105 protein-coding genes, 2 tRNA genes and 1 riboswitch (1 of these 108 cut by a window edge) are annotated in these 111859 nt (G+C 71.4%); of the genes, 21 read left to right on the top strand and 86 right to left on the bottom strand.

Features of this window, described 5'->3' with window-relative positions; all coding sequences use genetic code 11:
* Positions 1-1420: the 3' portion of an AAA family ATPase gene (locus ACGFYP_RS30035; protein WP_393500105.1), read on the top strand. It extends 467 nt beyond the left edge of the window; 1420 of the gene's 1887 nt are visible here — the last part of the coding sequence; the start codon falls outside the window, past its left edge; it ends in the stop codon at positions 1418-1420.
* 79 nt (positions 1421-1499) lie between these two features.
* Here the strand turns inward: ACGFYP_RS30035 and ACGFYP_RS30030 are convergent, their stop codons facing one another.
* The 10 genes from ACGFYP_RS30030 to ribD all read right to left on the bottom strand — a co-directional run bounded on the left by ACGFYP_RS30030 (position 1500) and on the right by ribD (position 9948).
* Positions 1500-2555, bottom strand: coding sequence for a hemolysin family protein (locus tag ACGFYP_RS30030; protein WP_393500102.1), 1056 nt, complete (start codon positions 2553-2555; stop codon positions 1500-1502).
* Positions 2552-3892, bottom strand: a complete 1341-nt coding sequence (locus tag ACGFYP_RS30025) for a hemolysin family protein (RefSeq protein WP_393500099.1) — start codon at positions 3890-3892, stop codon at positions 2552-2554. The genes ACGFYP_RS30030 and ACGFYP_RS30025 overlap by 4 nt, the downstream gene beginning before the upstream one ends.
* A 219-nt stretch (positions 3893-4111) precedes the next feature.
* A complete protein-coding gene (locus ACGFYP_RS30020; protein ID WP_361968081.1) occupies positions 4112-4564 on the bottom strand; it encodes a PH domain-containing protein in 453 nt (150 codons plus the stop codon).
* Between the two features lie 34 nt (positions 4565-4598).
* A complete protein-coding gene (gene hisG / locus ACGFYP_RS30015) occupies positions 4599-5447 on the bottom strand; it encodes an ATP phosphoribosyltransferase (RefSeq protein WP_393500095.1) in 849 nt (282 codons plus the stop codon).
* Positions 5448-5509: 62 nt separating this feature from the next.
* Complete coding sequence (locus ACGFYP_RS30010) at positions 5510-5782, bottom strand: phosphoribosyl-ATP diphosphatase (protein ID WP_053643769.1); 273 nt, start codon at positions 5780-5782, stop codon at positions 5510-5512.
* 34 nt (positions 5783-5816) lie between these two features.
* Positions 5817-6302 carry a 6,7-dimethyl-8-ribityllumazine synthase gene (gene ribH / locus ACGFYP_RS30005; RefSeq protein ID WP_260231098.1) on the bottom strand — a complete coding sequence of 162 codons (486 nt, stop codon included), beginning with the start codon at positions 6300-6302 and terminating at the stop codon, positions 5817-5819.
* Positions 6303-6324: 22 nt separating this feature from the next.
* Positions 6325-7614, bottom strand: a complete 1290-nt coding sequence (locus tag ACGFYP_RS30000) for a bifunctional 3,4-dihydroxy-2-butanone-4-phosphate synthase/GTP cyclohydrolase II (RefSeq protein ID WP_393500089.1) — start codon at positions 7612-7614, stop codon at positions 6325-6327.
* Positions 7611-8204 (bottom strand): nicotinamide mononucleotide transporter family protein, encoded by a 594-nt coding sequence (locus tag ACGFYP_RS29995; protein ID WP_361968147.1) that lies wholly within the window; start codon positions 8202-8204, stop codon positions 7611-7613. The genes ACGFYP_RS30000 and ACGFYP_RS29995 overlap by 4 nt, the downstream gene beginning before the upstream one ends.
* 44 nt (positions 8205-8248) lie before the next feature.
* Positions 8249-8857, bottom strand: coding sequence for a riboflavin synthase (locus ACGFYP_RS29990; protein ID WP_361968073.1), 609 nt, complete (start codon positions 8855-8857; stop codon positions 8249-8251).
* Between the two features lie 2 nt (positions 8858-8859).
* Positions 8860-9948, bottom strand: a complete 1089-nt coding sequence (ribD, locus tag ACGFYP_RS29985) for a bifunctional diaminohydroxyphosphoribosylaminopyrimidine deaminase/5-amino-6-(5-phosphoribosylamino)uracil reductase RibD (protein ID WP_393500085.1) — start codon at positions 9946-9948, stop codon at positions 8860-8862.
* A 161-nt stretch (positions 9949-10109) separates the two neighbouring features.
* Positions 10110-10239: riboswitch (FMN riboswitch) on the bottom strand.
* A 242-nt stretch (positions 10240-10481) separates the two neighbouring features.
* Here ribD and ACGFYP_RS29980 point away from each other — a divergent pair.
* Together ACGFYP_RS29980 and ACGFYP_RS29975 are read left to right on the top strand one after the other, a co-directional pair.
* Complete coding sequence (locus ACGFYP_RS29980; protein ID WP_393500082.1) at positions 10482-12851, top strand: chitinase C-terminal domain-containing protein; 2370 nt, start codon at positions 10482-10484, stop codon at positions 12849-12851.
* Between the two features lie 134 nt (positions 12852-12985).
* Positions 12986-13780 (top strand): SDR family oxidoreductase, encoded by a 795-nt coding sequence (locus ACGFYP_RS29975; RefSeq protein ID WP_393500079.1) that lies wholly within the window; start codon positions 12986-12988, stop codon positions 13778-13780.
* An 8-nt stretch (positions 13781-13788) separates the two neighbouring features.
* Here the strand turns inward: ACGFYP_RS29975 and ACGFYP_RS29970 are convergent, their stop codons facing one another.
* A complete protein-coding gene (locus ACGFYP_RS29970; RefSeq protein ID WP_393500076.1) occupies positions 13789-14628 on the bottom strand; it encodes an arylamine N-acetyltransferase in 840 nt (279 codons plus the stop codon).
* 88 nt (positions 14629-14716) lie between these two features.
* Entirely contained in the window at positions 14717-15841 is a 1125-nt protein-coding gene (locus tag ACGFYP_RS29965) for an ROK family transcriptional regulator (protein ID WP_393500073.1), read from the bottom strand.
* Positions 15842-15941: 100 nt separating this feature from the next.
* On the opposite strand from ACGFYP_RS29965, the gene ACGFYP_RS29960 reads away from it, so the two are divergent.
* The 3 genes from ACGFYP_RS29960 to ACGFYP_RS29950 all read left to right on the top strand — a co-directional run bounded on the left by ACGFYP_RS29960 (position 15942) and on the right by ACGFYP_RS29950 (position 19469).
* Positions 15942-17159, top strand: a complete 1218-nt coding sequence (locus ACGFYP_RS29960; protein ID WP_393500070.1) for an MFS transporter — start codon at positions 15942-15944, stop codon at positions 17157-17159.
* 136 nt (positions 17160-17295) lie between these two features.
* Complete coding sequence (locus ACGFYP_RS29955; RefSeq protein ID WP_393500067.1) at positions 17296-18696, top strand: uracil-xanthine permease family protein; 1401 nt, start codon at positions 17296-17298, stop codon at positions 18694-18696.
* Positions 18697-18770: 74 nt separating this feature from the next.
* Positions 18771-19469: a DUF5995 family protein gene (locus ACGFYP_RS29950; protein ID WP_393500064.1), complete on the top strand. Its 699-nt coding sequence runs from the start codon at positions 18771-18773 to the stop codon at positions 19467-19469.
* A 27-nt stretch (positions 19470-19496) separates the two neighbouring features.
* On the opposite strand, the gene ACGFYP_RS29945 is transcribed toward ACGFYP_RS29950, so the two are convergent.
* Complete coding sequence (locus tag ACGFYP_RS29945) at positions 19497-21194, bottom strand: NAD(P)/FAD-dependent oxidoreductase (protein ID WP_361968635.1); 1698 nt, start codon at positions 21192-21194, stop codon at positions 19497-19499.
* Positions 21195-21249: 55 nt separating this feature from the next.
* Positions 21250-22056, bottom strand: coding sequence for a carbon-nitrogen hydrolase family protein (locus ACGFYP_RS29940; RefSeq protein WP_393500060.1), 807 nt, complete (start codon positions 22054-22056; stop codon positions 21250-21252).
* A gap of 289 nt (positions 22057-22345) precedes the next feature.
* Here ACGFYP_RS29940 and ACGFYP_RS29935 point away from each other — a divergent pair, with 289 nt between their 5' ends.
* Positions 22346-22894, top strand: coding sequence for a Repetin (locus ACGFYP_RS29935; protein WP_393500057.1), 549 nt, complete (start codon positions 22346-22348; stop codon positions 22892-22894).
* A gap of 67 nt (positions 22895-22961) precedes the next feature.
* Here the strand turns inward: ACGFYP_RS29935 and ACGFYP_RS29930 are convergent, their stop codons facing one another.
* A complete protein-coding gene (locus tag ACGFYP_RS29930; protein ID WP_015032260.1) occupies positions 22962-23417 on the bottom strand; it encodes an Lrp/AsnC family transcriptional regulator in 456 nt (151 codons plus the stop codon).
* Between the two features lie 10 nt (positions 23418-23427).
* Entirely contained in the window at positions 23428-24909 is a 1482-nt protein-coding gene (locus ACGFYP_RS29925; RefSeq protein ID WP_361968630.1) for an amino acid permease, read from the bottom strand.
* A 354-nt stretch (positions 24910-25263) separates the two neighbouring features.
* Here ACGFYP_RS29925 and ACGFYP_RS29920 point away from each other — a divergent pair, with 354 nt between their 5' ends.
* Positions 25264-26253: a GDSL-type esterase/lipase family protein gene (locus ACGFYP_RS29920; protein WP_393500052.1), complete on the top strand. Its 990-nt coding sequence runs from the start codon at positions 25264-25266 to the stop codon at positions 26251-26253.
* 87 nt (positions 26254-26340) lie between these two features.
* Here the strand turns inward: ACGFYP_RS29920 and ACGFYP_RS29915 are convergent, their stop codons facing one another.
* The 7 genes from ACGFYP_RS29915 to fmt form a co-directional block, all read right to left on the bottom strand.
* The gene (locus ACGFYP_RS29915) at positions 26341-27783 is read right to left on the bottom strand and encodes a GuaB1 family IMP dehydrogenase-related protein (RefSeq protein ID WP_393500049.1); all 1443 of its coding nucleotides are present in this window, start codon (positions 27781-27783) and stop codon (positions 26341-26343) included.
* A 105-nt stretch (positions 27784-27888) separates the two neighbouring features.
* Positions 27889-28245 (bottom strand): barstar family protein, encoded by a 357-nt coding sequence (locus tag ACGFYP_RS29910; protein ID WP_393500046.1) that lies wholly within the window; start codon positions 28243-28245, stop codon positions 27889-27891.
* Positions 28232-28633, bottom strand: a complete 402-nt coding sequence (locus ACGFYP_RS29905) for a ribonuclease domain-containing protein (RefSeq protein ID WP_393500043.1) — start codon at positions 28631-28633, stop codon at positions 28232-28234. The genes ACGFYP_RS29910 and ACGFYP_RS29905 overlap by 14 nt, the downstream gene beginning before the upstream one ends.
* Positions 28634-28795: 162 nt before the next feature.
* Positions 28796-29845 (bottom strand): sugar-binding domain-containing protein, encoded by a 1050-nt coding sequence (locus ACGFYP_RS29900; protein WP_361968620.1) that lies wholly within the window; start codon positions 29843-29845, stop codon positions 28796-28798.
* A gap of 154 nt (positions 29846-29999) precedes the next feature.
* On the bottom strand, positions 30000-30683 hold the full coding sequence (gene rpe, locus ACGFYP_RS29895) for a ribulose-phosphate 3-epimerase (protein ID WP_393500039.1): 684 nt from the start codon (positions 30681-30683) through the stop codon (positions 30000-30002).
* Between the two features lie 131 nt (positions 30684-30814).
* Positions 30815-32236: a transcription antitermination factor NusB gene (locus tag ACGFYP_RS29890; RefSeq protein WP_361968617.1), complete on the bottom strand. Its 1422-nt coding sequence runs from the start codon at positions 32234-32236 to the stop codon at positions 30815-30817.
* A gap of 193 nt (positions 32237-32429) precedes the next feature.
* Positions 32430-33362 carry a methionyl-tRNA formyltransferase gene (gene fmt, locus ACGFYP_RS29885; RefSeq protein ID WP_393500035.1) on the bottom strand — a complete coding sequence of 311 codons (933 nt, stop codon included), beginning with the start codon at positions 33360-33362 and terminating at the stop codon, positions 32430-32432.
* Positions 33363-33660: 298 nt separating this feature from the next.
* Between fmt and ACGFYP_RS29880 the strand changes: the two genes are divergently transcribed.
* Positions 33661-34179 carry a hypothetical protein gene (locus tag ACGFYP_RS29880; RefSeq protein ID WP_393500032.1) on the top strand — a complete coding sequence of 173 codons (519 nt, stop codon included), beginning with the start codon at positions 33661-33663 and terminating at the stop codon, positions 34177-34179.
* A gap of 116 nt (positions 34180-34295) precedes the next feature.
* On the opposite strand, the gene ACGFYP_RS29875 is transcribed toward ACGFYP_RS29880, so the two are convergent.
* From ACGFYP_RS29875 to pyrR, 14 genes are all read right to left on the bottom strand, one after another.
* Positions 34296-36440 (bottom strand): primosomal protein N', encoded by a 2145-nt coding sequence (locus ACGFYP_RS29875; RefSeq protein WP_393500029.1) that lies wholly within the window; start codon positions 36438-36440, stop codon positions 34296-34298.
* Between the two features lie 126 nt (positions 36441-36566).
* Positions 36567-37775, bottom strand: coding sequence for a methionine adenosyltransferase (gene metK, locus ACGFYP_RS29870; protein WP_361968607.1), 1209 nt, complete (start codon positions 37773-37775; stop codon positions 36567-36569).
* 212 nt (positions 37776-37987) lie between these two features.
* A complete protein-coding gene (gene coaBC / locus ACGFYP_RS29865; RefSeq protein ID WP_393500025.1) occupies positions 37988-39253 on the bottom strand; it encodes a bifunctional phosphopantothenoylcysteine decarboxylase/phosphopantothenate--cysteine ligase CoaBC in 1266 nt (421 codons plus the stop codon).
* 108 nt (positions 39254-39361) lie between these two features.
* Positions 39362-39634, bottom strand: coding sequence for a DNA-directed RNA polymerase subunit omega (rpoZ, locus tag ACGFYP_RS29860; protein ID WP_005319902.1), 273 nt, complete (start codon positions 39632-39634; stop codon positions 39362-39364).
* Positions 39635-39703: 69 nt separating this feature from the next.
* On the bottom strand, positions 39704-40267 hold the full coding sequence (gene gmk, locus ACGFYP_RS29855; protein WP_393500020.1) for a guanylate kinase: 564 nt from the start codon (positions 40265-40267) through the stop codon (positions 39704-39706).
* 49 nt (positions 40268-40316) lie between these two features.
* The gene (locus ACGFYP_RS29850) at positions 40317-40640 is read right to left on the bottom strand and encodes an integration host factor (RefSeq protein ID WP_026246651.1); all 324 of its coding nucleotides are present in this window, start codon (positions 40638-40640) and stop codon (positions 40317-40319) included.
* 286 nt (positions 40641-40926) lie between these two features.
* The gene (gene pyrF, locus ACGFYP_RS29845) at positions 40927-41763 is read right to left on the bottom strand and encodes an orotidine-5'-phosphate decarboxylase (RefSeq protein WP_361968601.1); all 837 of its coding nucleotides are present in this window, start codon (positions 41761-41763) and stop codon (positions 40927-40929) included.
* Entirely contained in the window at positions 41760-42872 is a 1113-nt protein-coding gene (locus ACGFYP_RS29840; RefSeq protein WP_393500015.1) for a quinone-dependent dihydroorotate dehydrogenase, read from the bottom strand. Before ACGFYP_RS29840 ends, pyrF begins: the two co-directional genes overlap by 4 nt.
* A gap of 55 nt (positions 42873-42927) precedes the next feature.
* Positions 42928-46236: a carbamoyl-phosphate synthase large subunit gene (carB, locus tag ACGFYP_RS29835; RefSeq protein WP_393500013.1), complete on the bottom strand. Its 3309-nt coding sequence runs from the start codon at positions 46234-46236 to the stop codon at positions 42928-42930.
* The gene (gene carA / locus ACGFYP_RS29830) at positions 46229-47371 is read right to left on the bottom strand and encodes a glutamine-hydrolyzing carbamoyl-phosphate synthase small subunit (RefSeq protein ID WP_393500011.1); all 1143 of its coding nucleotides are present in this window, start codon (positions 47369-47371) and stop codon (positions 46229-46231) included. Before carA ends, carB begins: the two co-directional genes overlap by 8 nt.
* Positions 47368-47928, bottom strand: a complete 561-nt coding sequence (locus ACGFYP_RS29825; protein ID WP_361968593.1) for a hypothetical protein — start codon at positions 47926-47928, stop codon at positions 47368-47370. Before ACGFYP_RS29825 ends, carA begins: the two co-directional genes overlap by 4 nt.
* Positions 47925-49211: a dihydroorotase gene (locus ACGFYP_RS29820; RefSeq protein WP_393500007.1), complete on the bottom strand. Its 1287-nt coding sequence runs from the start codon at positions 49209-49211 to the stop codon at positions 47925-47927. The genes ACGFYP_RS29825 and ACGFYP_RS29820 overlap by 4 nt, the downstream gene beginning before the upstream one ends.
* Before the next feature lie 2 nt (positions 49212-49213).
* On the bottom strand, positions 49214-50194 hold the full coding sequence (locus ACGFYP_RS29815; protein WP_361968589.1) for an aspartate carbamoyltransferase catalytic subunit: 981 nt from the start codon (positions 50192-50194) through the stop codon (positions 49214-49216).
* A 111-nt stretch (positions 50195-50305) separates the two neighbouring features.
* Positions 50306-50869, bottom strand: a complete 564-nt coding sequence (pyrR, locus tag ACGFYP_RS29810; RefSeq protein ID WP_393500004.1) for a bifunctional pyr operon transcriptional regulator/uracil phosphoribosyltransferase PyrR — start codon at positions 50867-50869, stop codon at positions 50306-50308.
* 254 nt (positions 50870-51123) lie between these two features.
* Here pyrR and bldD point away from each other — a divergent pair, with 254 nt between their 5' ends.
* Positions 51124-51624, top strand: coding sequence for a transcriptional regulator BldD (bldD, locus tag ACGFYP_RS29805; RefSeq protein ID WP_030214967.1), 501 nt, complete (start codon positions 51124-51126; stop codon positions 51622-51624).
* A gap of 154 nt (positions 51625-51778) precedes the next feature.
* Here bldD and nusB read toward each other — a convergent pair whose 3' ends face one another.
* The 15 genes from nusB to ACGFYP_RS29730 all read right to left on the bottom strand — a co-directional run bounded on the left by nusB (position 51779) and on the right by ACGFYP_RS29730 (position 65291).
* On the bottom strand, positions 51779-52210 hold the full coding sequence (gene nusB / locus ACGFYP_RS29800; protein ID WP_361966709.1) for a transcription antitermination factor NusB: 432 nt from the start codon (positions 52208-52210) through the stop codon (positions 51779-51781).
* Positions 52211-52212: 2 nt separating this feature from the next.
* Complete coding sequence (efp, locus tag ACGFYP_RS29795; RefSeq protein WP_315896525.1) at positions 52213-52779, bottom strand: elongation factor P; 567 nt, start codon at positions 52777-52779, stop codon at positions 52213-52215.
* Positions 52780-52828: 49 nt separating this feature from the next.
* Entirely contained in the window at positions 52829-53935 is a 1107-nt protein-coding gene (locus ACGFYP_RS29790; RefSeq protein ID WP_361966707.1) for an aminopeptidase P family protein, read from the bottom strand.
* A 131-nt stretch (positions 53936-54066) separates the two neighbouring features.
* Complete coding sequence (locus tag ACGFYP_RS29785) at positions 54067-54993, bottom strand: AAA family ATPase (RefSeq protein WP_393499997.1); 927 nt, start codon at positions 54991-54993, stop codon at positions 54067-54069.
* A 119-nt stretch (positions 54994-55112) separates the two neighbouring features.
* Complete coding sequence (aroQ, locus tag ACGFYP_RS29780) at positions 55113-55550, bottom strand: type II 3-dehydroquinate dehydratase (protein WP_393500242.1); 438 nt, start codon at positions 55548-55550, stop codon at positions 55113-55115.
* A gap of 5 nt (positions 55551-55555) precedes the next feature.
* Positions 55556-56650 carry a 3-dehydroquinate synthase gene (aroB, locus tag ACGFYP_RS29775; RefSeq protein ID WP_361966701.1) on the bottom strand — a complete coding sequence of 365 codons (1095 nt, stop codon included), beginning with the start codon at positions 56648-56650 and terminating at the stop codon, positions 55556-55558.
* Positions 56647-57132: a shikimate kinase gene (locus ACGFYP_RS29770; RefSeq protein ID WP_361966713.1), complete on the bottom strand. Its 486-nt coding sequence runs from the start codon at positions 57130-57132 to the stop codon at positions 56647-56649. The genes aroB and ACGFYP_RS29770 overlap by 4 nt, the downstream gene beginning before the upstream one ends.
* Positions 57133-57161: 29 nt before the next feature.
* On the bottom strand, positions 57162-58346 hold the full coding sequence (gene aroC, locus ACGFYP_RS29765) for a chorismate synthase (protein ID WP_393499992.1): 1185 nt from the start codon (positions 58344-58346) through the stop codon (positions 57162-57164).
* A gap of 167 nt (positions 58347-58513) precedes the next feature.
* Positions 58514-58690: a hypothetical protein gene (locus ACGFYP_RS29760; protein ID WP_393499988.1), complete on the bottom strand. Its 177-nt coding sequence runs from the start codon at positions 58688-58690 to the stop codon at positions 58514-58516.
* Positions 58687-59514: a shikimate dehydrogenase gene (locus ACGFYP_RS29755; RefSeq protein ID WP_393499985.1), complete on the bottom strand. Its 828-nt coding sequence runs from the start codon at positions 59512-59514 to the stop codon at positions 58687-58689. Before ACGFYP_RS29755 ends, ACGFYP_RS29760 begins: the two co-directional genes overlap by 4 nt.
* Positions 59514-61262: an endolytic transglycosylase MltG gene (gene mltG / locus ACGFYP_RS29750; RefSeq protein ID WP_393499982.1), complete on the bottom strand. Its 1749-nt coding sequence runs from the start codon at positions 61260-61262 to the stop codon at positions 59514-59516. Before mltG ends, ACGFYP_RS29755 begins: the two co-directional genes overlap by 1 nt.
* A gap of 100 nt (positions 61263-61362) precedes the next feature.
* Positions 61363-61827: a Holliday junction resolvase RuvX gene (gene ruvX, locus ACGFYP_RS29745; protein WP_361966711.1), complete on the bottom strand. Its 465-nt coding sequence runs from the start codon at positions 61825-61827 to the stop codon at positions 61363-61365.
* A gap of 2 nt (positions 61828-61829) precedes the next feature.
* Positions 61830-64499, bottom strand: a complete 2670-nt coding sequence (alaS, locus tag ACGFYP_RS29740) for an alanine--tRNA ligase (protein ID WP_393499979.1) — start codon at positions 64497-64499, stop codon at positions 61830-61832.
* Positions 64499-64849 carry a DUF6167 family protein gene (locus tag ACGFYP_RS29735; RefSeq protein WP_393499976.1) on the bottom strand — a complete coding sequence of 117 codons (351 nt, stop codon included), beginning with the start codon at positions 64847-64849 and terminating at the stop codon, positions 64499-64501. Before ACGFYP_RS29735 ends, alaS begins: the two co-directional genes overlap by 1 nt.
* A gap of 7 nt (positions 64850-64856) precedes the next feature.
* Positions 64857-65291 carry a DUF948 domain-containing protein gene (locus ACGFYP_RS29730; protein WP_361966687.1) on the bottom strand — a complete coding sequence of 145 codons (435 nt, stop codon included), beginning with the start codon at positions 65289-65291 and terminating at the stop codon, positions 64857-64859.
* A gap of 170 nt (positions 65292-65461) precedes the next feature.
* On the opposite strand from ACGFYP_RS29730, the gene ACGFYP_RS29725 reads away from it, so the two are divergent.
* Entirely contained in the window at positions 65462-67675 is a 2214-nt protein-coding gene (locus tag ACGFYP_RS29725; RefSeq protein ID WP_393499972.1) for an ATP-binding protein, read from the top strand.
* Between the two features lie 56 nt (positions 67676-67731).
* On the opposite strand, the gene rpsD is transcribed toward ACGFYP_RS29725, so the two are convergent.
* The 6 genes from rpsD to ACGFYP_RS29695 form a co-directional block, all read right to left on the bottom strand.
* Positions 67732-68346, bottom strand: coding sequence for a 30S ribosomal protein S4 (gene rpsD, locus ACGFYP_RS29720; protein ID WP_158985446.1), 615 nt, complete (start codon positions 68344-68346; stop codon positions 67732-67734).
* Between the two features lie 403 nt (positions 68347-68749).
* Positions 68750-69448, bottom strand: a complete 699-nt coding sequence (locus ACGFYP_RS29715) for an HNH endonuclease family protein (protein WP_393499967.1) — start codon at positions 69446-69448, stop codon at positions 68750-68752.
* Between the two features lie 36 nt (positions 69449-69484).
* Positions 69485-70837 carry a replication-associated recombination protein A gene (locus ACGFYP_RS29710; protein WP_393500237.1) on the bottom strand — a complete coding sequence of 451 codons (1353 nt, stop codon included), beginning with the start codon at positions 70835-70837 and terminating at the stop codon, positions 69485-69487.
* A gap of 64 nt (positions 70838-70901) precedes the next feature.
* Entirely contained in the window at positions 70902-71513 is a 612-nt protein-coding gene (locus ACGFYP_RS29705; protein WP_393499964.1) for a vitamin K epoxide reductase family protein, read from the bottom strand.
* Between the two features lie 127 nt (positions 71514-71640).
* Positions 71641-72903 (bottom strand): histidine--tRNA ligase, encoded by a 1263-nt coding sequence (gene hisS, locus ACGFYP_RS29700; RefSeq protein ID WP_393499961.1) that lies wholly within the window; start codon positions 72901-72903, stop codon positions 71641-71643.
* 10 nt (positions 72904-72913) lie between these two features.
* Entirely contained in the window at positions 72914-73621 is a 708-nt protein-coding gene (locus ACGFYP_RS29695; RefSeq protein WP_361966675.1) for an MBL fold metallo-hydrolase, read from the bottom strand.
* 152 nt (positions 73622-73773) lie between these two features.
* Here ACGFYP_RS29695 and ACGFYP_RS29690 point away from each other — a divergent pair, with 152 nt between their 5' ends.
* Both ACGFYP_RS29690 and ACGFYP_RS29685 read left to right on the top strand, forming a co-directional pair.
* Complete coding sequence (locus ACGFYP_RS29690; protein WP_393499957.1) at positions 73774-74571, top strand: peptidylprolyl isomerase; 798 nt, start codon at positions 73774-73776, stop codon at positions 74569-74571.
* Positions 74572-74759: 188 nt separating this feature from the next.
* Positions 74760-75992, top strand: a complete 1233-nt coding sequence (locus ACGFYP_RS29685; protein WP_361966670.1) for a DUF349 domain-containing protein — start codon at positions 74760-74762, stop codon at positions 75990-75992.
* 76 nt (positions 75993-76068) lie between these two features.
* Here ACGFYP_RS29685 and ACGFYP_RS29680 read toward each other — a convergent pair whose 3' ends face one another.
* From ACGFYP_RS29680 to pgsA, 18 genes are all read right to left on the bottom strand, one after another.
* The gene (locus ACGFYP_RS29680; protein ID WP_393499953.1) at positions 76069-77217 is read right to left on the bottom strand and encodes a caspase family protein; all 1149 of its coding nucleotides are present in this window, start codon (positions 77215-77217) and stop codon (positions 76069-76071) included.
* Positions 77198-77587, bottom strand: coding sequence for a hypothetical protein (locus tag ACGFYP_RS29675; RefSeq protein WP_393499950.1), 390 nt, complete (start codon positions 77585-77587; stop codon positions 77198-77200). The genes ACGFYP_RS29680 and ACGFYP_RS29675 overlap by 20 nt, the downstream gene beginning before the upstream one ends.
* 7 nt (positions 77588-77594) lie before the next feature.
* On the bottom strand, positions 77595-78869 hold the full coding sequence (locus ACGFYP_RS29670; RefSeq protein WP_393499947.1) for a serine/threonine-protein kinase: 1275 nt from the start codon (positions 78867-78869) through the stop codon (positions 77595-77597).
* 157 nt (positions 78870-79026) lie between these two features.
* The gene (locus ACGFYP_RS29665) at positions 79027-81510 is read right to left on the bottom strand and encodes a RelA/SpoT family protein (protein ID WP_393499944.1); all 2484 of its coding nucleotides are present in this window, start codon (positions 81508-81510) and stop codon (positions 79027-79029) included.
* Between the two features lie 205 nt (positions 81511-81715).
* Complete coding sequence (locus tag ACGFYP_RS29660; RefSeq protein WP_393499941.1) at positions 81716-82267, bottom strand: adenine phosphoribosyltransferase; 552 nt, start codon at positions 82265-82267, stop codon at positions 81716-81718.
* The gene (gene secF / locus ACGFYP_RS29655; RefSeq protein WP_393499938.1) at positions 82264-83364 is read right to left on the bottom strand and encodes a protein translocase subunit SecF; all 1101 of its coding nucleotides are present in this window, start codon (positions 83362-83364) and stop codon (positions 82264-82266) included. The genes ACGFYP_RS29660 and secF overlap by 4 nt, the downstream gene beginning before the upstream one ends.
* A 1-nt stretch (position 83365) precedes the next feature.
* The gene (gene secD / locus ACGFYP_RS29650; RefSeq protein WP_393499935.1) at positions 83366-85171 is read right to left on the bottom strand and encodes a protein translocase subunit SecD; all 1806 of its coding nucleotides are present in this window, start codon (positions 85169-85171) and stop codon (positions 83366-83368) included.
* A 144-nt stretch (positions 85172-85315) separates the two neighbouring features.
* On the bottom strand, positions 85316-85801 hold the full coding sequence (yajC, locus tag ACGFYP_RS29645; protein ID WP_393499932.1) for a preprotein translocase subunit YajC: 486 nt from the start codon (positions 85799-85801) through the stop codon (positions 85316-85318).
* Between the two features lie 165 nt (positions 85802-85966).
* Positions 85967-87046: a Holliday junction branch migration DNA helicase RuvB gene (ruvB, locus tag ACGFYP_RS29640; protein WP_393499928.1), complete on the bottom strand. Its 1080-nt coding sequence runs from the start codon at positions 87044-87046 to the stop codon at positions 85967-85969.
* 202 nt (positions 87047-87248) lie between these two features.
* Positions 87249-87881 (bottom strand): Holliday junction branch migration protein RuvA, encoded by a 633-nt coding sequence (ruvA, locus tag ACGFYP_RS29635; protein ID WP_393499925.1) that lies wholly within the window; start codon positions 87879-87881, stop codon positions 87249-87251.
* On the bottom strand, positions 87878-88411 hold the full coding sequence (gene ruvC, locus ACGFYP_RS29630; RefSeq protein WP_393499921.1) for a crossover junction endodeoxyribonuclease RuvC: 534 nt from the start codon (positions 88409-88411) through the stop codon (positions 87878-87880). Before ruvC ends, ruvA begins: the two co-directional genes overlap by 4 nt.
* 130 nt (positions 88412-88541) lie before the next feature.
* On the bottom strand, positions 88542-89294 hold the full coding sequence (locus ACGFYP_RS29625) for a YebC/PmpR family DNA-binding transcriptional regulator (protein ID WP_158985482.1): 753 nt from the start codon (positions 89292-89294) through the stop codon (positions 88542-88544).
* Between the two features lie 62 nt (positions 89295-89356).
* A complete protein-coding gene (gene pdxT, locus ACGFYP_RS29620; RefSeq protein ID WP_393499917.1) occupies positions 89357-89947 on the bottom strand; it encodes a pyridoxal 5'-phosphate synthase glutaminase subunit PdxT in 591 nt (196 codons plus the stop codon).
* Positions 89948-89953: 6 nt separating this feature from the next.
* Complete coding sequence (gene pdxS, locus ACGFYP_RS29615; protein ID WP_361966643.1) at positions 89954-90877, bottom strand: pyridoxal 5'-phosphate synthase lyase subunit PdxS; 924 nt, start codon at positions 90875-90877, stop codon at positions 89954-89956.
* A 123-nt stretch (positions 90878-91000) separates the two neighbouring features.
* On the bottom strand, positions 91001-91543 hold the full coding sequence (locus tag ACGFYP_RS29610) for a hypothetical protein (protein ID WP_361966641.1): 543 nt from the start codon (positions 91541-91543) through the stop codon (positions 91001-91003).
* A gap of 94 nt (positions 91544-91637) precedes the next feature.
* Entirely contained in the window at positions 91638-92801 is a 1164-nt protein-coding gene (locus ACGFYP_RS29605; RefSeq protein ID WP_361966639.1) for a glycosyltransferase family 4 protein, read from the bottom strand.
* Positions 92798-93724: a phosphatidylinositol mannoside acyltransferase gene (locus ACGFYP_RS29600; protein WP_393499912.1), complete on the bottom strand. Its 927-nt coding sequence runs from the start codon at positions 93722-93724 to the stop codon at positions 92798-92800. The genes ACGFYP_RS29605 and ACGFYP_RS29600 overlap by 4 nt, the downstream gene beginning before the upstream one ends.
* Complete coding sequence (gene pgsA / locus ACGFYP_RS29595; RefSeq protein ID WP_361966635.1) at positions 93721-94401, bottom strand: phosphatidylinositol phosphate synthase; 681 nt, start codon at positions 94399-94401, stop codon at positions 93721-93723. Before pgsA ends, ACGFYP_RS29600 begins: the two co-directional genes overlap by 4 nt.
* 252 nt (positions 94402-94653) lie before the next feature.
* On the opposite strand from pgsA, the gene ACGFYP_RS29590 reads away from it, so the two are divergent.
* A complete protein-coding gene (locus tag ACGFYP_RS29590; protein ID WP_361966633.1) occupies positions 94654-96861 on the top strand; it encodes an elongation factor G-like protein EF-G2 in 2208 nt (735 codons plus the stop codon).
* A 227-nt stretch (positions 96862-97088) separates the two neighbouring features.
* Positions 97089-98747 carry a hypothetical protein gene (locus ACGFYP_RS29585; RefSeq protein WP_361966631.1) on the top strand — a complete coding sequence of 553 codons (1659 nt, stop codon included), beginning with the start codon at positions 97089-97091 and terminating at the stop codon, positions 98745-98747.
* 49 nt (positions 98748-98796) lie between these two features.
* Here the strand turns inward: ACGFYP_RS29585 and ACGFYP_RS29580 are convergent, their stop codons facing one another.
* Positions 98797-99369, bottom strand: a complete 573-nt coding sequence (locus tag ACGFYP_RS29580) for an HIT family protein (protein WP_393499907.1) — start codon at positions 99367-99369, stop codon at positions 98797-98799.
* Positions 99370-99435: 66 nt separating this feature from the next.
* Here ACGFYP_RS29580 and ACGFYP_RS29575 point away from each other — a divergent pair, with 66 nt between their 5' ends.
* Positions 99436-100113, top strand: coding sequence for a potassium channel family protein (locus ACGFYP_RS29575; protein WP_393499904.1), 678 nt, complete (start codon positions 99436-99438; stop codon positions 100111-100113).
* Positions 100114-100130: 17 nt separating this feature from the next.
* On the opposite strand, the gene thrS is transcribed toward ACGFYP_RS29575, so the two are convergent.
* The 3 genes from thrS to ACGFYP_RS29560 all read right to left on the bottom strand — a co-directional run bounded on the left by thrS (position 100131) and on the right by ACGFYP_RS29560 (position 104131).
* A complete protein-coding gene (gene thrS / locus ACGFYP_RS29570) occupies positions 100131-102107 on the bottom strand; it encodes a threonine--tRNA ligase (protein ID WP_361966625.1) in 1977 nt (658 codons plus the stop codon).
* Positions 102108-102287: 180 nt separating this feature from the next.
* On the bottom strand, positions 102288-103565 hold the full coding sequence (locus ACGFYP_RS29565) for a hypothetical protein (protein ID WP_393499899.1): 1278 nt from the start codon (positions 103563-103565) through the stop codon (positions 102288-102290).
* Positions 103565-104131 carry a DUF4365 domain-containing protein gene (locus ACGFYP_RS29560; protein ID WP_393499896.1) on the bottom strand — a complete coding sequence of 189 codons (567 nt, stop codon included), beginning with the start codon at positions 104129-104131 and terminating at the stop codon, positions 103565-103567. Before ACGFYP_RS29560 ends, ACGFYP_RS29565 begins: the two co-directional genes overlap by 1 nt.
* 120 nt (positions 104132-104251) lie before the next feature.
* Here ACGFYP_RS29560 and ACGFYP_RS29555 point away from each other — a divergent pair, with 120 nt between their 5' ends.
* The gene (locus ACGFYP_RS29555; RefSeq protein WP_393499893.1) at positions 104252-104977 is read left to right on the top strand and encodes a 3'-5' exonuclease; all 726 of its coding nucleotides are present in this window, start codon (positions 104252-104254) and stop codon (positions 104975-104977) included.
* Between the two features lie 75 nt (positions 104978-105052).
* On the opposite strand, the gene ACGFYP_RS29550 is transcribed toward ACGFYP_RS29555, so the two are convergent.
* Both ACGFYP_RS29550 and ACGFYP_RS29545 read right to left on the bottom strand, forming a co-directional pair.
* Positions 105053-105124, bottom strand: a tRNA-Val gene (locus ACGFYP_RS29550).
* A gap of 73 nt (positions 105125-105197) precedes the next feature.
* Complete coding sequence (locus ACGFYP_RS29545; RefSeq protein WP_393499888.1) at positions 105198-105665, bottom strand: SRPBCC family protein; 468 nt, start codon at positions 105663-105665, stop codon at positions 105198-105200.
* Between the two features lie 84 nt (positions 105666-105749).
* On the opposite strand from ACGFYP_RS29545, the gene ACGFYP_RS29540 reads away from it, so the two are divergent.
* The gene (locus tag ACGFYP_RS29540) at positions 105750-108287 is read left to right on the top strand and encodes an SCO7613 C-terminal domain-containing membrane protein (protein ID WP_393499885.1); all 2538 of its coding nucleotides are present in this window, start codon (positions 105750-105752) and stop codon (positions 108285-108287) included.
* A gap of 60 nt (positions 108288-108347) precedes the next feature.
* Here ACGFYP_RS29540 and ACGFYP_RS29535 read toward each other — a convergent pair.
* Positions 108348-108422, bottom strand: a tRNA-Val gene (locus ACGFYP_RS29535).
* A gap of 54 nt (positions 108423-108476) precedes the next feature.
* Complete coding sequence (locus ACGFYP_RS29530; protein WP_393499882.1) at positions 108477-108899, bottom strand: TIGR02611 family protein; 423 nt, start codon at positions 108897-108899, stop codon at positions 108477-108479.
* Between the two features lie 190 nt (positions 108900-109089).
* Between ACGFYP_RS29530 and ACGFYP_RS29525 the strand changes: the two genes are divergently transcribed.
* Together ACGFYP_RS29525 and ACGFYP_RS29520 are read left to right on the top strand one after the other, a co-directional pair.
* Positions 109090-109503, top strand: coding sequence for an SsgA family sporulation/cell division regulator (locus ACGFYP_RS29525; protein ID WP_015032345.1), 414 nt, complete (start codon positions 109090-109092; stop codon positions 109501-109503).
* Between the two features lie 234 nt (positions 109504-109737).
* Complete coding sequence (locus ACGFYP_RS29520) at positions 109738-110295, top strand: CGNR zinc finger domain-containing protein (RefSeq protein WP_393499879.1); 558 nt, start codon at positions 109738-109740, stop codon at positions 110293-110295.
* A gap of 46 nt (positions 110296-110341) precedes the next feature.
* Here ACGFYP_RS29520 and ACGFYP_RS29515 read toward each other — a convergent pair whose 3' ends face one another.
* A complete protein-coding gene (locus tag ACGFYP_RS29515) occupies positions 110342-110509 on the bottom strand; it encodes a hypothetical protein (protein ID WP_393500247.1) in 168 nt (55 codons plus the stop codon).
* Positions 110510-110632: 123 nt separating this feature from the next.
* Entirely contained in the window at positions 110633-111058 is a 426-nt protein-coding gene (locus ACGFYP_RS29510) for a hypothetical protein (RefSeq protein WP_361966607.1), read from the bottom strand.
* 168 nt (positions 111059-111226) lie between these two features.
* Between ACGFYP_RS29510 and ACGFYP_RS29505 the strand changes: the two genes are divergently transcribed.
* On the top strand, positions 111227-111769 hold the full coding sequence (locus ACGFYP_RS29505; RefSeq protein WP_393499876.1) for a DsbA family protein: 543 nt from the start codon (positions 111227-111229) through the stop codon (positions 111767-111769).
* The last annotated feature ends 90 nt before the right edge of the window (positions 111770-111859 follow it).

The raw sequence follows: 111859 nt of genomic DNA, 5'->3' as shown, positions 1-111859 counted from the left end.
GCACACCGAGACGCTGGTGGACGATCCCCTCCTCGGCATCGAGGCCGGTCTCTTCGGCGGGATGGCCCGGGTCCGGCTCGAGATGTACGGCCAGGCGGAGCCCCTGCTCTCGGCCGCCCTGATGCGCTGCCGCAGCGAACAGCCGCAGCGCAAGGAGCTGCGCTACTGGCTGGCCCGGGCCCACGAGGGCACCGGGCGGAGCGCCGCCGCGCTCCCCCTCTACCGGGCGGTGCACCGCATCGACCCCGCCTTCATGGACACGGCCGCCCGCCTCGCGGCGATCACCGAGTACGACGGGTTCGAGGGGCCGGACGAGACCGCGGGGCTCGCGACCGTCTCGCTCGCCGGGGTCGGGCAGGACACCGCCGCCGACGCGGCGCAGACCGACGTCGAAGGCCCCGTCCCCGACGGGCTGCGGCTCGGCACGGAGCCCCCCGCCCCGACCGCCCCCGCGGGACCGCCCGAGCCGCCCGACGTCGTACGCCAGAAGGCGACGGTCCCCGCGCAGCCCGCGCCACCGCGCTTCCCCGCCAGCCCCACCGACCCCGCCCTGCTCGCCGAGGCGCTCGCCGAGCTGGAGCGCATGGTCGGGATGGAGCCGGTGAAGCGGCAGGTCAAGGCCTTGTCGGCACAGCTGGAGATGGCCCGGCTGCGCGCCGGGCAGGGGCTGCCCGTCCAGCCGCCGAAACGTCACTTTGTCTTCTCCGGCCCCTCGGGCACCGGGAAGACCACCGTCGCCCGCATCCTCGGCCGGGTCTTCTACGCGCTGGGGCTCCTCGGCGGCGACCATCTGGTCGAGGCCCAACGGGCGGACATGGTGGGCGAGTTCCTGGGCCAGACCGCCGTCAAGGCGAACGAGCTGATCGACTCGGCGATCGGCGGGGTCCTCTTCGTCGACGAGGCGTACTCCCTCTCCAACACCGGCTACAGCAAGGGCGACGCGTACGGCGACGAGGCGCTGCAGGTCCTCCTCAAGCGCGCCGAGGACAACCGGGACCACCTGGTGGTGATCCTGGCCGGCTACCCGGAGGGCATGGACCGGCTGCTCGCCACCAACCCGGGGCTCTCCTCCCGCTTCACGACCCGGGTCGACTTCCCCTCGTACCGTCCGCTCGAACTCACCGCCATCGGCGAGGTCCTCGCGGCGGCGAACGGGGACGGCTGGGACGAGGAGGCGCTGGACGAGCTGCGCTCGATCAGCGGGCACGTCGTGGACCAGGGCTGGATCGACGAGCTGGGCAACGGCCGCTTCCTGCGCACGCTGTACGAGAAGTCCTGCGCGTACCGCGACCTCAGGCTCGCGGGCTACCCGGGCACGCCCACCCGCGACGACCTCGCCACCCTGCGCCTCGCGGATCTGATGCAGGCGTACGGGGAGGTCCTCTCGGGGCGTCGCGGGCCGCAGGACCCCTCGATGTGACCCGGCGCCGGGCCGCGCGGGCGGACCGGCGCCGGGCCGGGGGCCGTCCGGCGGATCAGGGCCGGACAGCCCCCGGGGCTCATGCCGTCAGTGCCTGTTCCGCCGGCACCGGCGCCCTGTGGGCGGGGTCGCGGACCTCGCCCACCAGCATCTCCAGGACGTCCTCCAGGGCGACCAGGCCGAGGACGCGGCCCGAACCGTCCGCCACCTGGGCGAGATGGGTCGCCGCGCGGCGCATCACGGTGAGCGCGTCGTCGAGCGGCAGCTCGGCCCTGACCGTCGCCATGGGCCGCCAGATGTGCTGCGGCACCGCCCGTTCCCGCTCCTCCAGGTCCAGGACGTCCTTGACGTGCACGAAGCCCATGAACGTCCCAGTCCCCTCGGCGCAGACCGGGAAGCGTGAGTAGCCCGTGCGTACCGTCAGCTCCTCGATCTCCCGGGGCGTGACAGCCTGCGTGACCGTCACCAGGCCCGAAGGGGTGATGAGGACGTCCGTGACCGGGCGGCTGCCCAGCTCCAGGGCGTCCCCCAGGCGCTCCTGCTCGACCGGGTCGAGCAGGCCCGCCTGGCCCGCGTCCTCGACGAGCCGGCCGAGCTGGGCGCTGGTGAAGACCGCCTCCACCTCGTCCTTGGGCTCGACGTGAAAGGCCCGCAGCACCAGCCGGGCGCACGCGCCGAGCGCCCGCGTGATCGGTCGACAGACCCGGGCGAAGCCGACCAGGGCGGGGCCGAGCCAGAGCGCGGTCCGCTCCGGCGCGGCCATCGCCAGGTTCTTCGGCACCATCTCGCCGATGACGAGGTGGAGGAAGACGACCGCGGCGAGCGCAAGGACGTACCCCAGGGGATGGATGAGCCCGGCGGGCACGCCGACGGCGTGGAAGACCGGTTCCAGGAGGTGCGCCACGGTCGGCTCGGCGACCGCGCCCAGGGTCAGGGAGCAGACGGTGATGCCGAACTGGGCGGCCGCCATCATCTGCGGCAGGTTCTCCAGTCCGTACAGGACCTGGCGGGCCCGCTTGCCGCCGAGCTGCTCGATCTGGCTGCGGCGTACGGAGACGAGCGCGAACTCGGCGCCGACGAAGAAGCCGTTGGCCACCACCAGCAGGAGGGCGAACAGCAGTTGGAGCAGGCTCATCGGACCGCCTCCGCGGGCGCGGGCACCTCGGTCGTCCGGACGATCCGTACCCGCTCGGCGCGGTAGCGGTCGACCTGGCGCACCAGGAGCCGCCAGCCGGGGAGTTCGGCCCGGTCACCGGGGGCCGGGATGCGGCCGAGGAGATCGGCGACGAGTCCGGCGACCGTCTCGTAGGGCCCGTCGGGCACGTCGAGCCCTATCCGGTGCAGGGTGTGGACGCGGCAGGAGCCGTCGGCCTCCCAGGCGGGGTTGCCGTCCTCGGCGGCCACGGCGGCCAGCTCGGGCCGCGCGTCGGCGGCGGTGTCGTGCTCGTCGCGGACCTCGCCGACGAGCTCCTCCACGATGTCCTCCAGGGTGACGACCCCGGCCGTGCCGCCGTACTCGTCGACGACCACGGCGATCGGCTGCTCGCGCCGCAGCCGCTCGAGGAGCGCCTGGGCCGGCAGCGTCTCGGGGACGAGCAGCGGCGGGACGGCGATCCGGCCGACCGTGGTGCGGTGCCGCTCCTCGGGCCGCACGGCGAGGGCGTCCTTGAGGTGGACCATGCCGATGATCTCGTCGATCCGCTCGCGGTAGACGGGGAAGCGCGAAAGGCCCGTCGCCCGGGTGAGGTTGAGGACGTCGGCCGCGGTGGCGTCCGACTGGAGGGCGCTCACCTTCACCCGCGGGGTCATGGCCTGCTGGGCGGTGAGTCCGCCGAGCGTGAGGGTCCGTACGAAGAGATCGGCGGTGTCCTGTTCCAGCGCGCCCGCCCGGGCCGAGTGCCGGGCGAGGGCGACCAGCTCGCCGGGGGTGCGGACGGAGTCGAGTTCGTCGGTGGGCTCGACTCCGAACAGCCGGACGAGCCGGTTGGCGACCCGGTTGAGCAGGGCGATGACCGGGCGGAAGACGGTGGAGAAGAGGTGCTGCGGCCCGGCGACGAACCGTGCCACCTGGAGCGGCCGGGAGACCGCCCAGTTCTTCGGGACGAGTTCGCCGACCACCATCTGGACGGCGGAGGCGAGGAGCATCCCGATCGCGACCGCGATCCCGGAGACGGCGCCGTCGGGAAGTCCGGTCGCGGTGAGGGGGCCGTCGAGGAGCTGGGCGAGCGCGGGCTCGGCGAGCATGCCGACGACGAGGGAGGTGATCGTGATGCCGAGTTGGGTGCCGGAGAGCTGGAAGGACAGCTCGCCGAGGGCCTTGACGACGGTGCGGGCGCGCCGGTCGCCGGCGGCCGCGGCCCGTTCGGCCTCGGGGCGTTCCACGGTGACGAGGCCGAACTCGGCCGCCACGAAGAAGCCGTTGGCGAGGATCAGGAGGAAGGCTGCGGCGAGCAGCAGAAGGGGGATGATCATGCCGCCGCCTCCGCGGAGGGGGCGGCGCAGGTACTACCGGACGATCCGTCCATTGCCGGAGGGAGTCACTCCTCGGGTCGCAGGGAGGCCCCGCGGGCCGCTGGCAAGCGGCCCTGCACGTGCGAGGCGGTGGTGCCGCTCGGCACCACCGCCTCCAGAGTAGTCACGCGGACCCCGCCCGGGGCAGGGGGTCGGCCCCGTATGGGGGATCCGTCCGGGTCAGCCCGCGTCCGGCCCGGTACCGCGGCTGTCGGCCAAGGCCCGCAGGGCGCGGGCGTCCCGGATCGCCTGCTCCTTGGCGATGCCGGGCTGGATGCCGAGCGCGGGCATGCTCGTGCCGTCGCTCAGGTCGAGGAAGACCCAGGGGTCGCCGGGGCGGAGGTTGACCTGGAGGATCTCCGCCCAGGCCAGCCGGCGGGTCCGGGTGATGTTGACGACCGTGACCCCGTCGTCGTCGGCGACGACCTTGGGGCGGCTCAGCATCACGAGGATGCCGAGGAAGAGCGCCCCGGTGAAGATGAAGCTGACCCGCTCCCCCGGGTTGAGCCGCTCCAACATCAGGGTGACGGCGGTGATGACGGCGAACATCACCGTCCCGATCGTCAGCAGGACCGCGCGGGTGCGGCCCGGCCGGAAGGTGACCGGGAGGGTGGGCGTCGGGGCGTCGGACATCGCTGTTCCTCGGTACGTCGTCGGTGCCGGACGGTCAGAGACGGCAGGCGTGGATGGCCGTCGTCAGGATGGCGCGGGCACCCAGTTCGTACAGGTCGTCCATGATCCGCTGCGCGTCCTTGGCCGGGACCATGGCGCGGACGGCGACCCAGCCCTCGTTGTGCAGGGGCGAGACGGTCGGCGACTCCAGGCCCGGGGTGAGGGCGACGGCCTGCTCCAGGTGCTCGGCGCGGCAGTCGTAGTCCATCATGACGTAGCTGCGGGCCACCAGGACGCCCTGGAGGCGGCGCAGGAAGGTCTGGACTCGGGCGTCCTCGGTGTCGGCGCCGGACTGCCGGATCACGACGGCCTCGGAGGTGAGGATCGGGTCGCCGATGACCTCGAGGCCGGCGTTGCGCAGGCTGGTGCCGGTCTCGACGACGTCCGCGATGACCTGCGCGACACCGAGCTTGACGGCGGTCTCGACGGCGCCGTCGAGGTGGACGACGGAGGCGTCGATCCCCTGGTCGGCGAGGTGCTTGGCGACGATGCCCTCGTAGGAGGTGGCGATCGTCATCCCGTGGAAGTCCTCGGGGCCCTTCGCGGTGCCGGGCCGGGTGGCGTAGCGGAAGGTCGACCGGCCGAAGTTCAGCGGGAGGATCTCCTCCGCGTTGGCGCCGGAGTCGAGCAGCAGGTCACGGCCGGTGATGCCGATGTCCAGCTTGCCGGAGGCCACGTAGATGGCGATGTCCTTCGGGCGCAGGTAGAAGAACTCGACCTCGTTCTCGGGGTCGATGACCACGAGCTCCTTGGACTCCTTGCGCTGCCGGTAGCCGGCCTCATGGAGCATCGCCGACGCAGGTCCGGACAGTGAACCCTTGTTGGGGACGGCGATGCGCAGCATGGGGAGAGCTTCCTTTGCCTGGGAGTTTTCGGGGAGGGTGTTCGGTGCGCTCAGGGCGTCTGTCAGAGGTGGGCGTAGACGTCGTCGAGCGAGATCCCGCGGGCGACCATCATCACCTGGACGTGGTACAGCAGCTGCGAGATCTCCTCGGCGGCGGCTTCCTTGCCCTCGTACTCGGCGGCCATCCAGACCTCGGCGGCCTCCTCGACGACCTTCTTGCCGATGGCATGGACACCCTTGTCCACCAGCTCCGCGGTGCGGGAGGTGGCCGGGTCGCCGTTCTCGGCCTTGAGCTTGAGCTCGGCGAAGAGCTCTTCGAAGGTTTTGTTCGCCATGATGGTCCTAAGAGTACGGGGTGAGAATCTGCACTCAGCGCCAGGGTTCGCTGACCGTGCGCAGCGTCGTCGCGGTGGCGACGGCGGCGGTGACGGCCTCGTGGCCCTTGTCCTCGCGGGATCCCTCGAGGCCGGCCCGGTCGAGGGCCTGCTCCTCGTTGTCCACGGTGAGGACGCCGAATCCGACGGGTACGCCGGTGTCGATCGAGACCTGGGTGAGGCCGTGGGTGACGCCCTGGCACACGTACTCGAAGTGCGGCGTTCCGCCGCGGATGACGACGCCGAGCGCCACGATGGCATCGTAGCCGCGCCCGGCGAGGACCTTCGCCACCACCGGCAGCTCGAAGCTGCCGGGGACGCGCAGCAGGGTCGGCTCGTCGATGCCGAGCTCGTGCAGGGCGCGGAGCGCGCCGTCGACGAGGCCGTCCATGATCTTCTCGTGCCACTGTGCCGCGATCACGGCAACCCGGAGGTCGCCGCAGTTCTTCACGCTGAGGACGGGTGCGCCCTTGCCGCTCATGTCTCTCCTTCTGACCGTTCGCTTACTGGTTGCCGCAGGTGGACGCGGTGCCCGCGTCCAGCCAGGGCAGGTCGTGGCCCATCCGGTCCCGCTTGGTGCGCAGGTAGCGGAGGTTGTGCTCGCCCGCCTGGACCGGCATGGGCTCGCGGCCCTCGACGGTGAGGCTGTGCCGGGTGAGGGCGTCGATCTTGTCGGGGTTGTTGGTCATCAGCCGGAGGCTGCGGACGCCGAGGTCGCCGAGGATCTGGGCGCCGGCCGCGTAGTCGCGGGCGTCGGCGGGCAGCCCCAGCTCCAGGTTGGCGTCGAGGGTGTCGCGGCCGCGCTCCTGGAGCTCGTACGCACGCAGCTTGGACAGCAGGCCGATGCCCCGGCCCTCGTGGCCGCGCAGGTAGACCACGACGCCGCGGCCCGCCTCGGTGATGCGGTCCATGGAGGCCTGGAGCTGGGGGCCGCAGTCGCAGCGCAGCGAGTGGAAGATGTCGCCGGTCAGGCACTCGGAGTGGACCCGGACCAGGACGTCCTCGCCGTCGCCGATCTCGCCGTGGACGAGGGCGACGTGCTCGACACCGTCGACGGTGGAGCGGTAGCCGTACGCGGTGAACTCACCGTGGGCCGTGGGCAGCTGGACCTCGGCCTCGCGCCGGACGGTCGGCTCGGAGGAGCGGCGGTAGGCGACGAGGTCCTCGATCGAGATGATCGTGAGGCCGTGCTTGCGGGCGAACGGGACGAGCTCGGGCAGTCGCAGCATGACGCCGTCCTCGCCGGCGATCTCGACGATCGCGCCGGCCGGGCTCAGCCCCGCGAGGCGGGCGAGGTCGACGGCGGCCTCGGTGTGGCCGTTGCGGACGAGGACACCGCCGGCCTTGGCTCGGAGCGGGAAGATGTGGCCGGGGCGGACGAAGTCCGAGGGCTCGTGGGCGCCGCTCGCCAGCATCCGCAGGGTGGCGGCGCGGTCGGCGGCGGAGATGCCGGTGGTGACGCCGTGGGCGGATGCCGCGTCGACGGAGACGGTGAAGGCCGTCCGCATCGATTCGGTGTTGTGCTCGACCATCTGCGGGAGCTGGAGCCGCTCCAGCTCGTCGCCCTCCATGGGCGCGCAGATCAGGCCGCGGCACTCGCTCATCATGAAGGCGACGACCTCGGGGGTGGCCATCTCGGCGGCGATGACGAGGTCGCCCTCGTTCTCCCGGTCCTCGTCGTCCACGACGACGACGGGGCGGCCCGCGGCGATGTCACGGATCGCCTGCTCGACGGGGTCGAGGGAGAGGTCGGTGGCGTCCCAGGGGGGAAGGGCGCTGATGGGATGGCTCATGCGTGTGCTCCTTCCAGAGCCGAGGGAGCCGTGCGCGTCCGGAGCCACCAGTCGCGCATGCCCCAGATGACGAGGGCGAAGTAGATGACGTAGACCAGGCCGGAGAAGGCGAGGCCGCTGTTGAAGGCGAGGGGGACGCCGACGAGGTCGACGAGGAGCCAGGCGAACCAGAACTCGACCAGGCCGCGGGCCTGGGCGATCATCGCGACGAGCGTGCCGACGAAGATGTACGCGTCGGCCCACGGGCTCCAGGAGAGCGACGGGTAGAGCGTGAACAGGCCGCCGACCGCGAGGGTGCCGAGGACGGCGCCGCCGAGGAGCAGCCCGCGCTCCTTCCAGCTCGCGAAGCGGACGGCGATGGAGCCGTCCTGGGCCTGCTGCCGGCCGCGGTTCCACTGCGCCCAGCCCCAGGCGGCGACGCCGATGACCAGGAGCTGCTTGCCGACTCCGCCGCTGAGGTTCGCGGAGGCGTAGGCGCCGACGAGGATGAGGCCGGAGAGCAGCTGCGCGGGCCAGGTGAGGATGGAGCGCCGCCAGCCGAGCGCGAGGGCGATCAGACCGATCGTGTTGCCGATCATGTCGGACCACATGATGTGCTGGTCGAGGACGGTGAACGCCTCGGAGTTGAGCCAGTTCACTTGACGTTCTCCTGCGGCGTAGGGCCGAGCAGCCGCTCGACGTACTTGGCGATGACGTCCACTTCGAGGTTGACCGGGTCGCCGCTCTTCTTGATGCCGAGCGTGGTCAGCGCGAGCGTGGTCGGGATGAGGCTGATGGTGAACCAGTCCTCGGCTGCCTCGACGACGGTCAGGCTGACGCCGTCGACCGTGATCGAGCCCTTCTCCACGACGTACCGGGAGAGGTGCGCGGGCAGGGCGACCTTGACGATCTCCCAGTTCTCGGAGGGGGTCCGGTCGAGGATGGTGCCGGTGCCGTCGACGTGGCCCTGGACGATGTGACCGCCGAGGCGCTCGCCGACCGCCATGGGCCGCTCCAGGTTGACGCGGGAGCCGACGTCGAGCGCGCCGAGGGAGGACCGCTTCAGGGTCTCGGCCATCACGTCGGCGGTGAACTCGCCGTCGCCGTGCTCCACGACCGTGAGACAGACACCGTTGACGGCGATGGAGTCGCCGTGTTTGGCGCCTTCCGTGACCAGGGGGCCGCGCAGGCGGAAGCGAGAGGCGTCGGCCAGCTTCTCGACGGCGGTGACCTCGCCCAGTTCTTCGACGATTCCGGTGAACACGGTCAGGCTCCCTTGAGGGTCGCGGTGATACGGAGATCGGGTCCGATGCGCACGGTCTCGGTGATGTCGAGCCGCAACGCTTCGGTGATGGTGGTGATTCCGGCGTCGGCGAGGGCGTTCGGGCCCGCGCCGAGGAGGACGGGGGCGAGGTAGCCGACGACCTGGTCGACGGCGCCCGCGCGGACGAAGGCGCCGGCCAGGGTCGGCCCGCCTTCGAGGAGGACGGAGCGGACGCCCTGCTGGTGGAGCGCCGCGAGGAGTTCGGGGATGTCGAGGCCGCCACCGGGTGCGCGGGAGAGCCGCCACGTCTCGCCGATGTGCATGGTGTCCTCGAAGAAGACGTCCTCGGCCACGGCGATCACGGTGCGGGCCGCGTCGTCCAGGACCCGGGCGCCCGGCTTGACGGCGCTGGCCTCGGTGTCGACGACCACCCGCAGCGGCTGGACGGCACCTTCGACGCCCCGTACGGCCAGGTGGGGGTCGTCGGCGCGGGCGGTGCCGGAGCCGACGACGACGGCGTCGGACTCGGCGCGCAGCCGGTGGACGTCGGCGCGGGACTCGGCGGAGGTGATCCAGCGGGAGGTCCCGTCGGCGGCGGCGATCCGGCCGTCGAGGGTGGCGGCGTACTTCCACCGGACGAAGGGGCGGCCGAGGCGTACGGAGGTGAGCCAGGCGATGTTGCCGGCTTCGGCCTCGTCCGCGAGCAGGCCGCCGACGACCTCGACCCCGGCGGCGCGCAGGGTGTCCGCACCGCCCGTGGCCTGCGGGTTCGGGTCGCCGACCGCGTACACGACGCGGCGGACGCCGGCCTCGATCAGCGCCTGGGCGCAGGGGCCGGTGCGACCGGTGTGGTTGCAGGGTTCGAGGGTGACGTAGGCGGTGGCGCCGCGGGCGCGGTCGCCGGCCGCGCGCAGGGCGTGGATCTCGGCGTGCGGTCCGCCGGCCTGCTGGTGGTGTCCCTCACCGACGAGCTGTCCGGAGGCGTCGAGGAGGACGCAGCCGACGACCGGGTTGGGGCTCGTGGAGCCGAGGCCGCGGGCGGCGAGCGCGATGGCGCGTCGCATGGCGGTGATGTCGGCGTGGTCTGCCACCGGGTCCTCCTGCCTCTTCGGGCACGGACTCCGGGGCCTGTCGATGACGACAGAGAGCGGGTACGACGCTTCGCACAGGGGTGCCGAGGCCGGACACACCGGTCGCCGAGGACGGCGACCAGCGGCGATACGGCCGACAGCGCCCCCTGAAGGGTCGCCCGCCGCGCACTGCCTCCCATCCGGACTTTCACCGTCGGTCCAGGAATTTCACCTGGTCAACCGGCCGCTGGCTGCGGACGGGTCGCGGACTATACCGCCGGTTCGGAATTACACCGACCCCGGAGTGCGCTGCTGCTGATACAGGGCCAGTGTGCCACGGCCGGTCGTCGGCCATGCGGGCGAGGCCCTGTGGGCTGGCTCACAGGACATCTTCCTTCCCTTCTTTGGTCCAGACCTATTGACGCACTGGTCTAGTCCTCTTAATCTCCGTGTCACCTCCGAGGTACGGCCCGCCGGTGTGCGCACTCCACGGGCCCAACACGACCCACCCGTTTGTTCGTTGTGTCTGCCGACCTCCCCTGGAGGAACCGATCGTGTTGTCCCCCACGAAGACGAGGGTGTCGCTGCTCGCGTCCGGCGCGGCCGTCGCCGGTCTGCTGATCAGCTCCCTCGCCGGCGGCGTCTCGTACGCCGCCGACAACGAGAGCTGTCGCCCGGACGGGTTGTACAAGACCCCCGGTGTCGACGTCCCGTACTGCTCGGTCTACGACACCGAGGGCCGCGAGAAGATGGGCGCGGACCACCAGCGCCGCGTCATCGGTTACTTCACCGGGTGGCGTACGGGCAAGAACGGCGAGCCCGCCTACCTCGCCAACAACATTCCGTGGGACAAGATCACCCACATCAACTACGCCTTCGGACACGTCGGTTCCGACAACAAACTCTCGGTCGGCACGGACGGGCCGAACAACGCGGCCACCGGGATGACCTGGCCCGGCGTCGCCGGCGCGGAGATGGACCCGGGCTTCGCCTACAAGGGCCACTTCAACCTGCTGAACAAGTTCAAGAAGCAGCACCCGGACGTCAAGACGCTGATCTCGGTCGGCGGCTGGGCGGAGACCGGCGGCTACTTCGACGACAACGGCACCCGGGTGAACTCCGGCGGCTTCTACTCGATGGCTACCAACGCCGACGGTTCGGTCAACCAGGCCGGGATCAACACGTTCGCGGACTCGGCCGTCGCCTTCATCAAGAAGTACGGCTTCAACGGCGTCGACATCGACTACGAGTACCCGACCACGATGAAGGACGCGGGCAACCCACTCGACTGGCAGCTCGCCAACGCCCGCCGCGCGGGCCTGGTCAAGGGCTACGACGCCCTGATGAAGACCTTGCGCGAGAAGCTCGACCGGGCCGGCGCCACCGACGGCAAGCACTACCTGCTGACCGTCGCCGCGCCCTCCTCCGGCTACCTGCTGCGCGGCATGGAGACCTTCCAGATGCAGAAGTATCTGGACTACGTCAACATCATGTCCTACGACCTGCACGGCGCCTGGAACGAGTACGTCGGTCCCAACGCCTCGCTCTTCGACGACGGCAAGGACGGCGAGCTGGCCGCCGCGGGCGTCTACGGCTCCTCGCAGTACGGCGGTGTCGGCTACCTCAACACCGACTGGGCGTACCACTACTTCCGCGGCTCGATGCCGGCCGGCCGGATCAACATCGGCCTGCCGTACTACACCCGCGGCCACAAGAACGTGCAGGGCGGCACCGACGGGCTGTGGGGCAAGGCCACCGCGACCACCTGCCCGGCCGGAGCGGGTCTGACCAAGTGCGGTGACGGCGCCGTCGGCATCGACAACCTGTGGCACGACAAGGACACCAACGGCGCCGAGTCGCCCGCGGGCTCCAACCCGATGTGGCACGCCAAGAACCTGGAGAAGGGGATCGTCGGCGACTACGTCACGCAGTACGGCTTCCCCGCGAACACCGCGCTGACCGGCACCTACGCCCGCAAGTACGACTCGACCCTGGTCGCGCCGTGGCTGTGGAACGCGCAGAAGAAGGTCTTCCTTTCCACCGAGGACGAGCAGTCGGTGGCCGCCAAGGCCGACTACGTGGTCAGCAAGGGCATCGGCGGCACGATGGTCTGGGAGATGGCCGGCGACTACGACTGGAACGCCACCAAGGGCCAGTACGAGATGGGTGACACGCTCACCTCGCTGATGTACGACAAGTTCAAGGCGGCCACCCCCTACGGGTCGAAGAAGTCCAACGCCACGCTGCCGACCCAGGCCGTGAACGTGGGCGTGGAGTTCACCGAGTTCAAGCTGGGCGACTCCAACTACCCGATCACCCCCAAGCTCAAGATCACCAACAACACGGCCACCACGCTGCCGGGCGGCACGGAGTTCCAGTTCGACTACGCGACCGCGGCTCCCGCCAACGCCTCCGACCAGTCCGGCTTCGGTACGAAGGTGATCAGCAGCGACCACACGGGCAACAACGTGGGCGGTCTGAAGGGCGACTTCCACCGGGTGTCCCTGAAGCTCCCGGCCTGGCAGACGCTGGCCCCGGGCGCGTCGGTGGACCTGGCGTTCAACTACTACCTGCCGGTGTCCACGCCGTCGAACTGGACGGTGAACATCAACGGCACGACGTACGCGCTCGCCGGTGACCTGGCGCGCGGCGTGACGGTGGTGGAGCCGGGCACGACGACCCCGCCCACGACCCCGCCGACCACGCCGCCCACCACCCCGCCGACGACTCCCCCCACCACGCCGCCGACGACGCCGCCCGGTGGCACGTGCACCGCTCCGGCGTACGTGGCCGGCACGGTATACAACGGCGGCACCGAGGTCTCCCACAAGGGCCACAAGTGGAAGGCCCAGTGGTGGACCCAGAACGAGGAGCCGGGCACGACCGGCGAATGGGGCGTCTGGAAGGACCTCGGCGCCTGCTGATGTCCTGACCCTGATGTCCTGACCTCCACGGAACGCCCGGCGGCGGTTCACGGCCCTTGCCGTCGCCGGGTCCTCCCCCGCCTTCGCCGCGGCCCGCACATGCGGGCCGTGGCGAAGGCGTTCACCCTGGAGAGATGAGTACCTTCCTGGTGACCGGAGGCACGGGGACGCTCGGCCACCCCGTCTGCGAACGACTGCGCGCGGCCGGCCACGAGGTGCGTGTCCTGAGCCGGCACGCCCCGCCGTACACGGTCGACCTGCGCAAGGGCGGACCGCTCCTCGACCGGGCGCTGCGGGGCGTGGACACGATCGTCCACTGCACGAACATCCTGCGGGGCGACGACCAGGCCGTACGCAACCTCCTCGACGCCGCGCGCCGGGCGGAGGTCCCGCACCTGGTCTACATCTCGATCGTCGGCGTGGACCGCGTACCGCTGCCGTACTACAAGGCCAAGTACGCGGCCGAGCGGCTGATCGCGGACTCGGGCGTGGGCTGGACGATCCTGCGGACCACGCAGTACCACGACCTGATCCTGCGGCTCCTCGCCGGCCTGGCGAAGCCGCCGGTGATGCTGATCCCCAAGGACGTGCCGGACCAGCCGATGGAGGTCACCGAGGCCGCCGAGCGCCTCGCGGAGCTGGCGATGGGCGAGCCGGCGGGCCGGGTGGCGGACATGGGCGGCCCCGAGGTCCGTACGCTCGCCGAGCTGGCGGCCGCGTACCTGGCCGCGACCGGCATCGAGCGCCGCGTGGTGGAGGTGCCCCTCGCGGGCAAGGCCTACCAGGGGCTGCGCGACGGCGGCCACCTCGCGCCCGAACAGGCCGTGGGCCGCGTGACGTTCGAGGAGTTCCTGACCGCCCGCTTCGGGGCACGGGCAGGGACGGGGGCAGGGACGGACACCCCGGCGCCACCGCCCAAGGCCCCCTAGGGCACCCCTCACCTGCCCCGCGCGGCCTCCCACTTCTGGTGCGCGGTGTGGACGCGGTGCCACAGCTCCGCGCGTGCGGGGGCGTCGACGTCGGTCAGGTCAAGGCGGAACACGCCGGTCAGCACCTCGTACCAGTCGTCGGCCGAGTCGATGGTCCGCTCGTCCGTGCCCCCGGCGTGGGTCCGGCGCAGCACACAACCGCGCAGCACGTCGACGCCCTTGGCGTCGCGGAGCTGGGCGGTGAGGACGCGGACGAAGCCGGACTCGGGGGAGGTGGAGAGCCGGATGTGCTCCGCGGCGAAGGAGGGCAGCTCCACGGGGTCCGGCGCGAAGTCCATCGCCGTGAACGAGCCGCGGGGGTCATGGGTGAACCGCCAGCCGCCGGGCGCCGCCTCCGACGGGGCCATCCCGTAGGTGAACGGCCCCTGGGTGTAGCTGCCTTCGCGCAGCGGGAGCGGCTCGTGGATCGCGTCGCCGAGCCCGGTGTCGACCATCCACCGCTCGCCGTCGAGCAGCACGGTGAGCGCGAGATGGTCGCCGGACGCGCCCGCGGGGTCCTCGGGGGTGCCCTGCACCCCGGCCCGGTGCTGGGTGACGTCGTAGCCGAGGGCCGTCAGGAGCGCGCCGAAGGCTCCGTTGAGGTGGAAGCAGTAGCCGCCGCGCCCGCGCACGATCCGGGCCACGGATTCCGCGGCGCCGATGCCCGTCGGCCGCCCCAGATGGATGTCGAGGTTCTCGTAGGCGACCCGCTCCACCTGCGCCCGGTGCAGTGCCCACAGCGCCTCGGCGGTCGGGGCCGCCGGCCGGGCCACCCCCAGCGCGGCCAGATACCCGTCGACGTCGATCATGATCCCCCTCATGGTCCGAACTGCTCGAACAGATGATCAGCATAGTCGCCGGTACCGACACCGCCCCTAGAGAAAAAGGGCGTCGCCCCTAGGGAAAAAGGGCGTCCTGGGCCGCGTCGCGGGCGGCCAGGAGGGCGCCGCGCAGGACGGCCGTGTCGCCGAGCGCGGTGGCGCGGACCTCCGTACGGAGCGGGGAGAGCGCGGCGAGTTCGGCCTCGACGCGGGCGGCGAGTTCCGGTCCGCCCAGGTGGCCCGTCTCCCCGCCGAGGACGATGCAGCCCGGGTCGAGGACCGAGGCGACGGCCGCCGCGCCGACCGCGAGGCGGCGGGCCAGGGTTTCCAGGAAGGGGCCGTGCCCGGAGCCGAGCGCACCGGCGGGGTCGAGGCCGTGCTCCACGGCGAGGGCCTCCACCGCCGCGGCGCAGGCCAGCTCGTGGAAGCCGCCCTCGCAGCCGGTGGCCGAGGGCAGCCCGGAGGTGCCGGGCACCGGCAGGAAGCCGAGTTCGCCCGCCCCGCCCGAGGCCCCTCGGCGCAGCCGGCCGTCGAGGACGACGGCCGCGCCCACGCCCTGGCCGAGCCAGATCAGCACGAAGGTGTCGTGGTCGCGGGCGGCGCCGACCCGCTGCTCGGCGACGGCCGCGAGGTTGGTCTCGTTCTCCACGAGCACGGTCGCGGGCAGGCGTTCCTGGAGCGTGGCGATCAGCCGCCGGTGCCATTCGGGGAGCTTCGCGGTGTCGCGCAGCTCGCCCGTGGCCGGGTCGATCAGTCCGGGCGCGCCGACGGCGACGCTGTGCAGGTGGTCCACCCCGGCCGACTTCGCGGTCCGCTCCAGGAGCGAGACGGCCTTCTCGACGGCGGGCCCGGTCCCGTCCTCCCCGCCGATCGGGGCCGATGCCTCGGCGAGCGTGGTGCCCAGGAGGTCGGCGACGGTGAGCGAGACGGAGTTCGTACGGACGTCGAGGGCCGCGAGGTGGGCGCGGTCGGCGACGAGGCCGTACAGCTTGGCGTTGGGGCCGCGCCGCTCCGCGCCGGACTCCCCCACGACGCGGACGAGTCCGGAACCCCGGAGCCGTTCGACGAGATCGGCGACGGTGGGGCGGGAGAGTCCGGTCAGCGTTTTGAGCTGGGTCGCCGTCAACGGCCCCTCGTCCTGGAGCAGTCGCAGGGCGAGCCGGTCGTTGATGGCCCGGGCGGTGCTCGGGGATGCGGCCATGCCGGGATCCTCTCAGACGCGTGGCGGCGCTTTCCGCCACCCCACTATTTATCAGGCAGGGTTCCTGATAGTTTACCGCCCACCAACCGAGGGAGGGCACATGGCGGGCGAGACCGTCTTCAGTACCGAGCGACTGCGGCGGGCCCGGTTCGCCGTCGCCGCCGTCTTCTGCGTCCACGGCGCGGTCACGGGCAGCTTCGCCACCCGGATCCCCTGGATCCAGGACCACGCGGACGTCAGCGCGGGCCAACTCGGCCTCGCCCTGGCCTTCCCCGCGATCGGCGCCTCGCTCGCGATGCCGCTCGCCGGCGCGATCAGCCACCGCTTCGGGGCCCGTACGGCACTCCGCGGACTGCTCGTGCTCTGGACGATGGCCCTCACCCTGCCGTCGCTCGCCCCCGACATCTACGGGCTCTGCGCGGTGCTCTTCGTCTACGGCGCCACGGCCGGCATGTCCGACGTGGCGATGAACGCCCTCGGCGTCGAGACGGAGAATCGTCTCGGCAAGTCGATCATGTCCAGCCTGCACGGCATGTGGAGCGTCGGCGCGCTCATCGGCTCCGCCGCGGGCACCGTCGCCGCCCACTTCGGCGCGGACGCCCGGCTGCACCACCTGATCGCGGCCCTCGCCCTGACGGCGCTCGGCCTGGTCTGCTGCCAGGGCGTCCTCGATCTGCAGAGCGCCCCCGACGAGGAGGCCCCGCCGCGCTTCTCGCTGCCTCCGAAGTCCGCGCTGATCATCGGCGCCATCGGCTTCTGCGGGGTGTTCGCCGAGGGCGCCAGCCTGGACTGGTCGGCGGTCTACCTGCGGGACGAACTCGGCTCGTCGGCCGGTGTCGCGGCTGCCTCGACCACCGCCTTCGCGCTGACCATGGCCGTCGCACGGCTTGTCGGCGACCGGGTGGTGGACCGGTTCGGCGCGGTGCGGACGGTACGGGTCGGCGGTGTCGCCGCGACCCTCGGCGGCCTGCTCGTGGTCCTCGCCCCGCACGCCGCCGTGGCGATGGCCGGTTTCGGTCTCATCGGGCTCGGGGTCGCCGTCGTCGTACCGCTGGCCTTCGCCGCTGCCGGACGCAGCGGCCCGAACCCCAGCCAGGCCATCGCGGGCGTCGCCACCATCACGTACACCTCGGGGCTCATCGCCCCCTCCGCCATCGGCGGCATCGCCGACGCGACCTCGCTGATGTTCTCCTTCGGCCTGGTCACCCTGCTCGCCTTCGGCCTGGTGCTCGGCGCCGGGGTGCTCCGCCCGGGGGCCCGGGCCACGGCACCTGCCGCGAGCGGGACCCCGGCGGCGAGCTCAGGAAAGGTGTCGTAGAACGCCTGCGGGGAGGTCGCGCCGACCCCGCGGCGGAACCCCGGTGACCAGCGGCGCCTTACCATGTCTCTGATCTTTTTCGGCTGAGTCTCGCGCGGCGAACCGGCCGCCGTCACCGGAGAACTGGAGCGACCACATGAACCTCGGCGTGCGCTGGACCCTGCACGGCGACGGACGAACACCTGCTCCGGGCGCCGTGGTCCGGCCCGACGAGCGGCTCTCCTGGCCCCGTACGGTCGGTCTCGGCGCCCAGCACGTGGTCGCCATGTTCGGCGCGTCCTTCGTGGCGCCCGTGCTGATGGGACTCGATCCCAACCTCGCCATCATGATGTCCGGCGTCGCGACGGTGATCTTCCTGCTCGCGACGCGGGGCACGGTCCCGAGCTACCTGGGCTGTTCGCTCTCCTTCGTCGGTGTCGCCGCGGCCATCCGGGCCTCCGGCGGCACCAGCGCGACGGTCACCGGCGCGGTGTTCGTCGTCGGCGGTGCGCTGTTCCTCGCGGGTCTGGCGGTACGGAAGTTCGGCGCGCGGATCATCCACGCGGCGATGCCCCCGATCGTCACGGGCGCCGTCGTCATGCTGATCGGCTTCAACCTCGCCCCGGTGACCGCCGCCACGTACTGGCCGCAGGACCAGTGGACCGCGCTGCTGGTCATGCTCTTCACCGGTCTGGCCGTGGTCTGTCTGCGCGGATTCTGGTCGCGCATCGCGATCTTCCTCGGCCTGATCTTCGGCTACGGCATCTCGTGGATCTTCGACCTGGTCTTCGGCAAGATCCACTCGATGGGTCCCGGCGGCCAGGTCACCGACCACTGGCGGCTCGACCTCTCCGCCGTCTCGAAGGCCGACTGGATCGGCCTGCCGTCCTTCCACGGCCCGAGCTTCGAGTGGTCGGCGATCCTCGTCGCGCTGCCCGTCGTCATCGCCCTGATCGCCGAGAACGCCGGTCACGTCAAGGCCGTCGGCGAGATGACCGGCGACCCGCTCGACGACAAGCTCGGCACGGCCATCGCGGCCGACGGCGCCGCCTCGATGCTGTCGACCGCCGTGGGCGGCCCGCCGAACACCACGTACTCCGAGAACATCGGCGTCATGGCCGCCACCCGCGTCTACTCCACCGCCGCCTACTGGGCCGCGGCCGGCTTCGCGCTGCTCTTCGGCCTCTGCCCCAAGTTCGGCGCGGTCGTGGCCGCGATCCCGGGCGGTGTGCTCGGCGGCATCACGGTGATCCTCTACGGCATGATCGGCCTGCTCGGCGCCCAGATCTGGATCAACGCGAAGGTGGACCTCCGCAACCCGCTCAACCTGGTGCCGGCCGCGGCGGGCATCATCATCGGCGTCGGCGGGGTCAAGCTCACCTTCACCGACACCTTCGAGCTCGGCGGCATCGCCCTCGGCACCATCGTCGTGATCACCGGCTACCACGTGCTGCGGGCCTTCGCCCCGGCGCACTTGAAGCAGCAGGAGCCGCTGCTCGACTCCGGCACCAGCTCGTACGAGGGCACGGAGGACAGCGAGTCGGCCGACAAGTCGTAGCCATATTCGCCCGTTCTGGGTAAGCCGGGCCGAGGGAGTTCCCTCCCGAGCCCGGCTGCTGCGACGCTGCTCCCATGGTGCAGACCACGCAGATCGGGCAGTTCACCGCGGTCGACCCGGTGGTGGAGCGGATGCGGAGAATCCGCTCGGCCTGGCATCCGGCCGACGGCGTCGCCGTCTTCAACCGGGTCTATCTGACCGTGACGGAGGAGATCGGCCGAGCCATCGACTCCGGCACCTTCGCCGACCGGCGGGCCGCCGCCACCCTCGACATCCGCTTCGCCGAGCGCTATCTCGCGGTCGTGGACACCGTCGCCGCCGACGGCCCCGCCCCGGCCTGCTGGCGGCCGCTCTTCCACTACCGCCGCCATCCCGGCGTACGGCCGCTCCAGTTCGCGCTCGCCGGGATCAACGCGCACATCGGCCACGACCTTGCACTCGCCGTGGTCGACACCTGCCGGACCCTCGACTGCGCGCCGCGCGACCTCGAGGACGAGTTCGACCGGGTCGGCGACATCCTCGTCCTCCTGGAGGAGCGGATCCGCGAGGAACTGATGCCGGGCCCGGACCTCCTGGAGGTCGCGGACCCGCTGACGCATCTGCTGGGCTGCTGGAGCCTGGACCGGGCCCGTGACGGGGCCTGGCTCTCCGCCCGCTCCCTCTGGGAACTGGGCGAACTGCCCGACCTGGCCGAGGAGTTCACCGAACGCCTCGACCGGTCGGTGGGCCTGGTGGGGCGGATGCTGCTCACCCCGCTGTCCGTGCGCGGCTGACTCCGCGCGGCGGCCGGCTCCGTACGCTCAGTCCTCCGGGAGCTCCACCGGGGCGATCTCGTCGTAGACGTCGCCCGGGCCCGGGTTGGTGGCGTCGGTCGAGCCGCCGAAGTGGTGCATGACGCCCCACACGGCGTTGAGCGCGGTCTGCACGGCGCCCTCGGCCCAGCCGGCCGTCCACGAGATGTCGTCGCCCGCGAGGAAGATGCCCCGCTTGTCCTCCGGCAGCCGGTCCTGCATGAAGTGCGTGAACAGGCGGCGCTGGTAGCGGTAGTGGCCCGGCAGGTTCGCCTTGAAGGCGCCCATGAAGTAGGGCTCGTTCTCCCAGGAGACGGTCACCGGGTTGCCGATGATGTGCTTCCGGATGTCGACCTTCGGGTAGATCTCGCCGAGCGACTTCAGCATGACCTCCATCCGCTCGTTCGCGGACAGCGGCAGCCACTTCAGGCTGTCGTCGCACCACGTGTAAGAGAGGCAGATCGTGGCCGGCTTGTCCGGGCCGTCGTCCAGGAGGTACGTGCCGCGGGTCATCCGGTCGGTCAGCGTCATCGACATGACGTCCCGGCCGGTCTCCTCGTCCTTGTCCAGCCAGAACGGCCTGTCGACGGGGACGAACAGCTTCGAGCTCTCCATGTAGTGGGTGCGCTCGATCGCCGTCCAGTGGTCGATCGGGAAGAGCGAGTCGTCGCAGGCGATCTTGGAGAGCAGCATCCAGGACTGGGCGGTGAAGATCGCCGCCTGGTACGTACGGATGTCGCCGGAGGCGTCCGTGACGGTGATCCGGTTGCCCGCGGTGCGGTTCAGCCGGGTCACGGCCGGCTTCGGGTCACCGTCGTGCAGGGACTTCAGGGAGGTGCCCTGGGCCCAGTGGACGATCTTCTCCGGCTCGCGCTCCCACAGGCGCAGCGGCAGCTGCTGCGAGCCGCCCACGATGCCGCGGTGGTGGTCGTCGGCCTCGGTGTAGACGACCCGGAGGATCTCCAGGATCGAGTTGGGGAAGTCGGTGTCCCAGCCGCCGGTGCCGAAGCCGACCTGGCCGAAGATCTCGCGGTGGCGGAAGGACTTGAAGGACTCGGACTCGCAGAGGAAGCCGTAGAAGGTCTGGTTGTCCAGCTTCTCGACGAGCTTCGACCAGATCTCGCGGATGCGCGGGACGTCCCGCTCGCGCATGGCCTGGTTCATGTCGGAGAAGTCGGCGCCCTCGTCGAGGCAGGCGTTCCACGCGTTCATCACGTCGCGGTAGACCTGCGGCAGGTCGTCGACGGTCTGCGCGTAGTGCGACTCGCCCTTGAGGTCGACGACGGTCGACGGGGTGGACTCGGCGAGCGGGTTGGGGAACGCCTGCGTCTCCAGGCCCACCAGGTCGATGTAGTGCTGGAACGCGGTGGAGGAGGGCGGGAAGCGCATCGCGCCCATCTCCGCCGTGAGCCCCTCGGTGCCGGTGCCCTCGAAGCCGACGGTGCGGAGCCGGCCACCGATCTGGTCGGCCTCGTAGACGACGGGCTTGAGGCCCATCTTCATCAGCTCGTACGCGGCGATGATGCCGGAGAGTCCGCCGCCGATGACGGCGACCTCGGTGCCGTGCTCGGTCGCGGGTATCTGGCCGAGACCGGCCGGGTGGGCCAGGAAGTCGTCGTAGGCGTACGGGAAGTCCGGACCGAACATGGTGATCGGCGGCTGGCCGTCGCTGTGCGGGACGGCGGTCGTGGGCACCGTGGACGTCATGGGGTACGGACTCCTTGCGGGGAAAGCGGGGAAGTACGGGAAGAAGGGGGGCGGCTCAGACGAGGGAGCCGTAGAGGCCGGGACGCCGGTCGCGGAGGTACGGGTTGTCCTTGCGGGAGGCGGCGAGCAGGGCGGGGTCCACGTCGCCGATGACGAGGTCCTCGCCGCGGCCGGCGCGGACCCGGGCGGTGCCGTCCGGGGCGGCGAGCGTGGAGAGGCCGACGAACTCGAAGTCGCCCTCGGGGCCGGTCCGGTTGGCGTACGCGATGTAGATCTGGTTCTCGAAGGCGCGCACGGGGACGACGGACTCGGGGACGACCTCCGCGGGGTGCATCAGCGCGGTCGGTACGAGGAGGAGGTCCGTACCGGCCAGGGCCTGCGCCCGCACGTTCTCGGGGAACTCGACGTCGTAGCAGATCATCAGGCCGACCGTGAGGCCGCCGAGCTCCGCCTGGACGACGGCGTCCTCGCCGGGGGTGAACCAGTGGTGCTCGAAGTCGCCGAAGAGGTGGGTCTTGCGGTAGCGCAGGAGGGTGGCGCCGTCGGCGCCGATGAGCTGGGCCGCGTTGTACAGGACGCCGTGCTGCTCGGTGTCCCGCTCCGGGTAGCCGTAGCCGATGGCCAGGCCGTGTCGGGCGGCGAGGGCCGCGACGGCGCGCGCGGAGGGGCCGTCGGCCGGTTCGGCCAGGCGCGCCATGTCGGCGCCGATGGCGTAACCGGTGAGGAAGAGCTCGGGGGCGAGCAGCACCCCCGCGCCGGCGGCGGCCGCGCGGGCGGCGGCCTCGTCGAGGACCTTGAGGTTGGCGGCCACGTCGCCGAGCTCGCCGGAACTCTGGAGCAGGGCGGTGCGCAGCGGCGGCATCGGCAGGGTCCTTCGCTGGTGCGGGAGGGCAGGGTGGGGCGTCAGAGCGACGTCAAAAACGGTACGGTTCCGGGCCGCATCGGGACAAGGCGCGACCGTTGCGGACCGACCGTCGAACCGTTGCGCGATGCGCGGGCGCCACGGCGATTCGTTGCGCGCACCCCTCATGCTCGGGTCGGAGCGCTCCCCCGCCGTGCGGCGGAGACCGAACCGTTCCGTGGCGCGACGCCCCGGGGCGGGCCGCGCGGAAGAGTGGTGGCTGTCCGGTTGACCTGCTGAAAGGACCACCATGAACCGCCGTACGAAGATCGTCGCCCTGGCCGCCGCCGCACTGATCACCGCCGGGGCCGCGGGCTCCGCCGTCGCCTCGGGGGACGGCCGGGGCGGCAGCCGCGAGGCGGCCGCGCTGACCGGGACCGCGAAGCTCTACCGGCCGGCCGGGGACGACATCACCTTCACCTTCGACGCGCACCTGGCGGCGAAGGACCAGCGGGACCCGACGAAGGCGACGGGGACGTTCCGCTTCAGCCACTACATCGGGGACTTCGGCGGGTCGGCCGATGTGAAGGTCGACTGCCTGTCGACGGGCGGCAAGGTCGCGGTGGTGACGGGTGTGATCACCCGGTCGGACGGCGTGCTGGCACCGTCGCTGGGCAAGCGGGTCGGCATCTCGGTGCACGACCTCGGGAAGCACGACCGCCTGGGCTACAGCTGGATGGCCTCCAACGACCCGACGAAGGACGAGGTGCCGAAGTGCACCAGCGCCGCGCCCTTCGAGAAGACGAAGGCCGGGACGGGTGACTTCAAGGTGCTGCCCTGGCAGGTTCCGTACAACTAGGACGGCCGGGTCGAGGCCGAGGGGCGGTGCGGGAACCACGGCCCGCCCCGCCCCCCGGCCGCCGGGGCTACGCGGGCGAGCCGGAGGAGAAGCGCCGCAGCAGCGGCGAGAGCACCAGGACGGACTTGGTGCGCTCCACGAACGGCTCGCCAGCGATGCGCTCCAGGACGCGCTCGAAGTGGCGCATGTCGGAGGCGAAGACCTGGACGACGGCGTCCGCGTCGCCGGTGACGGTCGACGCGGACACCACCTCGGGGTACCGCTCCAGACCTCGCCGGATGTCGTCGGGCGAGGTGTTGTGGCGACAGTAGATCTCGACGAACCCCTCGGTCTCCCAGCCGAGCGCCGCCGGGTCCACCCGTACGGTGAATCCGGTGATGGCGCCCTCGGCCCGCAGCCGGTCCACGCGCCGCTTGACGGCGGGGGCGGACAGGCCGACGAGCGAACCGATGTCGGCGTACGAGCGGCGGGCGTCCTCCGCGAGGGCGTGGACGATGCGTTCGTCGAGGTCGTTGAGTCGCACTACGGGTGGATCACTTCTCTGCGTCGGAGGCCCCGGTGTCGGTGGCCAGGCGGGAGCGGCGCATGCCGTACAGGAAGTAGAACACGAGGCCCGCGGCCATCCAGCAACCGAAGACCACCCAGGTGATCGAGTCCAGGCTGAACATGTTGTAGACGCAGAACCCGAAGCCGAGGATCGGGAAGGTCCAGCCGAGCGGGACGCGGAACGTGCGGTCCATGGTCGGGCGGGTGCGGCGCAGCACGATGACCGCGATGTTGACCAGAGCGAAGGCGAACAGGGTGCCGATGCTGGTGGCGTCGACGAGCTTGCCCAGCGGGATGACGGACGCGAGGGCGCCGCAGAACAGCGAGACGATGACGGTGTTCACGCGCGGGGTGCCGGTCTTGCCGCTGACCTTGCCGAACACCTTCGGCACCAGGCCGTCGCGGGACATCGCGAAGAGCACACGGGTCTGGCCGTAGAGGACGGTCAGGACGACGCTGGCGATCGAGATGACGGCGCCGGCCGCGAGCAGCGTGCCCCAGAAGGCCTGGCCGCTGACGTCGTTCATGATCGCGGCGAGCGTGGCCTCGGAGCCCTCGAAGTCCTTCCAGTTCCACGCGCCGACTGCGACGGCCGCGACGAGGACGTAGAGGACGGTGACGATGAGGAGCGACAGCATGATCGCGCGGGGCAGGTCGCGCTTCGGGTCCTTCGCCTCCTCACCGGCGGTGGAGGCGGCGTCGAAGCCGATGTACGAGAAGAAGAGGCTCGCTCCGGCGGCGCTGACGCCCGCCATGCCGAGCGGCATGAAGTCGGCGTAGTTGCCGGACTTGAAGCCCATGAAGCCGATGGCGCAGAAGAGCACCAGGGCGGCGATCTTCACGAACACCATGACGGTGTTGACGACGGCGGACTCGCGGGCGCCGCCGAGCAGGAAGACCATCGCGAGCAGGACGACGATCAGACCCGGCAGGTTGATGATGCCGCCCTCACCGGGCGCCGAGGAGAGCACCTCGGGGATGGTGATGCCGATCGTGCCGTCGAGAAGCTCGTTGAGGTACTCGCCCCAGCCGACCGCCACGGCGGCGACCGAGACGCCGTACTCCAGGACCAGGCACCAGCCGCAGACCCAGGCGACGAGTTCACCCATCGTTGCGTACGCATACGAGTAGGAGGAACCGGCGACCGGTATGGAGCCCGCCAGCTCGGCGTACGAGAGGGCGGAGAAGAGCGCCGTGAGACCGGCGATGACGAAGGCGACGGTGACCGCGGGGCCCGCCTTCGGCACGGTGTCGCCGAGGACGACGAAGATGCCGGTTCCGAGCGTGGCTCCGATGCTGATCATGGTCAGCTGCCACATCGAGAGCGTGCGGCGGAGCTGGCCGCCCTCGCCCTGGCCACCCTCGGCGACCAGGCGTTCTACCGGCTTGCGCCGGGTGAGGGCGGAGAGCCCCGAGGTCTTGGGGACGGACGGCTCGACGGCCGGTGAGGCCGTGCCTTGATCCAGCACTGCGAAGGCTCCTTGATCGCTGCCTGTCGAAATGCGACGACCACGGCGGTACGCGGGCATGACGAAAGGGCCCGCGAGGGAAGGGGGAACCGCCGAGCAGGCGGTCGCCGCCACTCCTGGTACGAGGCATGAGCCTAAGCCCCGACGCTTCGCGCTCGTAATGCAGGGTTGTTGCGCACCCACAGATGATCATTGCGCGCTCGGGGCCCAGACGGGGAAACATTGCGCCCCGCCGCATGAATCGGCACATTGGGCCCGAACGGGGGTGTGAAGCACCCTCCGCGTGCGCATTGACTCCTCGTGCGCGATGAACGACTCTGCGAGCCCCCTGCGTCACCTCGATCGGAGGCTTCGGTGGGCTGGCTGGAACCCACTCCTTACCTGCGCGGCACGGCCTGGCTCGACGGCGGCCGGGCGGTCCGCGCCGACCCCGCCGACCTGGCCCGGCTGCCCTGGGACACCGCCGAGCGGGCGGCGCTGCCGATCGGCGTACGGGTGGAGTTCACGGCCGCGCCCGGCACGCGCGCGGTCGAGCTGCGCTATCGCGCGGCCGTTCCAGGGACCGGGGACGCCATGCGGGCCCTGCGGCACTGCTTCGCGCTCTGGCGGGACGGGCGGTGCGTGGGCGAGAGCTTCACGGCCCCGGCGGAGGAGGCCACGATCGCGCTCGACCTACCGCCCGGGGGAGGGACGTTCGCGGTCCATCTGCCGGAGAGCCAGGCGCCGGTGGTGCTGGGGCTGCGGGCGCGCGAGGGCGCCCTCTCCCCCGCCCCGAGGCGGCCGCGCTGGCTGGTGCACGGGGACTCGATCACCGAGGGCTGGTGGTCGACCCGGCCCGCGCACTCCTGGCCGGCGACGGCGGGCCGGGCGCTCGGCCTGGACACGGTCAACCTCGGCTTCGCGGGCGGGGCGCGCGGCGAGCTGCCCCTCGCCGAGCAGCTGGCGAGCCTCCCCGGCGAGCTCGTCACCCTCGCCTTCGGCACCAACTGCTGGTCCAGGGCGCCCAGTTCGGCCGGCTGGCTGTACGAGACGGTACGGGCGTACGTGGGTCTGGTGCGCCGGGGCCACCCGGACGCCCCGCTGCTGATCCTCTCCCCTGTGCTGCGGCCGGAGGCGGAGACCGCCCCGAACGCGCTGGGCGCCACCCTCGCGGACCTGCGCACGGCCATGGAGCACGCGGGCCGGGACCTGGCGGCGGAGGGCGACGAACGGCTCCTGGTGCTCTCAGGGCGGTCCCTGCTCGACCCGGAGGACCTGGCGGACGGCCTGCACCCCAACGACCGGGGCCACGCCCGGATGGCGGCGGCGGTGGCGCGGGCCCTGGGTCCGTACGTACGCGGGTGAGTACGGACGCCGGTGAGTACGCCGAAGGCCCCCACGAGTCGGCTCAGGACTCGCGGGGGCCTTCGGCATACGACGAACTGCCGGCGACTAGCTCCAGCTGGCGTGCAGCGGCTTGCCCTCGGCGTAACCGGCGGCGCTCTGGATGCCGACCGTCGCCTTCTCCTCGAACTCGGCGAGCGAAGCCGCGCCCGCGTAGGTGCAGGAGGAGCGGACACCCGCGATGATCGAGTCGATCAGGTCCTCGACGCCCGGACGGGTCGGGTCGAGGAACATCCGCGAGGTGGAGATGCCCTCCTCGAAGAGCGCCTTGCGGGCCCGGTCGTACGCGGACTCCTCGCTCGTGCGGTTGCGCACCGCGCGGGCGGAGGCCATGCCGAACGACTCCTTGTAGAGCCGGCCGTTGGCGTCCTGCTGGAGGTCGCCCGGGGACTCGTACGTCCCGGCGAACCAGGAGCCGATCATCACGTTGGACGCACCGGCGGCGAGCGCCATGGCGACGTCGCGCGGGTGGCGGACACCGCCGTCGGCCCAGACGTGCTTGCCGTACTTCTTCGCCTCGGCGGCGCACTCCAGGACGGCGGAGAACTGCGGGCGGCCGACACCGGTCATCATGCGCGTGGTGCACATGGCGCCGGGGCCGACGCCGACCTTGATGATGTCCGCGCCGGCGTCGATGAGGTCCTTGACTCCCTCGGCGGCGACGATGTTGCCGGCGACGATCGGGACCTGCGGGTCGAGCGCGCGGACGGCCTTGATCGCGGCGATCATCGACTCCTGGTGGCCGTGCGCCGTGTCGATGACGAGCGTGTCGACGCCCGCGTCGAGGAGCTGCTTGGCCTTGCCCACGAAGTCGCCGTTGATGCCGACGGCGGCGGCGATGCGCAGCTTGCCGGCGGCGTCGGTCGCCGGGGTGTACAGGGTCGCGCGCAGGGCGCCCTTGCGGGTCAGGATGCCGACGAGACGGCCGTCCTTGTCCACGGCCGGGGCGTAGCGGCGGTTGGCGTGGTCGAGCGTGTTGAACGCGTCGCGCGGGTCGATGTCGGCGTCGAGGAGCAGCAGGTCCCTCGACATGACCTCGGAGAGCTGCGTGAAGCGGTCCACACCGGAGAGGTCCGCGTCGGTGACCACACCGACCGGACGGCGGTCCTCGTCCACGACGACACCGGCGTCGTGCGCGCGCTTCGGCAGCAGCGAGAGCGCGTCGGCGACGGTCTGGTGGGGCTCCAGGACGATCGGGGTGTCCAGGACGTGGTGGCGGCTCTTGACCCACCCGATGACGTCGGTGACGACCTCGATCGGGATGTCCTGGGGAATGACGACCAGGCCGCCACGGCGGGCGACGGTCTCGGCCATGCGGCGGCCGGCGATCGCGGTCATGTTGGCGACGACCAGCGGGATCGTCGTACCCGTACCGTCGGGCGAGGAGAGGTCCACGGCCTGGCGGGAACCCACCGCCGAGCGGCTCGGCACCATGAACACATCGTCGTACGTCAGGTCGTAGGGCGGCTTGACGTCATTGAGGAAACGCACGTGCTGACATCCCAGTCGTTCGGATCGGCCCCTAGGCATTTCAGCCAGGGGAAAAAGCACGTAGTTCATTGTCCCACGCCGGTGCGCGTACCCGACCCGGGCGATTCATCCGAGGCTTGCCGGACCCTCTTCGTCCGATCCTCCAAGAGGGGTCCCCCGCGGGGTTCCCAGTGCGAGGAGGACGGTGAGGCCCGTGGTGCTGGTGTCGGCGGCCGTGGCGAAGACGTCCTGGGCGGTCTCCCAGTCGCTCGGTCGGGCCGTGGCATAAGCCTGCCAGCCCGTGACGACGAGGGCCACCGGGCGGCCGAGGTCGGTCAGACAGTCGGCGAGGGCGTCCCAGTTCCGCCCGAACCAGCGCGGCAGCGCGAGGGCGGTGGCGCAGCGGTCCATGAAGGCGGACTTGTCCACGACTCCGCGCAGATCGAGGACGACGGGGTCGCGCAGCGCCTCAGCGAGCTTCATCGGGCAGGACCTCCCGGAAGGTCTCGTAGTGGTCGTCGGTGTAGTAGACCTCGCCGCCGCGTCCGGTGACGAGACGCCGGGCGCCACGATCGCGTTCGCCGGGGGTGCGGACCGTGTACTCGCGGTAGTAGCCGCGCTTGTGCTGCGGCAGGATCCGCTCGAAGTTGGAGAAGGTCGCGCCGTCCTTCTCGTACGGGAAGGGCCCTCCGCGCTCGATGAGCCGGAGGGTCGCCCGCGCCTCGTCCGGCAGCTCCGCGACGCGGACGGCCTCCAGACCGGAGGAGCCGGTGGGGGCGGGGCTGCCGCCGCTCCCGGCGGTCGAACAGCCGACGAGCACGCCGACGCACAGGAAGAGCGCGAAGAGCGCGCGCAGGGGCCGGAGCAACATGCCCCGACGGTACGTCGAGCCCGGTCACCACGCCTGCCGTAGGCCGGGTCCGGCGGGAAGGCCCACGGCAGAGAACGCCAGGTCTCGGACGCAGGTCTCGGACGCAGGTCTCGGACGCCGGTCTCAGACGCCGGTCTCGGACGCAGGTCTCAGACGCAGGTCTCAGACGCCGTCCGGGTCCGCGCGCTCCAGCGCGGGGCGCGGGCCGGGGGCGGACTCGGTGAGGAGGTAGTCGGCCGCGGCCCGGTCGGTCACGAGGCTGGTGACGAGCCCGGAGCGGAGGACCGCCCCGATCGCCGCCGCCTTGCGCTGGCCGCCCGCGATCGCGACGACCTCGGGGATCCGGCGCAGCCGGTCGGCCTCGACCGTGATGCAGCGCTCGCCCAGGTCACGGCCGACCCGGCGCCCCTCGGAGTCGAAGAGGTGCGCGGACATCTCGGCGGCGACGCCGAGGGAGGCGTAGTGGGCGCGCTCCTCGTCCGTGAGCATGTCGTGCACGGTCGAGATGCCCGGCTCCCAGGAGCCGATGGAGACACAGGCGACGGTGACCTTGTCGAAGTACTCGAAGGCCCGCGCGATGCCCGTCTGGTTGCGCAGCGCGGCCGCCGTGGCGGGGTCGGGCAGCAGCATCGGCGCGTAGATGGGGTGCGCCTCGCCGCCGGAGACCTGGGCGGCACGGCGGACGGCCTCGACCGAGCCGCGCTCGGCGGTCCCCGCGTCGTACACGCCGGTGAGCTGGACGACCGTGCACGGGGGCAGCCGGTCGAGGGCGGCGGCCATGTGGATGGTCGAGCGGCCCCAGGCCAGGCCGAGGACGTCGCCCTCGTTGACCAGTTCGCCGAGCAGGTCGGCGGCGACCTCGCCGAGGTTCTCCGGGTCCGGCGACTCGTCCTCGCCCTCCGCCGGCGACTCGACGACGACTGCGTGGCGGAGCCCGTAGCGGGCGCGGAGCGCGTCCGAGCGCTCGGCGTCCAGCTCGGCCGGGACGCGGATCTCGATCCGTACGAGGTCGCGTTCGAGCGCGGTCTCCAGGACCCGGGCCACCTTGAAGCGGCTCACGCCGAACTCCTCCGCGATCTGGATCTTGGACTTGCCCTCGAGGTAGAAGCGGCGCGCCATGGCCGCCGCCTGCACCAGCTCCGCGGGTCCCATCCGCAGGGCTGACCGTCCCGCCGAGATTCCCGCCACCGCGATCTCCTTAGCTCTGTTCACGTACCGCTGCTCACGTGCCGCGTCGTGGTGCTGGTCGTGCTGCCGTCGTACTGCTGTCGTTCACACTCTGGACTCGCCGTTCATCCTGTCAGATCCGGCGGGTCCCGATCGGTCCTGTCGGCGCTCCGACGGACCGCGTTCATCTGCCGGAGGTTCAGTGGCCACACGCCCACGCCGCCGTGGCGGTCGCGGCGTCGGCCTTGGCACGGAGCGAGCGGACGGCCTCGGCCGGGTCCTGGGCGCCGTAGACCGCCGATCCGGCGACGAAGACGTCGGCGCCGGCCTCGGCGCACCGCTCGATGGTGGATTCGGCCACCCCGCCGTCGACCTGCAGCCACAACTCAAGGCCGTGCTTGGAGATCAGCTCACGGGTGCGACGGATCTTGGGCAGCATGATGTCGAGGAAGGCCTGCCCGCCGAAGCCGGGCTCGACGGTCATGATCAGCAGCATGTCGAGCTCGGGGAGCAGGTCCTCGTACGGCTCGATGGGCGTGGCCGGCTTCAGCGCCATCGCGGCGCGCGCGCCCTTCGCCCGGATCTCGCGGGCGAGCCGCACGGGGGCGGCGGCCGCCTCGACGTGGAAGGTGACGGACCCGGCGCCGGCCTCCACGTACTGCGGGGCCCAGCGGTCCGGGTCCTCGATCATGAGGTGGCAGTCCAGCGGGGTGTCCGTGGCCCGGGCCAGCGACTCGACGATCGGCACGCCGAGGGTCAGGTTGGGGACGAAGTGGTTGTCCATGACATCGACGTGCAGCCAGTCGGCTCCGTCGACGGCCTTCGCCTCCTCGGCGAGGCGGGCGAAGTCTGCGGACAGGATGCTGGGGTTGATCTGCGCCATGTGCCAAGCCTGCCATGTTCTTGGGCACTTCTTTGCCGCGAAGCGGTTTCGGACCGGGATCCGGGCGACTTCGGACCCGAATCCGGTCCGAAAAGGCAGACGTAACCGACCTTTCCGTCTCTTCACGTCTCTCAGGAGGTACGGCGGAGCAGCGCCAGGTACATCGCGTCGGTGCCGTGCAGGTGCGGCCAGAGCTGGACGTCCGGTCCTTCGCCGAGCGCGGGGACTCCGGGCATCAGCGGGCGGACGTCGATCCACTCCGCCTCGACCGCCGGGCCGCCGCGCCCCTTGAGGACGTCCTCGACGACGATCCGGGTCTCGGCCAGGTGCGGCGAGCAGGTCGCGTACCCGACGACGCCTCCCACGCGGACCGCCGACAGCGCTTCGCGCAGCAGACCGCGCTGGAGCGGGGCGAAGCCGTCCAGGTCCTCCGGGCGGCGGCGCCAGCGGGCCTCGGGGCGGCGGCGCAGCGCGCCCAGGCCCGAGCAGGGCACGTCCATCAGGACGCGGTCGAAGGAGCCGGGCCGCCACGGCGGGCGGGTGCCGTCGGCGGCGATGACCTGGTACGGGCCGGGGTTGCCGGCCAGCGCGCGCTCGACGAGCCGGGCGCGGTGGGGCTGCTTCTCGGAGGCGAGCAGGGCGGCGCCGCGTTCGGCGGCCAGGGCGCCGAGGAGGGCCGCCTTGCCGCCGGGTCCCGCGCATCCGTCGAGCCAGCGCTCGTCGCGGCCCTCCAGGGGAGCGTTGGCGAGCGCGATGGCGACGAGCTGGCTGCCCTCGTCCTGGACACCGGCCCGCCCCTCCTTCACGGCCTCGATGGCCCCGGGCTCGCCGCCCTCGGCCATCCGCACCGCGTACGGCGACCAGCGGCCGGGCAGCGTGTCCTCGTCGGTCAGCTCGGCGGTGGTGGCGCGCCCCGGCCTGGCGACGAGGGTGACCTCGGGCCGCTCGTTGTCGGCCTCCAGGAGGTCCTCGATGCCGGCCCGGCCGCCGCCGAGCGCGTCCCAGAGCGCCGAGACGACCCAGCGGGGGTGCGAGTGGACGACCGCGAGGTGGTCCTCGGCGTCGTCCTCGTAGGGCGGGGCGACCTGCTCGACCCAGGTGTCGAGGTCGTGCTGCGAGATCTTCCGCAGTACGGCGTTCACGAACTTGGCCCGGCCGTCGCCGAGCACCACCCGCGCCAGCTCCACGCTGGCCGAGACGGCCGCGTGCGTGGGGATGCGCGTGCCGAGCAGCTGGTGCGCGCCGAGCGACAGCACGTCGAGGACGGGCGGGTCGACCTCGCGCAGCGGCCGGTCGATGCACGCCGACACGATGGCGTCGTACGTCCCCTGCCGCCGCAGCGTCCCGTAGACCAGCTCGGTCGCGAGCGCCGCGTCCCGCCCGTCGAAGTCACCGCCCTCCCGGGCCTTCTTCAACAGCGGCGGCAGCACGAGGTTCGCGTAGGCGTCCCGCTCGTCGACCGCCCGCAACGCCTCGAAGGCCAGGATCCGAACGGGATCCTTCTTGGGGCGCCGATACGGCTTGGGGGGACGGCGACGTGCCTGCTCGCTCAAAAGGTGCTCCGCGTGAGAAATGACGAGGTCGAACCCTCTCAGCCTACGTCCGCCGCCCCGGGCCACGGAAAAGGGCCCCTGCGGCCGGAGCACGCCCGGCCGTCGACCCCCGCGCCGCCGGACAGGCCCTAGGGAGTGTCCGGAAAGTATGGTCGTCCGCCCGGAGAGCCAGGCCAGACTTTCCGGACGCGACCTAGAGACCCACCCGCTCGCCCGGGGCGATCCGGACGCCTCGGGCCCAGTCGGCGGCCTTCATCGGCTTCTTGCCCTGGGGCTGGACCCAGAGGAGCTCGACGGCGTGGGAGCCGGTGCCGACGTGCACGTTGTTCTTGCCCGCCGCGAGTTCGCCGGGCGTGAGGTCCGTGCGGTCGGGGAGAAGTGCCGTCTGGATCAGCTTGAGGCGCTCGCCGCGGAAGACGGTCCAGGCTCCCGGCGCGGGTGTGCAGCCGCGTACGACACGGTCCACGCGGAGCGCCGGGGCCTTCCAGTCCACGTGCGCGTCCTCGACCTGGATCTTGGGCGCGAGCGTGACGCCGTCGGCCGGCTGCGGTACGGCCTTGAGGGTGCCGTCCTCGATGCCGTCCATGGTCGCCGCGAGCAGCCCGGAGCCCGCGAAGGCGAGCCGGGTGAGCAGGTCGCCGCTGGTGTCGGTGGGGCGGACGTCCTCGGTGATCACACCGTAGACCGGGCCGGAGTCGAGCCCCTCCTCGATCTGGAACGTCGACGCGCCCGTGACCTCGTCGCCCGCCATCACGGCGTGCTGCACCGGGGCCGCGCCGCGCCACGCGGGCAGCAGCGAGAAGTGCAGGTTGACCCAGCCGTGGGTGGGGATGTCGAGGGCGACCTTGGGGAGGAGCGCGCCGTAGGCGACGACCGGGCAGCAGTCCGGGGCGATCTCGCGGAGCCGCGCGAGGAACGCCTCGTCGCGCGGCCTCGCCGGCTTGAGGATCTCGATCCCGGCCTCCTCCGCCCGCTCGGCGACCGGGCTCGCCACCAGGCGCCGGCCGCGGCCCGCGGGGGCGTCGGGGCGGGTGACGACGGCGGCCACCTCGTGCCGGCCGGAGGCGAGCAGGGCGTCCAGGGCGGGCACGGCGACCTCGGGGGTGCCTGCGAAGACCAGCTTCACTCGGAAATACCTCGCATGTCGGGGCGGTGGGGCTACCTCCCTGCTCGAGCGCAGCCGAGAGCGTGGGAGAGGGCAGCACACCAGTCTAGGGGCCGGGGCGCGAGGGCCTGTCCGACCCTGATCCGCCGGACAGGCTCCAGGGGGCGTACGTGACGGTGAGCGCCCCGCGCATATGCGTGTACGCCCCCGCAGCGTGACCCAACCACGCGTAGCGCGTTGGTCAAGAGAGATTGACCGAAACGGGCCCGCCCTTGTCGTGGCCCGACCCTATTTCCACGCCGGTTCGAGAGGCTTTCACATGGCCGACCACGCAACCCACGACGCCCAAGCCCGGGCAAGTCTGCACCTGTTGGTGCGGGACATCGAGCGGGTCCGGCGCCAGGTCGACGCACTGCGCACGCTCACGGCCCAGTTGGGCAATGTCTACCGCCCGCGCCGCTCCGGCCCGTCGACCGGCTTCGTCGTCTACGGGCGGGCGCCCGCGCCGACCGTGCGGCTCGCCCAGGAGCTGCGGGACAGTGTCGAGACCCTGGTGACGGCGGCGGTCGACTTCGACCGCTCGCTCGGGTTCTCGTGGGACGCGGTGGGCTCGGCGCTCGGGGTCACGAAGCAGGCCGTCCACCGCCGCTACGGCGCGCGCCGCGCGCCCCAGCCGGGGCTCGTCGTGGAGCAGGAGCACGCGCCGGAACCGGGCGCGACCCGCACGATCCCGGTGGTCCCGCCGGCCCGCACGATGCCGCCGCAGCCGACCCACGCGACGCAGACCCTCCGCGAGGACCCCCGCCCCTCGGCCTTCCCGGGCCCCCGCAACGGCTGACCCGCCGGCCGCCAAGGGCCCGCGCGGTTCCGTACGGCGGTATCCGTCCGGCCCCCGGGGCACGGCCAGTCACCACCCGGGGGCCGGGCAGCCGGAGAACGGGCGTTCGGCGGCCGTCAGCCGATGTCCGGGGGGTCCACCCGGACCCGGACAGGTTCGCCGCCGCCCCTCGCCAGCCGTGCCGCCTGGGCCTTCTTGAGCGCCGCGGCCAGCGCCGCGCCGTTGCCCGGCGGGACGCGGATCAGGGCCCGCTCCCACTGCTCCCCCGGCGGAGCGTCGCCCGGCCGGCGCGGCCCGCCGGGCCGGACGACGGGGAGCGGCACCGGGCCCAACACCTCCGCGTCGCCCGGCAGTTCGGTGGCGACCAGGAACGACTCGACCGCGGCCGGTGGGCCCGCGACCGCGGCCATCCGGGACACCGGGGGAAAGCCCAGCTCCGCCCGCTCCGACAGCTCCCGCTGGGCGTGGCCGACCGGGTCCCACCGCACGAGCGCCTGCACCGGCCGCAGCGTCGGCTCGGCGACGACCACGACGGTGCCGCCCTCCCCCTGGCCCCGCACCAGCGAGGCCGCGTCGATCCAGCGCCGTAGCGCCTCCTCCCCCGCGCGCAGGTCGGGGCGGCCGAGCATGGCCCAGCCGTCGAGGAGCAACGCCGCCGCGTAGCCGCCTTCGGCGACGGGCTCGGCGCCCGGGGTGGACACGACCAGCGCGGGCCGCCCGGGCACGGTGTCCAGGACGTGGTCCCGCCCCGACGTCCGTACCGGCACCGCCGGGAACGCCCGGCCCAGCTCCTCCGCCGTCCGCCGCGCGCCCACGATCTGGGCCCGCAGCCGGTTCGAGCCGCACTCCACGCAGTGCCACTCCGGCGCGCCCCGCCCGCACCAGCCGCACCGCAGCTCCTGCTGCTCGGGCGCCTCCAGCGGGCCCGCGCAGTGCCGGCAGCGGGCGGGCGTCCGGCAGCGCTCGCACGCCAGCCTCGGTACGTACCCCCGGCGCGGCACCTGCACGAGCACCGGGCCGGTCTTCAGGCCCTCCCGCACGGTCTCCCAGGCCAGCGACGGGAGCCGCGCGGCCCGGGCGGCCTCGTCGCGCGCGAGCAGCTCGTCGCCGACGGTCCGTACGAGCGGGGCTGCGAGCCGGACCTGATCGCGTCCCGCGACCAGCGGCGCGGCCCAGCCGGACTCCACGAGCTGCGCGGCCTCGACCGTGCAGCTGGTGGAGCCGAGCAGGAAGGCGCACCGGTCGTGGGCGGCGCGCAGCAGCAGGACGTCGCGCGCGTGGGGCTGCGGGGCGTGCGGCTCGCTGTGACTGCCGTCGCCGTCGTCCCAGATGGCGACGAGCCCGAGATCCCGTACGGGCGCGAACATCGCGGCCCGGGTGCCGACGACCGCGCGCACGGAGCCCCGCCGTACCGCGAGCCACTGGGCGTACCGCTTCTCCGGGCCGGCCTCGGCGGTGAGCAGGGCGTGCCGCCCGGGGCCGAGGAGCGCCGTCAACGCCTCGTCCACGCGCGACGCCGCCCGCCCGTCGGGGACGACGACGAGCGCGCCGCGCCCGGAGGCGAGCGTGGCGCCCACCGCCCTGGCCAGCTCCTCGGCCCAGTGGGGGCCCGGCAGGGCGTTCCAGACCGCCCGTGGGGCCGCGCCGCGCGCCAGGGCGTCCAGGAAGCCTGGCCCGCGCTCGTACCGCGTCCAGCTGCCCGCCTCGGGCGCGGGCGGGGTCGGCAGCGGGGCCGGGGAGGTCTTCCCCTCGGCCCGCGCGCTCCGGGGCGGCACGGCCAGCTGGAGCACGTCCGCGAGGCTTCCCGCGTACCGGTCGGCCACCGCCCGCGCGAGCCCCAGGAGCTCGGCGCTGAGCACCGGCTCGGGCGACACGACGTCGGCGAGCGCGGCCAGCGCGCCCTTGTAGTCCGAGTCGGCGCGCCGCTCGACGAGGAAGCCGTCGATCAGCCGTCCGCCCTCGCGGCGCCCGTCCCTGACCTGATGCGCCCCGGCCCCGAACCGCACGCGCACCCGCACTCCGGGCTGCGCGACGGCGTCCAGCTCCTCGGGCACGGCGTAGTCGAAGAACTGGTCGAGGTGCAGCACGCCCTTGTTGACCACGACCCGCGCGACGGGCAGCTCCTTGGCCAGCGCGGCCCCCCGCCACGTCCGCGGCTTGGCCCGGGGCACCTTGGCCTTCCGCACGGTCTCCCGAATGAGCGCGAGCTGCTCGTGCGGCTCACCGTCCGCGCCCTCGGGCGTCTCGTTCTCGCTGCTCACAGCCTCATACCTACCAGAACGCACTGACAGCCGTCCTCGGCAGGACAACCGCCGGACATGCGGAAGCCCGGCTCCCCCGAAGGGGGCCGGGCTTTCCAGCAGGTGAAGCGGGCGGAACCCGGGACCTTAGAGGCCCGCCGCCTTCTTCAGCGCGTCCACGCGGTCCGTGCGCTCCCAGGTGAAGTCGGGGAGCTCGCGGCCGAAGTGGCCGTACGCCGCCGTCTGGGCGTAGATCGGGCGGAGCAGGTCGAGGTCGCGGATGATCGCGGCCGGGCGGAGGTCGAAGACCTCGCCGATGGCGTTCTCGATCTTCTCGTTCTCGACCGTGTTCGTGCCGAAGGTCTCGACGAAGAGACCGACGGGCTCGGCCTTGCCGATCGCGTACGCGACCTGGACCTCGCAGCGCGAGGCGAGGCCCGCGGCCACGACGTTCTTGGCGACCCAGCGCATGGCGTAGGCGGCCGAGCGGTCGACCTTGGACGGGTCCTTGCCGGAGAAGGCGCCGCCGCCGTGACGGGCCATGCCGCCGTAGGTGTCGATGATGATCTTGCGACCGGTGAGGCCGGCGTCGCCCATCGGGCCGCCGATCTCGAAGCGTCCGGTCGGGTTGACCAGCAGGCGGTAGCCGTCGGTGTCCAGCTTGATGCCGTCCTCGACGAGCTGCTTCAGGACGTGCTCCACGACGAACTCGCGGATGTCGGGCGCGAGCAGCGACTCCAGGTCGATGTCCGAGGCGTGCTGCGAGGAGACCACGACCGTGTCGAGGCGGACGGCCTTGTCGCCGTCGTACTCGATGGTGACCTGGGTCTTGCCGTCGGGGCGCAGGTACGGGATGGTCCCGTTCTTGCGGACCTCGGTCAGCCGGCGGGAGAGCCGGTGCGCCAGGTAGATCGGGAGCGGCATGAGCTCGGGGGTCTCGTCCGACGCGTAGCCGAACATCAGGCCCTGGTCGCCGGCGCCCTGCTTGTCGAGCTCGTCCTCGTCACCCTCGACGCGCTTCTCGTACGCCGTGTCGACGCCCTGCGCGATGTCCGGGGACTGCGACCCGATGGAGACCGAGACGCCGCAGGACGCGCCGTCGAAGCCCTTCTTCGAGGAGTCGTACCCGATCTCGAGGATCTTGTTCCGTACGAGGGTGGGGATGTCGGCCCACGCCTTCGTGGTGACCTCACCGGCGACGTGCACGAGGCCGGTGGTGATCAGCGTCTCGACGGCGACGCGGGACGTGGGGTCCTCGCGCAGAAGCGCGTCGAGAATGGTGTCGCTGATCTGGTCAGCGATCTTGTCGGGGTGACCTTCGGTCACGGACTCCGAAGTGAACAGACGACGGGACACAATGCTCCCTGGGGTTGCAGCGGCTGCTGGCTGAACAATGTCGGACGGCAGGGGGCTGCGCCCCGCGTCGTACCAAGAACAGTCTATCGGGCGTCATCGGGCATTGGGGCAGGTGTCTCGCAAGGTGGGAGCCCTGAGCTCGCCGAATCCGGCCCCGCCCGCCTCACGAACACCCATTCCCCTCGCCCGGAAGGACGGGAATCCCGGGGGATTCACTCGGCCGGGACGGTGAAATCCCGCCGGGCGTGAGATTTCCCCGAATTCTCCGCGGGAAGGGACCGCAGACGGGGTGCGACGAGGTCCCAGACCGTCTCGGCGAGGGCTTCCTTCGGCCCGTACGGTACCGGCGTGTCGGAGCCGTCGGCGGCGAGGACGACGGCCTCGTTCTCCTCGGAGCCGAAGGTCTTGCGCTCGCCCACCTCGTTGACCACGAGCAGGTCGCAGCCCTTGCGGCGGAGCTTCTCGCGGCCGTTGGCGAGGACGTCGTCCGTCTCGGCGGCGAAGCCCACGACCACCTGTCCCGGCAGGGCCCGGTCGGCGGAGATCTCGGCGAGGATGTCGGGGTTGCGGACGAGCTCCACGACCGGGGCCTCGACGCCTTCCCGCTTCTTGATCTTGCCGGGGGCGTAGACGGCCGGGCGGAAGTCCGCCACGGCGGCGGCCATGACCACGGCGTCGGCGTCGGCCGCCGCCTTGAGCACGGCCTCGCGCAGCTGGACCGCGGTGCCGACGTGGACCACGTCGACCCCCGCCGGGTCGGGGATGCCGGTGTTCGCCTCGACGAGCGTGACCCGGGCGCCCCGGGCGGCGGCGGCCTTGGCCAGGGCGTACCCCTGCTTGCCTGAGGAACGGTTGCCCAGGTAGCGGACCGGGTCGAGGGGCTCGCGGGTGCCGCCCGCGCTGACCACGACGTGGCGGCCGACGAGGTCGGGGGCCGCCGTGCCGCGCGCGAGGATCCGTCGGCAGACCTCGAAGATCTCGCCGGGGTCGGGAAGCCGGCCCTTGCCGGTGTCGACGCCGGTCAGCCGGCCGACGGCGGGCTCGATGACGACCGCGCCACGGCGGCGCAGCGTGGCCACGTTCTCCTGGGTGGCGGGGTGCTCCCACATCTCGGTGTGCATCGCCGGGGCGAAGACGACCGGACAGCGGGCCGTGAGCAGGGTGTTCGTCAGGAGGTCGTCGGCGAGGCCGTGGGCGGCCTTGGCGAGCATGTCGGCGGTGGCGGGGGCCACGACGACGAGGTCGGCGGCCTGCCCGATGCGGACGTGGGGGACCTCGTGGACGGACTCCCACACCTCGGTGGAGACGGGGTTGCCGGAGAGCGCGGACCAGGTGGCGGCACCGACGAAGTTCAGGGCGGAGGCCGTCGGCACGACACGCACGTCGTGGCCGGACTCCGTCAGCCGCCGGAGCAGCTCACAGGCCTTGTAGGCGGCGATGCCGCCGCTGACCCCCAGAACGACCTTCGGCTTGGTCACCACTGCCACTCCCCGCACTCGGATGCGTACTCGGATGCGTACGTCTCCATGAGACACCACAGGCCCGGCGGTTGTTCCGCCGGGCCTGTGGTGACGAACGTTACGTTCTTACTGCGCCGGGCCCTCGATGGCCTCGGAGGTCAGCAGACCCGCGTTGATCTCGCGCAGGGCGATCGAGAGCGGCTTCTCGTGGACGTGGGTGTCGACGAGCGGACCGACGTACTCGAGCAGGCCCTCGCCGAGCTGCGAGTAGTACGCGTTGATCTGGCGCGCGCGCTTGGCCGCGTAGATCACGAGGCTGTACTTCGAGTCGGTGGCCTCGAGCAGCTCGTCGATCGGGGGGTTGATGATGCCCTCGGGCGCGGTGATGGAAGAGGACACTCTCTTGCCTTCCGAAGAAACTTCTGGGTGAGCTGATCCGGGTGATCAGATCCAGGCGATCAGAAAAGATCAAACAACTTTCATCAAGGCTAGCAGCTCACGGGCCACGTCCTCGACGGAGGTGTTGACCAGGGTCGTGTCGAACTCCAGCTCTGCGGCCAGTTCGATCTTGGCGGCCTGAAGACGGCGCTCGATGACCTCGGGCGACTCGGTGCCGCGGCCGGTGAGCCGGCGGACCAGCTCGTCCCAGCTCGGCGGGGCCAGGAAGACCAGCTGCGAGTCCTTCATGGACTCCTTGACCTGACGGGCGCCCTGGAGGTCGATCTCAAGGAGGACCGGCTCGCCGGCCTCCAGGCGCTCCAGGACCGCCTGCCGCGGCGTGCCGTAGCGGTTGCCCGCGAACTCGGCCCATTCGAGGAGCTCCCCGTTGGCGACCAGCTTGTCGAATTCGTCGTCGGAGACGAAGAAGTACTGGACGCCGTGCTTCTCGCCGGGTCGCGGCTTTCGTGTCGTGGCCGACACCGAGAGCCAGACCTCGGGGTGGACCTTGCGCATATGAGCGACGACCGTGCTCTTGCCGACCCCGGAGGGGCCGGAGAGCACGGTCAGCCGCGGACGTACCTCTGCTGCCATGCAGCGATTATTCCAGCAATACGGGGGTGCCTGGGACGGCGGTCCCGTCTCAGGCGCCGGTGCTGCCGAACTCGCGCTCCAAGGAGGCGATCTGGTTGGAACCGAGCCCGCGCACGCGCCGGCTCTCGGAGATGCCGAGACGCTCCATGATCTGCTTGGCGCGGACCTTGCCCACGCCCGGCAGGGACTCAAGGAGCGCGGAGACCTTCATCTTGCCGATGACGTCGTTCTCCTGGCCCTGCTTGATGACCTCGTGGAGGGAGGCGCCGGAGTGCTTGAGTCGATTCTTGACCTCGGCCCGCTCCCGGCGAGCCGCGGCGGCCTTTTCGAGCGCGGCTGCGCGCTGTTCAGGGGTAAGGGGCGGAAGAGCCACGCCTACGTCACCTCGGATGTCGAACTGTCGGATACGGACCGGTGAGGAACCTGATCGCCCCACACCGTGCGAGCAGCGATCAACGCAATGAACCGTTGAACGCCGACTCTGCCCCGGAGACTAGCGGCCAATGTCTCTCCAGTCAGCGAGAACAAGCGAAAAGTCCTGGTCAGCATCGACCGACCAGGACTTTTCGGTCATATGGACCGGGTTTTGAGTAAGGATCTTGTCAAGGAGTGAGACGGCCCTCACCTGCGGATTGGTCCGAAGGACGTCCGGAAGGGGGTCAGCGGGAGACGGCCTCGCGGATTTCGGTCGCGTAGCGCTCCGCCGAGGCGCGCAGTGCGGCGGCGTCAGGACCGTGCTTCAGGACCCCCCGGCTGACGTTCGGGACCACGTTGCGGACCGCCGCGCCGAAGACGGCGGGGAGGTCGGCCGGGCTCGCGCCCTGGGCGCCGAGGCCGGGGGCCAGGAGCGGGCCGTTGATGTCCAGGTCGAAGGAGGACAGGTCGCCGAGGGTGGCGCCGACGACCGCGCCGAAGGAGCCCATGGGGGTCTCCCCCGCGTTCTCCTCCGCGAGGTGGGCCAGCATGGTCGCGCCGATGGTCCGGCCGTCCTCGCGGACCGCCCGCTGGACCTCGGCGCCCTCCGGGTTGGAGGTCAGCGCGAGGACGAAGAGTCCGGCGCCGCTCTCCCTGGCCAGGTCGACGGCCGGCTTCAGGGAGCCGTAGCCGAGGTACGGCGAGACCGTCAGGGCGTCCGAGAAGAGCGGGGAGTCCTTGCGGAGGAAGGCCTCGGCGTACGCGGCCATCGTGGAGCCGATGTCGCCGCGCTTGGCGTCCATCACCACCAGGCCGCCCGCGGCCCGCAGATCGGCGACGGCGCGCTCCAGGACGGCGACGCCGCGCGAGCCGAAGCGCTCGAAGAACGCGGACTGCGGCTTGAAGACGGCCACGGTCTCGGCCAGGGCCTCCACCACGGTGTACGTGAAGCGCTCCAGGCCGGCGATGTCGTCGCCGAGGCCCCAGGAGTCGAGGAGCGCGGCGTGCGGGTCGATGCCGACGCAGAGCGGGCCGCGCTCGTCCATGGCCGAGCGCAGGCGGGTTCCGAAGGAGAGAGTCACTTGGCGGTGGCCTTTCGGTTGTCCGCGCCGACGGCCTCGGCGAGGGTGGCGTACGGGGAGGCGGCGAGGCGCGCAGCGAGGCCCTTGTGGATCGCGCGGGCGTAGAACGGGCCCTCGTAGATGAAGGCGCTGTAGCCCTGGATGAGCGTGGCGCCGGCCAGGATGCGCTGCCAGGCGTCCTCGGCGTTCTCGATGCCGCCGACGCCCACGAGGACGAGCCGGTCGCCCACGCGCGCGTGGAGGCGCCTCAGCACGGCGAGGGAGCGCTCCTTGACGGGTGCGCCGGACAGACCGCCGGTCTCCTTGATCAGCTCCGGGGAGGACTTCAGGCCGAGGCCCTCGCGGGCGATGGTGGTGTTGGTGGCGATGATGCCGTCGAGGCCGAGCTCCAGGGCCAGGTCGGCGACGGCGTCGACGTCCTCGTCGGCCAGGTCGGGGGCGATCTTGACCAGGAGCGGGACGCGGCGGTCCGTGACGGACCGGTCGGCCGCCTCGCGTACCGCCGTGAGCAGCGGGCGCAGGGACTCGGTGGCCTGGAGGTTCCGCAGGCCCGGGGTGTTCGGGGAGGAGACGTTGACGACCAGGTAGTCGGCGTGCCGGGCGAGGCGCTCGGTGGACTTCACGTAGTCGGCGGCGGCCTCGGCCTCCGGGACGACCTTGGTCTTGCCGATGTTGACGCCGACGACCGTGTTGAAGACCGGGGTACGGGTGGCCAACCGCTCCGCGACGGCGGCGGAGCCCTCGTTGTTGAAGCCCATGCGGTTGATGAGGGCGCGGTCCGGGACCAGTCGGAAGAGGCGCTTCTTGGGGTTGCCGGGCTGGGCCTCGCCGGTGACCGTACCGATCTCGATGTGGTCGAAGCCGAGCATCGACATGCCGTCGACGGCGACGGCGTTCTTGTCGAAGCCGGCCGCGAGGCCGAAGGGGCCGTGCATCCGCAGGCCGAGCGCCTCGGTGCGCAACTCCTTGTACCGGGGCGCGAGGGCGGCGGCGACGAAGGTGCGGAGCACCGGAACGCGGGCGGCCAGGCGGATCCAACGGAAGGCCAGGTGGTGGGCCTGCTCCGGGTCCATCCGCTTGAAGACGACGTTGAAGAAGAACTTGTACATGTGGGTGTCCTCAGCAAGAGGGGGACACCGTTTCCGGTGTCCCCCTCGTGGGTTGCTAGTCGCGGGCCGCGGTCAGGTGTTCCGCGTGTTCCTGGAGCGAGCGGACGCCGACGTCGCCGTGACCGAGCGCCTCGATGCCCTGGACGGCCGCGGCGAGCGCCTGGACCGTGGTGAGGCACGGGACGGAGCGGGCCACCGCCGCCGTACGGATCTCGTAGCCGTCGAGGCGGCCGCCGGTGCCGTACGGGGTGTTGACGATCAGGTCGACCTGGCCGTCGTGGATCAGCTGGACGATCGTCTTCTCGCCGTTCGGGCCCTCGCCGTCGCTGAGCTTGCGTACGACCGTGGCGTTGATGCCGTTGCGGCGCAGCACCTCCGCCGTGCCCGAGGTGGCCATCAGCTCGAAGCCGTGGGCGACCAGCTCGCGCGCGGGGAAGATCATCGAGCGCTTGTCGCGGTTGGCGACGGAGATGAACGCGCGTCCCTTGGTGGGCAGCGGGCCGTAGGCGCCGGCCTGCGACTTGGCGTACGCCGTGCCGAAGACGGAGTCGATGCCCATGACCTCGCCGGTGGAGCGCATCTCCGGGCCGAGGATGGTGTCCACACCGCGGCCGTGGATGTCGCGGAAGCGGGTCCACGGCATCACGGCCTCCTTGACGGAGATCGGCGCGTCGATCGGCAGCGTGCCGCCGTCGCCGGTCTTCGGCAGCAGGCCCTCGGTGCGCAGCTCGGCGATGGTCGCGCCCAGTGAGATGCGGGCGGCGGCCTTCGCGAGCGGCACGGCGGTCGCCTTCGAGGTGAAGGGGACGGTCCGGGAGGCGCGCGGGTTGGCCTCCAGGACGTAGAGGATGTCACCGGCCATGGCGAACTGGATGTTGATCAGGCCGCGCACGCCGACGCCCTTGGCGATGGCCTCCGTGGAGGTCCGCAGGCGCTTGATGTCGTGGCCGCCGAGGGTGATCGGGGGCAGGGCGCAGGCCGAGTCGCCGGAGTGGATGCCGGCCTCCTCGATGTGCTCCATGACGCCGCCGAGGTAGAGCTCGTGGCCGTCGTAGAGGGCGTCGACGTCGATCTCGATGGCGTCGTCGAGGAAGCGGTCGACCAGGACCGGCCGGGTGGGGCTGATCTCGGTGGACTCGGCGATGTACGACTCCAGGCGGGTCTCGTCGTAGACGATCTCCATGCCGCGGCCGCCGAGGACGTACGAGGGGCGTACGAGGACGGGGTAGCCGATCTCGTCGGCGATGGCCTTGGCCCCGGCGAAGGTGGTCGCGGTGCCGTGCTTGGGCGCCGGCAGTCCGGCCTCGGCGAGGACCTGGCCGAAGGCGCCGCGGTCCTCGGCGGCGTGGATGGCCTCCGGGGAGGTGCCGACGACGGGCACGCCGTTGTCCTTGAGGGCCTGGGAGAGGCCCAGCGGGGTCTGGCCGCCGAGCTGGACGACGACACCGGCGACGGGTCCCGCCAGCGTCTCGGCGTGGACGATCTCGAGCACGTCCTCGAGCGTGAGCGGCTCGAAGTACAGGCGGTCGGAGGTGTCGTAGTCCGTGGAGACGGTCTCCGGGTTGCAGTTGACCATCACGGTCTCGTAGCCGGCGTCGCTGAGCGCGAAGGAGGCGTGGACACAGGAGTAGTCGAACTCGATGCCCTGGCCGATGCGGTTCGGGCCGGAGCCCAGGATGATCACGGCGGGCTTGGTGCGCGGCGCGACCTCGCTCTCCTCGTCATACGAGGAGTAGAAGTACGGCGTCCTGGCCGCGAACTCGGCGGCGCAGGTGTCGACCGTCTTGTAGACCGGGCGGACGCCGAGCGCGTGCCGGACCTCGCGGACGACGTCCTCGCGCAGGCCGCGGATGTCGGCGATCTGGGCGTCGGAGAAGCCGTGGCGCTTGGCGTCGGCGAGCAGCTGGGGCTCCAGCTTCTCGGCGGCGGCGAGCTCGTCGGCGATCTCCTTGATGAGGAAGAGCTGGTCGACGAACCAGGGGTCGATCTTGGTCGCCTCGAAGACCTCCTCGGGGGTGGCCCCCGCCCGGATGGCCTGCATGACGGTGTTGATCCGGCCGTCGGTGGGGCGGACGGCCTCGCGCAGCAGCTCGGCCTTGTCGCCGGGCTCGCCGGTGAAGGCGAACTGCGAGCCCTTCTTCTCCAGGGAGCGCAGGGCTTTCTGCAGCGCCTCGGTGAAGTTACGGCCGATCGCCATGGCCTCGCCGACCGACTTCATGGTCGTGGTGAGGGTGGAGTCGGCCTGCGGGAACTTCTCGAAGGCGAAGCGCGGGGCCTTGACCACGACGTAGTCGAGCGTGGGCTCGAAGGACGCCGGGGTCTTCTCCGTGATGTCGTTGGGGATCTCGTCCAGCGTGTAGCCGACGGCGAGACGGGCCGCGATCTTCGCGATCGGGAAGCCCGTCGCCTTGGAGGCGAGCGCGGAGGAGCGGGAGACGCGCGGGTTCATCTCGATGACGATGATCCGGCCGTCGTCCGGGTCGATCGCGAACTGGATGTTGCAGCCGCCGGTGTCGACGCCGACCTCGCGGATGATCGCGATGCCGATGTCCCGCAGCCGCTGGTACTCGCGGTCGGTGAGGGTCATCGCCGGGGCGACGGTGATCGAGTCACCGGTGTGGACGCCCATCGGGTCGAAGTTCTCGATGGAGCAGACGACCACGACGTTGTCGGCCTTGTCGCGCATCAGCTCCAGCTCGTACTCCTTCCAGCCGAGGATGGACTCCTCCAGGAGCACCTCGGTGGTCGGGGAGAGCGTCAGGCCCTGGCCGGCGATGCGGCGCAGCTCTTCCTCGTCGTGGGCGAAGCCGGAGCCGGCGCCGCCCATCGTGAAGGAGGGGCGGACGACGACGGGGTAGCCGCCGAGCGTCTCGACGCCCTGGATGACGTCGTCCATCGAGTGGCAGATGACCGAGCGGGCGGACTCGCCGTAACCGATCTTGGCCTTGACGGCCTCGACGACACCCTTGAAGAGGTCGCGGTCCTCGCCCTTGTGGATGGCCTCCACGTTGGCGCCGATGAGCTCGACGCCGTACTTCTCCAGGACACCCTGCTCGTGCATGGAGATCGCGGTGTTGAGCGCGGTCTGGCCACCGAGGGTGGGCAGGAGCGCGTCGGGGCGCTCCTTGGCGATGATCTTCTCGACGAACTCGGGGGTGATCGGCTCGACGTAGGTGGCGTCGGCGATCTCCGGGTCGGTCATGATCGTGGCCGGGTTGGAGTTGACCAGGATGACCCGCAGGCCCTCGGCCTTGAGGATGCGGCAGGCCTGGGTTCCGGAGTAGTCGAACTCGGCGGCCTGGCCGATGACGATCGGGCCGGAGCCGATGACCAGGACGGACTGGATATCGGTGCGCTTAGGCACGCTCGGCCTCCATCAGGGATACGAAGCGGTCGAAGAGGTACGCGGCGTCGTGCGGGCCCGCGGCCGCCTCGGGGTGGTACTGGACGGAGAAGGCCGGCTGGTCGAGCAGCTGGAGGCCCTCGACGACCTGGTCGTTCAGGCAGACGTGGGAGACCTCGGCGCGGCCGTAGGGGGTCTCGGAGACCTTGTCGAGGGGCGCGTCGACGGCGAAGCCGTGGTTGTGCGCGGTGACCTCGACCTTGCCGGTCGTACGGTCCTGCACCGGCTGGTTGATGCCGCGGTGGCCGTACTTCAGCTTGTAGGTGCCGAAGCCGAGGGCGCGGCCGAGGATCTGGTTGCCGAAGCAGATGCCGAAGAGCGGGGTCTTCCGCTCCAGGACGGCCTTCATGACGGAGACCGGGTGCTCGGCGGTGGACGGGTCGCCGGGGCCGTTGGAGAAGAACACGCCGTCCGGGTTCACCGCGTACACGTCCTCGACGGTGGCGGTGGCGGGCAGGACGTGGACCTCGATGCCACGCTCGGCCATCCGGTGCGGGGTCATGCCCTTGATGCCGAGGTCGACGGCGGCGACGGTGAACTTCTTGGTGCCGATCGCGGGGACGACGTACGTCTCCTTGGTGGCGACCTCGGCGGAGAGGTCGGCGCCCTTCATCTCGGGGGCCTGGCGGACCTCGGCCAGCATGGTGCCCTCGTCGGGCAGCGCGTTGCCGGAGAAGATGCCGACGCGCATGGCGCCGCTCTCGCGCAGGTGGCGGGTGAGGGCGCGGGTGTCGATGCCGGAGATGCCGACGACGCCCTGGGCGGCGAGCTCCTCGCCCAGCGAGCGCTTGGCGCGCCAGTTGGAGGAGACGCGGGCGGGGTCGCGGACGACGTAGCCGGAGACCCAGATGCGGGAGGACTCGGGGTCCTCGTCGTTGACGCCGGTGTTGCCCACGTGCGGGGCGGTCATCACGACGACCTGGCGGTGGTACGACGGGTCGGTGAGGGTCTCCTGGTAGCCGGTCATGCCGGTGGAGAACACGGCCTCGCCGAAGGTCTCCCCCACGGCCCCGTAGGCGCGACCGCGGAAGATGCGGCCGTCCTCCAGGACGAGTACGGCGGGAACTTTTTCGGTTCCCCTGGTGGAGGTCGTCATCGTGCGGTGCCTTCCGTCGTCTTGATCATGCTGTTCAGGGTCTCGACCCAGGCGGCGTGCTCCGCCGCCCGGTCGGACCGGAAGCCGGAGTCGAGGAGCTTCTCGCCGTGCGCCCACGTGACGATCAGCAGCCCGCCCTCGGCGAGGACCTTGCCCGCGATGCCCTTGTCGAGCCGGGCCTCGCGGAGGGCGTCGACCGGGATGAGGAAGTCGTTCGCCCCGGGGCGCACGACCTCGATGCCCGCGTCCGTGAGGCTGAGCTCGACGCGGCTACGGACGCCGAGCCCGTGGGCGACGATCCGGTCGAGCCACTGTCCGGCCGTGGTCGAGCCGTGGTACCGCCCGCTCAGGGACAGTGTCGCCTCGCCGGCCGCCTCGGGCATTCCAGGCAGTTCGGGCAGGTCCGACTGGAGGCTGCCGCGCCACTTCCATCCCTGGCGCATCAGCCAGTAGACGAAGGCGATGAAGAGCAGCAGTCCGGCGACCCAGCCGAGCCGTCCGGCCCAGTCGGTCACCTCGGCCGACTTCTGTTCCGCGGCCCATTCGATGAGTGTCACGCCAGCTTCCCGTCCACGAGCGTCGCCCGGCCCCGCAGGAAGGTGTGGGTGACGCGTCCCGGCAGCTCGCGGCCCTCGTACGGGGTGTTGCGGCTGCGGGAGGCGAAGCCCGCGGGGTCCACGGGACCACGGTATGCCGGATCGACCAGCGTCAGGTTCGCGGGCTCACCAGCCGAGACGGGGCGTCCGTGGCCGGTGGCCTGCCCGATCCGCGCGGGCTTGACGGACATCCGGTCGGCGACGCCGGCCCAGTCGAGCAGCCCGGTCTCGACCATCGTCTGCTGGACGACGGAGAGCGCGGTCTCCAGGCCGACCATGCCCATGGCGGCCGCGGCCCACTCGCAGTCCTTGTCCTCGTGCGGGTGCGGGGCGTGGTCGGTGGCGACGATGTCGATGGTGCCGTCGGCCAGGGCCTCGCGGAGCGCCATCACGTCACGCTCGGTGCGCAGCGGCGGGTTGACCTTGTAGACCGGGTTGTACGAGCGGACCAGCTCGTCGGTCAGGAGGAGGTGGTGGGGGGTGACCTCGGCCGTGACGTCGATGCCGCGGGACTTGGCCCAGCGCACGATCTCCACGGAGCCCGCGGTCGACAGGTGGCAGATGTGGACGCGGGAGCCGACGTGCTCGGCGAGCAGCACGTCACGGGCGATGATCGACTCCTCGGCGACGGCCGGCCAGCCGCCGAGGCCCAGCTCGGCGGAGACGATGCCCTCGTTCATCTGGGCGCCCTCGGTGAGGCGGGGCTCCTGGGCGTGCTGGGCGACGACTCCGCCGAAGGCCTTCACGTACTCCAGGGCGCGGCGCATCATCACGGCGTCGTCGACGCACTTGCCGTCGTCGGAGAAGACCGTGACGCCGGCGGCGGAGTCGTGCATGGCGCCGAGCTCGGCGAGCTTCTTGCCTTCCAGGCCGACGGTGACGGCGCCGATGGGCTGGACGTCGCAGTAGCCGGACTCCTTGCCGAGCCGGTAGACCTGCTCGACCACACCGGCGGTGTCGGCGACCGGGAAGGTGTTGGCCATGGCGAAGACGGCGGTGAAGCCGCCGGAGGCGGCCGCCCGGGTGCCGGTGAGGACGGTCTCGGAGTCCTCGCGGCCGGGCTCGCGCAGATGGGTGTGGAGGTCGACCAGGCCGGGCAGCAGGATCTGGCCGTCGGCCTCGATCACGGTCGCGCCCTCGGCCGAGAGGCCGGTGCCGACCTCGGCGATGGTCTCGCCGTCGATCAGGACGTCCTGCGGCTCGCCGCCCAGCACCTTGGCACCGCGGATAAGGATCTTGGCCATGGTTACTTGCTCTCCTCGGTACGGGTGTGGCTGACGGCGGGCTCGTTGCCGCCCAGAAGCAGGTACAGGACGGCCATCCGGACGGAGACGCCGTTGGCGACCTGCTCGACGACCGTGCAGCGGTCGGAGTCGGCGACCTCGGCGGTGATCTCCATGCCGCGGACCATCGGGCCGGGGTGCATCACGATGGCGTGCTCGGGCATCTTCGCCATCCGGTCGCCGTCGAGCCCGTACCGCCGCGAGTACTCGCGCTCGGTCGGGAAGAAGGCCGCGTTCATCCGCTCGCGCTGCACACGCAGCATCATGACCGCGTCGGACTTCGGCAGCACGCTGTCGAGGTCGTAGCTGATGTCGCAGGGCCAGGTCTCGACGCCGACCGGGACCAGGGTGGGCGGGGCCACGAGGGTGACCTCGGCGCCGAGGGTGTGCAGCAGGTCGACGTTGGAGCGGGCGACCCGGCTGTGCAGGACGTCGCCGACGAGCGTGATGCGCTTGCCCGCGAGGTCCTGGCCGAGGCCGGCGTCACGGCCGACGAGCCGGCGGCGCATGGTGAAGGCGTCGAGCAGGGCCTGGGTGGGGTGCTGGTGGGTGCCGTCGCCCGCGTTGATGACGGGGGCGTCGATCCAGCCGGAGGTCGCGAGCCGGTACGGGGCGCCGGAGGCGCTGTGGCGGATGACGACGGCGTCGACGCCCATCGCCTCCAGGGTCTGGGCGGTGTCCTTGAGGGACTCGCCCTTGGAGACGCTGGAGCCCTTGGCCGCGAAGTTGATCACGTCGGCGGAGAGGCGCTTCTCGGCGGCCTCGAAGGAGATCCGGGTCCGGGTGGAGTCCTCGAAGAAGAGGTTGCAGATGGTCCGGCCGCGCAGGGTGGGCAGCTTCTTGATCGGACGGTCGGCCACCCGGGCCATCTCCTCGGCGGTGTCGAGGATGAGGACGGCGTCGTCGCGGGTGAGGTCGGCGGCCGAGATGAGGTGACGCATCATCGGGGTGTTCTCCGTGGTCGGGAGGTGTGGGGCCTGGGGGTGTCCCCGAGGGGCCCGTCGGGGTGCGGGCACGCAGGGGTGTGCCCTGGACCCGTCGGGATGCCGGACCGGCTAGTCGGTGGTCTTGCTGCCGAGCAGCACGGTGTCGCGACCGTCCTCCTCGGCGAGCTGGACCTTGACCGTCTCGCGCAGCGACGTGGGGAGGTTCTTGCCGACGTAGTCGGCGCGGATCGGGAGCTCGCGGTGGCCGCGGTCGACGAGGACCGCGAGCTGGACGGCGCGCGGGCGGCCGATGTCGCCGAGCGCGTCGAGCGCGGCGCGGATGGTGCGGCCGGAGAAAAGCACGTCGTCGACCAGGACGACCAGGCGGCCGTCGACGCCGTCACCGGGGATCTCGGTGCGGCCGAGGGCGCGGGCGGGCTTCATCCGCAGGTCGTCGCGGTACATGGTGATGTCGAGGGAGCCGACCGGGATCTTGCGGCCGGTGATCTCGGCGAGCTTGTCGGCCAGCCGGCGGGCGAGGAAGACGCCGCGCGTCGGAATGCCGAGGAGGACCACGTCGTCGGCGCCCTTGGCGCGTTCGACGATCTCGTGGGCGATGCGGGTCAGGACCCGCGCGATGTCGGGGCCCTCGAGAACAGGGCGTGCCGCATCGGAGTGGTGCTGGGCGTCCATATGAAACGGACCTCCTTCTCCGCCTCACGGGACGGACCTTAAAGGACGTCGGATTTGCGCCATCGACTCTACCAGGGGCGGGCGACTCCCCTGCTCACCACCCCGGCGCCACTCCGGGCGCCGTCCCCCGAGAGGGGGCGGTATGGACCATTCGGCTTGACGGGGGAGAGTAACGCTGCGTAACCTCACAGTGAGTTACCAGCCACGCGGCGGAGCCGCACGTTGTCTACAGCGACCAGCGTCCGGGGAGCTATATGTCCAGCGAATACGCAAAGCAGCTCGGGGCCAAGCTCCGTGCCATCCGCACCCAGCAGGGCCTTTCCCTCCACGGTGTGGAAGAGAAGTCCCAGGGCCGCTGGAAGGCCGTCGTGGTCGGCTCGTACGAGCGCGGTGACCGCGCCGTGACGGTGCAGCGCCTCGCCGAGCTGGCGGACTTCTACGGCGTCCCGGTGCAGGAGCTCCTGCCGGGGACGACCCCGGGCGGGGCCGCCGAGCCGCCGCCGAAGCTCGTCCTCGACCTGGAGCGTCTGGCCCACGTCCCGCAGGAGAAGGCGGGCCCCCTCCAGCGCTACGCGGCGACGATCCAGTCGCAGCGCGGCGACTACAACGGCAAGGTGCTGTCGATCCGCCAGGACGACCTGCGCACGCTCGCCGTCATCTACGACCAGTCGCCCTCGGTCCTGACCGAGCAGCTCATCAGCTGGGGCGTCCTCGACGCGGACGCGCGGCGCGCGGTCGCACACGAGGACAGCTGAGCAGAGCCGAGCAGAAACGTTGCCGCCGGGGCGGGGACGGTCTTCGGACCTCCCCGCCCCGGCGGTTTCGTGCTCCACGGGGGCACCAGGAGACGCCGAAGGGGCCCGTGGCACATCATGTGCCACGGGCCCCTTCCGTGCGTCTACGGGCCGCTCAGGCGTCCCGGCGCAGGCGCGGCTTCAGGTCCTTGAAGCGGGCCAGCAGACCGTTGACGAAGGTCGGCGACTCGTCCGTGGAGAACTCCTTGGCGAGCTGCACGGCCTCGTCGATCGCCACGGCGTCCGGCGTCTCGTCCAGCCAGATCAGCTCGTACGCCCCGAGGCGCACGATGTTCCGGTCGGCGACCGGCATCCGGTCCAGGTCCCAGTCCACCGCGTAGGTCGCGATGAGCTCGTCGATCCGGTTCGCGTGGTCCGCGTACCCCTCGACCAGCTGCATCGTGAACTCGCTGACGGCCGGCTGGCGGTCGTCGGACCGGGCGTGCCGGACCCAGTCCGCGAGGACCTGCTGCACGGACGCGCCGCGCTGGTCGGCCTCGAAGAGGATCTGGAAGGCACGCTTGCGGGCGTTGCTGCGGGCAGCCACGGTTAGCTGTTCACCCGGCCGAGGTAGTCGCTCGTGCGGGTGTCGACCTTGATCTTCTCACCGGTGGTGATGAAGAGCGGGACCTGGATCTGGTGACCGGTCTCCAGCGTGGCGGGCTTGGTGCCACCGGTGGAGCGGTCGCCCTGGACGCCCGGCTCGGTCTCCTGGATGACCAGCTCGACGGCGGCCGGGAGCTCGACGTAGAGCACCTCGCCCTCGTGGCGGGCCACGGAGGCGGTGAAGCCCTCGATGAGGAAGTTGGCGGCGTTGCCGACGGCCTTGCGGTCGACCATCAGCTGGTCGTAGGTCTCCATGTCCATGAAGACGAAGTACTCGCCGTCCATGTACGAGAACTGCATGTCGCGGCGGTCGATGGTGGCCGTCTCGACCTTCGTCCCGGCGTTGAAGGTCTTGTCGACGACCTTGCCGGACATCACGCTCTTCAGCTTGGTGCGCACGAAGGCCGGGCCCTTGCCGGGCTTGACGTGCTGGAACTCGACGACGGACCAGAGCTGGCCGCCTTCGAGCTTGAGCACCATGCCGTTCTTGAGGTCGTTCGTGGAAGCCACGGTTGCGGAATCTCCTGGACTGACGTGGGACCAGAGAGGCGTACGCGCCCTACAGCGCGAGCAGCTCCTTGGTCGTAATGGTGAGTAGCTCGGGTCCGCCGTCCGCCTCCTGGCGCACGACGAGCGTGTCATCGATCCGGACCCCGCCCCGGCCCGGGAGGTGGACCCCCGGTTCGACGGTGACCGGCACACAAGCGTCCAGTTTACCCATGGCCGCGGGTGCGAGCTGCGGGTCCTCGTCGATTTCGAGGCCGACACCGTGCCCGGTGACCGGCGGAACGGCCTCGCCGTGGCCCGCCGCGTCGAGGATCTGGCGGGCGGCGCGGTCCACGTCGCGGAACTCGGTGCCGGGGGCGAGCGACTCCCGTCCGGCGCGCTGAGCGGCGAAGACGAGGTCGTACAGCTCGATCTGCCAGTCGGCGGGGGTCGTCCCGATGACGAACGTACGGCCGATCTCGCAACGGTAGCCGCGGTAGTTGGCGCCCAGGCAGACGGAGAGGAAATCTCCCTCCTCGACCCGGCGGTCCGAGGGCTTGTGTCGGCAGCGTCCCGAGTTCGGTCCTGTGCCGACGGAGGTCGGGAACGCGGCACCGTCCGCGCCGTGGTCGACGAGGCGCCGCTCCAGCTCCAGCGCGAGGTGCCGCTCGGTCCGGCCCACCAGGATGGATTCGAGGAGCTCCCCCAGCGCCTGGTCGGCGATCTCGGCGGCGATCCGCAGACAGGCGATCTCGTCCTCGTCCTTCACGATCCTCAGCTGCTCGACGGCCCCGCCGAGATCGGCGAGCTGGAGCTGTGGCGCGACGGAGCCCATCGCGCGGTGCCGGGCCACGGTCAGATGGTGCTCCTCCACGGCCAGGGCCTCCGCGCCCGCCTTGCGGGCGAAGCCGACGGCGGCGACCGCGGGATCCCCGCCGGCCACGGGCAGCACGGCCTGGCGGAGCAGCTCGTCGAGCCGCCCGTCGGCCGGATCGACGCCGGGGGCGGTGGGGCAGAGCAGCACGTCCTCGTCCGGACCGAGCAGCAGGACGGCGCCCGTGGGCGAACCGCCCGCGAGATAGCGGACGTTGGCGGGGCGGGAGACCAGGGCCGCCTGGCTGCCGGCCGCCGCGCACCGGTCGCGCAGCCGCACTCGGCGGTCCGCAAACACCTCTGACATGTTCCGAGCCTACGAGCGGCCGGGCGTCCCGGCCCGCTCAGCGCGGCCGACCGGGCCACCGTCGCCCGCTTCAGGCCATCACGGCACCAGGCCGTCCGCCTCAAGCCGTCTGCCTCAGGCCGTCGCCGCCGTCACCAGGCGGGCGGGCTCGCCAGGGAACGGGCGAGGACCTCGTCGAGGACGCGGGCGGTGGTCTCGACGTCGTACGTCGAGTTGTCGATGATCGGCAGGCCGGAGCCGTACCAGCCGGCCATGCGGCCGTGTATGGAGGCGACCTCCTCGTCCGAGAGCCGCCGGTTCCCGCTGCGCTCGGCGTTCCGCTCCAGGACGATCTCCAGACCGGGCAGCAGAACGACCGGAAGCAGCCCCGGGCCCACATGGCGCTTCCAGCCGCCGAGGCCGACGACGGGCCGGTCGGGGAAGACGGCGTCGTCGAGGATGCAGGAGATGCCGTTGGCCAGGAAGTTGCGCGCGGCGAAGCCGCAGGTGCGGCGGGCGAGACGATACTGCGCCTCGGAGTGCTCGTTCCATCCCGACTGGGGGTCGGCGAAGCCGGAGCAGACCCATTCGCGGACGTCGTCGAGGCTGATGTGGGCGGTGGGCACGCGTCGGCGCGCCGCCCAGTGGCGTGCGACGGTCGTCTTGCCCGCGCCGGCGGGGCCGATCAGCAGCACGGCGAGCGTCGCGGCGCCGGTGCCCGGCTCGGCGGGCGGCGGTACGGGGACGGCGACGGGCGGCAGCGGTACGTGTCCGGTGACGTCGTGCGGCGGGGGCACGGACTGTCCCGGGTGGCCCGGTATGCCTGGAGCACCCCAGCTGCCGGGGGCGGGCGGCGAGGAGTACGGGGCGGCGGCGCCGGGGGCCTGCGGGGCGACCGGGGGCGCCCCCGGCGGGGCGGCGGGCGGCTGAGCATGCGGGTGGGGCTGGGGATGCGGGTGCGGTGCGTGGTGGCCGCCCTGCGCCGTGGGCGGCACGGGAGGTACGGGGGGTCGACCGGCGCCGGGCGTGAAGGCCGAGGGGTCGGGCGGCGGCAACGGAGCCCCCATCGCGTGCTGCATCCGGTGCCACTCCGTCTCGTACGGCCGATACTTCCGGGTACGTTACCGCCCCCGGCCCCCACAGGGGGAACGGCCGGGGGCGGTCGAGGGTGCCCTGACGGCCCCGTGTCCGGATGTCGTCAGTCGGCCAGTTCCTCGGCGAGCGCCCGAAGCGCGAGCCGGTAGGAGCCGATGCCGAATCCCGCGACGGTCCCGGTCGCCACGGCGGCGACGACCGAGGTGTGCCGGAACTCCTCGCGGGTGTACGGGTTCGAGATGTGCACCTCGATCAGCGGCGCGGTCCGCTGGGCGGCCGCGTCGCGCATCCCGTACGAGTAGTGCGTGAACGCTCCGGGGTTCATGACGACCGGCACCGAACCGTCCGCGGCCTCGTGCAGCCAGCGGATCATCTCGCCCTCGTCGTTGGTCTCCCGGACCTCCACGTCGAAGCCGAGCTCCTCGCCCAGGGACCGGCAGGACTCCACCAGGCCCTTGTACGACGTGGCGCCGTAGATGTCGGGCTCGCGGGAGCCCAGACGGCCCAGGTTCGGGCCGTTCAGGACGAGGACGTGGCGCAGATCGCTCACGCGGACACCTCGCCGTAGGCGGCGAAGAGGACGGCGGGGTCGGGGCCTTCGAGGACGGTGGGCTTGCCGAGCCCGTCCAGGACGATGAAGCGGAGCAGGTCGCCCCGGGACTTCTTGTCGACCTTCATGGTCTCCAGGAGCTTCGGCCACTGGTCGCCCCGGTAGGTGAGGGGCAGACCGACCGACTCCAGGACCGTACGGTGCCGGTCGGCGGTCGCGTCGTCGAGCCGCCCGGCCAACCGGCCCAGCTCGGCGGCGAAGACCATGCCGACGGAGACGGCGGCGCCGTGCCGCCACTTGTACCGCTCGTTCTTCTCGATGGCGTGGGCGAGGGTGTGACCGTAGTTCAGGATCTCCCGGCGGCCCGACTCCTTCAGATCACCGGAGACGACCTCGGCCTTGACCCGGATCGAACGCACGAGCAGCTCGGCGGTGTGCGGACCGGCCGGCGTGCGGGCGGCCTGCGGGTCGGCCTCGATCAGGTCGAGGATCACGGGGTCGACGATGAACCCGGCCTTGATGATCTCCGCGAGCCCGCTGACGTAGTCGTGGACCGGCAGCGAGTCGAGCGCCGCGAGGTCGCACAGCACCCCGGCGGGCGGGTGGAAGGCACCGACCAGGTTCTTGCCCTCGGCGGTGTTGATCCCGGTCTTGCCACCGACGGCCGCGTCGACCATGGCGAGGACGGTGGTCGGTACGGCGATCCAGCGCACGCCCCGCAGCCAGGTCGCGGCCACGAACCCGGCCAGGTCGGTGGTCGCGCCACCGCCCACCCCGACGATGACGTCGGTGCGGGTGAAGCCGGTCTGGCCCAGCGCCTTCCAGCAGTACGCGGCGACCTCGGCGGTCTTGGCCTCCTCGGCGTTCGGCACCTGGATGGCGACGGCCTCGAAGCCCTGGTCGGCGAGGTCGGCCCGGAGCGCCTCTCCGGTCTCGGCGAGCGCCTCGGGGTGGATCACGGCGACGCGCTTGGCCTTGGTGCCGATCAGGGTCGGCAGCTCACCCAGCAGCTGCCGACCGACCAGCACCTCGTACGGATCCGTGCCCGCCGAACCGCCTACCTGGATTCGGGTCACTTCCTGGTCCGTCATACGTCCTTCTTCAACTCCAGAGCGTCGAGGACCGCGTCCGCGACCTCTTCGGGCGTGCGACCCTCGGTGGCCACGACCACCCGGGCGACTTCGGTGTAGAGGTGGCGGCGCGCCTCCATCATCTCGCGCCACTGGCGGCGCGGGTTGACGGCGAGCAGCGGCCGCGCGGTGTTGAGGCCGACGCGTCGGACGGCCTCGTCGACGTCCATCGAGAGATAGGCGACGGGCAGTCCGCTGAGCAGTTCGCGGGTGCCCGCGTCGAGGATCGCGCCGCCGCCGAGCGCGAGGACGCCCGCGTGCTCGGCGACCGCCGTCCGTACGGCTTCCCGTTCGAGGGCGCGGAAGTGCTCCTCGCCGTCCTCGATGAAGATGTCGGCGATCTCGCGGCCCTCGGCGGCGACGATGTCGGCGTCGGTGTCCCGGTAGGGCGCGTCGACCAGCTCGGCCAGAAGCGCGCCCACCGTGGACTTGCCGGAGCCCATCGGCCCGACGAGGACGACCAGGGGTCCGGTCACCGGATCTGGAGGTTGTCGAGGTACGACCGCACGTTGCGGCGGGTCTCCGGGACGCTGTCGCCGCCGAACTTCTCGACGACGGCGTCCGCGAGGACGAGCGCGACCATGGCCTCGGCGACGATGCCCGCGGCCGGGACGGCGCAGACGTCGGAGCGCTGGTGGTGGGCCTGGGTGGCCTCGCCGGTGGCGACGTCGACCGTGGCGAGCGCGCGCGGCACGGTCGCGATCGGCTTCATCGCCGCGCGGACGCGCAGCAGCTCACCGGTGGTCAGCCCGCCTTCGGTACCGCCGGAGCGGCCGGAGGTGCGCTTGAGGCCGTCCTCGGTCCGCACGATCTCGTCGTGGGCCTGCGAGCCGGGTACACGGGCCAGCTCGAAGCCGTCGCCGACCTCGACGCCCTTGATCGCCTGGATGCCCATGAGCGCGGCGGCGAGCCGCGCGTCGAGACGCCGGTCCCAGTGCACGTGCGAACCGAGCCCGACCGGGACTCCGTACGCGAGCACCTCGACGACGCCGCCCAGGGTGTCGCCGTCCTTGTGGGCCTGGTCGATCTCGGCGACCATCGCCTTCGACGCGTCGGCGTCGAGGCAGCGCACCGGGTCGGCGTCGAGCTTCTCGACGTCGGCGGGGGTCGGGTAGACGCCGTACGGGGCCTTGGCGGCCGCCAGCTCGACGACGTGCGAGACGATCTCGATGCCCGCGGCCTCCTTGAGGAAGGAGCGGGCGACGGCGCCGAGGGCGACACGGGCGGCGGTCTCACGGGCGCTGGCGCGCTCCAGGATCGGCCGGGCCTCGTCGAAGCCGTACTTCTGCATGCCGGCGAGGTCGGCGTGACCGGGACGCGGCCGGGTCAGCGGCGCGTTACGACCGGTCTCCTTGAGCTCGGCGGGGTCGACGGGGTCGGCCGACATGACCTTCTCCCACTTCGGCCACTCCGTGTTGCCCACCATCACGGCGATCGGAGAGCCGAGCGAGAGACCGTGCCGGACTCCGCCGAGGAAGGTCACCTCGTCCTGCTCGAACTTCATCCGCGCGCCACGCCCATAGCCGAGGCGCCGCCGCGCAAGATGGTCCGCCACCAGCTCAGTGGTGACCGGAACGCCGGCGGGAAGCCCCTCCAGCGTCGCGACCAGCGCGGGTCCGTGGGACTCCCCAGCGGTCAGCCAACGCAACCTGCTCAACGATGCTCCTCATGCTCGCGCCTGGAACTGCTGCGGCGCGACCGGGTGCGCGGCCCTGGCCCGCCGCTACCGATCCTCCCACGTCCGGGGGGAGAACCTGGCCGTCGGTCCAGCTGTCGGACGCGAAGACTGTCAGATCGGGTGGGCCGAGGGGCCGGGTCGAGGGGTCAGGTCGCCGAGCGGGAGGACCGGACGGCACGCCACAGCCGGCGCCCGCCCGCCACCGCGAGGCCCGTCAGAAGGAGGGTGACGACGGTGTCCTCCGCCCACTCCGGCAACAGGTTCACGAGCACCTTGAACAGTGAGCCCGCCCAGTCCGCGGCCAGTGTCTCCGTACCGCTCACGTGGCGGCCAGGGCCTTCTCGCCCGCGTCACGCATCGCGGCGAGGGGTGCCTCGACGACGCCCGTCATCTGCTCGACCTGGAGTACGGCCTGGTGGACGAGGAGGTCGAGCCCGCCGAGCACGGCGCCGCCGCGCTCCGACCAGGCGGCGGCGAGCGGTGTCGGCCACGGGTGGTAGAGCACGTCGAAGAGGGTGCCGGGGGCGTCCGTGACCTCGGCCGCGAGCGCGTCGGTGGCGCCCGCCGGGGTGGTGGCGATGACGAGCGGGGCGGAGGACGCCCGGTGCGCCTGCTCCCAGTCGGCGGTCCGTACGTCGACGCCGAGCCGCTCGCCCCAGCCCCGCATCTCCTCGGCGCGCGCCTCGCTCCGTACGTAGGCGGTGACCGGGCCCGTGCAGATCCGCGCGAGCGCGGCGAGCGCGGAGGAGGCGGTGGCACCGGCGCCGAGGACCGCCGCCGACTCGACCTTCTCGACGCCCCGCTCGCGCAGGGCCGCGATCAGGCCGGGGATGTCGGTGTTGTCACCGACACGACGGCCGTCCTCGGTGAGGACGACGGTGTTCACGGCCTCGACCGAGGCGGCCGTGTCGCTGATCTCGTCGAGCAGCGGGATGATCGCCCGCTTCAGCGGCATGGTCAGCGAAAGACCGGCCCACGAGTCGTCAAGGCCCGCGACGAACGCGGGCAGCCCGTCCTCGTCGACCTCGAACCGGTCGTACGTCCAGGTGTCGAGGCCGAGCGCGGCGTAGGCCGCCCGGTGCAGGACCGGCGAGAGCGAGTGGGCGATGGGCGAGCCGAGCACGGCCGCGCGGCGAGGCGCCTGCATCAGTTTTTCCTCGACTTGTTGAACTCCTCCACCAGCTTCTGGTGGTCGGTGTTCGTCTTCGTGAATTGGGACGTCTTCCCGTCGAGCGAGATGAAGTAGTACCAGCCGTCCTTGGTCGGGTCGACCACGCCCTTGAGCGCCTCGGCGCCCGGGTTGCCGATCGGTCCCGGCGGCAGGCCCCGGTAGTAGTAGGTGTTGTAGACGTTGTCGAACTTCCGCAGCTCTTCGAGCGTGAGGTCGATCTTGCTCTGGTTCTTGATGTAGTTGTACGTCGAGTCGAACTCGAGCTTGCCGTAGGTCTGCGGGTTGTTGGTCTTGAGGCGGTTGTAGACGACCTCGGCCATCTTGCGGAAGTCGTCGTGCGAGGTGCCCTCGGCCTGGACGAGGCTCGCGATCGTGATCAGCTGCCACGGGCTGTCCACGCCGAGTTCCTTCGCCTTGGCCTCCAGCTCGAACTTGGCGTACTCCTGGTTCGAACGCGCGACCATCTTGCGCAGCACGTCCTCGGGCTTGTTCCCCTTGACCATCGGGTACTTCGCCGGGTAGAGGAAGCCCTCCAGCGGGTCCTTCACGTCCTTGTGGTTCTTCGCCCAGTCCGGGAGGCCGAGGTCGTTGGCCTTCGCCTTCGCGATGCCCTGCGTCGTGCCCTTCTCGAGCTCGAGCTTCTTGTCGATCTGCTCGTAGACCCAGACGTTCCGCATGCCCTCCGGGATGACGAGCCCGGCCTGGCTCGCCGGACTCAGCATCATCGCGACCGCGCTCTCCGCGGACATCTTCTCCCTCAGCGTGTAGGCACCCGCCTGGATGGAATTGCCCTTGGGGTCCTTCTCCGTCGCCGAGACGAAGGCGTCGACGCTCGCGACGACGCCCGCCTTCTTCAGGATGTTGCCGATCTCGTAGCCGCCGGCACCTTTCGGGATCTCGACCTGGACCTCGCCGGACCCTTCGCCCGCGAAGTCGGGTGCCGCGCCGAACTGGCCCTGCCAGAACTGGTAGCCGAAGTAGCCGATGCCGCCCACGCCGCCCGCGAGGACGAGAGCCACGACGAGGCAGGCCACGCCGTTCTTGCTCTTCTTCTTGCCCTTGCCGCCCCGCCGGTCGCGGCCGCCCCGCGAGGAGCGTCGGTCGGCCGGCTCGTCGTCGTACTCGTCGTCGCCGTCGCCGTCCTCACCCGTGAAGAAGGGGTGCCGCTCCTCTTCCTGCGGCTCCGCCTCCCAGTCGGTCACGGGCTCCGGCGGCGCCTGCCGCCGGCCCGGGGGCTGCGGCGGAGGGTACGCCTCGGGCGTGCCGTAGAGGTCCGGGTTCTGGCCACCGTACGGATCCGCGGGGGTCGTGCCGTACGGCATGGCCGCCTGGCCGGTCTCCCAGCTGGGGTCGTACTGCTGTGCGGGGTACCCGGGCGTGTCGTAGCCCTGCGCCGACTGTTCCTGCTGGTACCCGCCGTACGCCGCCGGATCGACGTACTGCTGCGGGTGCTGGGCGTGCTGGTGCGGGTGGTGCTGCTGCTGTCCCTGGTGCTGCTGAGGGTGCTGCTGGTACTGCGGCTGCTGGTACTGGGGGTCGTAACCCTGCGCCTGCCCCTGGCCGTACTGGCCTTGGGCGTACTGGTCCTGGCCGTACGGGTCCTGCTGGCCGTACTGCTGGTCCTGCTGCGGGTACGCCTGCTGACCTCCCCATCCCTGGTCCCCGTACAACGGGTCCGTGGGATGCCACGGTTCGGAGCCGGAGCCCCGGCCATACTCAGTCATCGATCCCCAACCAGCCGCGAGGCTTCCGGACGTCCGCCTCTACGTAGTGCGGCAGCTGTTCGAACACCGCCGCATCGCGCGGAACGTTACCGTATCGCGATCAGATGACCACTTCGACGCCCTCACCGGGCGGATTACCTGATACCCGTTCGGACTCAAGAGCGTTCTGAAGGATGATCACAGCGGCGGCCTGATCGATGACGGACCGCCCCTTCTTCGACTTCACCCCCGAGGCCCGCAGCCCCTGCGTGGCCGTCACCGTCGTCATCCGCTCGTCGACCAGACGGACCGGCACCGGGGCGATGCCCTTGGCCAACTCCCCCGCGAAGCGCCTGACCTTGACCGCGGCCGGGCCCTCGCCCCCGGAGAGGGAGCGAGGGAGGCCGACCACGACCTCGATCGGTTCGTACTCCTCGACGATCTGGCGCAGCCGCCGGTGGGCGGCCGGGACGTCACGTCCCGGCACGGTCTCCACCGGCGTGGCGAGGACCCCGTCGGGGTCGCACGAGGCGACCCCGATCCGGGCGTCCCCGACGTCGATCGCGAGACGACGGCCGCGACGCATCGTCACGCCGTCTCCACCACGAGGCGCTCGACGGCGTCGATGGCCTCGCCGATCGCCTCGGGGTTCTGGCCGCCGCCCTGGGCGACGTCCGGCTTGCCGCCACCGCCGCCACCGAGGGTCTTGGCGGCCGTACGGACCAGCTCGCCGGCCTTGAGACCGCGCTCGCGGGCGGCCTCGTTGGTGGCGATGACCGTCAGCGGGCGACCGTTGGCCGTGGTGAACAGGGCCACGACGGCCGGGCGGTCGGAGGAGATGCGGCCGCGCACGTCGAGGACCAGCTTGCGCAGGTCGTCGGCGGAGGTGCCGTCGGCGACCTGTCCGGTGACGAGGGCGACGCCGCGGATGTCCTTGGCGCCCTCGACCAGACCGGCGGCGGCCTGCAGCACCTTCTCGGCGCGGAACTTCTCGATCTCCTTCTCGGCGTCCTTCAGCTTGCCGAGCATGGAGGAGATCTTCTCCGGCAGCTCCTCGGGACGGCCCTTGACCAGCTCCTGGAGCTGGGCGACGACCGTGTGCTCCCGGGCGAGGAAGTTGTACGCGTCGACACCGACGAGGGCCTCGACACGGCGCACGCCACTGCCGATCGACGACTCGCCGAGCAGCTTCACCAGGCCGAGCGCCGAGGTGTTCTTGACGTGCGTACCGCCGCACAGCTCCTTGGAGAAGTCGCCGATGGTGACGACGCGGACCTTCTCGCCGTACTTCTCGCCGAACTCGGCGATGGCGCCCTGGCGCTTGGCCTCGTCGATCGGCATGACCTCGGCGTGCACGTCGAGCTCGCGGGAGAGGACCTCGTTGATCTTCTGCTCGACGTCCGTGAGGACCGTGCCGGGAACGGCGTTCGGCGAACCGAAGTCGAAGCGGAAGCGGCCGGGCGAGTTCTCCGAACCGGCCTGGGCGGCCGTCGGGCCGAGGGCGTCACGCAGGGCCTGGTGCGTCAGGTGCGTGGCGGAGTGGGCGCGGGCGATGGCCCGGCGGCGGCGGACGTCGATGGCGGCGTAGGCGGTGGCGCCGACCGTCACCTCGCCGACCTGGACGGAACCCTTGTGCACGGAGACGCCGGGGACCGGCTGCTGGACGTCGCGGACCTCGATGACGGCGCCGCTGTGCAGCTTGATGCGGCCGTGGTCGGCGAGCTGGCCGCCGCCCTCGGCGTAGAAGGGGGTGCGGTCGAGGACGACCTCGACCTCGTCGCCCTCGGAGGCGGCGGGCGAGGAGACGCCGTTGACCAGCAGGCCGACGACCGTGGACTCGCCCTCGGTGTTGGTGTAGCCGGTGAACTCGGTGGCGCCGTTGCCGTCGGCGATCTCGCGGTAGGCGGCGACGTCGGCGTGGCCGGTCTTCTTGGCCTTGGCGTCGGCCTTGGCCTTGTCCCGCTGCTCCTGCATCAGGCGGCGGAAGCCGGCCTCGTCCACGGAGAGCCCCTGCTCGGCGGCGATCTCCAGGGTGAGGTCGATCGGGAAGCCCCAGGTGTCGTGGAGCAGGAACGCCTTGTCGCCGGGCAGCACGGTGGAGCCGGCGGCCTTGGTCTCGGTGACGGCGCCGTCGAGGACGTTCGAACCGGCGTTGAGCGTCTTGAGGAAGCGGGCCTCCTCGGCGAGGGCGACGGTCTCGATCCGCTTGCGGTCGGTGACCAGCTCCGGGTACTGCTCGCCCATCGTGTCGATGACCACGTCGACGAGGTCCTGGACGACCACGCCCGTGGCGCCGAGCAGGCGCATGTTGCGGATGGCGCGGCGCATGATGCGGCGGAGCACGTAGCCGCGGCCCTCGTTGCCCGGGGAGACGCCGTCGCCGATGAGCATCACGGACGTGCGCATGTGGTCGGCGACCACGCGCAGCGAGACGTCGCTCTCGTGGGACGTGCCGTAGTCGACACCGGTGAGCTCGGTGGCCTTGTCGATGACGACCTTGAGGGTGTCGGTCTCGTACATGTTCTGTACGCCCTGCAGGATCATCGCGAGGCGCTCGAGGCCGAGGCCGGTGTCGATGTTCTTCGACGGCAGCTCGCCGAGGATCGGGAAGTCCTCCTTGCCGGAGCCCTCACCGCGCTCGTACTGCATGAAGACCAGGTTCCAGATCTCCACGTACCGCTCGTCGTTGACGGCCGGGCCGCCCTCGACGCCGAACTCGGGGCCGCGGTCGTAGTTGATCTCGGAGCACGGGCCACAGGGGCCGGGGACGCCCATCGACCAGTAGTTGTCCTTCTTGCCGAGGCGCTGGATGCGCTCGGCCGGGACGCCGACGACGTCGCGCCAGATCTGCTCGGCCTCGTCGTCCTCCTTGTAGACGGTGATCCAGAGCTTCTCCGGGTCGAGCCCGTAGCCGCCGTGCTCCACCGAGGTGGTCAGCAGCTCCCAGGCGAGCTTGATGGCGCCTTCCTTGAAGTAGTCGCCGAAGGAGAAGTTGCCGCACATCTGGAAGAACGTGCCGTGGCGGGTGGTCTTGCCGACCTCTTCGATGTCGGGCGTACGCACGCACTTCTGCACGCTGGAGGCGCGCGGGAACGGCGGCTTCACCTCGCCGAGGAAGTACGGCTTGAAGGGAACCATGCCGGCGGGGACCAGAAGCAGAGTCGGGTCGTCCGCGATGAGCGACGCCGAAGGCACGACGGTGTGCCCGCGCTCCTCGAAGAAGCTCAGCCAGCGGCGGCGGATTTCAGCCGACTCCATCAGTGGTCCTCATTCCGGTTGTACGAAATCGTTCGGTACGAATACGTGGGCGTATGGGTCTGGGGGTCGAGCCCGGCCCTGCGGCGCGGCCCCGGGAGTTCACGCTCGGCGGGGGCGTCCACGGGAGCCTCCAGGCCGAGCGCCTCGCCGAGTTCGGCCTCGCGCTGGACCATGCCCGACCTGACGTCGAGGGCGAAGTCCTTGAGCCGGTGGCCGGTCTCGATCGCCTTGTTCGCCGCCTGCGCGGCGAGGCTCTCCGGGGTCAGCTGCTTGAGCTTCCGGTTGACCTTGGTGGTGGCCCACACGCCGGCTGCGGCGCCGGCGGTGAACCAGAACGTACGGCGGAACATCGGCGGCTCAGCCCTTCTGCTTCCGGCGCCGCGCGGACGGCACGGTGCGACCGACGACGGTACGGCGCGCGGGCGCGGGCGCCGACGGCGCCTCGTCCCGGCCTCGGCCGAGGGCCTTGCGCACTCCGTAGCCGAAGGCCGCCACCTTGACGAGCGGGCCGCCGAAGGTCGAGGCGACGGTGGTGGAGAGCGCGGAGGCGTTGGAGGTGACCTCCTGGACGTCAGAGGCGATGGCGTCGACCCGGTCGAGCTGGGTCTGTGCCGACCGCACGGTGGCGGAGGCGTCGCTGAGGAGCGGGACGGCCTGTTCGGTCACGTCCGCCACCAGCTTGGTGGTCGCCTTGAGCGTCTGCGCCAGCCTCACCAGAACCACGGCGAGGAAGGAGACGAGAATCGCCCAGAACACGGCCACCAGAATCCCGGCAACCTCTCCACCGGTCACTCCGCACCGCTCTCTGCTGTCGTTGGGCCCTTGCCAAAAGTCGTCCTCCGACCCTATCGCGCCCGGGGTCTTTCCCCGTACCGCATTTGCCGTCGCGACGCGGCTCGTGGCAGGGGATTCACGGGGACCGATTGTACGGAGCGCGCGCGGGTGGGTACGCTCCGTGTCCCATGCGAAGGAGCAATCTCCCGGCTGAGCTGAACCGGTTCATCGGACGGGCCGGCGAACAGCACGAACTCGCCCGGCTCCTGGGCGAATCCCGCCTGGTCACGGTCGTCGGGATGGGGGGCGTGGGCAAGACCCGGCTCGCCCTGCGAGCGGCGACCGCGGTGGAGAAACGCTACGCCGACGGCGCGTGGCTCGCCGACCTCTCGGTACTCCGCGACCCCGACCTCGTGCCGTTCGCACTGGCCGAGGCGCTGGGCCTGACCGACCACACGCTGCGCACCCCCGACGAGACGCTGATCGACCATCTCGCGGAGCGCCGGGTCCTGCTGATCGTGGACGGGTTCGAGCACCTCGTCGAGGAGTGCGCCCCGCTGCTGCGACAGCTCCTCGAACGCTGCCCGGGCCTCACCGTGCTCGCGGTGGGCCGCCGCCCGCTGCGGGTGGACGGCGAGACGGTGTTCGCGCTGGCGCCGATGGACGAGGACGACGCGGAGCGGCTGTTCCTGGCGAGGGCGGCGGCGGCCGGCGTGCCCGGCGCGACCTCGACCGCCACCGACGCGACCTCGACCGCCGCCGACGCGACACCGGCCGCCCCCGACGCGACCGGGCCGGCCTTCGACCCGACCGCCGTACGTGAGCTGTGCCGGCGGCTCGACGGGATTCCGCTGGCCCTGGAGCTGGCTGCCGCCCGGATGCCGCTGCTCACCGTGGAGCAGGTGCTCCACCGGCTCGACGACCGGTTCCGGCTGCTCGCGGACGGCGCGCGGGGCGCGCTCCCCCGCCATCAGACGCTGCGGACGGCGATCGGGTGGAGCCACGAGCTCTGCACACCGGAGGAGCGGCTGCTCTGGGCGCGCCTCTCGGTCTTCGCCGGGCCGTTCGACCTGGAGGCCGTGGAGTACGTCTGCGCCGGCCGGGAGCTTCCGCCGGAGCAGGTCCTGGACGTGCTCGGCGGTCTGCTCTCGCAGTCGCTCGTCGTACGGGAGGTCACGCCCGCAGGACCGAGGTACCGGATGCTGGACACCGTCTCCGTGTACGGGGCGGAGTGGCTGGCGGCGCTCGGGGACACCGAGCGCATGCGCCGCCGCCACCGCGACTGGTACATGGGTCTGGCCACCTGGTGCGAGCTGGAGTGGTTCAGCCCCCGCCAGGCCGATGTCGCCGCCTGCCTCGACGCGGCGCTCCCCAATCTGCGGGCGGCGCTCGAACTCTGCCTCGAGGAGCCGGACGAGGCGCATCTGGCACAGCAGCTGGCGGGGACGCTCTGGTTCGCGTGGGTGGGCTGCGGGCGGCTGGCCGAGGGCCGGCACTGGCTGGACCGGGCGCTCGCGTGCGACCCGGAACACCCCGACCGCGCCGAGCACACCTCCGCCCGGCTGAAGGCGCTCTGGGTCCTCGGTTATGTGGCGATCCTGCAGGGCGACGGCACGGCGGGGGTGGCGGCGCTGCACGAGTGCGGTGAGCGGGCCCGCGCGACCGGCAACGCCTTGGCGGAGGCGTACGCGACCCATCGGATGGGCTGTCTGGCGCTGCTCTCGGACGACATGCAGCGCGCGGAGGAGCTGATCGGCCGGGCCCTGGTGGCGTATCGGGAGCTCGGCGAGCTGAACAGCAACGTGCTGATGGCCCAGGTCGAGCTGGCGATGGCCCGGGTCTTCCTGGGCGATCTGGAGGGCGCGGTCGCGCTCTGCGTGGACGTGCGCGAGATCTGCGAGGAGCGCGGCGAGCGCTGGACCAGGGCGTACGCGCTCTATGTGCTGGCGTACGCGGCGTGGGCGAGGGGCGATCACGGCGAGGCGCGGGCGCTGCTGACCGAGTGCGTGACCATCAACCACACCTTCCACGATCTGGTGGGCCTGGTGCTCGCGATCGAGCTGCTCGCCCTGGTGACGGCGAGCGAGGGCGATCCCTCGGAGGCGGCCGTCCTGCAGGGTGCCGCGCTGCCGGTGTGGGACACGGTGGGCCTGCAGCTGTTCGGCTCGGGGAACTTCAACGGGCCGCGGGCGCTCTGCGCGCGTGAGGCGGGCGAGCTGCTCGGTGCGGAGCGTTACGGGGCGTCGGTGCGGGAGGGGCAGGGGCTCTCGCTGGACGCGGCGGTGGACCGGGCGCTCAGCGAGCGTCGGGGTCCGGCCGTGCGCGTGACGGGCTCCGGGGCGCCGCGTCCGTTCCGTACGAAGGTCCCGGAGAACGCGGAAGCCCGCCGGCTCCCCCACTGATAGGAGTGGGGAAGCGGCGGGCTGAACACCGCGGGGGTGGTACTACGGCGCCTTGATCAGCGGGCGTAGTACTCGACGACCAGCTGCTCGTCGCAGATGACCGGGATTTCCTTGCGGTTCGGGTCGCGGTCGAGGCGGAAGGCCAGGGCCTTCAGGTTGACCTGCAGGTAGCGCGGGGTCTCACCGTCGGCGGCGAAGCCACCCTCACGGGCCACCTGGAACAGGGGCTTCTCGCGGGAGCGCTCGCGGACCATCACGACGTCGTCGGGACGGACGCGGAACGACGGCTTGTCGACCTTGCCACCGTTGACCTGGATGTGACCGTGCACGACCATCTGGCGGGCCTGGTAGATGGTGCGGGCGATGCCCGAACGCAGGACCAGGGCGTCGAGGCGACGCTCGAGCTCGACGACCAGCGCCTCGCCCGTCTTGCCCTCGGCCTTCTTGGCGCGGTCGTACGCGCGGGCCATCTGGCGCTCGGAGATGTCGTACTGGGCGCGCAGACGCTGCTTCTCGAGCAGACGGACCTTGTAGTCCGAGTTCTGCTTACGGCCACGGCCGTGCTCGCCCGGCGGGTAGGGGCGGGCCTCGAAGTACTTGACGGCCTTCGGGGTCAGCGCGATGCCGAGGGCACGCGACTTCTTGACCTTGGGACGGGACTGGTTCGGCATGAACCAACCTCTCTATCTGTACGAATACGGCTTCACCAGGGTTAGAGGAGGTCGCATCCGCAGCCGGGGAAACCCGTCCGGTCCGTCAGGACTGGTCGGGCAGCCGCTCCCTGGTCTGGGCACGTACGTGCAGCACGCGAACGGCCCATCGCCTGGTCCCTGATACTGGGGAGGTGATGGGTTGCCCGCGACACCTTCGAAGGTGCGCGACACTCCTGGAGATCCCGCCCTGGGGCGGGGCTCCGGCTGCCTGTCCCGTTCTGGTGGCGCCGGCCGAAGCCGGACACGGGACGCAGCACTCCGCACGAGTGTACCGGGTCGACAGGGGGCCCGTGCACGCACCCGAGTCCGCCGTCGCCGTGCGGCCGCTCCCGCGCCCTTCGACGCGGCCCGCCCCTGGCCCTCAGGTGCAGGTGGCGAGGAGCTCTTCGACGGCGAGCTTCTCGGGCGGGGAGACCGTCAGGCCGTACTTGGCCTTGATTCCGGTCCAGCGCCGACCGTACTCGCACCAGTACGCCTTCCGGGGCGGCTTCCACTTGTCGGGGGTCTTGCTGCTCTTCTCGTAGTTGGTCTGCTTGTCGGTGGCGAGCAGCACGTCCAGGTCGTTGGCGTAGGCGAGGCGCCGTTCCGGGCTCCAGGCCCAGGCGCCCGCTCGCCAGGCCGCGCCGAGCGCGACGACATGGTCGGTCTGGATCTGGGACGCCTTGCGGTAGGAGTACGGCAACTCCTTGCCGGTGTAGGGGTCGTGGAGCACGCCCGACAGCACGACGCACGGGTTGCGGTCGCCCCGGCGCAACTCACTGAGGTCACGGCGCAGGACGTCGTCACGGGTGTCGCAGCCGTTGCGCCCGCCGAGAGCGTCGGTCTCGTCCGACCAGGTGGTGCCGAACTCCGCCCTCTTGTACGTCTCCCAGTTCTTGCCCCAGGCGACGGTGAGCCGGGCGAGCTGTGCCCGCGCCTCGGCGGCGGTGGGCGGGAAGCCCGGGCTGACGAGCGGTACGGCGGAGGCGGAGGGAGTGGCGGCCGACTCCTCGGTGCCGGTCGTGCAGCCGGTGGCCAGGAGGGCCAGGGCCGTGGCCAGGACCCATGCCGTACGGATCATGGACCGAGCGTAGAGGCGGCCCGCCCGTGACGCGCGTCAGCCCTCGCCGCGCAGCCGCTCCCGCACCTTCTCCACCACGTCCGCGTACCGCGCCTCCGCGCCGTAGCGCGTCGGTTCGTAGTAGCGCCTGCCGTGGACCTCGTCCGGGGCGTACTGCTGGGCCGCGATGCCGCCCGGGACGTCGTGCGGGTAGACGTATCCCTGGGCGTGGCCGAGCTTGGCCGCGCCCTTGTAGTGGCCGTCGCGCAGGTGCGGCGGGACCGGGCCCGCCAGGCCGTTCCGTACGTCCGCCTGGGCCGCGAAGATCGCGGTCGTCGCCGCGTTCGACTTGGGGGCCAGGGCCAGGGCGATCGTTGCGTGGCTCAGGGTCAGCGCGGCCTCGGGGAAACCGATCATGGCGACGGCCTGGGCGGCCGCGACGGCCGTCGGCAGGGCGGTCGGATCGGCAAGGCCGATGTCCTCGCTGGCGGAGATCATCAGCCGGCGGGCGATGAACCGGGGGTCCTCCCCCGCCTCGATCATCCGGGCCAGATAGTGCAGCGCCGCGTCCACGTCCGAGCCGCGGATGGACTTGATGAGCGCGCTGGCCACGTCGTAGTGCTGGTCTCCGTCCCGGTCGTACTTCACCGCCGCGCGGTCGACGGTCTCCTCGACCGTCGAGAGGGTGATCTCCGGCTCGCCCTTGGCGATGGCCGCGCCCGCCGCGGCCTCCAGGGCGGTGAGCGCCCGCCGTGCGTCGCCGCCGGCGATCCGCAGCAGATGGGCCTCGGCGTCCTCGGGCAGCGTCACCGCGCCGCCGAGCCCCCGGTCCTCGGTGAGAGCCCGCTTGAGCAGATCGCGCAGGTCGTCGTCGGTGAGCGGTTCGAGCGTGAGCAGGAGGGAGCGGGAGAGCAGCGGGGAGATGATCGAGAAGTACGGGTTCTCCGTCGTCGCCGCGATCAGCGTCACCCAGCGGTTCTCCACCGCCGGGAGCAGCGAGTCCTGCTGGGCCTTGGAGAAGCGGTGGATCTCGTCCAGGAAGAGGACGGTCTCCTTGCCGAAGCCGCCGGCCGCGCGCCGGGCGCCTTCGATGACGGCCCGGACCTCCTTGACGCCCGCGGTGATCGCGGAGAGCTCCACGAAACGCTTGTTGGTCGCCTTGGAGACGACGTACGCCAGGGTGGTCTTGCCGATGCCCGGCGGGCCCCAGAGGATCACGGACGAGGAGCCCGCAGGACCTCCGGCGCCGTCGCCGACGAGTCGGCGCAGCGGCGATCCCGGCTTGAGCAGGTGCTGCTGGCCGAGGACCTCGTCCAGGGTGCGCGGACGCATCCGGACGGCCAGGGGGCTGCTGGACGGGTCCTTCTCCTGGCGCTCTTCGGCGGCTGCGGTAAAGAGGTCGGGCTCCACAACCATGAAGCCTAAGTCAGAGCACTGACAGCCCGGCCCTCGGTCGCCCGGAGCCCGTCGGCCGTCAGCTGGTCCAGAAGTCCCACCAGCGCGTCAGGATCAGCATGCCGATGATCCCGATGTGCAGGACGGGCAGCACCCAGGTGAACTCGTCGAAGAAGGTGCGCAGGCCGCGAGGGGCGGGGATGACGCCCTTGCGGACGTTGTGCGAGGTCACGTACCAGAACATGACGATGGTGGCGACCCAGGCGAGGCAGCACCAGAGGCAGAGCGCGTTGATCTCGTACAACGACTGCTGCATGAGCCAGGTGCAGAATCCGACGCCGAAGAACGTGCCCGCGTTCAGGCCGAGCCAGTACCAGCGGCGGTAGCGGGCGCCCGCGAGGAGGGCGACACCGATCGCGATCACCATCGCGTACGTCACGAGGCCGAGCATCGGGTTCGGGAAGCCGAACACGGCGGCCTGCTCGCTCTTCATGATGTTGCCGCAGGAGACGACCGGGTTGAGGCTGCAGCCCGGGGTGAAGCTCGGGTCCTCGAGCAGCTTGAACTTGTCGATGGTGATCACCCAGGCGGCGAGCAGCCCCGCGGCGCCGGTGATCACGAGCAGCCAGGCGAAGGCGCGGCTCGCGCCGATCGTGTCGCGTGCCGGCTCGTCAACCGCGGTGTTCGTCATATCCCCGATCCATCACTCGCCTGCTTCTGGGCACGGTCATTGTGCCGCACACGGACCCCCGTCCACCGTTCGGTGGGCATAAGGACGGGCCCCGGCGGATCGCCGGGGCCCGTCCTCACAGGGTTCCTCAGGCCAGCTTGGCCCGGACCGTGTCGACCAGCGCGTCCAGGGCCACCGGCTCCTGCTCGCCGGCCTCCATGTCCTTGAGCTGGACGACGCCCTCGGCGAGGTCGCGCTCGCCCGCGACGAGCGCGAAGCGGGCGCCGGAGCGGTTGGCGTCCTTCATCGAGCCCTTCAGGCCCTTGCCGCCGAAGGAGAAGTCCGCCGCGACACCGGCCTTGCGCAGCTCGGTGACCTTGCCGAAGAGGACCCGTCGGGCCTCCTCGCCGAGCGCGACCGCGAAGACGCTGGTGGTCGCCGGGATGTCCAGCTCGACGCCCTCCGCCTCCAGGGCGAGCACCGTACGGTCCACGCCGAGCGCCCAGCCGACGGACGGCAGCGCCGGGCCACCGATCATCTCGGAGAGGCCGTCGTAGCGACCGCCGCCGCCGACCGCGGACTGCGAGCCCAGGCCGTCGTGGACGAACTCGAAGGTCGTCCGCGTGTAGTAGTCCAGGCCGCGCACCAGCTTGGCGTCGTCCTCGAAGGCCACGCCCGCGGCGGTGATCAGCGCGCGCACCTCCTCGTGGTACGCCTTGCACGCGTCGCACAGGTAGTCGCGCAGCAGCGGCGCGCCGACCAGCTGCTTCTGCACGGACTCGCGCTTGTCGTCGAGGACGCGCAGCGGGTTGATCTCGGCCCGGCGGAGCGTCTCCTCGTCGAGGTCGAGGCCGCGCAGGAAGGTCTGCAGCGCCTCGCGGTAGACGGGACGGCACTCCTTGTCGCCCAGCGAGTTCAGCAGGATGCGGAAGTTCCGCAGGCCCAGCGAGCGGTACGCCTGGTCGGCCAGGATGATCAGCTCGGCGTCGAGCGCCGGGTCCTCGGCACCGATCGCCTCGGCGCCGACCTGCGAGAAGTGCCTGTAGCGGCCCTTCTGCGGGCGCTCGTAGCGGTAGTACGAGCCGGAGTACCAGAGCTTGACGGGCAGGTTGCCCTGCTTGTGCAGGCTGGCCTCCAGGGCCGCGCGCAGCACGGAGGCGGTGCCCTCGGGGCGCAGGGCGAGCTTGTCGCCGCCCTTGGTCTCGAAGGCGTACATCTCCTTGGTGACGATGTCGGTGGACTCGCCGACACCGCGCGCGAAGAGGTTGACGTCCTCGAAGCCGGGGGTCTCGACGTAGCCGTAGCCGGACTTGCGCAGCGGTCCGGAGATGGCGTCGCGGACCGCGAGGTACTTCGCCGAGTACGGCGGGATCAGGTCGTACGTGCCCTTGGGGGCCTTGAAGGTGCTCACTGCGTTCTCGTCACATTCCTCGTCGGGGAGCCTTCGCGCTCCCGAGGCCGGCCGCCACGTCCCGCAGGTACGGGTTGGTGGCGCGCTCCTGGCCGATGGTCGTCTGGGGACCGTGTCCCGACAGCACCACGGTCGAGTTGTCGAGCGGCAGGCACACGCGGGCCAGCGATTCGAGCATCTCGTCCATGTCACCGCCGGGCAGGTCGGTGCGTCCGATGGAGCCGGCGAAGAGCAGATCGCCCGAGAAGAACACGGAGGGGATCTCCGTGGTCTGCGGCATCTGGAAGGTCACCGACCCCTTGGTATGACCGGGCGCGTGGGCGACGGAGAACTCAAGGCCGGCCAGCTCCAGCTTCGCGCCGTCGGTGAGCTCGCGCACGTCGTCCGGCTCGCCCACGGTCAGCTCGCCCATGAGGGGCATCCCGATGGAGCGGCCGAGGGCCTTCTCCGGGTCGCTCATCATGTACCGGTCGGAGGGGTGGATCCACGCGGGTACGTCATGGGCGCCGCAGACCGGGACGACGGAGGCGACGTGGTCGATGTGGCCATGGGTGAGGACCACGGCGACGGGCTTGAGCCGATGCTTCTTCAGCGTCTCCTCGACTCCCTGGGCGGCCTGGTGGCCCGGGTCGATGATCACGCACTCCTCGCCTGCGGCGGGGGCGACCAGATAGCAGTTGGTCCCCCAGGCCCCGGCGGGGAACCCGGCAATCAGCACGATCGTCCTTAATTGTCGTCCGGCACGGGGTGCGGCGGAGCGGAAGTGGCAGATCAGAGCCTACCGGCGCTGCGTATTCCACAGCCAACCCGTATACGGTACGGGCACATCCGGCCAGGACAGGAACAGACGAGCGACAAGGAGCAGACCCCGTGGTCAGCAGCGATCAGCGGCGACGGCAGCTCGCCAGGGAGAAGTACGTACGCCAGCAGCAGCGGCGGCAGGAGGCGCATCAGAAGGCCAGGCGCCGCAACACCGTGATCGCCGCCTCGCTCGCCGTGGTCCTGGCCGCCGGTGGAGCGGTGTACGCCTCCGTGGCACTGACCGACGACGGCGCCAAGGGTGCAGGCGACGCGGCGGCGAGCGGTACGCCGTCGAACCCGACGCCCTCGGCGAGCGCGCCGGCGACGCCGGCGCCGGCGATGGCCGTCGACAAGAAGGCCTCGTACGCGATGTCCCTGAAGACGAACAAGGGCGACATCGGGATCACCATGGACGCGGCGAAGACCCCGCAGACGGTGAACTCCTTCAAGCACCTGGCGGACAAGAAGTACTTCGACGGCACCAAGTGCCACCGGCTGACCACCGAGGGCATCTTCGTGCTCCAGTGCGGTGACCCCAAGGGCGACGGCACCGGTGGCCCCGGCTACACGATCCCGGACGAGAACCTGGACGCGCTCGGCAAGGCCGGCGCGAACGGCACGGTGACGTTCCCCGCGGGCACGGTCGCGATGGCCAACACCGGCCAGCCGGGTACCGGCGGAAGCCAGTTCTTCCTCGTCTACAAGGACACCAAGCTGCCGCCGACCTACACCCCCTTCGGGAAGATCGACGCGGCCGGGCTCAAGGCCGTCCAGGAGGTCGCGGCCGGCGGGGTCGAGGGCGGCGGCAAGGACGGCGCGCCGAAGACGGCCGTCACCATCGAGAAGGGCACGGTCACCAAGAAGTGACGCACCGCGTGACCGTTGAATTTCGGTCGCGCGGAGAGCGGACAGCCGGGCGGCCGGTCGCCTAGATTGGCGTTGTGCAGCGCGGTCCTGTATCCGCGTTGTTGAGGGCGGGCGAGGCCCGCCGGGAAACTGTGGACGATGCCCAGGGGGCGAGAGCCCCCTCATCGGCATCATGTGGAGGAGGCGCTGTGAGCAGCGACCCGTGGGGCCGCGTCGACGAGACGGGCACCGTGTACGTGCGTACTGCCGAGGGCGAGAAAGTCGTCGGATCGTGGCAGGCCGGCACTCCCGAGGAGGCACTGGCCTACTTCGAGCGCAAGTACGAGGGCTTGGTTGTCGAGATCGGCCTCCTCGAGAAGAGGGTGAAGACCACCGACCTCTCGGCGAAGGACGCCACTGCCGCGATCGACCACATCCGGCAGCAGGTGGACGAGCATCACGCCGTGGGTGACCTCGCCGCGCTGGCGACGCGTCTCGACAAGCTGGTCGAGACGGTGGAGTCGCGCCGCGAGGAGCGCAAGGTCCAGAAGGCCAAGCAGGCCGACGAGGCGCGCGGCGCCAAGGAGGCGCTGGTCAAGGAGGCCGAGGAGCTGGCGCAGAGCGAGCAGTGGCGGGCCGCCGGTGAGCGGCTGCGCGCGCTCGTGGACACCTGGAAGGGCCTGCCACGGCTCGACCGGAAGTCCGACGACGAGCTGTGGCACCGCTTCTCGCACGCCCGCTCGGCGTTCTCCAAGCGCCGCAAGGCGCACTTCGCCTCGCTGGACGCGCAGCGCGAGGACGCCCGCAAGGCCAAGGAGAAGCTGGTCGCCGAGGCCGAGTCGCTGTCGAACTCCACGGACTGGGGTGGCACGGCCGCCCGCTACCGCGAGCTGATGGCGGAGTGGAAGGCCGTGGGCCGCGCCCAGCGCGAGCACGAGGACGACCTGTGGAACCGCTTCCGCGGCGCCCAGGACGTGTTCTTCGCCGCGCGCGGCGATGTCTTCGCCGAGCGGGACGCGGAGCAGACCGAGAACCTCAAGCTGAAGGAGGAGCTCGCGGTCGAGGCCGAGAAGCTGGTGCCCGTCGGGGATCTGAAGGCGGCCCGTGCGGCCTTCCGCTCCATCAACGAGCGCTGGGAGGCCATCGGCCACGTGCCCCGCGACGCCCGGCCGAAGGTCGAGGGCCGGATGCACGCGGTGGAGCGGGCGATCCAGGAGGCCGAGGAGTCCGAGTGGCGCCGTACGAACCCGGAGGCACGCGCGCGTGCGGCGGGTCTGACGGGCCAGCTGCAGGACGCGGTCGACAAGCTCCAGAAGCAGATCGACGCGGCCCGTGCGGCGGGCAACGACACCAAGGCCGACAAGCTGGCGCGTGAGCTGGAGGGCCGTCAGGCGCTCCTCGATCAGGCGCTGAAGGGTCTGGAGGAGTTCGGCGGCCGGTAATTCCACCGCCGCTCCACGAGAAGGGCCCCCGTCGCGGTGATCACCGTGCACGGGGGCCTTTCGCGTTCCGCGGGTCTCAGGGCCGGCGAGGCGGCTGCGCCGCTCTCTCCACGCTGTCCAGGGCGTGCCGGAGCACCTCGCACGCCTGGCTGTGGTTCCCGGCCGTCTGCAGGAGTTCCGCGAGCCGGCGGCAGACGGTGACCGCTTCGGGCCCGAACCGCTTGTGGGTGTGGTGGAACGCGCTCTCCAGCACCTCGATGGCCTGCTGGTCCTGACCGGTCTCGGTGAGCAGCTCGGCCAGTTCCAGGTGCACGCCGACGGAGTCGCCGTCCGCGTCCGGGACGCTGCTCTGGAGGATCATGCGCAGGACGGGCAGCGCGTCGCGGCCACGTCCGGCGGCCCGGAGGAGCCGGGCCAGCTGCAGACCCGACGAGATCATCGCGGCCTCGACCTCGGCGTCGATGACGGGTCCGGCCGAGGCTCCCGGTGCCGCTTGGGCGCGGTTGCGGACGAGTGGGAGCCGGCCGATGTCGTTCTCCTGGCTGCGCTGGGGCAGCGGCCGGTTCTTGGAGCGCAGCCGGGCGTCCACGGCCCGGTAGAGCGTCTCCAGGTCCAGAGTCTCCGGCTCGTCGGGGAGGCCTCGGGTCAGCACGTGGAGCAGCTCGCCGGTGAAGGCCGTGTGGCGTTCGCCGTCGGGTGCGAGGGCCACGTGGTCGCGGGGCGATGCCGTCAGTACGTAGGCGCCCTGGACACCGGCCTGGGCGGCGAGGGCGTGGGGTGTGCTGAGGGTTCGGGCGGCCCGGCCGCTGAAGCAACAGTCCAGGATCACGATCTTGCGGCGGGCCTGGGAGGCGAGGATCGCGGCGCGCAGGTGCCGGTACTCGACCGCCGTGTAGCCCAGTCCTTCCCGGGAGCCGGTGAGGCCGACGTACAGGTCCGCAGAGTCCGAGTCCCTGAGACCGTGCCCGCAGTAGTACACGAGCAGGGTGTCCGAGGCCCGTTCCCCCGCGGCGTACACCGGATCCAGCAGGGCGGCGGGCGTCTCGGGCTCGACCACCGTGAGGGTGTGGGCCCCGGGCAGACCCCACACCGTCGGATCCTGGAGGACGGCCGCCAGGTCCGTGACGTTGGTCTCGACGGCCGGCAGTTGCGGCAGGTGCAGGTAGCTGGAGGTTCCGATCAGTACGGCTGCCGAGGCGGAGGGGTCAGGCAGTCCCGCCGTCATCGGGCCGCTCCTCCCGGCCGGGTTCAGCCATCAGCTCGGCGATGGCACGAACGGTCCCCGCGTCCGCTCCCGTCACCGTGACCTCGGTGTCCCCCCGGCGCAGGGTCACGTCGGGCGTACGGCGGCGGGTGCCGCGCCACTGGCCGATGGCGACGGCCAGCTGGGTGGCGGACAGCCCGCTCGCCACGGTCAGGGAGATGATGTCGAGCAGGGTCCCCATGTGCTCGGGGTGAGGTGGGGCGGAGCCGGCCAGGACTCCGTGCGCGGAGGGTCCGACCTCGTCGTCGGCCTTGAGCCACCGCAGGAGTGAGCGCAGCTCGTCCTCGGGGTCGGCCGTGCCGGTCACGCGCACCTGGATCGTCGTCGACACGTGTTCGTCATCCTCTTCCGTGCGGGGTGGGTGCCTGCTGCACACCGGTGGCGACGGCACCGAACTTGGCCAGCGCCTCCGGCCCGGCTCCGAGTCGCGCCAGGCAGACGGCCTGCCAGTAGGCGCAGGTGAGGGCCGAAGGGTGGTCCGGTGGGTAGGCCGAGCGCCAGACTTCGGCGACCCCGCTGAGCAGGTCCACGGCCTCCTCGAGCGAGCCGCGCAGCACCAGGTTGACGGCCTCGCGCTGCTTCGCCTCCGCGGCCTCCGGCGACATCGCGCGCAGGATGTGGGCGCGGGTCAGGCTGCTGAGCGTCACGTCCGCGCCCTGCCCGACGCCGGTCACGTCGGCGGGGCGGACGTCGGCTCCGTTCGTCGGGGGCTCGGGGGTGAGGATGTTCTGCGGGACGACCTCGGTGTCCGAGCGGGGGCCCAGGGTGCCTGGGGTGAACCGGCCCAGGGCACGGTCCCGAAGCTCCCCGGTGACGGCCCGGGCGATCAACTGGTCCGCGCCTGCCGGCCGGGCCAGCTCTCGTATCACCTCCGACGGGGCGGGCCGGTCGGCCGGCTCCTTGCTCAGCAGTCGGTGGACGAGCTCGGCCAGATCGGCGGGAATTCCCATGCCGCCGGGGAGGGGGTCCGGCTGCTCGTACACGACCTGGTACATGAGCGCGGCCACGCCGCCGCTGCGCCCGAAGGCCGGCCGGCCGCTGAGCATCTCGTGCAGACAGGTGCCCAGGCCGTACATGTCGGCGGCGGGACCCACGGTCTCCCCCCTGAGGACCTCGGGCGCCATGTAGCCGGGCGTGCCGATGACGGTGCCCGTCGCGGTGAGCCCCCTGGTGTCCAGCAGATGGGCGATTCCGAAGTCCTGGAGGACCACTCGGCCCGTCCTGGTGAGGTGTACGTTTCCGGGCTTGACGTCCCGGTGCAGCACCCCGACCCCGTGTGCCGCGGCGAGCCCTGCGCACATTCCGGCGGCCACTTCCCGGGCCGTGTCCGGCGGCAGCGGACCGCGCTCCGTCAGCAGGTGCCTCAGGTCCACGCCCTCGAGCAATTCCATGACGAGGTAGGGGTGTTCGTGGTCCATGCCCACGTCGTACACGGCGACGATGTTGGGGTGCGCGATCCGCGCGAGCGCCTGGGCCTCGCGCTGGAGACGCATCCGCATGTCTTCGGAGGCGTATTCGGACCGGATCAGCTTGACGGCGACCCTGCGGTCGAGGGTGGTGTCGAGAGCTTCCCAGACCTCGCCCATCCCACCGGCCCCGAGGCGCGTCAGCATGCGGAACCGCCCGCTGATCACAGTCGACCGCTCAGCCACTCCCGCCCCCGTAGCACGCACGTTTCGGCCCCAACTCGCCCGCGCCTCAAGCATATTGGGTTCCACGGAGAAAGGGGCCCGTAGCGCATGCCCGGGCCCCTTCTCTTCGCGTGCGCCGTTACGGGCGCCGGGCCGACGTCACGCGGTAGACGTCGTAGACGCCCTCCACGCCGCGGACGGCCTTCAGGACGTGTCCGAGGTGCTTCGGGTCGCCCATCTCGAAGGTGAAGCGCGAGGTGGCCACCCGGTCGCGGGAGGTCTGGACGGCCGCCGACAGGATGTTGACGTGCTGGTCCGACAGGACGCGCGTGACGTCCGAGAGCAGCCGGGACCGGTCCAGGGCCTCGACCTGGATGGCGACCAGGAAGACCGAGGACTGGGTGGGGGCCCACTCGACCTCGAGGATCCGCTCCGGCTCGCGCGAGAGCGAGTCGACGTTGACGCAGTCGCTGCGGTGGACCGAGACGCCGCTGCCGCGGGTGACGAAGCCGATGATCGGGTCGCCCGGTACGGGGGTGCAGCAGCGGGCCAGCTTGACCCAGACGTCCTCGACGCCCTTGACGACGACACCGGGGTCGGCGCTGGAACGGCGCTTGGAGCGGCCGCGCGTGGGCGGGGCGGTCTCGGCGATGTCCTCGGTGGCGGCCTCCTCGCCGCCGAGCGCCTGGACGAGCTTCTGGACGATGGACTGGGCGGTGACATGGCCCTCGCCGATCGCCGCGTACAGCGAGGAGATGTCGCTGTAGCGCATCTCGTGGGCGAGGGTGACGAGCGAGTCGCCGGTCAGGATCCGCTGGATCGGCAGGTTCTGCTTGCGCATGGCCCGCGCGATGGCGTCCTTGCCCTGCTCGATCGCCTCGTCGCGGCGCTCCTTGGAGAACCAGGCGCGGATCTTGTTGCGGGCGCGCGGCGACTTGACGAAGCCCAGCCAGTCGCGGGACGGCCCCGCGCCGGCGGCCTTGGAGGTGAAGACCTCGACCAGGTCGCCGTTGTCGAGGGTCGATTCGAGGGGAACGAGCCGGCCGTTGACCCGGGCTCCTATGGTGCGGTGGCCGACCTCGGTGTGGACGGCGTAGGAGAAGTCCACGGGGGTGGCCCCGGCGGGCAGCGCTATGACGTCGCCCTTGGGGGTGAAGACGAAGACCTCGTTGCGCGACAGGTCGAAGCGCAGGGACTCCAGGAACTCGCTGGGGTCCTCGGTCTCCTTCTGCCAGTCGAGCAGTTGGCGCAGCCACGCCATGTCGTTGAGGTGGTCGTCCTTGCCGGTGCTCTTCGGCACGTCGGTGCGGACCTTGGAGGCCCCGGCGGACGGATCCTGCTTGTACTTCCAGTGCGCGGCGATGCCGTACTCGGCCCTGCGGTGCATGTCGAACGTACGGATCTGCAGCTCGACGGGCTTGCCGTTGGGTCCGATGACCGTCGTGTGCAGCGACTGGTACATGTTGAACTTCGGCATCGCGATGTAGTCCTTGAACCGGCCGGGGACCGGGTTCCATCGCGCGTGGACGGTGCCGAGGGCCGCGTAGCAGTCGCGGACGGTGTCCACGAGGACGCGGATGCCGACCAGGTCGTAGATCTCCGCGAAGTCACGGCCGCGGACGATCATCTTCTGGTAGACGCTGTAGTAGTGCTTCGGCCGGCCGGTGACGGTGGCCTTGATGCGGGCGGCGCGCAGGTCGGACTGGACCTCGTCGGTCACTATGGCGAGGTACTCGTCGCGCTTGGGGGCGCGCTCGGCGACGAGCCGGACGATCTCGTCGTACATCTTGGGGTAGAGGATCGCGAAGGCGAGGTCCTCCAGCTCCCACTTGATGGTGTTCATGCCCAGGCGGTGGGCGAGAGGCGCGTAGATCTCCAGGGTCTCGCGCGCCTTCTTCTCCTGCTTCTCCCGCTTGAGATAGCGCATGGTGCGCATGTTGTGCAGGCGGTCGGCGAGCTTGATGACCAGGACGCGGGGGTCCTTGGCCATGGCGACGACCATCTTGCGGACGGTCTCGGCCTGCGCGGCCTCGCCGAACTTGACCTTGTCGAGCTTGGTGACGCCGTCGACGAGCAGGGCGACCTGGTCGCCGAAGTCGCGGCGCAGGGTGTCGAGGCCGTACTCGGTGTCCTCGACGGTGTCGTGCAGCAGACCGGCCATGAGCGTCGCCGGGTCCATGCCGAGCTCGGCGAGGATGGTGGTGACGGCGAGCGGGTGGGTGATGTACGGGTCGCCGCTCTTGCGCTTCTGGCCGCGGTGCCAGCGCTCGGCGACCTGGTAGGCCCGCTCGACCTGGCGGAGGGTCGCCGTCTCGATCTTCGGGTCGTTGGAGCGGACGATCCGGAGCAGCGGTTCGAGGACCGGGTTGTACGGGGAGGAGCGCTGGACGCCGAGCCGGGCGAGGCGGGCGCGGACGCGGTTGGACGAGCCGCCGGAGCGGGTGGCGGGGGTGGGCGCGGGCTTCGCCGTGGGGGCCTGGGCCGGTGCCGGGGCGGGGGCCACGGGCGCGGGCCTGCTCTCCGCGGGCTTGTTCTGGGGCGTCGCGGTTCCGCCTGACGCAACGGCCTTCTCGGCCTTCGGGTCGGGCTGCGCGGCGGAGAGTGGCTGGGCCTCGTCTGGCAAGAGCGCTCCTCGTGCGGTACCGGGTCCCCCGGTCAGGCCCGGAAAGGCCATGGTATCGACCCCGGGGCCGCCGTGCTCACGCGTGCGAGTGGTGAGACGGGCGCCACGCGCGCGGGGGTCCCGTTCCGGGACATACCGGGAGAACGGCGAGGGCGCCCCGGGGATTCCCCGGGGCGCCCTCTCACCACAGGCGGGTGCCGTGGTGTCAGACCGTGATCAGCGCCTCCAGCGGAGCGCCGCGCAGGGCGGGCTCCAGGCGGGCCCGGCCGGGCAGGAAGCCGAGCTCCATGAGGACGGCGACGCCCGCGATCTCGGCGCCCGCGCGCCGGATGAGCTCGATGGAGGCCTCGGCCGTACCACCGGTGGCGAGGACGTCGTCGATGACCATGACGCGGTCGCCCGCGGCCAGGTCCTCGGCGTGCACCTCGATCTCGGCGGTGCCGTACTCCAGCTCGTAGGCCTGCCGCAGCGTCGCTCCGGGGAGCTTGCCGGCCTTGCGGACCGGGACGAAGCCCAGGCCCGCGCGGACGGCGACCGGCGCGGCGAGGATGAAGCCACGCGCCTCGAGGCCGACGATCTTCGTCGCACCGTGCGTGGCGCACAGCGCGGCGAGGCTGTCGGTGAGCGCGGTGAACGCCTCCGGGTCCGCGAGCAGCGGCGTGATGTCCTTGAACAGCACGCCCGGCTTCGGATAGTCGGGGACGTCACGGATCCGGCTGAGGAGCAGAGCGGTGGTGTCCTGGGCCTCGGCGGTCATCCGCGCTGCTCCGACGCCCGGCCACGACGGCCGCGCTGGCCGACGACGGCGGTGCGATCGTCGTCCTCGTCGAAGCCGTCACGGTGCTCGTCCGAGTCGGCGTCCTCCAGGCTCTCGCCCTTGGCGGCGGCCGACGCCCGCTTGGCGAGCACGCGCTTCTTGAGGGCCTTGATCGCCGGCTCGCGCTCCTTGAGGTCGGCGACGAGCGGGGTGGCGATGAAGATCGAGGAGTACGCGCCGGCGGCGAGACCGACGAAGAGCGACAGCGAGATGTCGTTCAGCATGCCGGCGCCGAGGACGCCACCACCGATGAAGAGCAGACCGGCGACCGGCAGCAGGGCGACGACGGTGGTGTTGATCGAGCGGACCAGGGTGCCGTTGATCGAGCGGTTGGCCAGGTCGCTGTACGTGTACCGGGTCTGCTTGGTGATGTCCTTCGTCTGTTCCTTGAGGGAGTCGAAGACGACGACGGTGTCGTACAGCGAGTAGCCGAGGATCGTCAGCAGACCGATGACGGTACCGACCGTGACCTCGAACCCGACGAGTGTGTAGATGCCGACGGTGATGGTCAGGTCGTGGATCAGGGCGATGAGCGCCGCGACCGCCATTCTCCATTCGAAGGCGATGGCGAGATAGATGACGACAAGGATCATGAAGACCGCGAGACCGGTCCATGCCTTGTTGGCGATCTGCTCACCCCAGCTGGGGCCGACCAGCTCCGCCGCGATCTTGCTCTCGGCGATGTTGAGGTCCTTGGCGAGCTCGGAGCGGACCTTGTCGGACTGCGAGGTGTCGAGGCCGCCGACCTGGATGCGCAGCGCACCGCTGCCGAGCTTCTGGACCACCGCTTCGTGGCCGGAGGCCTCTTCCGCGTACTCCTGGGCCTGGGAGACCGAGACCTCGGACTTCGGGGTGGTGAAGACGGCACCGCCCTGGAACTCGATGCCCATGTTCAGGCCGCGGACCGCCAGCGCCACGATCGCCGTGATGGTGATCAGGATGGAGATGCTGTACCAGAGCTTGCGGTTGCCGATGAAGTCGTAGGCGACCTCACCGCGGTTGAGCCGGGCGCCGAGACTGTCGCGCTTCTTCGCCATCTCACGCCTCCTTCGGGTGGTCGACGGGGGCGTTGGCACGGCGGGAGCGGCGCAGCGGCGGCTTGGCGCCGAGGCGCTTGGGGTCCAGTCCGGACCAGGCGTGACCGTCGCCGTAGAACTTGGTGCGGGCGAGCAGCGTCATCAGCGGCTTGGTGAAGAGGAACACCACGACCACGTCGAGCAGGGTGGTCAGACCGAGGGTGAACGCGAAGCCCTGGACCTTGCCGACGGTGACGACGAAGAGCACCGCCGCGGCGAGGAACGACACGAAGTCGGAGACCAGGATCGTGCGGCGGGCACGGGGCCAGGCCCGCTCGACGGCCGGGCGCAGCGTGCGGCCCTCGCGGACCTCGTCGCGGATGCGTTCGAAGTAGACGATGAACGAGTCGGCGGTGATACCGATGGCGACGATCGCGCCACAGACGGCCGGCAGGTTCAGCGCGAAGCCGATGGCCGGGCCGAGCAGGGACATGATCACGTACGTCAGCAGGGCCGAGGCACCGAGGCTGAGCAGGGCGATCAGGGAGAGGCCCCGGTAGTAGACCACCAGGTAGAGGACGACGAGTCCGAGACCGATGGCGCCGGCGATCAGACCGGCCTCCAGCTGCTCACCACCGAGGGCGGCGGTGACGGTGTCGACGCTCTGGGTCTCGAAGGAGAGCGGCAGGGCGCCGTAGGACAGGATGTTGCCGAGGTCCTGGGCGGACTGCTGGTTGAAGCTGCCGGAGATCTCGGCGTTGGCGCTCAGCGCCGACCGCACCGACGGGGCCGAGACGACCTCGCCGTCCAGGACGATCGCGAACTGGTTCTGCGGCTCCTGCTGCTGCGACAGCTTGCTGGTGATCTTCGCGAACTTCTTGGCGCCCTCGTCCGTGAACTCCATGTTCACGATCCACATACCGCGCTGCTGGTCGAACGTGCCCTGGGCGTCGTCGACGTCCTTGCCGTCCACCTCGGCCGGGCCGAGCAGGTACTTGGCGTCACCCTCGGCGCCGCACGCGACGGTCGGCTGCTCCGGCAGAACGGTACGGGCCGGGTTCGGCACCGCCTTCTCGGCTCCGGCCTTCTCGGCCTTGGGAGTGCAGTCGAGCGCGGCGAACTGCTGCTGAAGCTTCGCGTCGGCCGTGTCGGCCGGGGGCGGGGTCGGCGCCGTGGCGTCCGGGGACTTCGAGGCACCCGGAGAGGGGGTGCCGGAGGTGCCCGGGCTGGGCGCCTTCAGGGCCTCGCTGACGGCGCGCCCCTGCGTGGCACCCGTGGAGGGGGAGGCTGTGGAGCCCTGGCCGGCCTCCGGCGTGGCCTTGGCCGACGGGCTCGCGGAGGAGCCGCCGGACGGCTTCGCGGACCCGGAGGGCGTGGGCGTGGCCGGCGGCGTCGGGGTCGCCGGTCCGCTCGGGGCCCAGGCCAGGACCGGTCGGAAGTACAGCTGAGCGGTCGTACCGACCTGCTCACGGGCCTGCTTCTCGTTCACACCCCGGGGGATGTTGACGATGATGTTCTCGCGGCCCTGCGTCTGGACCTCGGCCTCGGAGACACCCAGACCGTTGACACGGCGGTCGATGATGCCGACCGCGGTGTTCATGTTGGTCTCGTTGACGGCGTCTTCCTTGCCGGGCTCGGCCTTCGCCTTGAGCGTGATCGACGTACCACCGGCGAGGTCGATGCCCAGCCTCGGCGTGGTGTGGCCGGACCAGAACATTCCGCCCGTGAGCGCGACCATGGCGATAAGGATCAGAGCCAGGGCACGCCCCGGCCTGCTCTGGCCCCCCGGGCCCCCCGCCGGCCTTCGGCCCTTCTTCGGTGCTGCCACCTTGTCGTTTCTCCCTGTCCAACCGTCCCGCGCCGGGTGTGCGCGGTGCGGCCACGAAGTGTGTGTGGGGACCTGCCCCCGCAGACCTGCAACCGTGCCGGGGACCGCGGACGCCTGTGGGCGATCCGCGGTCCCCGGTCGCGACTACTTCGCCTCGGTCTCGCCGTCCGTCTTGCCGTCCTTCTTGACCTCGGCGTCGGCCTCGACGGCCTCGACCTTCTTGGTCAGGTTCGGCTTGGCGTCCTCGACGGCCTCGTCCGACGCACCGGCCTCGGCCGGCTCCCCCGCCTCGGACGACTCGGTGAGCGAGGAGGCGTCGTCCGGGACGACCGTCTCGGCGTCCGGCTCGTCGCCATGGACGATGCGGTTGTACTCGTCGTCCGGGAGGACCGCGCCGATCGCGTTCTTCGCGTAGACGGCGTGGACGCCGGGCGCGACCTCGAGGAGGACGGTCTCGTCGGCGATCTCCTTGACGGTGGCGTACATCCCCCCGATCGTCCGCACACCGGTGCCGGGCTGCATCTCGTCGCGCATCTGCGCGGCCGCCTGCTGCTTCTTCTTCGCAGAGCGGGTCATCAGGAACATGGCCCCGATGAGGACGATGAAGGGGAGGAGGGTCACGATACTCACGGGACGGGTTTCCTTCGCACGGACGCGGAGATCCCGCGGCCTGATCTTCGGGGGTGGGCGCGCCGACCAGAAAGGTCGGCATCGGCGGAGTCTAGGCGAGTCCGCATCATTGGAACAACGTCCAGCATCGCACCGTGGTTCCTCGCCCGACGAGTCTCCGCGCCGTCACGCCCCGAAGAGCCCCTGTTGTCCGCTTCCTGGCGCGCCCGGGGCCGCTGCCTGCGGTGGAACGAGTCCGAGATGCGTCCATGCCGCGGGAGTGGCGACCCGACCACGGGGCGTACGGGCCAGGAGTCCTTCTCGTACGAGGAAGGGTTCGGCGACCTCCTCGACGGTCTCCCGCTCCTCCCCCACCGCCACCGCGAGGGTCGACAGGCCGACAGGGCCGCCGCCGAAGAGCTTGAGGAGGGCCTCCAGGACGGCCCGGTCGAGCCGGTCGAGGCCTCGGCTGTCCACCTCGTAGACGCCGAGGGCGGCGGCGGAGATCTCGCGGGTGATCACTCCGTCCGCCCTGACCTGGGCGTAGTCGCGGACGCGGCGCAGGAGGCGGTTGGCGATCCGGGGGGTGCCCCGGGAGCGGCCGGCGATCTCGGCGGCGCCGGCGGTGTCGATCTCGACGTCGAGGAGGCCGGCGGAGCGGTGGATGACCCGCTCCAGCTCGGAGGGGTCGTAGAACTCCATGTGGCCCGTGAAGCCGAAGCGGTCCCGGAGCGGGGGCGGCAGGAGTCCGGCCCTGGTGGTGGCGCCGACCAGGGTGAAGGGCGGCAGTTCCAGCGGGATGGCGGTGGCGCCGGGGCCCTTGCCGACGATGACGTCGACGCGGAAGTCCTCCATCGCCATGTAGAGCATCTCCTCGGCCGGGCGGGACATCCGGTGGATCTCGTCGAGGAAGAGGATCTCGCCCTCCTGGAGGGAGGAGAGGATCGCGGCCAGGTCGCCGGCGTGCTGGATGGCGGGGCCTGAGGTGATCCGGATCGGCGCGTTCATCTCGGCCGCGATGATCATCGAGAGGGTGGTCTTGCCGAGGCCGGGGGCGCCGGAGAGCAGGACGTGGTCGGCGGTGGCGCCGCGCTGGCGGGCGGCCCTGAGGACGAGGTCGAGCTGCTGGCGGACCTTCTCCTGGCCGACGAACTCGGTGAGGTCCTTGGGGCGCAGCGCCGCCTCGACGGCCTGGTCGTCACCCTCGGCGGACGCGCCGACGATGCGTTCCTCGACGGCCGGTGCGGTGTCGTCGTCCCAGTTCACGGTGTCTGCCTTCGTGGTGGTGGTGCGGGTGCGTACAAGGGGGCCGCTGCGCGGGGCTTCTTCCCCACCCCGCCCCTTCCCGAACTGGGGGCAAGCCCCCGGACCCCCGTACGGCCTGCGGCCGTGTCCTCAAGCGCCGGACGGGCTGATTTTCCCCAGTTCGGGAAGGGGCGGGGTGGGGTGGGGAAAGCGCCCCGCAGGGTCATCTCGCGCGGTTCAGGGTCTGCAGGGCCGCTCGGAGGAGCTGCGGCACCGGGGCCGTGCCGCCCGCCGCGATCGCGGCCTCGGCCTGCGGCGTCACCGCGGAAACCGCCTCCTCCGCCTCGCGCGACGCGTAGCCGAGGCCGATGAGCGCGGCGGAGAGCTGCTCCGTCCACGGCGCAGGGCCGGAGGCCACCGCGCGCTGCGCGCCGACGAGGCCGCTGGTGCCCAGCGGGGAGCCCAGCTTGTCCTTCAGTTCGAGGAGGAGCTTCTGCGCGCCCTTCTTGCCGATGCCCGGGACGGCGGTCAAGGCCTTCTCGTCACCGGTGGAGACGGCGAGGCGCAGGGCGTCGGGGCTGTGCACGCCGAGCATGGCCTGGGCCAGGCGCGGGCCGACGCCGCTCGCGGTCTGGAGCAGCTCGAAGACCTGGCGTTCGTCGTCGTCGGCGAAGCCGTAGAGGGTCAGGGAGTCCTCGCGGACCACCAACGACGTGGCGAGCCTGGCCTCCTGACCGATCCTCAGCCCGGCGATGGTGTTCGGCGTGCACTGGACGGCCATGCCGACACCGCCGACCTCGACGACCGCGGTGGTGGGGGCGAGCGCGGCGACCGGGCCGCTGACGAAGGCGATCATGCGGAACGGCCTTTCGATGCGTGATGGGCGGCGACGGCCTGCTGCAGGCGGTTCTGGGCCGGGGCCCGCCAGATGTGGCAGATGGCGAGGGCGAGGGCGTCCGCCGCGTCGGCCGGCTTGGGTGGGGCGGAGAGCCGCAGCAGCCGGGTCACCATGGCGCCGACCTGCGCCTTGTCGGCCCGTCCGCTGCCGGTGACGGCGGCCTTGACCTCGCTGGGGGTGTGCAGGGCGACGGGGATGCCACGGCGCGAGGCGCAGAGCATGGCGACGGCACTGGCCTGGGCGGTGCCCATGACCGTCCGTACGTTGTGCTGGCTGAACACCCGCTCCACGGCGACCAGTTCGGGCGAGAAGCGGTCGAGCCAATCCTCGATGCCGCGCTCGATGCCGACCAGCCGTATGCCGATGTCGTCGTCGGCGGCCGTCCGCACGACGCCGACGCCGAGCATGGTCAGGGGCCGCCCGGCGACGCCCTCGACGACGCCGACACCGCACCGGGTCAGCCCCGGGTCCACCCCGAGCACGCGCACCTGAGCCCCTCCCTGGACCGTATTCGTCAATCTGTTTGTGCAGGCTATCCGCCCGCACTGACAACGCCGCACAAACGGCGGCGGGCCGACGGGGTGTGTCCCCGTCGGCCCGCCGTCCAGGCGACCGCTCTCAGGCGTCGACCTTCTCCATGACCTCGTCGCTGACGTCGAAGTTGGCGAAGACGTTCTGCACGTCGTCGCTGTCCTCCAGCGCGTCGATCAGCTTGAAGATCTTGCGCGCGCCCTCCTCGTCCAGCTCGACCTGCATGGTCGGGACGAAGTTGGAGTCCGCCGAGTCGTAGTCGATACCGGCCTCCTGGAGGGCGGTACGGACGGCGACCATGTCGGTGGCCTCGCTGATGACCTCGAAGCTCTCACCGAGGTCGTTGACCTCTTCGGCACCCGCGTCGAGGACGGCGCCGAGGACGTCGTCCTCGGTGAGCTCGCCCTTGGGCAGCACGATGACGCCCTTGCGGTTGAACAGGTACGAGACCGAGCCCGGGTCGGCCATGGAGCCGCCGTTGCGGGTCATGGCGACGCGGACGTCGGAGGCGGCACGGTTGCGGTTGTCGGTGAGGCACTCGATGAGCACCGCGACACCGTTCGGGCCGTAGCCCTCGTACATGATCGTCTCGTAGTCGACACCGCCGGCCTCGAGGCCGCCGCCGCGCTTGATCGCCGAGTCGATGTTCTTGTTCGGGACCGAGCTCTTCTTCGCCTTCTGCACGGCGTCGAAGAGCGTCGGGTTACCGTCCAGGTCGGCGCCGCCGGTCCGGGCGGCGACCTCGATGTTCTTGATCAGCTTTGCGAAGAGCTTGCCGCGCTTGGCATCGATCACGGCCTTCTTGTGCTTCGTCGTAGCCCATTTAGAGTGGCCGGACATCTGCCTGTCTCCTTCGCGTCACCAATTTCTGAACGAACCCCAGAGATCCTACCGGGACCTCGTCACCGCGCGGCGCGCACCATGTCGACGAACAGGGCGTGGATGCGGTGATCGCCGGTGAGCTCCGGGTGGAACGAGGTCGCCAGGGCCTGACCCTGTCGCACGGCGACGATGTGGCCCTCGTGCTCGGCGAGGACCTCGACCTCGGCGCCGACGGACTCGACCCACGGGGCGCGGATGAAGACGCCCTCGACGGGGCCGTCCTCGATGCCGCGGACGGCGACGCCGGCCTCGAAGGACTCGTTCTGCCGCCCGAAGGCGTTGCGGCGGACGATCATGTCGATGCCGCCGAAGGTCTCCTGGCCCGAGCGCGGGTCGAGGATCTTGTCGGCGAGCATGATCAGGCCGGCGCAGGTGCCGTAGACGGGCAGGCCCGCGGCGATCCGCTCGCGCAGCGGCGCCATCAGGCCGAAGAGCTCGGCCAGCTTGGAGATGGTGGTGGACTCGCCACCGGGTATGACGAGGCCGTCGACCTCGGCGAGCTCCTCGGGGCGCCGGACCGGCCTGGCCACGGCGTCAGCCGCGGCCAGGGCGATCAGGTGCTCCCGTACGTCGCCCTGGAGGGCCAGGACACCGATCACGGGGGTGGTCATGAGTGATTACCAGCCGCGGTTGGCGTAGCGCTCGGACTCGGGGAGGGTGTCGCAGTTGATGCCGACCATGGCCTCGCCGAGGTTGCGGGAGGCGTCCGCGATGATCTTCGGGTCGTCGTAGAAGGTGGTGGCCTTCACGATGGCGGCGGCGCGCTTGGCCGGGTCGCCGGACTTGAAGATGCCGGAGCCGACGAAGACGCCCTCGGCGCCGAGCTGGCGCATCAGCGCGGCGTCGGCGGGGGTGGCGACGCCACCGGCGGAGAACAGCACGACCGGCAGCTTGCCGAGCTCGGCGACCTCCTTGACGAGCTCGTACGGCGCGCGCAGGTCCTTGGCGGCGGCGAACAGCTCGTTGTTGTCGAAGCCGCGCAGCTTGGCGATCTCGTTCTTGATCTGGCGCAGGTGGCGGACGGCCTCGACGACGTTGCCGGTGCCGGCCTCGCCCTTGGAGCGGATCATGGCCGCGCCCTCGGCGATGCGGCGGAGGGCCTCGCCCAGGTTGGTGGCGCCACAGACGAAGGGGGTGGTGAAGGCCCACTTGTCGGAGTGGTTGACCTCGTCGGCCGGGGTGAGGACCTCGGACTCGTCGATGTAGTCGACGCCGAGGGACTGCAGGACCTGGGCCTCGACGAAGTGGCCGATGCGGGACTTGGCCATGACCGGGATGGAGACCGCGCCGATGATCTCTTCGATCATGTTCGGGTCGGACATCCGGGCCACGCCGCCGTCCTTGCGGATGTCGGCGGGGACCCGCTCCAGGGCCATGACGGCGACGGCGCCGGCGTCCTCGGCGATCTTCGCCTGCTCGGCGTTGACCACGTCCATGATCACGCCGCCCTTGAGCTGCTCGGCCATGCCGCGCTTGACGCGCGAGGTGCCGATCGCCGAGGAATCGTCGGACTGGGTGCTGCTGGGAAGCGTGGTGGACACGGGGGACCTCACTCGTGAAAGCGGTGCTGAGACAAGAGTGAGGAAACATTCCTCCACCAGTCCACATCAAGGGCCAATGGACAGCCGGTGGATCGTTTTCGTTGATTTCGCAGGTGACGGGGGTCAGGCCGGGCGATCGGCAAGGGCGACGGGCGGTTCGTCGTCCATTTCGAAGGCCAGCGGGAACGGGGCGTGGCCCGCGAGCCGGAACCAGCGCACCGTACGGTGGCGGCGCAGCGCCCGTGCGGCGCGCACGGCGTCGTTGTGGAACCTGCGGGCCATCGGTACGCGGCGGACGGCCGCCGCGAGCTCGCCCGCGGCCTCCTCGCCGCCCGGTGCCTCCCGTACCGCCTCGACCTGCTCGGGCTCGCCGAACACGGCGCGCAGCGCCTGGCTCAGCTCGCTCTCGGCGACCTCACGCTGGTCCTCCTCGGCCTGCCGGGCGGCGTGAGCGGCCTCGTAGAGCACGATCGAGGCGGCCGGGTCGAGCACTCCGGACGTGGCCAGCTCCTGGGCGACCGAGGCGCGGCGCAGCAGCTGGGCGTCGAGGGCGGCGCGGGCCGCGTCGATCCGCGCGTGCAGCCGGTCGAGGCGGCCGGCGGTCCAGCTGAGGTACAGGCCGATCGCGATCAGCGCGACGACGGTCCAGATCAGGGTTTGGGTCACGGGCGCACAGGCTACCGGGGCGGCGGTGACGGCCGGGATCGGCATGGGTTGTGGGTATCTGTTCCGCCCGGGAACAGATACCCACGGACAGGCCCTAGTCCCGCGACGCCAGGCCCAACCTCGCCCGCAGGCCCACGCGTTCGTCCGTCGCCACCGAGGCCGCGCCGTCCGTCACCGTCTCGTAGACCGCGAGGATGTCCGCGCCCACCGTCGACCAGTCGAAGCGCCGCACGTGCGCGCTGCCGCGCTTGCGCAGCTCCTCGCGCCTGGCCTCGTCGCCGAGCAGCCGGATCGCCGCGTCCGCCAGCGCGTCCGCGTCCTCGTTGGTGAAGAGTTCGCCCGCCGCGCCCTGGTCCAGGACCTGGGCGAAGGCGTCCAGGTCGGATGCGAGGACGGGAGCGCCCGCCGACAGCGCCTCGACCAGGATGATCCCGAAGCTCTCGCCGCCGGTGTTCGGCGCCACGTACACGTCGACGCTGCGTAGCAGCCGCGCCTTGTCCTCGTCGCTGACCATGCCGAGGAACTGGACCCGGTCCCGCATCTCGCGCGGCAGCGAGGCCACCGCCTCCTCCTCGTCACCGCGCCCGGCGACCAGGAGCCGCGCCCCCGGCCGTTCGGTGAGGATCTTCGGCAGGGCCTTCATGAGGACCGGGAGGCCCTTCCTCGGCTCGTCGATCCGTCCGATGAAGCCCAGGGTCTCGCCCTGCCACTCCTCCTTCGGCTCGGCCCTCGCGAAGAAGTCGACGTCGACGCCGTTGGGGATGACGACCGCGTCGCCGCCCAGGTGCTCCACCAGTGTCCTGCGCGCGTACTCACTCACCGCGATCCGCGCGCTGATCTTCTCGAGCGCGGGCTGCAGGATCGGGTACGCGGCGATCATCGCCCGCGAGCGCGGGTTCGAGGTGTGGAAGGTGGCGACGATCGGCCCCTGCGCCGCCCAGCAGCTCAGCAGGCCGAGCGAGGGGGAGGCCGGCTCGTGGATGTGGATGACGTCGAAGGTGCCGTCGTGCAGCCAGCGCCGTACCCGCGCCGCCGAGAGGAAGCCGAAGTTCAGCCGCGCCACGGAGCCGTTGTACGGCACCGGAACGGCGCGCCCCGCCGAGACGACGTAGGGCGGGAGCGGTGTCTCGTCGTCGGCGGGGGCGAGCACCGAGACCTCGTGGCCGAGCCTGATCAGGTGCTCGGCGAGGTCCCGGATGTGGAACTGGACGCCGCCCGGCACGTCCCACGAGTAGGGGCAGACGATGCCGATCTTCATGGCCGTGGCTCCTCGTCGAGCGGCGGGCGCTCCTCCAGGTCCTTCAGCCACAGTCGCTGCAGCATGTGCCAGTCCTCCGGGTGGTCCGCGATTCCCTCGGCGAAGGCGTCGGCCAGCGCCTGTGTCATCACAGACGTCTTCTCGGACCGCGTACCTGACTCGGGTACGTCGACCGGCGGATGGATCTGCCCCTTCATGACCGGGGTGTCGTCGTACCAGAGCGTCACCGGCAGCAGCAGCGCGCCCGTCTGCTGGGCGAGCAGCGCCGGCCCCGCCGGCATCCGCGCCGTCTCACCGAAGAAGGTGACCTCGGTGCCCGAGGCCGACAGGTCACGGTCGGCGACCAGACAGATCAGGCCACCGTCCCGCAGCCGCCGTGCGAGCGTCCCGAAGGCGGAGCCTCCGGAGTGCGGCAGGACCTCCATGCCCAGCGACTCGCGGTAGGCGACGAACCGGTCGTACAGCGTCTCCGGCTTGAGCCGCTCCGCGACCGTCGTGAACGGCACGCCGAGCGAGCGGGTCACCCACACGCCGGCGAGGTCCCAGTTGGCCAGGTGGGGCAGCGCGAGTACGACGCCACGGCCCGAGGCGAGACCGTCCCGCAGATGGTGGACGCCCTTGATGTCGATGCCGCTGTCGACCCGCTCCTTGGTCCAGGTCGGCAGCCGGAAGGACTCCATCCAGTACCGCATGTACGAGCGCATGCCGGCCTTGGAGAGCTCGGCGAGCTGCGCGGGCGTGGCGTCGGGCACCACGCGCGCGAGGTTGGACTCCAGACGCAGCACGCTCTTGCCGCGCCGCTTCCAGGCGGTGTCGGCGATCCGCCGGCCGAGCCCGGCCGCCACCGGCTCCGGCAGCTTCTTCACGGTCGCCCAGCCGAGCCCGTACAGGGAACCGGTCAGCCGGTCCTTCATCCCGCTCATGACGTCGCCTCGTTCCCCCGCGCGCCGGGCGCGTCCGCTGCGGCGGCCGCGTCGGCCTCCGCCGATTCCCGCCGTACGGTGACCACCCGCTGGCCGAGGGTCACCGCGCTGCCCACTGCCACGATCCACAGCGCGATCGGCAGCAGGACGTCGATGCCCGGCACGCCGAAGGCGTGGAGCCCGGCGAGCCCCGCGGCGACCAGCGAGATCACGAGCCGCTCGGCCCGTTCCACCAGGCCGTTGACCGCGACCGGCAGGCCGATCGATTCACCGCGCGCCTTGGTGTACGAGACGACCTGGCCGCTGGCCAGGCAGAAGATGGAGACCGCGCACATCACGTTGTCGTTGCCCGTACCCGCGTACCAGAGCGCGAAGCCACCGAAGATGGCGCCGTCTGCGACCCGGTCGAGGGTCGAGTCGAGGAACGCGCCCCAGCGGCTGGAGATCCCCGCCTGCCGGGCCATGTTCCCGTCGACCAGGTCGGAGAAGACGAAGAGGGTGATGACGATCGTGCCCCAGAAGAACTCTCCCCTGGGGAAGAAGACCAGGGCTCCCGCCATCACTCCGGCCGTGCCGATGAGCGTGACCGCGTCGGGGCTGACCCCCCTGCGGAGCAGAAACGCGGCGAACGGTGTGAGGACACGCGTAAAAAATGCACGCGCGTACTTGTTCAGCATGGCCTTCCCGAGGTTCGGTGGGCCGCGCGGCCCAAACGACCACCGGCCCGCCCATCGTAGCCAGCGAGGCTCCCGCCGGACCGCCGGGCACCCGTCCGTCGCGTCGCGTACGACGTATGGACGCACCATGACGTCGGTGCAAAGCTCGAAGGACAACCGCGGGCACCTCCGGAGCTGCCCAGCGTCTCCCCCCGCGCCCGCGCCCCGCCTCACCGTGCGAGCGAGCGGTGCAAGCGATCGGGAGGACCCATCATGGGCGACAAGGCGAACGCACACTCCGGGGCCGCCGGCAGGGCTCCGACGGCCGACCGGCCCTCGGCCGTACGGAACGTGGTGCTGGTCGGCCACAGCGGATCGGGAAAGACGACCCTCGTCGAGGCGCTCGCGCTGACCGCCGGAGCGGTCAACCGGGCCGGACGGGTCGAGGACGGCGGAACGCTCTCCGACCACGACGAGATCGAGCACCGCCAGCAACGCTCCGTACAGCTCTCGCTCGTCCCCCTCGAATGGGGCGGGTGCAAGATCAACCTCCTCGACACACCCGGATACGCCGACTTCGTCGGGGAGCTGAGGGCCGGTCTGCGCGCGGCGGACGCGGCCCTCTTCGTCGTCTCGGCCGCCCAGGAGCCCGAGGCGATCGCCGGGTCGACCCGGATGGTGTGGGAGGAGTGCGCGGCCGTCGGCATGCCCCGCGCCATCGTCGTCACGCATCTGGACACCGCCCGTACCGGCTTCGACGAGCTGACCTCCGTCTGCTCCGCCGTCCTCGGCGGGGACGATCCCGACGCCGTCCTGCCCCTCTATCTGCCCCTGTCCGGTGCCGAGGCGCCGGACGGGCACGCGCCGACCACCGGTCTGGTCGGGCTGCTCTCGGAGCGGATCTTCGACTACTCCACGGGCGTACGGCAGGAGAGCCCGCCGGACGACGCCCAGCGGCCGCTGATCGCCGAGGCCCGCAACCGGCTCATCGAGGGGATCATCGCCGAGAGCGAGGACGAGACCCTGATGGACCGCTATCTCGGCGGCGAGGACATCGACATCAAGTCGCTCATCGACGACCTGGAGAAGGCCGTCGCCCGGGGCACCTTCCACCCGGTGCTCGCAGCGGCGCCCGCCTCGGACGGGGGGAAGCAGGGGCTCGGCACCGTCGAGCTGCTCGAACTGATCACCGGCGGCTTCCCGACCCCGCTGGAGCGCGAGGCCCCCGCGGTGACCACACCGGACGGCGTGCCAAGGCCCGCGCTCACCTGCGACCCCGACGGGCCGCTCGTCGCCGAGGTCGTCAAGACCGCCTCCGACCCGTACGTCGGCCGGATCTCGCTGGTCCGGGTCTTCTCCGGCACCCTGCGACCGGACGAGACGGTCCATGTGTCGGGGCACGGCCTCGCCGACCGGGGCCACGAGGACCACGACGTCGACGAGCGGGTCGGCGCGCTGACCTCGCCCTTCGGCAAGCAGCAGCGTCAGCTGGGCCGGTGCATCGCGGGCGACCTCGCGTGCGTGGCCAAGCTGGGGCGCGCGGAGACCGGTGACACGCTCTCCAGCAAGGACGATCCGCTCCTGATGGAGCCCTGGACGATGCCCGATCCGCTGCTGCCGCTCGCGATCGAGGCGCACAGCAAGGCCGACGAGGACCGGCTATCGCAGGGGCTCGCGCGGCTCGCCGCCGAGGACCCGACCATGCGCCTCGAACAGAACCAGGACACCCATCAGGTCGTCCTGTGGTGTCTGGGCGAGGCGCACATGGACGTGGCGCTGGAGCGCCTGCGCAGCAGGTACGGGGTGCAGGTCGACACCGTTCCGCACAAGGTGGCGCTCCGCGAGACCTTCGGCGGACCCTCGGCGGGGCGGGGCAGGCACGTCAAACAGTCCGGTGGCCACGGCCAGTTCGCGATCTGCGAGATCGACGTCGAGCCGCTGCCCCCGGGCAGCGGGGTGGAGTTCGTCGACAAGGTGGTGGGAGGGGCGGTTCCGCGCCAGTTCATCCCATCCGTCGAGAAGGGCGTACGGGCGCAGGCAGCGCGCGGGGTCGCGGCCGGTCATCCGCTGGTCGACGTACGGATCACGCTGCGGGACGGCAAGGCCCACTCGGTCGACTCCTCCGACGCCGCGTTCCAGACCGCCGGCGCCCTGGCCTTGCGCGAGGCGGCGGCCGAGGCGAGCATCCGCCTCCTGGAGCCGGTGGCCGAGGTGGGGGTCCTCGTACCGGACGAGTACGTGGGGCCGGTGATGAGCGATCTGTCCGGGCGGCGCGGCCGTGTCGTCGGCACCGAACAGGCCGGGCAGGGACGGACGTTGGTCCGCGCGGAGGTCCCGGAGATCGAGATCGGCCGGTACGCGGTCGACCTCCGCCAGATCTCGCACGGCACCGGCCGCTTCGACCGCTCGTACGCCCGTCACGAGGCGATGCCGCCCCAACTCGCGGAGAAGATCCGCGAACAGGCCGAGAAGGGTTCGTAGGGCCCGCCGGGCCGGGTTCGGGGCGCGCCAGGTCGCGCGACGACGCGGGTCACGGAGGCCGGATGCCGACGGTCCAACTCCCGTCCCGGGGGCGGCATTCGGCCGACCCGTGACGCATCCGTCGCGACCCGGCTACGCTGTGGTGCCCAGCTCAGCAGGTGTGCGGGGCGCGGTAGTCGGGAACAGGCCGCAGAGGAATACGCGGTGAACCACGCGGGCACGCGGCGATGGGGGCATCAGTGACGATCGGAAGTTTCGGACCCGGGGCGCAGATTCCCCTGCAGGGCTCGGACGGACAGACGGCGGCCACCCATGCCCTGGCCTCCGCCGCGTACCGCGACAGCCCGGTGGAAGCGATCCTGGACGCCAACAACGACTGGCACAAGTCCAAGGTCACCGACGGGAAATGGGCGAAGCTCTTCCGCCCCGACCTCGGCGAGGCCTTCTCGCGCGCGGTGCAGGTGCGGATGCTCGGCGGTGCCCGCAAGGCGCTCATCCAGTCCTTCGGCACCGACCCGCAGCCCGTGGTCGAGCACTGCCTGGCCGCCACCGGCATCCGCAAGCGGCGGGACGTCAAACTGACCCTGGTCACCTTCGTCTTCGGGGTCCTGTTCCTGCCGGGTCTGCTGCTCTGGCTCGGCGTGATCCAGCTGCGCCGGATGGTCGCCGGCTCGGCGAACAGGCGGACGAGCGCGGTGGGCACGGTGATCCTGGTCGCCGCGGGCCTGCTCGCGGCGCTGGTCCTGATCAAGCTGCCGATCACCGGCGTCCTGTCCGTCTACGTCCGCGCGATGATCGTCGCCCCGGTCGTCGGCTGGTTCCTCGCCAAGCGGATCTGCGAGTCCACCGCCGTCGACCTGCGGGAGCGCTGGACCGCCCTGCTGAGCGGCGGCGGCATCGGCGCCAAGATCCCCGAGGCGGTCCCCGGGGACCCGGGCGAGAAGTCCGCGGAGGAACTGCGCCAGAACCTGGAGAAGCTCTCCGCCGAGCAGCAGTCCAACATCGTCTTCTACGCGGGCCCCAAGGGAATACTGGGCATGGGCACCCGCTGGGGCAGCTGGACGCTCGCCGAGGAGCTGATCCCCAAGGACGGGCGCGAGATCCACGCCTTCCGCGCCTGGGACGTCGTACGGAAGATCCACGACCAGCTCACGATGCTGGAGCGGGGCTCCCTGAAGACCGGCTTCCCCAAGCCGACCGTCAAGCACTGGGTCGTCTCCCCCGTCGGCGAGGGCGCCGACGAGGTCGCCAGGCCCGACGGCGACAACATCGTCCACTTCCAGGTCAAGCCGCACGAGATACAGCGCATCTGCAACGACCAGCAGTTCGGCAGCGGCAACCGGCACTACCTCGGCGTGCAGTTCACGCTCTGGGACGGCCAGCTCGTGCTCACGATGATGATCACGGTGACCTCGCTCCACCACACCCTGCGCGTGGAGGTCACCGGGCACGCGCTCGGCCCGGTCCACTCGCTCTTCACCACCAAGCCCAAGGCGAAGACGAAGGAGGTCTCCAAGACGGTCCGCTTCTGGGAGACCCGGGAGATCCAGCTGCCGCTCCTGGAGACGGACGAGATCGTCCGCAAGGCGGTCCGCGCCCCGCTGACCTGGTTCCCGCCGATCCTGGACTTCCTCGGCGGCAAGCTGGTCCTGCCGGAGCCCTTCGGGCTGCGCCACGCCTGGGCGGCGGCGCCCTGGCGGCACCGCTTCATGGCCGACGACGCGATCCGCGCCGCGACACCGGTGATGCGCGCGGTCCACGCGGCGACGATCGCGGTGCTCGACGACCACGGCGTGGACACGGAGCGCTTCACCAACCGCTCGCTGATCCTGAGCGGTGCCGTCCAGGACCCGGGCACGAAGAAGGCCGACACCTACGACGCGTAGGCTCCACGCGCCCGGGGCGACGCCACGCGGTGCGGGCGCGCCCGGGGCGCTAGGCGAGCTCCGAGGTGGCCGGCCAGGCGGCGGCGAGCATCGCGCGGGTGTCGGCGAGGAGCTGCGGCAGCACCTTGGTGTGCCCGACGACCGGCATGAAGTTGGTGTCGCCGCCCCACCGGGGCACGACGTGCTGGTGCAGGTGGGCGGCGATGCCGGCGCCCGCCACCCCACCCTGGTTCATGCCGATGTTGAAGCCGTGCGCGCCGGAAGCGGCCCGCAGCGCGATCATCGCCCGCTTGGTGAACTCACCGAGCTCGGCGGTCTCCGGCGCGTCCAGATCCGTGTAGTCGGCCACGTGACGGTACGGGACCACCATCAGGTGGCCGCCGTTGTACGGGTAGAGGTTGAGCACGGCGTACACCTTCTCGCCCCGCGCGATCACGAGCCCGTCCTCGTCCGACTTCGACGGAATCACGCAGAACGGACAGCCGTCCTCGGCCCCCGGCCCGGTCGGCTTGTTCTCCCCCTGGATGTACGCCATCCGGTGAGGCGTCCACAGGCGCTGGAACGCGTCCTGCGTCCCCACTCCGATCTGCTGCTCCGGCTCAATCGTCATGCTGTGCAGCATATTGCTTCGCCCGTTCGGAACGTGTCGCCGGGGCGTTGATCACGCCGCCTCGGAGATGCTGATCCGATGAACGAGAGGCAGGACAGGCAAGAGCGCTGGGACCGGCGCATGGAGGCACCGCTCACGGTGGCGTCCCTGCTCTTCCTCGTCGGGTACGCGGTGCGGGTCCTGGCCAGCGGCCTCGACCAGGTCTGGCTGGACCTCTGCCTGACGGTCACGCTCATGGCCTGGGTCGTCTTCATCGTCGACTACACGGTCCGGTTCCGGCTCAGCGGCCTCGGCCCGCTGCGCTTCGTCCGCGCGCATCTCCTGGGCACGGTGATCCTGGTGCTGCCACTGCTGCGGCCCTTGCAGATGGTGAAGATCTACGACCGGATCCAGCGCCGCCGCGACCAGCCGCGCCTCAGCCTCTACGGACGGGTCATGGCCTACTCCAGTCTCACGGTGGCCCTGCTCGGGTTCGCGTGCGCGCTCGCCGTCTTCCAGCACGAGCGCGGAGTCCCGGGTGCCACGATCCGTACCTTCGGCGACTCGGTCTGGTGGGCCGCCGAGACGCTGACGACGGTGGGGTACGGGGACGTGACCCCGGTGACCCCGATCGGCCGGACCATCGCGGTGGGGCTGATGGCCTGCGGGGTCGCGCTGATCGGAGCCGTGACGGGGTCGTTCTCGTCCTGGCTGATCCAGTCCTTCACGCGGGAGGACGAGAAGAGGCCCCCGGGGGGTTCCCCGGGGGCCTCCTGAGCTCAGGTCGCGGACGGTCAGACCTGGACGCGCTCCTCGACGACCTTGGCGATCTTGGCGATGGCCTCGTCGACGGGGATGCCGTTCTCCTGCGAACCGTCGCGGTAGCGGAAGGAGACGGCACCGTTGGCCATGTCCTCGTCACCCGCGATGATCATGAACGGGACCTTCTGCTTCTGCGCGTTGCGGATCTTCTTCTGCATCCGGTCCGAGGACGCGTCGACGTCCACCCGCAGCCCCTGCTTCTTCGCCTTGGCGGAGAACTCCTGGAGGTACGGGATGTGGGCGTCGCCGATCGGGATGCCGGTCGCCTGGACGGGGGCCAGCCACGGCGGCATGGCGCCCGCGTAGTGCTCCAGGAGCACGGCGAAGAAGCGCTCGATGGAGCCGAACAGCGCGCGGTGGATCATGACCGGACGCTGCTTGGTGCCGTCGGGTCCGGTGTACTCCAGGTCGAAGCGCTCCGGCAGGTTGAAGTCCAGCTGCACGGTCGACATCTGCCAGGTACGGCCGATGGCGTCGCGCGCCTGCACGGAGATCTTCGGGCCGTAGAACGCGGCGCCGCCCGGGTCGGGGGTGAGCGGGAGGCCCTGCTTCTCGGCGACCTGCTGGAGGACCGCGGTGGCCTCCTCCCAGATCTCGTCCGAGCCGACGAACTTCTCCGGGTCCTTGGTGGACAGCTCCAGGTAGAAGTCGGTCAGGCCGTAGTCGCGCAGCAGGTTCAGGACGAAGGTGAGGGTCTTGTCCAGCTCCTCCGCCATCTGCTCCTTGGTGCAGTAGATGTGCGCGTCGTCCTGGGTGAAGCCCCGGGCGCGGGTCAGGCCGTGCACGACGCCGGACTTCTCGTACCGGTACACGGTGCCGAACTCGAAGAGGCGCAGCGGCAGTTCACGGTACGAACGCCCGCGCGCGTCGAAGATCAGGTTGTGCATCGGGCAGTTCATGGGCTTGAGGTAGTAGTCCACGCCCTCGTCGAGCTGCATGGGGGGGTACATGCCCTCGGCGTACCAGTCGAGGTGGCCCGACTTCTCGAACAGCTTGCCCTTGGTGGCGTGCGGCGAGTAGACGAACTCGTAGCCCTCCTCCTCGTGGCGCTTGCGCGAGTAGTCCTCCATGACCCTGCGGATGATGCCGCCCTTGGGGTGGAAGACGGCGAGGCCGGAGCCGATCTCGTCCGGGATGGAGAAGAGGTCCAGCTCGTTGCCGAGCTTGCGGTGGTCGCGCTTCTCGGCCTCGGCGAGGAAGTCGAGGTGGGCCTTCAGCTCGTCCTTCGACGGCCAGGCGGTGCCGTAGATGCGCTGGAGCATCGGGTTCTTCTCGCTGCCGCGCCAGTAGGCGGCGGCGTTGCGCATCAGCTTGAACGCCGGGATGTTCCGGGTGGTGGGCAGGTGCGGGCCTCGGCAGAGGTCCTTCCAGCACAGCTCGCCGGTCTTGGCGTCCAGGTTGTCGTAGATGGTCAGCTCGCCGCCGCCCACCTCGACGTTGGCGCCGTCGTCGGTCGACGCGGAGCCCTTGATGCCGATGAGCTCCAGCTTGTACGGCTCGTCGGCGAGCTCCTCGCGGGCGCCCTCGTCGGTGACCACACGGCGGGAGAAGCGCTGACCCCGCTTCTGGATCTCCTGCATCTTCTTCTCGATGGCCTTGAGGTCCTCGGGGGTGAACGGCTTCTCGACGTCGAAGTCGTAGTAGAAGCCGTCCCGGACCGGCGGGCCGATGCCCAGCTTGGCCTCGGGGAAGAGTTCCTGCACGGCCTGGGCCATGACGTGCGCGGTGGAGTGGCGCAGGATGTCGAGGCCGTCGGGGGAGGAGATCTCGACGGGCTCGACGACGTCGCCCTCGGCGACGACGTAGGTGAGGTCCTTCAGCTCACCGCCGACGCGGGCGGCGATCACGGACCGGTCGTCGGCGAACAGCGCGCCGGCGGTGGTGCCCGCGCTCACCGCCCGATCCTCGGCTCCTGAGGCGGACTGGACGGTCACACGGACATCAGACACGAATGCTCTTTCCCTTGGGGCGCAGGCAGACACGACGTGCCGGCGCCGGCGACGCGCGGCAGAGACGAGGTGCCGCGTCGCTGTAAATCCTAAGGGCTAGGGGGTGTCTCGCCGATCGTGCCGGGCTCCCGACGCCCTGCGAGCCCGCCTCCGGGCGCCGGGAGCCGGGCTCGCCCGCCGTCACTCCCCCGGGCCGCAGGCCTCCTCGAAGAAGTCCAGGTTCTCGTGGAGCGACTTCATCAGCCGGTCCCGCTCCGCCTCGTCGACCTGGACCGGTACGACACCGGTGGCATCGGTCAGCCGCCGGAAGCCGCCCCGGCTCTCCAGCCGGCCGACCACCCTGATCGGCAGCCCCACCAGGTGCGCGTGCCCGGCCGTACGGTACGACTCCTCGTCCAGGGTCACCCGGACGTGCGGCACCTCGGCCCCGCCAAGCACCCGCAGCCGTACGGTCCCCTCACCGCGCGGCCCCGAGCGGCGCATCCGGACCACGGCCCCCGTGATCCGTACCGGCACGGACGGCTCGTCGGTCAGATAGCGGGCACCGGCCTCGCGCAGGGCCGGCAGGTCGCCCGCCGAGAACTCGACCGGCTCGGGCCGGGCGGCGCACCCGGCGGGCGTCCCGGCGGCGGGGGCCCACTCCAGCGCGATCCTGGCGCCCTCGGTGCCCCGCACGAGGGCGACGAGGGCCTCGGTCAGCTCACGGCTCACCCCCGCCTCGACGGCGGCGTCGAAGGCCTCCATCCCGCCCGTCGCCCGCTGGTAGTCGGCGGCCTCCCGCGCCGCGTACAGCGCGTGGTACAGCCGTACGGCGATGGCCCGGCCCGAGTCGACGGGCACGAACGCGGTCAGGCCCCGCCCGCCCGGCGCCGCCCCGACGACCACGGCCTCCAGGGACGCCTGCGCCTGGCGGCGGTGCCGGGCGCCGTAGTACCCGGCGCGTCCGCGCACGGCGAGGGCACCGGCGAGCAGCAGCTGCCGGGCGGCCGACCTGAGCTGTTCCTGGACGGTCCACGGCACGGTGCCCGCGGGGCCCGGCGGCACGTCGCGCCACCAGCGGATCTCGTCGCTGGGCACGGTCAGCCCGACCAGGACCTCCCGTGCCGAGGGCGCCGCACTGTGGGCGAGGGCGGTGAGCGCCTCGCCGAGCAGGTCCTCGCAGTCCGGGAAGGCGCGGCTCTCGGGCACGAGGAGGCTGGTGCCGCCGGAGGGGCCGCCCGTTCCGGGAGGTGTCCAGCGGCTGTAGCGGCCCGTGGCCCCGCCGCGCCGCCGCCAGCCGTGCCGGGCGAGCAGCGCGCCGAGGACCAGCGGGTCGACGCGTCCGGGGTCGGGCGAGCCCCCGGCGTCGGCCCAGGGGCCGCCGGGGAACTCGCCGGGGGTGGGGTGGGGTCGGAACGGTGGCAGAACGGGGCCGTACCCGGCCCCGCCGCCCTCCTGTTCGCCGATCGGCCTGTGCATCAAGGTCTCCCTCCCACGCCGACGCGGGTCATGATCTCGCACAGTGCCCGGTCGTCGAAGATCCGTGCCGTCGGTATGCGCACGGTCGTCCGCCGCCGCCCCGTCACCGGGTGGCCGGCCAGGTTGATCCAGTAGCAGCAGTGCCGCAGGTCCAGTCGGTCGTGCCCGGCCCGCAGCCAGTCCTCGCGGTCGCGCGGCACGATCATCACGACCAGGATCTTGTGCACCGAGACCGGGGTCCGCGCCAGCTTCACCAGATGGTCGTTGTCCAGGGTGAAGGAGAACGCGGGCCCGGGCGGCCGCGGCGGTATCTGGTAGGTGCACTTGAGCTGCACCTTGATGGTCACTTCGTCGTCGACGGTGTGGCCCGGAGCGCTGTGGCTCACGTGCCAGTCGATGCCGTTGTCCGGAAACGGCTGCGACAGCGAGCAGCCCGCCGCCGCCGCGACCGCATGCAGATATCCCACCTGGAGCGTCTCCATGCAGGCGGTGGTGGCGAGTGAGCCGCGAAGCGGTGCTGTCCGCTGAGGCGGCAGCCCTCCCGATTCGGGCTGGGCGAGCGCCATGTCAATTCCCTTCCCCGTCATCTGTGTTGTCACCGGTCCGCGTACGGGGCAAACAGCCCGGGTATCACCGATTCGGGCAGGGGGATCGCCATCTGCCGCAGAGGTGCGAGGAGTTCGGGGATGACGCACTGGTATGAGGGGCCCCTGGCCGCATTCGACACGGAAACCACGGGAGTTGACGTCGAGCAGGACCGGATCGTCTCGGCCGCGCTCGTCGTCCAGGACACGGCCGGCGGGCGTCCGCGGGTCACACGCTGGCTGGTCAACCCCGGGATTCCGGTGCCCTCTGCGGCCACGGAGGTCCACGGACTGACGGACGATCATCTACGACGCAACGGGCGCTGGCCTGCGCCCGTGATGGAGGAGTTGGGGCGGGCGCTCGCCGAGCAGTGCGCGGCGGGCCGGCCGCTGGTGGTGATGAACGCGCCCTTCGATCTGACGATCCTGGACCGAGAGCTGCGCCGTCACCGCGCCTCCTCACTGGGCCGCTATCTGGAGAACGCGTCGCTGTGCGTGCTGGATCCGCGCGTGCTCGACAAGCATCTGGACCGGTACCGCAAGGGCCGCCGGACGCTGACGGATCTCTGCGCGCACTACGGCGTCGAGCTGGACGGCGCGCACGACGCGGCGGCCGACGCGACGGCCTCGCTCGATGTCGTACGGGCGGTGGCGCGGCGGTTCGCGTCGCGGCTCGAACGGCTCTCGCCGGCGGAGCTGCACACCCTGCAGGCGGTGTGGCACGCGGCGCAGGCGCGGGGCCTTCAGGCGTGGTTCACGCGCAACGGGACGCCGGAGACGGTGGATCCGGCGTGGCCGCTCCGCCCGGAGCTGCGGACGGCCGCGTGAGACCGACCGCGTGCGGGCTCAGGGGCCGGGAATGCGGAAGGCCGGTCCGTCTTTCGACGGACCGGCCTGTCCCGGTGGGCGATACTGGGATCGAACCAGTGACCCCTTCGGTGTGAACGAAGTGCTCTCCCGCTGAGCTAATCGCCCGGGAACGGGTTGAACCATACAGCTTTCCGCGGGCTTCCTTCAAACTGCCCACCCGTCACCCGACCACCGCCCCTCATCGAGGGGCTTCGCCCGGCCCCTTCCATTTCAATCGCGCCGCGAGGCCCCGCTCTCCCGCGCGCATCATCAGCGCGTGGTTGGCGCGGAAGACGGGCCGCCCCGGGACCGCGAGCCGCCGCATCAGGGGGCTGGTCACCTCGACCTCCTGCTCGTACAGCGCGCGGGTTCCCGGGCCGCGGGACGTCAGGGTCCAGCGCGCCCAGCCCTCCAGGTCGCCGCGGAGCGCGACCTCCAGGACGCGGGCGTCGGGGTCGCGGAGCCGGGCCTCGGCGGTGACGACGAGGTCGTACGGGAGGAAGGAGCGGAACCGCGCGGTGCCGGTGACGTCGTCGACGGGGACGACCTCACGGACCTGGGGCCACCAGCGCGGGTACTCCTCGGCGCGTTCCAGCACCGCGTAGACCGCCTCGGGCGGGGCGGCCAACTGCCAGACGCTGCGGAAGCGGTAGCGGCACCAGTCCATGACCCCAGTGTGTACGTACTCAGCCCCGGAATTGAGTACCTGGACCCATGGTTCCGGAGTGTGGCCCGGCGCACACTCCGGGGCATGGACACTCCACTGCCACCCGCCGACGAACTGGTGCTCGTCGATCGTGAGCTGGCTCGACTCGATGCCCACAGGTCCCAGTTGCTGGCCCGCCGGGCCTGGCTGCTGCACGTCCTGCGGGCGCAGGTGCCGTCCCCGGCTCCCCAGCGGCCCGGGAGCGGCCCCGTGGCCGACTCGACCCCGCGCAGCGCGCAGAACGTGCTGCTCACGCTGGGCGGGGTGCTGCTGACGATCGCGGCGCTCGCCTTCACGCTGGTGAGCTGGGGCTCGATGGGGATCGGCGGCCGCGCGGCCGTCCTGGGCGTGGTGACGTCCGCGGCCCTCGCGGTGCCGGTGGTGCTGCTGCGCCGGGGGCTCGGCTCGACGGCGGAGGCGGTCGCGGCCCTGGGCCTGGTGCTGATGGTCCTGGACGCGTACGCGCTGCACCGGGTGGCACTGCCGGACACGGACGGGCTCGCGTTCACCGCCGTGGCCTCGGCGGTCCTCGCGGGCGCGTGGACGGCGTACGGAGCGTCGCTCGGACGGTTGCGGATCCCGCTGCCGGTGGCGGTGGTGACGGCTCAACTCCCCCTCCCCCTGGGCGCCCTGGCCGCCGACGGCGGCGCGCTCACGCTGGGCTGGGCGGCGCTCGCGACGGCGGTCGCGGACCTTGCGGTGGTGCTGTGGGTGAAGCCGGCGGCCGTACGGGGCACGGCGGCGGTGGCGGCCGGCGTCCTGGGCGGCTGGGCGCTGCTCACGGGTGGAGTCCGTTCCTTCACCTCTCCGCTCCCCGCGGGCGCGCTGCTGCTCGCCTGCGCGGCGGTGGCGCTGTGCGTGGCGTGGCGGGTGGCCCGGGCGGCGGTGGCCGCGTCGGTGGTGGCGGGTCTCGCGGTGGTCGCGGCGGCGGGCGGTCTGCTGCGCCCGGTGCTGCCGGGCGACTGGGAGGTGCCGGGGTACGTGCTGTGCGCGGTGGCCCTGGCGGGCGTCCTGCGCTCCTCGGCCCCGCGCGCGATGCGCGTCGGCCTGGCCGGTGCGGGCGCGGGGGTGCTCGCGCTGGGCGTGATGTGGGCGCTCCCGCCGGTGGCGGCCGGGCTCTTCGGGCCGATGGCGCGGACGGCCCCGGTCTGGTCGGGCACCCACGCGGAGCCCGTCCTCGCTCCGTACCCCTCGACGGCCCCGCTGGTCCTGCTCGTCGCGGCGACGGCCTGCGCGGCCTTGCCCCGACTGTGGTCCCGCTGCGTCGCCCTGTTGCTCGCCTGGGCGACCCTGACGGCCCTCCCGCTCTCCCTGGACCTTCCGTACGGCCCGACCCTCGCCCTCCAGCTCGTCACGACCGCGGCAGCCCTCCTGCTGGCGACGCGCCCCGGGGCGTTGACGCGGGGCCTCCCCGCTCCGGCCGAGGGCCCGACCTCGGGAGCGGCCGACGCGGACGCACCGGAAGCGGACGCCTCCGACGCGAGCGCGTCCGGCTCGGGTTCGGGCTCCGGCTCGGGCTCCGACTCCGGCTCGGGCTCCGGCTCGGGCTCCGGGGCGCAGTGGCCCGGCTGGGGGCCCGTCTCCGTCCCTGCGGCCGGCTCCGGCCCCGTTCCGCCTCGTGAGGTGTTCGGGTGGAGTGCGTTCGGCTGCGGGGCGGCGTCCGCGCTGAGCCTGGTCGCTCTGGCCCTGGACACCCGCGCGGCCACGTTCACCACGCTCGGGGTGCTGCTCGGGCTCTTCGCCGCGGTGGCGTTCCTCGCGGACGGCGCGCGGCGGATCGTGGCCGCCTGTGCGGCGGTCGTCGTGGGGGCCGGCCTGGTGTCCGCCGGGGCCGCGGCCGCCGAGTTCGAGGCCCACCGGACCGCTCTTGCGCTGCTCCTCGTCCCCGCGGCCACCGCCCTGCTCGGCGGGCGGCTGCGGCGCCACCCGGTCGCGCTTCCGGTGGAGCTCACCGGCGCGGCCGTGGCGCTGCTCGCGATCGTCACGGCCGTGCCCAGGCCCGCCGTCCTCGCGCTCGTCCTCGCCCTGGCCGGTGTGATCGCAGCCGCCACGGCCCTGCGGCCCGAGCGCCGCCCGTTCGCCTCGTGGACGGCGGCCGCGCTGTTCCTCCTGGCGACCTGGGTGCGGCTGGGCGCCTGGGAGGTGACGACCCCGGAGGCGTACACGCTGCCCGTCACCGTGCCCGCCCTGGTCGTGGGGGTGCTGAGGCGGCGCCGCGACCCGGAGTCCTCGTCCTGGGTGGCCTACGGCCCCGGGCTCGCGACCACGCTGGTGCCGAGCCTGTTCGCCGCCTGGGTGGACCTCGACTGGCCGCGCCCGCTGCTCCTCGGCGTCGCCGCGCTCGTGGTGACCCTGCTGGGGGCCCGGTTCCGGCTGCAGGCGCTGCTGGTGCTCGGTGGCGCGGTCCTCGCCCTCGACGCCCTGCACGAGCTGGCCCCGTACGTCGTCCAGGCCGTCGGCGCCCTCCCCCGCTGGCTGCCGCCGGCGCTGGCCGGGCTGCTGCTGCTCGCGGTCGGAGCGACGTACGAGCAGCGGCTGCGGGACGCCCGGAACCTCAGGGAGCGGCTCGGCCGGATGCGGTGACCCGGCCGGGGAACGCCGAAGGCCCGGAGACTTGATCGGTCTCCGGGCCTTCGGTCCGGGTGGTGGGCGATACTGGGTTCGAACCAGTGACCTCTTCGGTGTGAACGAAGCGCTCTCCCACTGAGCTAATCGCCCGGGCGCACCGCAAACATTACCGCATGTCAGCGGGTGCCCCGACCGTCCCCCAGGTCAGGTGTTGATCTTCCACGGCATGACGAAGCCGTACTTCCACAGGTAGAAACCGAGCAGCGCGCCGATGATCACCAGACCGATGGTGGTCAGGATGATGTTGCGCCGCCGCACCTTCGGGTCGAGCGCGCGCTGCGCCGCCTCGGTCACTTTCCGTTTCGTCCAGCGGAGCACGAGCTGTGCCCAGACGAATTCGGTGGCCCAGATCGCCATGCCGGCGAAGATCACCAGCCAGCCGGGGCCGGGCAGGGGCAGCATCACGACGCCGGCGCCCACCACCGCGAGACCCACGATGAAGACGCCGACCTGCCAGCTCAGGTGCAGGGTCCGGCGGGCCTTGATGAATTGGGGCGCCCGGGATCCCAGCTCGGGGTCCCCGTCGGCCGCGGACTCCCCGGTGCGCTCGTCACTCTCCGCATTCATGGTCACCAACTTACCGGACCGAGCGCTCTCACTCGTATGGCCGTATTACCCAAAGTCACACGCCCCCATACGAGCTACCTGAACGATCACAAAACAGACAGAGGGGTTTACAACGGCACCGTAGGTGGCATGTCGATTTCGCCGACGTGCGAATCCCCGAGCGCACACTGAGCGAAAGGCCCTGGCGCTTATGAACACCACGGTCAGCTGCGAGCTGCACCTGCGCCTCGTTGTGTCGAGCGAGTCCTCACTGCCTGTACCCGCGGGCCTGCGGTATGACACGGCCGATCCGTATGCCGTGCACGCCACCTTCCACACCGGAGCCGAAGAGACGGTCGAGTGGGTCTTCGCCCGCGACCTTCTCGCCGAGGGGCTGCACCGGCCCACCGGCACCGGCGACGTCAGAGTCTGGCCGTCCCGCAGTCACGGCCAAGGCGTCGTCTGCATCGCGCTGAGCTCCCCCGAGGGCGAAGCCCTGCTCGAAGCCCCTGCGAGGGCCCTGGAGTCGTTCCTCAAGCGGACCGACGCCGCAGTGCCACCCGGCACCGAGCACCGTCACTTCGATCTCGACACGGAGCTCTCCCACATCCTGGCCGACAGCTGAGCCAGGCCGAGAGCCGCACGGCGCCGTCCGACTCGGGGCGACGGCGCCGCGCGGACAACCACATACGGCGGACATCGGCGTCCTCACCGCGCAGCCGGCGCGGAGGAGGGCGCCGATGCCCGTTTTCGGCCCTCCGACGGCCATTCTCCGACCCCTCCCGGAGCCGCACGGCAAAACCGCTAGAGTCAGCGCAATTCCGCGGGCACCCGCCCGCAGCCGGCCAGGGAGCGAATCGTGCTGATCCCCCACGACACCCGGATCGCCCTCGACACCGTCGTCGATCTGATGAACACCGCGGCACAGGGCAACCGTGACGACGAGCTCGGGGACCTTCCCGCACTGCGCACCTTCGTCCAGGCCCACGACATCAGCGACGTCGGCCGGCTCACCGACCACGACCTGCGGGCCGTCCAGGACGTACGGGCGAGGTTCACGGCGATCTTCGCGGCTCCCGACGCCCGGATCGCGGCCACGCTGATCAACCAGCTGGTCGCCGCCGCGGGCACGACGCCGCAGCTCACCGACCACGACGGCTACGACTGGCACGTGCACTACTTCGCGCCGGGCGCCTCGGTCGCCGACCACCTCGCCGCCGACTGCGGCATGGCCCTGGCGTTCATCCTGGTGGCGGGCGAGCAGGAGCGACTGCGACGCTGCGAGGCCCCCGACTGCGGCCGGGCCTTCGTCGACCTCTCCCGCAACCGCTCGCGCCGCTACTGCGACAGCCGGACCTGCGGCAACCGCCTCCACGTCGCCGCGTACCGCGCACGCCGCAAGGAAGCCACCGGCTGATCCTGCCCGGACGGATCAGGCGCGAACCGGGCCGGCACGAGCCCCCTCACAGCAGGAAGAGGTCGTGCACGGCGGCGATCATGAGCAGGCAGCCGATCACCGCGAGGAAGATCATCAGTGGCGGTTGGGAGAGCGCGAACAGACAGCCGCGCGGCTCTTCGGTGGGGGCGGGGGCATGATCCCGCGAGGTATCCAGCATCTCGGGGGCGATCATGGCGCAGGGCCCCGCGAGTCGGCCCGCAACACGCCCCTCGGCCGCGGCAGTTCATCACATCCCGTGGACGCGGCCCTCGAAGGACCCGGCGGCTCCCGCCGTCCGCCGCGCGCGTCCCGACCGTCAGATGCCGTGCTTCTTCAGGATCGCCTCGATGTCGCTGAAGTCGTCCCCGCCCTTCTTGGCCTGCGGCTTCGGGGTCGCTCCCCGCTGACCGGCGCCGAGTGAGGGCGCGGAAGCGGCCGGTGCGACGGCATCGGGCACCTCGCTCCCCTCGGCCGCCTTACGGCCCGATCTGCGGCGCTCGACCGCCCGGCTCGTCATGAAGAGCGCCCAGGCCACGCCGAGCACGCCGAAGCCCGCCCAGGCCGTCGGGCTGAAGGCCGTGTCGAAGGCCCACTCCACCACGCCGGTCATGACCAGACCGATGGGCACCAGCGCATAGGCGGCGATCCGCGTCGCGGCGAGGAAACGCTTGCGGTACGCCGTGATCGCGGCGATGCCCAGTCCCGCCACGGACACCGCGGAAAAGATGGTCTCGGCGAGCATGCGATCCTCCTGGGCCAGGGCGATACGTCCCTTCCATCCTGCACCGGCGAGGGGCCCCGGGGCCATGTTCCGAGGCCGACCTCAGGGAGATCTCCGGGTCTTTCCCTGCGGGATCTCCTCCCCAGGTCCCGGTTGGGCCGCGCCGACGGAGGCTGGGAGACTGCTCCCATGAGCGACTCCACCACCCCGGCCGCCTCCCCCGTCACCGTGGAGGCCTGGTTCGACCTCCAGTGCCCCGACTGCTTCCGCGCCCTCGACGACGTCCGCGCGCTGCGCGAGAAGTACGGCGACCGGATCGACGTACAGCTGCGGCACTTCCCGCTGGAGAAGCACAAGCACGCGTACGCCGCCGCGCAGGCCGCCGAGGAGGCGACCGACCAGGGCAAGGGCTGGCCGTACGTGGAGGCGCTGCTTGCCAGGACCGAGGAACTGGGCGAGCGGGGCGAGCCGGTGCTCCTGGACGTCGCCCGCGAACTGGGCTTGGACGCCGAGGAGTTCGACACCGCCCTGATCGACGGCCGGCACCTGCTGACCGTCGACGCCGACCAGGCCGAGGGCAAGGCGATCAAGGTCACCGGCACCCCGACCTATGTCGTCGACGGCGAGCGCCTCGACGGCGGCCAGAGCCAGGACGGCCTGCGGGCGCGCATCGAGGAGATCGCCGACCGCCTGCTCACCGGCCAGGGCCTTTCGAAGCCGACCGAAGGCTAGGGTCTTTCGTTTGGATCAGGCCGGATCAGGGAGCGGGGTCTGGTGCCGTGCATCGCAAGGCGGAGGAGGGCGTCATGGCGGAGCCATGGC

This window comes from Streptomyces sp. NPDC048370, assembly GCF_043200825.1.
GTDB lineage: Bacteria > Actinomycetota > Actinomycetes > Streptomycetales > Streptomycetaceae > Streptomyces.
This window is presented reverse-complemented; position numbering and strand designations above follow the sequence as displayed.

What these genes read in the sequence shown, in the direction of transcription:
- ACGFYP_RS30030 (WP_393500102.1), bottom strand. Translation starts at nt 2,555, where the DNA reads ATGAGCCTGCTCCAACTGCTGTTCGCCCTCCTGCTGGTGGTGGCCAAC.
- ACGFYP_RS30025 (WP_393500099.1), bottom strand. Translation starts at nt 3,892, where the DNA reads ATGATCATCCCCCTTCTGCTGCTCGCCGCAGCCTTCCTCCTGATCCTC.
- ACGFYP_RS30020 (WP_361968081.1), bottom strand. Translation starts at nt 4,564, where the DNA reads ATGTCCGACGCCCCGACGCCCACCCTCCCGGTCACCTTCCGGCCGGGC.
- hisG (WP_393500095.1), bottom strand. Translation starts at nt 5,447, where the DNA reads ATGCTGCGCATCGCCGTCCCCAACAAGGGTTCACTGTCCGGACCTGCG.
- ACGFYP_RS30010 (WP_053643769.1), bottom strand. Translation starts at nt 5,782, where the DNA reads ATGGCGAACAAAACCTTCGAAGAGCTCTTCGCCGAGCTCAAGCTCAAG.
- ribH (WP_260231098.1), bottom strand. Translation starts at nt 6,302, where the DNA reads ATGAGCGGCAAGGGCGCACCCGTCCTCAGCGTGAAGAACTGCGGCGAC.
- ACGFYP_RS30000 (WP_393500089.1), bottom strand. Translation starts at nt 7,614, where the DNA reads ATGAGCCATCCCATCAGCGCCCTTCCCCCCTGGGACGCCACCGACCTC.
- ACGFYP_RS29995 (WP_361968147.1), bottom strand. Translation starts at nt 8,204, where the DNA reads ATGTGGTCCGACATGATCGGCAACACGATCGGTCTGATCGCCCTCGCG.
- ACGFYP_RS29975 (WP_393500079.1), top strand. Translation starts at nt 12,986, where the DNA reads ATGAGTACCTTCCTGGTGACCGGAGGCACGGGGACGCTCGGCCACCCC.
- ACGFYP_RS29970 (WP_393500076.1), bottom strand. Translation starts at nt 14,628, where the DNA reads ATGATCGACGTCGACGGGTATCTGGCCGCGCTGGGGGTGGCCCGGCCG.
- ACGFYP_RS29965 (WP_393500073.1), bottom strand. Translation starts at nt 15,841, where the DNA reads ATGGCCGCATCCCCGAGCACCGCCCGGGCCATCAACGACCGGCTCGCC.
- ACGFYP_RS29960 (WP_393500070.1), top strand. Translation starts at nt 15,942, where the DNA reads ATGGCGGGCGAGACCGTCTTCAGTACCGAGCGACTGCGGCGGGCCCGG.
- ACGFYP_RS29955 (WP_393500067.1), top strand. Translation starts at nt 17,296, where the DNA reads ATGAACCTCGGCGTGCGCTGGACCCTGCACGGCGACGGACGAACACCT.
- ACGFYP_RS29950 (WP_393500064.1), top strand. Translation starts at nt 18,771, where the DNA reads ATGGTGCAGACCACGCAGATCGGGCAGTTCACCGCGGTCGACCCGGTG.
- ACGFYP_RS29945 (WP_361968635.1), bottom strand. Translation starts at nt 21,194, where the DNA reads ATGACGTCCACGGTGCCCACGACCGCCGTCCCGCACAGCGACGGCCAG.
- ACGFYP_RS29940 (WP_393500060.1), bottom strand. Translation starts at nt 22,056, where the DNA reads ATGCCGCCGCTGCGCACCGCCCTGCTCCAGAGTTCCGGCGAGCTCGGC.
- ACGFYP_RS29935 (WP_393500057.1), top strand. Translation starts at nt 22,346, where the DNA reads ATGAACCGCCGTACGAAGATCGTCGCCCTGGCCGCCGCCGCACTGATC.
- ACGFYP_RS29910 (WP_393500046.1), bottom strand. Translation starts at nt 28,245, where the DNA reads ATGAAGCTCGCTGAGGCGCTGCGCGACCCCGTCGTCCTCGATCTGCGC.
- ACGFYP_RS29905 (WP_393500043.1), bottom strand. Translation starts at nt 28,633, where the DNA reads ATGTTGCTCCGGCCCCTGCGCGCGCTCTTCGCGCTCTTCCTGTGCGTC.
- rpe (WP_393500039.1), bottom strand. Translation starts at nt 30,683, where the DNA reads ATGGCGCAGATCAACCCCAGCATCCTGTCCGCAGACTTCGCCCGCCTC.
- ACGFYP_RS29880 (WP_393500032.1), top strand. Translation starts at nt 33,661, where the DNA reads ATGGCCGACCACGCAACCCACGACGCCCAAGCCCGGGCAAGTCTGCAC.
- gmk (WP_393500020.1), bottom strand. Translation starts at nt 40,267, where the DNA reads ATGGCAGCAGAGGTACGTCCGCGGCTGACCGTGCTCTCCGGCCCCTCC.
- ACGFYP_RS29840 (WP_393500015.1), bottom strand. Translation starts at nt 42,872, where the DNA reads ATGTACAAGTTCTTCTTCAACGTCGTCTTCAAGCGGATGGACCCGGAG.
- carA (WP_393500011.1), bottom strand. Translation starts at nt 47,371, where the DNA reads ATGACGACCTCCACCAGGGGAACCGAAAAAGTTCCCGCCGTACTCGTC.
- ACGFYP_RS29820 (WP_393500007.1), bottom strand. Translation starts at nt 49,211, where the DNA reads ATGGCCAAGATCCTTATCCGCGGTGCCAAGGTGCTGGGCGGCGAGCCG.
- ACGFYP_RS29815 (WP_361968589.1), bottom strand. Translation starts at nt 50,194, where the DNA reads ATGATGCGTCACCTCATCTCGGCCGCCGACCTCACCCGCGACGACGCC.
- pyrR (WP_393500004.1), bottom strand. Translation starts at nt 50,869, where the DNA reads ATGGACGCCCAGCACCACTCCGATGCGGCACGCCCTGTTCTCGAGGGC.
- bldD (WP_030214967.1), top strand. Translation starts at nt 51,124, where the DNA reads ATGTCCAGCGAATACGCAAAGCAGCTCGGGGCCAAGCTCCGTGCCATC.
- ACGFYP_RS29790 (WP_361966707.1), bottom strand. Translation starts at nt 53,935, where the DNA reads ATGTCAGAGGTGTTTGCGGACCGCCGAGTGCGGCTGCGCGACCGGTGC.
- ACGFYP_RS29785 (WP_393499997.1), bottom strand. Translation starts at nt 54,993, where the DNA reads ATGCAGCACGCGATGGGGGCTCCGTTGCCGCCGCCCGACCCCTCGGCC.
- aroB (WP_361966701.1), bottom strand. Translation starts at nt 56,650, where the DNA reads ATGACGGACCAGGAAGTGACCCGAATCCAGGTAGGCGGTTCGGCGGGC.
- ACGFYP_RS29770 (WP_361966713.1), bottom strand. Translation starts at nt 57,132, where the DNA reads ATGGGCTCCGGCAAGTCCACGGTGGGCGCGCTTCTGGCCGAGCTGGTC.
- ACGFYP_RS29755 (WP_393499985.1), bottom strand. Translation starts at nt 59,514, where the DNA reads ATGCAGGCGCCTCGCCGCGCGGCCGTGCTCGGCTCGCCCATCGCCCAC.
- mltG (WP_393499982.1), bottom strand. Translation starts at nt 61,262, where the DNA reads ATGACTGAGTATGGCCGGGGCTCCGGCTCCGAACCGTGGCATCCCACG.
- ruvX (WP_361966711.1), bottom strand. Translation starts at nt 61,827, where the DNA reads ATGCGTCGCGGCCGTCGTCTCGCGATCGACGTCGGGGACGCCCGGATC.
- alaS (WP_393499979.1), bottom strand. Translation starts at nt 64,499, where the DNA reads ATGGAGTCGGCTGAAATCCGCCGCCGCTGGCTGAGCTTCTTCGAGGAG.
- ACGFYP_RS29735 (WP_393499976.1), bottom strand. Translation starts at nt 64,849, where the DNA reads ATGTTCCGCCGTACGTTCTGGTTCACCGCCGGCGCCGCAGCCGGCGTG.
- ACGFYP_RS29725 (WP_393499972.1), top strand. Translation starts at nt 65,462, where the DNA reads ATGCGAAGGAGCAATCTCCCGGCTGAGCTGAACCGGTTCATCGGACGG.
- rpsD (WP_158985446.1), bottom strand. Translation starts at nt 68,346, where the DNA reads ATGCCGAACCAGTCCCGTCCCAAGGTCAAGAAGTCGCGTGCCCTCGGC.
- ACGFYP_RS29715 (WP_393499967.1), bottom strand. Translation starts at nt 69,448, where the DNA reads ATGATCCGTACGGCATGGGTCCTGGCCACGGCCCTGGCCCTCCTGGCC.
- ACGFYP_RS29705 (WP_393499964.1), bottom strand. Translation starts at nt 71,513, where the DNA reads ATGACGAACACCGCGGTTGACGAGCCGGCACGCGACACGATCGGCGCG.
- ACGFYP_RS29680 (WP_393499953.1), bottom strand. Translation starts at nt 77,217, where the DNA reads ATGACGGCGGGACTGCCTGACCCCTCCGCCTCGGCAGCCGTACTGATC.
- ACGFYP_RS29670 (WP_393499947.1), bottom strand. Translation starts at nt 78,869, where the DNA reads ATGCTGACGCGCCTCGGGGCCGGTGGGATGGGCGAGGTCTGGGAAGCT.
- ACGFYP_RS29660 (WP_393499941.1), bottom strand. Translation starts at nt 82,267, where the DNA reads ATGACCGCCGAGGCCCAGGACACCACCGCTCTGCTCCTCAGCCGGATC.
- secF (WP_393499938.1), bottom strand. Translation starts at nt 83,364, where the DNA reads ATGGCGAAGAAGCGCGACAGTCTCGGCGCCCGGCTCAACCGCGGTGAG.
- ruvA (WP_393499925.1), bottom strand. Translation starts at nt 87,881, where the DNA reads ATGATCGCCTTCGTCAGCGGCCCGGTCGCCGCGCTCGCCCCCACCACC.
- ACGFYP_RS29625 (WP_158985482.1), bottom strand. Translation starts at nt 89,294, where the DNA reads ATGTCCGGCCACTCTAAATGGGCTACGACGAAGCACAAGAAGGCCGTG.
- pdxT (WP_393499917.1), bottom strand. Translation starts at nt 89,947, where the DNA reads ATGACCACCCCCGTGATCGGTGTCCTGGCCCTCCAGGGCGACGTACGG.
- ACGFYP_RS29605 (WP_361966639.1), bottom strand. Translation starts at nt 92,801, where the DNA reads ATGAAGATCGGCATCGTCTGCCCCTACTCGTGGGACGTGCCGGGCGGC.
- ACGFYP_RS29600 (WP_393499912.1), bottom strand. Translation starts at nt 93,724, where the DNA reads ATGAGCGGGATGAAGGACCGGCTGACCGGTTCCCTGTACGGGCTCGGC.
- pgsA (WP_361966635.1), bottom strand. Translation starts at nt 94,401, where the DNA reads ATGCTGAACAAGTACGCGCGTGCATTTTTTACGCGTGTCCTCACACCG.
- ACGFYP_RS29590 (WP_361966633.1), top strand. Translation starts at nt 94,654, where the DNA reads ATGGGCGACAAGGCGAACGCACACTCCGGGGCCGCCGGCAGGGCTCCG.
- ACGFYP_RS29585 (WP_361966631.1), top strand. Translation starts at nt 97,089, where the DNA reads ATGGGGGCATCAGTGACGATCGGAAGTTTCGGACCCGGGGCGCAGATT.
- ACGFYP_RS29580 (WP_393499907.1), bottom strand. Translation starts at nt 99,369, where the DNA reads ATGCTGCACAGCATGACGATTGAGCCGGAGCAGCAGATCGGAGTGGGG.
- ACGFYP_RS29575 (WP_393499904.1), top strand. Translation starts at nt 99,436, where the DNA reads ATGAACGAGAGGCAGGACAGGCAAGAGCGCTGGGACCGGCGCATGGAG.
- ACGFYP_RS29565 (WP_393499899.1), bottom strand. Translation starts at nt 103,565, where the DNA reads ATGCACAGGCCGATCGGCGAACAGGAGGGCGGCGGGGCCGGGTACGGC.
- ACGFYP_RS29560 (WP_393499896.1), bottom strand. Translation starts at nt 104,131, where the DNA reads ATGGCGCTCGCCCAGCCCGAATCGGGAGGGCTGCCGCCTCAGCGGACA.
- ACGFYP_RS29555 (WP_393499893.1), top strand. Translation starts at nt 104,252, where the DNA reads ATGACGCACTGGTATGAGGGGCCCCTGGCCGCATTCGACACGGAAACC.
- ACGFYP_RS29545 (WP_393499888.1), bottom strand. Translation starts at nt 105,665, where the DNA reads ATGGACTGGTGCCGCTACCGCTTCCGCAGCGTCTGGCAGTTGGCCGCC.
- ACGFYP_RS29540 (WP_393499885.1), top strand. Translation starts at nt 105,750, where the DNA reads ATGGACACTCCACTGCCACCCGCCGACGAACTGGTGCTCGTCGATCGT.
- ACGFYP_RS29530 (WP_393499882.1), bottom strand. Translation starts at nt 108,899, where the DNA reads ATGAATGCGGAGAGTGACGAGCGCACCGGGGAGTCCGCGGCCGACGGG.
- ACGFYP_RS29525 (WP_015032345.1), top strand. Translation starts at nt 109,090, where the DNA reads ATGAACACCACGGTCAGCTGCGAGCTGCACCTGCGCCTCGTTGTGTCG.
- ACGFYP_RS29515 (WP_393500247.1), bottom strand. Translation starts at nt 110,509, where the DNA reads ATGATCGCCCCCGAGATGCTGGATACCTCGCGGGATCATGCCCCCGCC.
- ACGFYP_RS29510 (WP_361966607.1), bottom strand. Translation starts at nt 111,058, where the DNA reads ATGCTCGCCGAGACCATCTTTTCCGCGGTGTCCGTGGCGGGACTGGGC.
- ACGFYP_RS29505 (WP_393499876.1), top strand. Translation starts at nt 111,227, where the DNA reads ATGAGCGACTCCACCACCCCGGCCGCCTCCCCCGTCACCGTGGAGGCC.